The organism is Pseudomonas sp. ME-P-057 (assembly GCF_030208975.1).
GTDB lineage: Bacteria > Pseudomonadota > Gammaproteobacteria > Pseudomonadales > Pseudomonadaceae > Aquipseudomonas > Aquipseudomonas lutea.
The window spans coordinates 1-107,815 of sequence record NZ_JARVSX010000002.1; the positions used below are offsets into that span (position 1 = coordinate 1).

91 protein-coding genes and 1 pseudogene are annotated in these 107,815 nt (G+C 60.7%); 79 read left to right on the top strand and 13 right to left on the bottom strand.

Going from position 1 to position 107,815, the window contains the following annotated elements:
• The 5 genes from QRN48_RS01350 to QRN48_RS01370 all read left to right on the top strand — a co-directional run.
• A partial coding sequence (locus QRN48_RS01350; RefSeq protein ID WP_285348485.1) for a DUF637 domain-containing protein occupies positions 1 to 2,330 on the top strand: 2,330 nt, incomplete at its 5' end.
• Positions 2,331 to 2,694: 364 nt separating this feature from the next.
• The gene (locus QRN48_RS01355) at positions 2,695 to 3,084 is read left to right on the top strand and encodes a hypothetical protein (protein WP_285348568.1); all 390 of its coding nucleotides are present in this window, start codon (positions 2,695 to 2,697) and stop codon (positions 3,082 to 3,084) included.
• A gap of 308 nt (positions 3,085 to 3,392) precedes the next feature.
• Entirely contained in the window at positions 3,393 to 4,067 is a 675-nt protein-coding gene (locus QRN48_RS01360) for a hypothetical protein (RefSeq protein WP_191945462.1), read from the top strand.
• 401 nt (positions 4,068 to 4,468) lie between these two features.
• Positions 4,469 to 5,578: a WD40/YVTN/BNR-like repeat-containing protein gene (locus QRN48_RS01365; protein WP_502944560.1), complete on the top strand. Its 1,110-nt coding sequence runs from the start codon at positions 4,469 to 4,471 to the stop codon at positions 5,576 to 5,578.
• 30 nt (positions 5,579 to 5,608) lie between these two features.
• Positions 5,609 to 7,990, top strand: coding sequence for an efflux RND transporter permease subunit (locus QRN48_RS01370; protein WP_191945415.1), 2,382 nt, complete (start codon positions 5,609 to 5,611; stop codon positions 7,988 to 7,990).
• 315 nt (positions 7,991 to 8,305) lie between these two features.
• On the opposite strand, the gene QRN48_RS01375 is transcribed toward QRN48_RS01370, so the two are convergent.
• Positions 8,306 to 9,157 carry a 3-hydroxybutyryl-CoA dehydrogenase gene (locus tag QRN48_RS01375; protein ID WP_285348489.1) on the bottom strand — a complete coding sequence of 284 codons (852 nt, stop codon included), beginning with the start codon at positions 9,155 to 9,157 and terminating at the stop codon, positions 8,306 to 8,308.
• Positions 9,158 to 9,168: 11 nt separating this feature from the next.
• The gene (locus QRN48_RS01380) at positions 9,169 to 10,353 is read right to left on the bottom strand and encodes an acetyl-CoA C-acyltransferase family protein (RefSeq protein WP_285348491.1); all 1,185 of its coding nucleotides are present in this window, start codon (positions 10,351 to 10,353) and stop codon (positions 9,169 to 9,171) included.
• A gap of 186 nt (positions 10,354 to 10,539) precedes the next feature.
• Between QRN48_RS01380 and QRN48_RS01385 the strand changes: the two genes are divergently transcribed.
• A complete protein-coding gene (locus QRN48_RS01385; RefSeq protein WP_285348492.1) occupies positions 10,540 to 11,583 on the top strand; it encodes an AraC family transcriptional regulator in 1,044 nt (347 codons plus the stop codon).
• A 69-nt stretch (positions 11,584 to 11,652) separates the two neighbouring features.
• On the opposite strand, the gene QRN48_RS01390 is transcribed toward QRN48_RS01385, so the two are convergent.
• From QRN48_RS01390 to vioA, 6 genes are all read right to left on the bottom strand, one after another.
• Positions 11,653 to 12,300, bottom strand: coding sequence for a TylF/MycF/NovP-related O-methyltransferase (locus QRN48_RS01390; RefSeq protein WP_285348494.1), 648 nt, complete (start codon positions 12,298 to 12,300; stop codon positions 11,653 to 11,655).
• A gap of 143 nt (positions 12,301 to 12,443) precedes the next feature.
• Positions 12,444 to 13,715: an ATP-grasp domain-containing protein gene (locus tag QRN48_RS01395; protein WP_285348496.1), complete on the bottom strand. Its 1,272-nt coding sequence runs from the start codon at positions 13,713 to 13,715 to the stop codon at positions 12,444 to 12,446.
• 49 nt (positions 13,716 to 13,764) lie between these two features.
• On the bottom strand, positions 13,765 to 17,304 hold the full coding sequence (locus QRN48_RS01400) for a glycosyltransferase (protein ID WP_285348498.1): 3,540 nt from the start codon (positions 17,302 to 17,304) through the stop codon (positions 13,765 to 13,767).
• The gene (locus QRN48_RS01405; RefSeq protein WP_285348499.1) at positions 17,291 to 18,310 is read right to left on the bottom strand and encodes a hypothetical protein; all 1,020 of its coding nucleotides are present in this window, start codon (positions 18,308 to 18,310) and stop codon (positions 17,291 to 17,293) included. The genes QRN48_RS01400 and QRN48_RS01405 overlap by 14 nt, the downstream gene beginning before the upstream one ends.
• Positions 18,303 to 19,085, bottom strand: coding sequence for a WbqC family protein (locus tag QRN48_RS01410; protein WP_285348501.1), 783 nt, complete (start codon positions 19,083 to 19,085; stop codon positions 18,303 to 18,305). The genes QRN48_RS01405 and QRN48_RS01410 overlap by 8 nt, the downstream gene beginning before the upstream one ends.
• A gap of 3 nt (positions 19,086 to 19,088) precedes the next feature.
• Positions 19,089 to 20,207, bottom strand: coding sequence for a dTDP-4-amino-4,6-dideoxy-D-glucose aminotransferase VioA (vioA, locus tag QRN48_RS01415; protein WP_285348502.1), 1,119 nt, complete (start codon positions 20,205 to 20,207; stop codon positions 19,089 to 19,091).
• 443 nt (positions 20,208 to 20,650) lie between these two features.
• On the opposite strand from vioA, the gene QRN48_RS01420 reads away from it, so the two are divergent.
• Positions 20,651 to 21,892 (top strand): glutamine synthetase family protein, encoded by a 1,242-nt coding sequence (locus QRN48_RS01420; RefSeq protein ID WP_285348570.1) that lies wholly within the window; start codon positions 20,651 to 20,653, stop codon positions 21,890 to 21,892.
• Positions 21,893 to 21,946: 54 nt separating this feature from the next.
• Entirely contained in the window at positions 21,947 to 23,413 is a 1,467-nt protein-coding gene (locus QRN48_RS01425) for an MFS transporter (RefSeq protein WP_191945404.1), read from the top strand.
• Positions 23,414 to 23,724: 311 nt separating this feature from the next.
• Here QRN48_RS01425 and QRN48_RS01430 read toward each other — a convergent pair whose 3' ends face one another.
• The 4 genes from QRN48_RS01430 to flgA all read right to left on the bottom strand — a co-directional run bounded on the left by QRN48_RS01430 (position 23,725) and on the right by flgA (position 26,314).
• On the bottom strand, positions 23,725 to 24,465 hold the full coding sequence (locus tag QRN48_RS01430) for a flagellar brake protein (RefSeq protein WP_191945403.1): 741 nt from the start codon (positions 24,463 to 24,465) through the stop codon (positions 23,725 to 23,727).
• Between the two features lie 82 nt (positions 24,466 to 24,547).
• The gene (locus tag QRN48_RS01435; protein WP_037011643.1) at positions 24,548 to 25,015 is read right to left on the bottom strand and encodes a flagella synthesis protein FlgN; all 468 of its coding nucleotides are present in this window, start codon (positions 25,013 to 25,015) and stop codon (positions 24,548 to 24,550) included.
• Positions 25,016 to 25,064: 49 nt separating this feature from the next.
• A complete protein-coding gene (gene flgM, locus QRN48_RS01440; protein WP_037011641.1) occupies positions 25,065 to 25,382 on the bottom strand; it encodes a flagellar biosynthesis anti-sigma factor FlgM in 318 nt (105 codons plus the stop codon).
• A 170-nt stretch (positions 25,383 to 25,552) separates the two neighbouring features.
• Positions 25,553 to 26,314 (bottom strand): flagellar basal body P-ring formation chaperone FlgA, encoded by a 762-nt coding sequence (flgA, locus tag QRN48_RS01445; RefSeq protein ID WP_285348508.1) that lies wholly within the window; start codon positions 26,312 to 26,314, stop codon positions 25,553 to 25,555.
• A gap of 73 nt (positions 26,315 to 26,387) precedes the next feature.
• On the opposite strand from flgA, the gene QRN48_RS01450 reads away from it, so the two are divergent.
• From QRN48_RS01450 to QRN48_RS01480, 7 genes are all read left to right on the top strand, one after another.
• Positions 26,388 to 27,320 carry a chemotaxis protein CheV gene (locus QRN48_RS01450; RefSeq protein ID WP_122534843.1) on the top strand — a complete coding sequence of 311 codons (933 nt, stop codon included), beginning with the start codon at positions 26,388 to 26,390 and terminating at the stop codon, positions 27,318 to 27,320.
• A gap of 45 nt (positions 27,321 to 27,365) precedes the next feature.
• Positions 27,366 to 28,193, top strand: coding sequence for a protein-glutamate O-methyltransferase CheR (cheR, locus tag QRN48_RS01455; RefSeq protein WP_037013138.1), 828 nt, complete (start codon positions 27,366 to 27,368; stop codon positions 28,191 to 28,193).
• A gap of 1,644 nt (positions 28,194 to 29,837) precedes the next feature.
• A complete protein-coding gene (gene flgB / locus QRN48_RS01460) occupies positions 29,838 to 30,245 on the top strand; it encodes a flagellar basal body rod protein FlgB (protein WP_037011630.1) in 408 nt (135 codons plus the stop codon).
• A gap of 3 nt (positions 30,246 to 30,248) precedes the next feature.
• On the top strand, positions 30,249 to 30,692 hold the full coding sequence (gene flgC / locus QRN48_RS01465) for a flagellar basal body rod protein FlgC (RefSeq protein ID WP_037011628.1): 444 nt from the start codon (positions 30,249 to 30,251) through the stop codon (positions 30,690 to 30,692).
• Positions 30,693 to 30,707: 15 nt separating this feature from the next.
• Positions 30,708 to 31,406, top strand: a complete 699-nt coding sequence (locus QRN48_RS01470; RefSeq protein ID WP_037011626.1) for a flagellar hook assembly protein FlgD — start codon at positions 30,708 to 30,710, stop codon at positions 31,404 to 31,406.
• Between the two features lie 28 nt (positions 31,407 to 31,434).
• The gene (flgE, locus tag QRN48_RS01475; protein ID WP_037011624.1) at positions 31,435 to 32,760 is read left to right on the top strand and encodes a flagellar hook protein FlgE; all 1,326 of its coding nucleotides are present in this window, start codon (positions 31,435 to 31,437) and stop codon (positions 32,758 to 32,760) included.
• A 283-nt stretch (positions 32,761 to 33,043) separates the two neighbouring features.
• Complete coding sequence (locus QRN48_RS01480) at positions 33,044 to 34,780, top strand: flagellar hook protein FlgE (RefSeq protein ID WP_285348514.1); 1,737 nt, start codon at positions 33,044 to 33,046, stop codon at positions 34,778 to 34,780.
• Positions 34,781 to 35,249: 469 nt separating this feature from the next.
• Here QRN48_RS01480 and QRN48_RS01485 read toward each other — a convergent pair whose 3' ends face one another.
• On the bottom strand, positions 35,250 to 35,441 hold the full coding sequence (locus tag QRN48_RS01485) for a hypothetical protein (RefSeq protein WP_191945400.1): 192 nt from the start codon (positions 35,439 to 35,441) through the stop codon (positions 35,250 to 35,252).
• 272 nt (positions 35,442 to 35,713) lie between these two features.
• Here QRN48_RS01485 and QRN48_RS01490 point away from each other — a divergent pair, with 272 nt between their 5' ends.
• The 64 genes and pseudogenes from QRN48_RS01490 to QRN48_RS01805 all read left to right on the top strand — a co-directional run bounded on the left by QRN48_RS01490 (position 35,714) and on the right by QRN48_RS01805 (position 107,667).
• Positions 35,714 to 36,454, top strand: a complete 741-nt coding sequence (locus QRN48_RS01490) for a flagellar basal body rod protein FlgF (RefSeq protein WP_037011617.1) — start codon at positions 35,714 to 35,716, stop codon at positions 36,452 to 36,454.
• Positions 36,455 to 36,501: 47 nt separating this feature from the next.
• Complete coding sequence (flgG, locus tag QRN48_RS01495) at positions 36,502 to 37,290, top strand: flagellar basal-body rod protein FlgG (protein WP_037011614.1); 789 nt, start codon at positions 36,502 to 36,504, stop codon at positions 37,288 to 37,290.
• A 97-nt stretch (positions 37,291 to 37,387) separates the two neighbouring features.
• On the top strand, positions 37,388 to 38,101 hold the full coding sequence (gene flgH / locus QRN48_RS01500) for a flagellar basal body L-ring protein FlgH (protein WP_037013137.1): 714 nt from the start codon (positions 37,388 to 37,390) through the stop codon (positions 38,099 to 38,101).
• A gap of 13 nt (positions 38,102 to 38,114) precedes the next feature.
• On the top strand, positions 38,115 to 39,224 hold the full coding sequence (locus QRN48_RS01505; RefSeq protein ID WP_037011612.1) for a flagellar basal body P-ring protein FlgI: 1,110 nt from the start codon (positions 38,115 to 38,117) through the stop codon (positions 39,222 to 39,224).
• Positions 39,225 to 39,238: 14 nt separating this feature from the next.
• Positions 39,239 to 40,525: a flagellar assembly peptidoglycan hydrolase FlgJ gene (gene flgJ, locus QRN48_RS01510; protein ID WP_191945398.1), complete on the top strand. Its 1,287-nt coding sequence runs from the start codon at positions 39,239 to 39,241 to the stop codon at positions 40,523 to 40,525.
• A 10-nt stretch (positions 40,526 to 40,535) separates the two neighbouring features.
• Positions 40,536 to 42,581 carry a flagellar hook-associated protein FlgK gene (gene flgK, locus QRN48_RS01515; RefSeq protein ID WP_285348519.1) on the top strand — a complete coding sequence of 682 codons (2,046 nt, stop codon included), beginning with the start codon at positions 40,536 to 40,538 and terminating at the stop codon, positions 42,579 to 42,581.
• A 13-nt stretch (positions 42,582 to 42,594) separates the two neighbouring features.
• A complete protein-coding gene (locus QRN48_RS01520; protein WP_191945396.1) occupies positions 42,595 to 44,199 on the top strand; it encodes a flagellar hook-associated protein 3 in 1,605 nt (534 codons plus the stop codon).
• A 121-nt stretch (positions 44,200 to 44,320) separates the two neighbouring features.
• The gene (locus tag QRN48_RS01525; RefSeq protein WP_285348522.1) at positions 44,321 to 47,902 is read left to right on the top strand and encodes a glycosyltransferase; all 3,582 of its coding nucleotides are present in this window, start codon (positions 44,321 to 44,323) and stop codon (positions 47,900 to 47,902) included.
• A gap of 1,114 nt (positions 47,903 to 49,016) precedes the next feature.
• Positions 49,017 to 51,914 (top strand): TIGR00180 family glycosyltransferase, encoded by a 2,898-nt coding sequence (locus QRN48_RS01530; RefSeq protein WP_285348524.1) that lies wholly within the window; start codon positions 49,017 to 49,019, stop codon positions 51,912 to 51,914.
• Positions 51,915 to 51,941: 27 nt separating this feature from the next.
• Positions 51,942 to 52,943, top strand: coding sequence for a UDP-N-acetylglucosamine 4,6-dehydratase (inverting) (pseB, locus tag QRN48_RS01535; RefSeq protein WP_285348526.1), 1,002 nt, complete (start codon positions 51,942 to 51,944; stop codon positions 52,941 to 52,943).
• Positions 52,940 to 54,118, top strand: a complete 1,179-nt coding sequence (gene pseC / locus QRN48_RS01540; protein WP_285348528.1) for a UDP-4-amino-4,6-dideoxy-N-acetyl-beta-L-altrosamine transaminase — start codon at positions 52,940 to 52,942, stop codon at positions 54,116 to 54,118. The genes pseB and pseC overlap by 4 nt, the downstream gene beginning before the upstream one ends.
• Positions 54,119 to 54,148: 30 nt before the next feature.
• A complete protein-coding gene (pseF, locus tag QRN48_RS01545; RefSeq protein WP_285348529.1) occupies positions 54,149 to 54,859 on the top strand; it encodes a pseudaminic acid cytidylyltransferase in 711 nt (236 codons plus the stop codon).
• Positions 54,856 to 55,947 carry a UDP-2,4-diacetamido-2,4,6-trideoxy-beta-L-altropyranose hydrolase gene (pseG, locus tag QRN48_RS01550; RefSeq protein ID WP_285348531.1) on the top strand — a complete coding sequence of 364 codons (1,092 nt, stop codon included), beginning with the start codon at positions 54,856 to 54,858 and terminating at the stop codon, positions 55,945 to 55,947. Before pseF ends, pseG begins: the two co-directional genes overlap by 4 nt.
• A 70-nt stretch (positions 55,948 to 56,017) precedes the next feature.
• Positions 56,018 to 57,070 (top strand): pseudaminic acid synthase, encoded by a 1,053-nt coding sequence (gene pseI, locus QRN48_RS01555; RefSeq protein WP_037011596.1) that lies wholly within the window; start codon positions 56,018 to 56,020, stop codon positions 57,068 to 57,070.
• A 939-nt stretch (positions 57,071 to 58,009) separates the two neighbouring features.
• Complete coding sequence (locus QRN48_RS01560; RefSeq protein ID WP_037011592.1) at positions 58,010 to 58,942, top strand: ketoacyl-ACP synthase III; 933 nt, start codon at positions 58,010 to 58,012, stop codon at positions 58,940 to 58,942.
• Between the two features lie 100 nt (positions 58,943 to 59,042).
• Positions 59,043 to 60,338 carry a motility associated factor glycosyltransferase family protein gene (locus tag QRN48_RS01565; RefSeq protein ID WP_285348533.1) on the top strand — a complete coding sequence of 432 codons (1,296 nt, stop codon included), beginning with the start codon at positions 59,043 to 59,045 and terminating at the stop codon, positions 60,336 to 60,338.
• Positions 60,335 to 60,586, top strand: a complete 252-nt coding sequence (locus tag QRN48_RS01570; RefSeq protein WP_037011589.1) for a hypothetical protein — start codon at positions 60,335 to 60,337, stop codon at positions 60,584 to 60,586. The genes QRN48_RS01565 and QRN48_RS01570 overlap by 4 nt, the downstream gene beginning before the upstream one ends.
• 290 nt (positions 60,587 to 60,876) lie before the next feature.
• Positions 60,877 to 61,887 (top strand): flagellin N-terminal helical domain-containing protein, encoded by a 1,011-nt coding sequence (locus QRN48_RS25215; RefSeq protein WP_285348534.1) that lies wholly within the window; start codon positions 60,877 to 60,879, stop codon positions 61,885 to 61,887.
• Positions 61,888 to 62,183: 296 nt separating this feature from the next.
• On the top strand, positions 62,184 to 63,032 hold the full coding sequence (locus QRN48_RS01580) for a flagellin domain-containing protein (protein ID WP_037011586.1): 849 nt from the start codon (positions 62,184 to 62,186) through the stop codon (positions 63,030 to 63,032).
• A 73-nt stretch (positions 63,033 to 63,105) separates the two neighbouring features.
• Positions 63,106 to 63,495 carry a flagellar protein FlaG gene (locus QRN48_RS01585; RefSeq protein ID WP_037011584.1) on the top strand — a complete coding sequence of 130 codons (390 nt, stop codon included), beginning with the start codon at positions 63,106 to 63,108 and terminating at the stop codon, positions 63,493 to 63,495.
• Between the two features lie 77 nt (positions 63,496 to 63,572).
• Positions 63,573 to 65,012 (top strand): flagellar filament capping protein FliD, encoded by a 1,440-nt coding sequence (gene fliD / locus QRN48_RS01590; protein ID WP_285348537.1) that lies wholly within the window; start codon positions 63,573 to 63,575, stop codon positions 65,010 to 65,012.
• A gap of 121 nt (positions 65,013 to 65,133) precedes the next feature.
• Positions 65,134 to 65,529, top strand: coding sequence for a flagellar export chaperone FliS (gene fliS, locus QRN48_RS01595; protein ID WP_037011580.1), 396 nt, complete (start codon positions 65,134 to 65,136; stop codon positions 65,527 to 65,529).
• Between the two features lie 11 nt (positions 65,530 to 65,540).
• Positions 65,541 to 65,837 carry a flagellar protein FliT gene (gene fliT, locus QRN48_RS01600; RefSeq protein ID WP_037011578.1) on the top strand — a complete coding sequence of 99 codons (297 nt, stop codon included), beginning with the start codon at positions 65,541 to 65,543 and terminating at the stop codon, positions 65,835 to 65,837.
• Between the two features lie 171 nt (positions 65,838 to 66,008).
• Positions 66,009 to 67,484, top strand: coding sequence for a sigma-54 dependent transcriptional regulator (locus QRN48_RS01605; protein ID WP_037011577.1), 1,476 nt, complete (start codon positions 66,009 to 66,011; stop codon positions 67,482 to 67,484).
• A 121-nt stretch (positions 67,485 to 67,605) separates the two neighbouring features.
• The gene (locus tag QRN48_RS01610; RefSeq protein WP_285348540.1) at positions 67,606 to 68,847 is read left to right on the top strand and encodes a sensor histidine kinase; all 1,242 of its coding nucleotides are present in this window, start codon (positions 67,606 to 67,608) and stop codon (positions 68,845 to 68,847) included.
• Positions 68,844 to 70,250 (top strand): sigma-54-dependent transcriptional regulator, encoded by a 1,407-nt coding sequence (locus QRN48_RS01615; protein ID WP_285348542.1) that lies wholly within the window; start codon positions 68,844 to 68,846, stop codon positions 70,248 to 70,250. Before QRN48_RS01610 ends, QRN48_RS01615 begins: the two co-directional genes overlap by 4 nt.
• 337 nt (positions 70,251 to 70,587) lie before the next feature.
• Entirely contained in the window at positions 70,588 to 70,917 is a 330-nt protein-coding gene (gene fliE / locus QRN48_RS01620) for a flagellar hook-basal body complex protein FliE (RefSeq protein ID WP_037011573.1), read from the top strand.
• Positions 70,918 to 70,931: 14 nt separating this feature from the next.
• Complete coding sequence (gene fliF / locus QRN48_RS01625; RefSeq protein WP_037011571.1) at positions 70,932 to 72,710, top strand: flagellar basal-body MS-ring/collar protein FliF; 1,779 nt, start codon at positions 70,932 to 70,934, stop codon at positions 72,708 to 72,710.
• Positions 72,703 to 73,719: a flagellar motor switch protein FliG gene (gene fliG, locus QRN48_RS01630; protein WP_037011568.1), complete on the top strand. Its 1,017-nt coding sequence runs from the start codon at positions 72,703 to 72,705 to the stop codon at positions 73,717 to 73,719. The genes fliF and fliG overlap by 8 nt, the downstream gene beginning before the upstream one ends.
• Before the next feature lie 15 nt (positions 73,720 to 73,734).
• Positions 73,735 to 74,550: a flagellar assembly protein FliH gene (fliH, locus tag QRN48_RS01635; protein WP_037011559.1), complete on the top strand. Its 816-nt coding sequence runs from the start codon at positions 73,735 to 73,737 to the stop codon at positions 74,548 to 74,550.
• Positions 74,540 to 75,898 carry a flagellar protein export ATPase FliI gene (gene fliI, locus QRN48_RS01640; RefSeq protein ID WP_037011557.1) on the top strand — a complete coding sequence of 453 codons (1,359 nt, stop codon included), beginning with the start codon at positions 74,540 to 74,542 and terminating at the stop codon, positions 75,896 to 75,898. Before fliH ends, fliI begins: the two co-directional genes overlap by 11 nt.
• A gap of 6 nt (positions 75,899 to 75,904) precedes the next feature.
• The gene (fliJ, locus tag QRN48_RS01645) at positions 75,905 to 76,354 is read left to right on the top strand and encodes a flagellar export protein FliJ (protein WP_037011555.1); all 450 of its coding nucleotides are present in this window, start codon (positions 75,905 to 75,907) and stop codon (positions 76,352 to 76,354) included.
• 910 nt (positions 76,355 to 77,264) lie between these two features.
• Positions 77,265 to 77,567, top strand: coding sequence for an STAS domain-containing protein (locus QRN48_RS01650; RefSeq protein ID WP_285348545.1), 303 nt, complete (start codon positions 77,265 to 77,267; stop codon positions 77,565 to 77,567).
• A gap of 2 nt (positions 77,568 to 77,569) precedes the next feature.
• A complete protein-coding gene (locus QRN48_RS01655) occupies positions 77,570 to 79,276 on the top strand; it encodes an ATP-binding SpoIIE family protein phosphatase (protein WP_191945459.1) in 1,707 nt (568 codons plus the stop codon).
• A 29-nt stretch (positions 79,277 to 79,305) separates the two neighbouring features.
• A complete protein-coding gene (locus QRN48_RS01660; protein WP_285348547.1) occupies positions 79,306 to 79,698 on the top strand; it encodes an Hpt domain-containing protein in 393 nt (130 codons plus the stop codon).
• Positions 79,699 to 79,842: 144 nt separating this feature from the next.
• On the top strand, positions 79,843 to 81,264 hold the full coding sequence (locus tag QRN48_RS01665) for a flagellar hook-length control protein FliK (protein ID WP_191945384.1): 1,422 nt from the start codon (positions 79,843 to 79,845) through the stop codon (positions 81,262 to 81,264).
• Positions 81,265 to 81,560: 296 nt separating this feature from the next.
• Positions 81,561 to 82,064 (top strand): flagellar basal body-associated protein FliL, encoded by a 504-nt coding sequence (gene fliL, locus QRN48_RS01670; protein ID WP_037011545.1) that lies wholly within the window; start codon positions 81,561 to 81,563, stop codon positions 82,062 to 82,064.
• Between the two features lie 9 nt (positions 82,065 to 82,073).
• Positions 82,074 to 83,042, top strand: coding sequence for a flagellar motor switch protein FliM (gene fliM / locus QRN48_RS01675; RefSeq protein ID WP_037011544.1), 969 nt, complete (start codon positions 82,074 to 82,076; stop codon positions 83,040 to 83,042).
• Positions 83,043 to 83,104: 62 nt separating this feature from the next.
• Complete coding sequence (fliN, locus tag QRN48_RS01680) at positions 83,105 to 83,563, top strand: flagellar motor switch protein FliN (protein WP_037011542.1); 459 nt, start codon at positions 83,105 to 83,107, stop codon at positions 83,561 to 83,563.
• Positions 83,564 to 83,623: 60 nt separating this feature from the next.
• Positions 83,624 to 84,055 (top strand): annotated as a pseudogene (fliO, locus tag QRN48_RS01685) (flagellar biosynthetic protein FliO); the annotation flags it as partial.
• Positions 84,056 to 84,150: 95 nt separating this feature from the next.
• Positions 84,151 to 84,894 (top strand): flagellar type III secretion system pore protein FliP, encoded by a 744-nt coding sequence (gene fliP, locus QRN48_RS01690; RefSeq protein WP_037011539.1) that lies wholly within the window; start codon positions 84,151 to 84,153, stop codon positions 84,892 to 84,894.
• Between the two features lie 25 nt (positions 84,895 to 84,919).
• On the top strand, positions 84,920 to 85,189 hold the full coding sequence (gene fliQ, locus QRN48_RS01695) for a flagellar biosynthesis protein FliQ (RefSeq protein ID WP_037011537.1): 270 nt from the start codon (positions 84,920 to 84,922) through the stop codon (positions 85,187 to 85,189).
• A 7-nt stretch (positions 85,190 to 85,196) separates the two neighbouring features.
• Positions 85,197 to 85,982, top strand: coding sequence for a flagellar biosynthetic protein FliR (gene fliR / locus QRN48_RS01700; protein WP_191945383.1), 786 nt, complete (start codon positions 85,197 to 85,199; stop codon positions 85,980 to 85,982).
• Between the two features lies 1 nt (position 85,983).
• A complete protein-coding gene (flhB, locus tag QRN48_RS01705) occupies positions 85,984 to 87,123 on the top strand; it encodes a flagellar biosynthesis protein FlhB (protein ID WP_037011535.1) in 1,140 nt (379 codons plus the stop codon).
• Positions 87,124 to 87,783: 660 nt separating this feature from the next.
• Complete coding sequence (locus tag QRN48_RS01710; protein ID WP_285348551.1) at positions 87,784 to 88,359, top strand: sigma-70 family RNA polymerase sigma factor; 576 nt, start codon at positions 87,784 to 87,786, stop codon at positions 88,357 to 88,359.
• The gene (locus QRN48_RS01715) at positions 88,356 to 89,081 is read left to right on the top strand and encodes an anti-sigma factor (RefSeq protein ID WP_285348552.1); all 726 of its coding nucleotides are present in this window, start codon (positions 88,356 to 88,358) and stop codon (positions 89,079 to 89,081) included. The genes QRN48_RS01710 and QRN48_RS01715 overlap by 4 nt, the downstream gene beginning before the upstream one ends.
• A gap of 74 nt (positions 89,082 to 89,155) precedes the next feature.
• Positions 89,156 to 89,713, top strand: coding sequence for a fasciclin domain-containing protein (locus tag QRN48_RS01720; RefSeq protein WP_037011531.1), 558 nt, complete (start codon positions 89,156 to 89,158; stop codon positions 89,711 to 89,713).
• Between the two features lie 235 nt (positions 89,714 to 89,948).
• Positions 89,949 to 90,491 carry a DUF3455 domain-containing protein gene (locus QRN48_RS01725; RefSeq protein WP_476241114.1) on the top strand — a complete coding sequence of 181 codons (543 nt, stop codon included), beginning with the start codon at positions 89,949 to 89,951 and terminating at the stop codon, positions 90,489 to 90,491.
• A gap of 112 nt (positions 90,492 to 90,603) precedes the next feature.
• Positions 90,604 to 91,167 carry a sigma-70 family RNA polymerase sigma factor gene (locus QRN48_RS01730; RefSeq protein WP_285348554.1) on the top strand — a complete coding sequence of 188 codons (564 nt, stop codon included), beginning with the start codon at positions 90,604 to 90,606 and terminating at the stop codon, positions 91,165 to 91,167.
• Between the two features lie 23 nt (positions 91,168 to 91,190).
• Positions 91,191 to 91,889, top strand: coding sequence for an anti-sigma factor (locus tag QRN48_RS01735; protein WP_285348573.1), 699 nt, complete (start codon positions 91,191 to 91,193; stop codon positions 91,887 to 91,889).
• A gap of 729 nt (positions 91,890 to 92,618) precedes the next feature.
• Positions 92,619 to 94,748: a flagellar biosynthesis protein FlhA gene (gene flhA / locus QRN48_RS01740; protein WP_285348555.1), complete on the top strand. Its 2,130-nt coding sequence runs from the start codon at positions 92,619 to 92,621 to the stop codon at positions 94,746 to 94,748.
• Between the two features lie 11 nt (positions 94,749 to 94,759).
• Entirely contained in the window at positions 94,760 to 96,103 is a 1,344-nt protein-coding gene (gene flhF / locus QRN48_RS01745; protein WP_037011522.1) for a flagellar biosynthesis GTPase FlhF, read from the top strand.
• A gap of 118 nt (positions 96,104 to 96,221) precedes the next feature.
• Complete coding sequence (gene fleN / locus QRN48_RS01750) at positions 96,222 to 97,055, top strand: flagellar synthesis regulator FleN (protein WP_037011520.1); 834 nt, start codon at positions 96,222 to 96,224, stop codon at positions 97,053 to 97,055.
• Positions 97,052 to 97,795, top strand: coding sequence for an RNA polymerase sigma factor FliA (gene fliA / locus QRN48_RS01755; RefSeq protein ID WP_037011519.1), 744 nt, complete (start codon positions 97,052 to 97,054; stop codon positions 97,793 to 97,795). The genes fleN and fliA overlap by 4 nt, the downstream gene beginning before the upstream one ends.
• A 241-nt stretch (positions 97,796 to 98,036) precedes the next feature.
• Positions 98,037 to 98,411, top strand: coding sequence for a chemotaxis response regulator CheY (locus QRN48_RS01760; RefSeq protein ID WP_172612850.1), 375 nt, complete (start codon positions 98,037 to 98,039; stop codon positions 98,409 to 98,411).
• Positions 98,412 to 98,430: 19 nt separating this feature from the next.
• Entirely contained in the window at positions 98,431 to 99,219 is a 789-nt protein-coding gene (locus tag QRN48_RS01765; protein WP_037011517.1) for a protein phosphatase CheZ, read from the top strand.
• Between the two features lie 145 nt (positions 99,220 to 99,364).
• Complete coding sequence (locus tag QRN48_RS01770) at positions 99,365 to 101,692, top strand: chemotaxis protein CheA (RefSeq protein WP_285348562.1); 2,328 nt, start codon at positions 99,365 to 99,367, stop codon at positions 101,690 to 101,692.
• Between the two features lie 351 nt (positions 101,693 to 102,043).
• Entirely contained in the window at positions 102,044 to 103,225 is a 1,182-nt protein-coding gene (locus tag QRN48_RS01775) for a protein-glutamate methylesterase/protein-glutamine glutaminase (protein ID WP_037011513.1), read from the top strand.
• Positions 103,225 to 103,965, top strand: a complete 741-nt coding sequence (locus tag QRN48_RS01780) for a flagellar motor protein (protein ID WP_191945379.1) — start codon at positions 103,225 to 103,227, stop codon at positions 103,963 to 103,965. The genes QRN48_RS01775 and QRN48_RS01780 overlap by 1 nt, the downstream gene beginning before the upstream one ends.
• A 7-nt stretch (positions 103,966 to 103,972) precedes the next feature.
• The gene (gene motD, locus QRN48_RS01785) at positions 103,973 to 104,854 is read left to right on the top strand and encodes a flagellar motor protein MotD (protein ID WP_037011509.1); all 882 of its coding nucleotides are present in this window, start codon (positions 103,973 to 103,975) and stop codon (positions 104,852 to 104,854) included.
• Between the two features lie 36 nt (positions 104,855 to 104,890).
• Positions 104,891 to 105,679: a ParA family protein gene (locus tag QRN48_RS01790; protein WP_191945378.1), complete on the top strand. Its 789-nt coding sequence runs from the start codon at positions 104,891 to 104,893 to the stop codon at positions 105,677 to 105,679.
• A 113-nt stretch (positions 105,680 to 105,792) separates the two neighbouring features.
• Positions 105,793 to 106,716 (top strand): CheW domain-containing protein, encoded by a 924-nt coding sequence (locus QRN48_RS01795; protein ID WP_191945377.1) that lies wholly within the window; start codon positions 105,793 to 105,795, stop codon positions 106,714 to 106,716.
• A gap of 72 nt (positions 106,717 to 106,788) precedes the next feature.
• Positions 106,789 to 107,268, top strand: coding sequence for a chemotaxis protein CheW (locus QRN48_RS01800; RefSeq protein WP_037011503.1), 480 nt, complete (start codon positions 106,789 to 106,791; stop codon positions 107,266 to 107,268).
• A complete protein-coding gene (locus QRN48_RS01805) occupies positions 107,269 to 107,667 on the top strand; it encodes a DUF2802 domain-containing protein (RefSeq protein WP_037011501.1) in 399 nt (132 codons plus the stop codon).
• Positions 107,668 to 107,815: the final 148 nt, after the last annotated feature.

Genomic DNA, 107,815 nt, shown 5'->3' on the forward strand with positions numbered 1-107,815 from the left:
GCGGCGGCGCGATCAACTTCGAGGGCGTTAAAGACCTGCATCAGGAGAATCATTCGAAGAGCAACAGCAGCCTTGCCTGGAACTCCATGTCCGGGAAGGGCAAGACCGACGAGACGTTGCGCCAGAGTGAGCTAATTGCCAAAGGAACAGTTGCAATCAACGCGGTGGACGGCCTGCATATTGAGGTCAAGCAGGTTAATCAGCAGACGGTAAGCCAGGCGATTGATGCGATGGTCAAGGCTGATCCTGATCTGGCCTGGCTGAAGGATGCGGAGAAGCGGGGGGATGTTGACTGGAAGCTGATCAAGGAAACCCACGACGCCTATAAGTACAGCAACTCGAGCCTGGGTCAGGGCGCGATGCTGGCGATCATCATTATTGTGACCGCTCTTACTGCTGGAGTCGCTAGCGGGGCTGTTGGAGTGATGGCCAGCGCTCAGGCTGGTACTACGATGGCTGCCGCCACTGCGGCGACGGCGACTGCGAGCGCAACGACTGCAGGCCTTGGGAATATGATAGCCACCGCAGCCTTGACGTCGATGGCTAGCACCGCAGCCGTCAGCGTCATCAATAACAAAGGTAATCTCGGGGCGACCTTAAAAGACATTACGTCCTCCCAGTCGATAAAGGGATATCTGACTTCTGCGGCGATGGCCGGTGTCATGCCCGGCTATGACCCTGCTTCCCTAGGCTTCAATCTCAGCAGCGCCCAAGTCGTTTTGATGAAGTCAGCGTCTGACGCATTCGTTAATACTGTAATTAACGGCGGCAGCTATTCAGACAATCTTGGTAACGCACTTGTAGGTCAGGCTAGCAACATTGGCATGGCGATGGGCTTCAAGATGGTCGGCGATTGGGCGTTGGGTAAGTACGGCGACGGCAGCCCTCAAAAGATAATGGCACATGCCTTGGTGGGCGGGTTGCTTGCTGAAGCCACCGGAGGGGATTTCAAGACAGGGGCCGCTGCTGCTGGTGCTAACGAGGCACTGATCAACGTACTGAGCAACATGGTCGGAGGTGACAAAAACCTCCAAGTGATGGCATCGAAGCTGACTGGGCTCGTGGCTGCAGCGGCCGTGGGTGGCGACGTCGCCAAAGGCGCTGAGATTGCACAGTACGCGACGACCTATAACCGACAGCTGCATGTTGAGGAGCAGAAGTGGTTAGAGGATAACGCCAAGACGTTCGCTGATAAGTACGGAATCACCGAGCAGGCGGCCATGGAGCGGCTTAGCCAGCAGGCGCTTAAAGACACCGATATGTTATGGCGCTCGGTCTTAAGCGACGGAACTGACAGCGATGCCCGGGCATTCTTGGCCGGCGCGGGCCAGACGTTCACCAATGAATTGGGAAACAAGCAGCAACTGTTCACCACATCGGGGAACCAGCTCTTCCGTCCGGAGATGTTCGCAGACACCGCAGACCCGAAATTCTATAAAGAGTTTGTACAGAGCGGTATCAGCAGGGATCTGAGTACCGGATTGATCAAAGAGCTAAAAGACTCTGGTATTGCTCTGAAAAATGGTGCCGTTGATCTGTATGACGCTGCCAAGAAGGACCCTGGCGCCGTATTTGGCGGCATTCTGTCCAGCTTGAAAGATGTGCCGGCAGGCGCTCTTGAGAGTTTTCAGGAGAGCGCCAAGGCCATAGGAGAAGGCGCCGCTGTGGCGCTGAACCCGGAACTGTCAGATAAGCTCACCAGTATTTACGGACAAGACGTCGGCAGCGTCCAAAAAACGTTGCTTGCCGTACGTATTTTCACGGCAATCATTGGTGCTAAGTCGGTGGCTGAGGTCGTCGATGTCGTGGCTACCAAGTCAGCCGCGGCTATTGCGAAAGCCTCCGACAAGCCGCCTGCTAAAAATCTCAATCCGGACAGCGCGTTCACCGATAATGAAACAGGTTCGCCTGCTCATGCGGATGCCCCTGATCCTGATCTGCCTCCTCCTGCGGACTCACCCGCCGGCGGTGCAAAAGTAACAGGTGGTGCAGTAGAGCTAACGTTTGACAAGGCTACCCGGACTTGGACAACTCCAGCTGGTCTAGACTATGGACAAGGATCGGTTCAAGGAAACAGAGTTTTGCATGTTTTAGAGCATGCGGAGCCGAATCCGGCCAAGACAACACATAGCGTCTTTAGTATGGACAGAAAAGAGATTTTAGGCGCTGTCGATGAAGCATGGCTCAAGAAAGGTAGTCCTGTAGTAGGTGATCCGGGTGCATATGTTGTCCCGATGGGCCGAGCGATTGGTACTTCGGGAGAAACGAGTATTAAAATTATTGTTCGGCCTGGGACCAGTCAGGTCATTACAGCCTATCCTGTTAAATAGAGAAGTTTTATATGTTGTGTCCAAGGTGTGAGCAGGGAGATATTGTCAAGGCTAAAATTATAGCTGACAACACTTGTTTGTTCGTATGTCAAGAGTGTGAGGCGTCATGGTTTTTATACGAAGACATTGGGGTTAGGGCCTTTTTCGACTATGGGACTTATATGGAAAGTCTAGGACTGAAACCACTATGGAGTGAGTTGAAAATTATTCCTGAGTAGGTGCAAAAGGGCCGGGCCAGGTCACCCCTGATGCAATAAGCCTCCCCCAAGCTCAGCTCGGTTGAAGACCTTTTGGGCAGACATTTGAAAGTATCCCGCTGTCGCACCTTCCCAATTGGAAGACCGGTTTGCTTGTAAATGATGGGGTGTTGGGCGAGCAACTGGCCCTCCAAACCCTTAACGAGAAAACCGGCCTAAATTTTAAACCTCTGCAAAACAGTAGCAACCACGGCTGCGATGGCTGCGCGGTTGCGATCAATGGCGATACGATTACCGTGGTGGTGATGGATGCGAAGTCTTCGGTGAATGGCGTAAGTAAGGCCGGTACGCCGCATGGGGACCCGAGGACGCGGTTGGAGGGGTGGCTGGGCAATAGATCAATTGCCGATTCCGATCCTGCTTTACGCGATGCTTTGCAAGCGGCGTTGGATTCAGGAAAAACCAAGGTTCAAGGTGTAACAGTCAAGGTCGGTATTCCCGCCCCCGGTAAAACAGGTGTAGCAGAATTTAAGGTAGAACCATGGACCAAGAAGTAAGTCAGTGCGAGCGCTCGGGCGTAAACCCGAAATGGCCCTCCTACAAAAGTGTGCTGGGGCGCATAGCTAAGGGGCCCCACGTCTCAGATGAATACGAGTTGAATGGCATCCGTGAATATGTTGAGCGCGGCGATGCAGTTGCGAAGCCATCAATGCCTGTTCCGAATAGTGACAACGTTACGCGTAGTAGCTCCGAGTGGATGGCCGTCACACGAGCACACAAGGTATTGGCAACCGTACCAGATAACCCGCAATGGCTTCTGGAGTTGGCCCATTGGCTGCGCTATTACCAAGTAGGAATTTCGCAGTTGTTCTTCTGGGCGGGCCAGTTCGACATTATTGCCAAAGCGGCTGGAAATGATCGACGCCGCCAAAACTACAGCATCCAAACCGCCAGCAATATGATGGCCACCATGGCTATCCTAGGCTGGAAGGATGCCGTCATCCATCAGGGCTACCTCACCCATGCCGCTCTCAACCGTGGGCATCAATTAGTGATTGAGTACGAAGAGCAGCACCGCCGCGCCCAAGCCTTTATGCTGCGTGTGTTTGCTGATTGGGTGGGCGATGTCTCGCATCAATGGCCTGCTTACTCTTACGACGAACCCATCTACGAAGCCTTGTTGGCCAAGTGGCGCACTCCCAGCCCCGACGACCTGATGCCCTGTCTGTTGGCCGCGTGTGACCGCCACACTTGGCAAACCGGCAAAGAGAGCCAGAAGAATTCTTACGACTTCAATCAGGACTGGCACTTGGAGCGCGTGCCGGTGGAAATTCTCTATATCCTGCGCCTGCGCCAGTGGGAAGGTTTAGCCAATCCGCAGAAGATCGATCATCCGCTGTTGGCCGCGCCCTTTGATCAATTGCCGCCCGAGCAGCCAGTGCCTGAGTTGGACGAGTTGATGCAAGGTGTACTAAACCGTGCCAGAGAAGACTGGCCAAATTACGAGGATGTGCTGTCTTTGCCAGCGCTGAAAGGTTGAATAGGGTGCAAGAGGAGCGACAACTGCTGGGGAGCCTGCTGGCGCACCCATCAGCTCGGCGGCGGGTGTAGAGCATTCATACAGCAGGAGCAAGAAGGTCAAAAAGCAGGAACACCACGTCAGCCAGGTCCAGACCGAGATCACGGCGGGCGGTAGCGTGGCTGTCAGTGCATTGCCCAGATGCACTCACTCGGCCGGATCGCTAAATCACTCACAGTGATAACCTCCCAATCACCCACCCCGTGCTTAACAAAAGATAACGTCATGTCGATTGTCATACGTTTCCAAAGCTGGCTAGGATGAGGTCGCTTCGGTACGGCCGTCTCGCGCGCAGGCTAGAGCGTCTGCGCGAGGCGGACAGGCCCTGAAGAACCTAATAAAAATAAAGAAGGGGAAGCTCCATGCGTGAGCCTGTTATCTGGCGCACTTGGTTTGCAAGGGTTCGTGGCGACTCCTGCACACGAACACGATTCAATAGCCTGCCTTTCAGCGCTGCGCTGTCGCTTCTCATGACCCCCTTCTTCTGTGGTGTGGCGTTTGCCGCCGACACCGCACCCGCCGTCACACCCGCCGTTACAACTGCCAACGCTGGCGAGTCCGCCGTCTATGCCCTCGAAGCCGCAAAAGCCTCCCGCAGTCTGCTGCTGGACGTGACCCATGCCGGCAAGCGCATGGTGGCGGTAGGGGATCGCGGCCACATCCTGTATTCCGACGACCAGGGCAAAACCTGGACCCAGGCCAAAGTGCCAACGCGCCAGATGCTCACGGCGGTGTATTTCGTCGATGAGCAACACGGCTGGGCCGTGGGGCACGATGCGCAGATACTTGCCAGCAGCGATGCCGGCGCCACTTGGACCAAACAGTTCGAAGACCTCAAGCGCGAAGCACCCCTGCTGGATGTCTGGTTCAAGGACCTGAACACCGGCATCGCCGTGGGCGCCTATGGTGCGGTGCTGGAAAGCACCGACGGGGGCCAGCACTGGGAAGACATCGGCGAGCGGCTGGACAACGAAGATCAGTTTCATCTCAACGGCATTGCGTACGTGAAGGACGCCGGGCTTTTCGTGGTCGGTGAGCAGGGCAGCATGTTTCGCTCGTCGGACGACGGTCAGACGTGGGAAAAGCTCGAAGGCCCGTATCAGGGGTCGTTATTCGGTGCAGTCGGTACCGCTGAAGCCAAAACGCTGCTGGCTTACGGTCTGCGCGGCAATCTGTTCCGCTCGGCCGATTTCGGCACCACCTGGGAGCCCGTCCCGCTGCAAGGCGAGCGCGGCCCGCTGGAGTTCAGCATCGCCAATGCGTCGCTGATGCCGGACCGTTCCATTGTGCTGGTGGGCAATGGAGGCAGCGTGATGCGCAGCACCGATGACGGCGAAAGCTTCACAGTGGCCAATCGTCCCGACCGGCTGTCGCTGTCGGGCGTGGCCGAAGACGACAAGGGCAATCTGATTCTGGTGGGACAGGGCGGCGTTCGCGTCACCTCGCCGACGGGCGCTGACGGCACCCGATAATAAGAACGACGCAGGCGAGGATTCGTTTTCATGACCAACCTTCAACAACATCACGACAAGCCGACGCGCCTGGAGCAGTTGATTTTCAACAACCGTCCGATGGTGATCGGCATTTGCCTGCTGGTGAGTATCTTCCTGTTCTGGCAAGCCACGCTGGTGCGCCCGTCCACCAGTTTTGAAAAGATGATTCCGCTCGGTCACCCGTTCGTTCAGAAGATGATGGAGCACCGCAGCGACCTGACGAACCTCGGCAACACCGTGCGCATCTCGGTGGAGGCCAAACAAGGGGATATCTTTTCGAAGGATTACATGGAAACCCTTCGTCAGATCAACGACGAAGTGTTTTACATATCGGGCGTGGATCGCTCCGGACTCAAGTCGTTATGGAGTCCCAGCGTGCGCTGGACGGAGGTTACCGAAGAGGGGTTCGCCGGCGGTGAAGTGATCCCGCAAAGCTACGACGGCTCGCAGCAGAGCCTCGACACGCTGCGCAACAACGTCCTCAAATCCGGACAGGTCGGGCGTCTGGTGTCCAACAACTTCAAGTCGAGCATCGTCGACGTGCCGCTGCAGGAGTTCTACCCGGACCCCAACGACCAGAGCAAACTGCTGCCGCTGGATTACCGTCAGTTCTCCCACCAGCTTGAAGAGAAAATCCGCGACAAGTACGAAGCGCAGAACCCCAACGTAGAGATCCACATCGTCGGTTTCGCCAAGAAAGTCGGCGATCTGATTGATGGTCTGATCATGGTGGTGATGTTCTTCGGCATCGCTTTCCTGATCACGCTGGTCCTGCTGATGTGGTTCACCCGCTGCGTGCGCAGTACCGTCGCGGTGTTGAGCACCACGTTGATCGCCGTGATCTGGCAGTTGGGGCTGATGCATGTGGTGGGGTTTGGTCTGGATCCCTACTCGATGCTGGTGCCGTTTCTGATCTTCGCCATTGGTATTTCCCACGGCGTGCAGAAAATCAACGGCATCGCTCTGCAGTCCAGCGATGCTGATAACGCGCTGACGGCCGCCCGGCGCACGTTTCGCCAGTTGTTCCTGCCGGGAATGATCGCGATTCTTGCGGACGCCGTCGGCTTCATCACGTTGTTGATCATCGACATCGGTGTGATCCGCGAGCTGGCGATTGGCGCTTCCATCGGCGTCGCGGTCATCGTCTTCACCAATCTCATTCTTCTGCCCGTCGCTATTTCCTACGCAGGCATCAGCAAAAAGGCGATTGTGCGCAGTAAGGAAGATTCAGTACGGGAACATCCGTTCTGGCGTCTGCTGTCGAATTTCGCCGCGCCCAACGTGGCCCGTGTCTCGGTGGGGCTGGCATTGGTCGCGCTGGTGGGTGGCCTTTGGTATGGCCATAACCTGAAGATCGGCGACCTTGATCAAGGCGCGCCGGAGTTGCGCCCGGACTCGCGTTACAACCAGGACAACAATTTCATCATCAGCAACTACTCGACCAGCTCCGACGTGCTGGTGGTGATGGTCAAGACACCGACCGAAGGATGCTCGGCGTATCAAACGCTGTCGGCGATCAACGAGTTGTCGTGGAAGATGGAGAACACGCCAGGGGTGCAGTCGGCTATTTCGCTGGTGACCGTTTCCAAGCAGGTCATCAAGGGCATGAACGAGGGCAACCTGAAATGGGAGTCGCTGTCGCGCAACAAGGACGTGCTCAACAGCTCGATCGCGCGGGCCGACGGCTTGTACAACAACACCTGTTCGCTGGCGCCGCTGTTGATTTTCCTCAACGACCACAAAGCCGAAACCCTGGACCGTGCGGTGCATGCGGTGCAGGAGTTTGCTCAACAGAACAACAGGGACGGCCTGGAGTTTCTGCTCGCGGCAGGCAATGCCGGCATCGAGGCGGCGACCAACGAGGTCATCAAGCAGGCCGAGCTGACCATCCTGATTCTGGTGTATGTGTGCGTGGCGGTGATGTGCATGATCACCTTCCGCTCCTGGGCGGCGACGCTGTGCATCGTCCTGCCGCTGGTGCTGACGTCGGTGCTGGGCAACGCACTGATGGCCTTCATGGGCATCGGCGTGAAAGTCGCGACGCTGCCGGTGGTAGCGCTTGGGGTGGGCATTGGGGTCGATTACGGGATTTACATCTACAGCCGCTTGGAGAGTTTCCTGCGGGCAGGGCTGCCGTTGCAGGAGGCGTATTACCAGACGCTCAAATCCACCGGCAAGGCAGTGCTGTTCACCGGCCTGTGCCTGGCGATCGGCGTCTGCACCTGGATTTTCTCGGCGATCAAGTTTCAGGCGGATATGGGCCTGATGCTGACCTTCATGCTGCTGTGGAACATGTTCGGCGCACTGTGGCTGCTGCCGGCGCTGGCGCGGTTCCTGATCAAACCGGAGAAGATGGCGGGCAAAGTCGGGAATTCGCTGTTTTCCCACTGACCGCACGCGATGCCCTAGTGGGACCGGCTTCAGCCGGGAAGAGGCCGGTTTGATCACCATCAATATTGCGGTGTGGCAACCGACGCTTTCCCGGCTAAAGCCGGTCCCACACGTCGGCGTCGCAGCCAGCTTCACTGGGACACATACGATGCCCTAGTGGAACCGGCTTCAGCCGGGAAGAGGCCGGTTTGATCACCATCATATTGCGGTGTGACAACTGACGCTTTCCCGGCTAAAGCCGGTCCCACAAGTCGCCGTCGCAAGTAAAGCCGGTCCCAAGTCGTCATTAACGCGGGTCCCACATCGGGGGACCACTCAGTTATAGGTAAAGAACCCACGCCCGGTCTTGCGTCCCAGATACCCGGCCGCCACCATTTCCTTGAGCAGGGGAGCGGGGCGGTATTTGCTGTCGTTGAAGCCGTCGTGGAACGCTTCGACAATCGCCAGCAAGGTGTCCAGGCCGATCAGATCAGCCAGCGCCAGTGGCCCGATGGGCTGATTGCAACCCAGGCGCATGCCGTCGTCGATGTCCTGAGCGGTGGCCAGACCTTCCTGCAACACCAGAATCGCTTCGTTGATCATCGGCACCAGAATCCGGTTGACCACAAAGCCCGGCCGGTTGCCGGCGGTGATCGCGGTTTTGTTCAGCCGCTCTGCCAGCTTGATCGCTGCGATGTGGGTGGTGTCCGCTGTCTGCAAACCACGAATGACCTCGATCAGGCTCATCATCGGCACCGGGTTAAAGAAGTGCAGGCCGATGAACCGTTCCGGGTGCTCGACGCTAGCCGCCAGCTGGGTGATGGACAGCGACGAGGTGTTCGACGCGATGACACATTCGCGGTCGACATTCCCGGCGATCTGCTTGAGCAGGCGCAGCTTCAGCTCAAGGTTTTCGGTAGCGGCTTCGATTACCAGCTGCGCGCCGTTCAACTGCCCGTAGTCAGTGGTGAGGCTGATACGCCCCAGGGCCGCTTCGGCAACATCGGCCGCCACCGTTTGCTTGACCACCTGACGCTCCAGATTCTTGCGCACGGTGGCGATGCCGCGCTCCAGTGCGGTGTCGGAAACGTCCAGCAGCGTGACGTCGAAACCGGCCACCGCGCACACCTGCGCGATGCCGTTGCCCATGGTCCCCGCGCCGATCACGGCGATGTGATGCATGTTCATCAGCAGCCTCCTTACACGCGTTCGAAGATGACGGCGATGCCCTGACCGCCGCCGATGCACATGGTCACCAGCGCATAGCGGCCCTGGATGCGGTGCAGTTCGTGAATGGCTTTGGTGGCGATGATCGCGCCGGTGGCGCCCACCGGATGACCCAGGGAGATGCCCGAGCCGTTCGGGTTGACCTTCTCGGGATCAAACCCCAGCTCACGGGCAACTGCGCAGGCCTGTGCGGCAAAGGCTTCGTTGGATTCGATGACGTCCAGATCAGCCACTGTCAAACCGGCGCGCTCCAGCACCTTGCGGCTGGCCGGGATCGGTCCGAGGCCCATCAGCGAGGGCTCAACGCCGGCATGGGCATACGCCACCAACCGCGCCATTGGCTTGAGGCCGTGTTCGCGAACCAGGTCGCCGTTGGCCAACACCAGCGCCGCTGCGCCGTCGTTCAGGCCGGAGGCATTACCGGCGGTGACAGTGCCGTCCTTCTTGAAGGCAGTCTTCATCTTTTCCAGCTGCTCGGCAGTCACGTCGCCGCGCACATGCTCGTCCTGGGCGAAGGTCACGGTGCCTTTGCGCGTGGAGATTTCAATCGGCACGATCTGACTGTCGAAACGCCCCTCGACGATGGCACGGGCGGCACGCTGCTGACTAGTCAGCGCAAGGGCGTCCTGGTCCGCGCGGGTGATGCCGTACTGCTCGGCGATGTTCTCGGCGGTGATGCCCATGTGGATATTGGCAAACGGGTCATGCAACGCGCCCAGCATGTAATCGAAGGCCTGCACATTACCCATGCGCGCGCCCCAGCGGGCCTGCGGCATGATATAGGCGCCGCGGCTCATGGACTCGGCGCCACCGGCCAGCGCCGCGCCCGCATCGCCGAGCATCAGCGACTGCGCAGCAGAGACGATGGCTTGCAGCCCGGAACCGCACAGGCGGTTGACGTTCATGGCCGGGGTTTCTTTGGTAAGGCCGGCTTCCAGGGCGATGACTCGGGACAGATAGGCATCGCGCACTTCAGTCGGAATCACATGGCCCATCACCACGTGGCCGATGTGCTCGGGCGCCAGACCGGATTTTGCCAGCGCGGCGCGGCTGACCTGGGTGCCCAGTTCGATGGGCGAGACATCCTTGAGCGAACCGCCGAATCCACCGATGGCGGTACGCAATGCGCTGACGACGAAAACTTCGGTAGTGCTCATAAGGGCTCCTGAAACGTTGGGGATGTAGGGCGTCATCTGAAATCGGGATTTGACCAGAGACCGGCTGGCGGCAAGTCTAGACCTGCGTTTGAGCAGGGCCTATGCCAAAACTGTCCAGATGGAATGGCGTTCTTTACCATCGGCAGATGAGTCGGTGGAGCACCACACAAAAAAGGGAAGGCGGTCATGCGGGAAAAGGATTCAGTGTCGATCTACTTCGTCCAGCTGGTGGTCCACGCGCTGCGCGACCAGCCGCTGCGGCTGCAATCGGTGCTGGAGGCGGCCGAGATCGACATGGCGTTGCTCGACGACGCCAGCGCGCGCGTCTCGGCCAGCGCCTTTGCAGCCCTGTGGCTGATACAAATCAAGGAACTGGGCGATGAATTCTTCGGCCTGGACTCCCACGGCATGCCGTTGGGCAGCTTCGCGCTGATCTGCCGCGGGCTTATCCAGGAGCCCAACCTGGAAAAAGCCCTGCGCCAGTGCCTGAGCAACTTCAGCCTGTTCCTGCGCGATTTTCGCGGCAGTCTGATCGTTCGCGGCCAGCGCGCGGTGCTGGCTGTGGAGACAGCCACGGACGATCCGGTTCGTCAGCGCTTCGGCGAAGAGACCTTTTTGCTGCTGATGATCAGCCTTCTGTGCTGGCTTGGCGGGCGGCGCATCAGCATTGATCGGGCACAGTTTCGCCAGCGTCGCGAGCGCCTCAGCGACGATTCGCTGCTCTGGGGGTTCAACCTGAGCTTTGGCGAGCAGCGCACCGAAATCGAATTCTCCAGCCACTACCTGCGCTTGCCGGTGGTGCAGACCCTGCCAGCGCTCAAGTCATTCCTGCGCACCGCGCCGCAGTGGCTGGTGATCCGCTTTCGCAACCAGCGCGGCTTGGCGGCGCAGGTCTATCAACGGCTGCGCAACAGCCATTACGGCCATTGGCCAACGCTGCTGGAAATGGCCGAAGAGTTGAAGCTCAGCGCGACCACGTTCCGTCGCCGCCTTGAACGCGAAGGCTGCGCGTTTCAGGGCATCAAGGACGATGTGCGACGCGGTATCGCCCAGCAGAAACTGCGCGACACCGAATTGAGCGTGGTGGAGATTGCTTCACTGGTAGGGTTCCAGGAGCCCAGCGCGTTTCACCGGGCGTTCAAGAAGTGGACAGGGGAGAGCCCCGGGGCGTATCGCGCGCGGCATGTGGGGCTCACGCTCCAGGCCGCACGGGATCAGGGTCTTTCGTAAACGCCGAGCCACGAACTGACGACCCCGATGCGGCCTTCGCTGGCACGCCAGGCCATGTCGAAATCGGGTTTACCTGCTGAGTGAGGACGTTTGAAAGCCATCGCCGATTGTTGTCGCCGACTTTAGCTTTATAAGGACCGCATGCCCGTTCAAGTTCTGAAATAGGAAGTAATTGGGGTCTTGGGCAATTTCCTGTACCAACTCTGTGACTCCCTCGCAGCCCCAAGTGCCGTAATCATCAAACACCACCAAGCCGTGCACGCTCAGACGCGGGCTGACCCACTCGAAGACATCCTTCGCCGACAGGTAGGTGTCTACGTCGATGTGGCAAAAGGAGAATAGGTTGTGCTCCACCTGGTGAGCGCTTTCCTCCGGGAAGATGCCTGGCAAAATCTCAACGTTCTGAGTCACCCCCAGTGTGCTCATCAGCTCCATCACTGCCTCCTTTGAGGTGTCGGCATGTTCGCCACCCCGGTAGAGCGTGTCTTTGTCGCCAGCTTTGACCACGCCTTGAAAGGTGTCGCACAGGTAGATCTTTCTGGGCATTGGAAAGCGCTTGAGCATGCTGGCGATCAGGCCCCCGGTACCGCCCTTCCAAACGCCCACTTCAATGGCTTCGCCGGGCACGTGCTCAAGCTGCTGCATCAGGGTCCAGAGTTCATAGCAACGGTAGATATCCACCAGCGTGGAGTGCTTGATAGTGTCGAATACCTTCATGAAGGCGGGGTCGTTATACCAAGGAGAATAGGTCGCTCTCGAAATCAACACTGAGTGTGGATGTTGAGCATTAAGCGGATTGATCCACGTGTCACGAAGCCTGCGTAGAAGGTAACGACGCAGCTTGTCAAATTTGAATGATTTCAAAAGAAAAACTCCAAAGCATCTACATCAAAGACCGGGATGCCGCACGTCGTCGCCACGTCCAGTCGTTCCGGAAAGTGGTTGTCGACGAAGATGGCGCGTCCATGGGTGAAAGCTGATTTCTTCTCGCCGTTGTCGAGGTGGATGATTTCGTCAAACAGCTTCGGGTCTATACGCGCCTCACCCAGTGCATGCAGCGGGTCGCCGACGTGGCGAGTGATGAGAACCAACCGTTTGCCTTTGTCGAGCATCCGGTAAAGGAAATACAGGGTTGAGGGGATGGCTTTGCCGTCCTTGATCACGGTCTCATCGAAATCGACGTAGACCGTGTCGAAGTCTTCGTCCAACTGGGCCAGCGTGGTGATGCGTCGCTCGACCAGATTGACCCCCGACAGCGGCAGAGCCATCACGTCGCGACGCATGAAATCAAGCACGGCCATCAGGGGCAGATTCACGCCTCTGGCACGTTGGGTCACCATTGCGCCGGCCACCCGACAGCTTATTTCCAGCAGCTTCCAGGCGCCGCTGTGGTCTTTTTTAAGCTGAAAGAACCATGGGCCACGCAACGTCAGCCGCTGATTGATCAGCTGAGCGATGGTTTCAATTTCTGCAGACAGTGTCAGGGGACGACAGCGCATGGCGATGCCTGCGCGCACGCGTTCACGCGTCCGCGGGCCGATCCAGACAATCCGGCGGTTTCGGTCCGTGAAGCAGTCAACGGTGATTTCCTCGCCGGGCAGGTATTCCACGAGCAAAGGCGCTTCCAGTTGCGCTGACGCTGCGTCGGCTTGGGCAGCAGTCTGGACCAGGCTCACGCCCTGACCGCCCTGGCCCATGTCCGGCTTGACCACCACCGGCCAATGTTGGACATGCTCGACCGAACGGTAAACGGTCGGTGTCCATGGCTGGTCGGAAAACAGGCCGTAGGTCAGTGATTTCTGTCGGCTGGTCCGCGATGCATTGCTGTCGCCGTTGACCAGTGCCACGTTCCAGGCCGCGACCCGTGTCGACAGATAATGCTGGACGCTGTCATGGGTGGCGAACACCAACTGAATACCCCATTGAGCCAGAAGACTCGCGAACTTCGCGTCGAAGTCTGGGGCATCAATGCGCGGCAGATCGCCCACATAGCGCGCAAACAAAAAGCGTCCGTGGTCATCGACGCTGGAAGCGCCAAACAGATTGACGTGGATCGAATGCATCAGGGCCTGATGTATTTCCGATGCGTTTTCCGATCCGCACGGAAAGACCAGGACATTTACCGCTGCCATGGGTTTGATTCCTGCACAGAGTGTCCGAAGGCATTGAGGGATGCAGGCATCATTCAGGCAACCAGCTGCGCAGCGAATCGCGCGCGCCATCCGGGGTACTGATCCATCCGCTACGCACTTCAGCGCACAGTGCCGCTCCTTCCTGCCTGGCGGCTTCGCGGTCTGCCAGGCGCGTGCGAATTTCGCGCACCCACAACGTCGCATCGTTGGCCAGCCGTGTGATTGGCAAGGCTCCGCGCAGGCCGTCGACATCGCTGGTGATCACCGGTACACCGCAGGCGCCGTATTCGAGGGCCATCGTATTGCTGCGGCAGTGATTGGCAGCGTTCAATGTCATTGGCAGCAACGCCAGGTCAAGGTCGAGCGCACTTAACATTCCCGGAGCATCCTGCGTGTGGGCGTTCAGGTGCGTCTCGTGCGCGTACTTGCGCAATGCGACGGGCGCCTTGCCCATAAACACCCATTCAACCTCGCCGGCGAGCGCTTTGACGATCGCCTCCACCATGAGGCTGTCCTCGCCAACGGCCGCTCCCATGAGGCAGGCCACGCGCGGCCTTTGCGTCAGCGCCTGGGTGTGTGCAACCTGACTCCAGCTGGCAGGCAGCAGGGTAGGCACCACCCGGATATCGGCGTGCCAACCCTTGAACAGTTCGGCAAGACCTCCCGTAGGCACTACGAGTCGATCCACATAGCTCAGGGCCTCCTTGAGCGATTGCTTGATGTCCACGCCCTGGCCGTTGACCTGACCGGTGAGGTCGAGACCGGCCGGGTACTGGTCGATGTCCAGCACCTTGAACGCCCCCGAGAACGCATGGATCTTGCGCATCATCTGCAGGCGCGGGGCGTCAATACGCCGTTGCAGGACGATGACGTCCGGTCCGAACCGCTGCAATTCGACTTCGCTGAGCAAGTGACGGCTGATCATGCCGTCGACCTCGCCGCTGTCCTGCAACGTCTCGAAGGGTTGGGCAAGGCGTCGGCTGGATGAGGGTTGCGAGTCCGCAGGATGCGCCAGCACGACGGGGAGCGGTCGCCAGGACAGCGGCTTCCAGGACAACCGGGATCGCCCGTCAAAATGGAAACCGCCATTGTTCAGGGACAGGTTGCGGTTGTACGCCGGGTCGGCGGCCAGAACCGGCAGCCACTTGGAATACATATGCGCCTGCTCGCCGCTGAAGCGTGCGAGCTTGCTTTCGAATGTGGCAATGTCGATGGCTTTCTGGCTGACACTGCCTTCATGGAGCAGGCACGCATGAGGCGTCCAGACGTTCAGATACCCCTGGGCGCCGACCTTGAGGCAGAGGTCCACGTCATTGTAGGAAACCGTCAAGTGCTCCTCGTCGAGACCGCCGACCTCGTCATAGACCGACTTGCGGATCATCAGACAGGCCGCCGTGACCACGCTGTAATTCTGGTCCACCAGCAGACGCTGCATGTAGCCGGCCGCGTCGCCAGCCAGACCGATGAACGGATGCGCCGCAGGCCCTTCCAGGCCCACGATGACGCCGGCGTGCTGGATATTGCCGCTGGGGTAGAGCAGTTTCGCGCCGACGATTCCAACTTCCGGCCGCAGCGCGTGATTGAGCAGCGCCTCCAGCCAGTCATCCTGCAGCACCGCTGTGTCGTTGTTCAGCAGGACCAGGTATTCGCCGTTGGCATGTCGGGCCGCCAGGTTGTTGATCGCAGAGAAGTTGAAAGCATCGGGGTAGCGCAGCACGCGAACCTTCTGGCCGCCGATGGCTTCGATTTCGCGGAGCCAGGCCACTGCGTCAGCAGCCTCACTGTTGTTATCGACAATGATGATTTCGTAATGGAAGTAACGCGTTTTTTCCAGAATGCTTTCGACGCATCGCTGCAGAAGGTGCAACTGGTCTTTGGTTGGAATGATGATCGAAACCAGTGGCTGATCGACGTGGCCGTATTTGAGATGGTAATGCCTGGCCGGGCCCTGCTCGATGGTGTGCTCCGAGTAACCACGCCGCTCCAGATGGCGGCCAAGGGCGATGACTTCATCAGGGTTTTCATCAAGCGTCGGCGTCTCGCAAATCAGCAGTGGTTCCGCGACATGCTCTACACACGGCAAGCCGTTTCGTTCGATCACGCGCAGAATCAAGTCCAGCTCAAGCGCCTGCGGCAGGGCGGGATCAAACCCGCCGGCTGCAAAAAACGCATCACGACGCATGAGCCAGTGACCCGCGGTAATGACAGGCAGGCTAAGCAGGAAATCCAGGTTCATATCAGGTCTGAACGCGGCGCCCAGGGTATTGCCCGAGCGGTGAATTTCATCGCAGAAGATCAGGCTGGCCTGGGTCTCGGACAAGCGGGGTTCCAGGCACGTGATGCCGCTCGGCAAGAGCACGTCGCCGGCGCGTAATACCAGCAACCACTGCGCGTCGCTGTCCTCAAAGCGGGCGTTTATCCGCGCTGCGGTCTCTCCCGCCGCTTCCCACTGCGTGCCGAATGTCAGGTCTGGCGGACAGGGCAGGGGGCTGTAAACCACTTGCGCCACGTCGCGCGCGGCCAGGCTCTGCCATGCGTCGAGGCTGGTCAGCGTCGTCTTCAGCGCCTCGGGATCGTTTTCTGTGTCCACGACCACTACAAGCACATCCCCGCGCGGCAGTTGTGCCAAATGGTCAGCCATGATCGTGCGTTGCGCAGGCGTCAGGTAGCGGTCTTTAAGCCACCGCTCAATGGAAGGCTGCTGAGTAAGCTTGTAATCGTCTGCCGCGTGCTGGGTGAGGTCGATAAAACTGCGGAACTGGCTCCAGAACTCAACCTCCATGTCCAGCCAGATGTCGTATACACCAGCCACCGTATCTCGGGCCCGTTCATACCCGCCGGGCTCATCGTGCAATGTGGCACCCAAGTCCCCGATATAGCTCGTGAACGGAAGCGTCTGAATGTGCTCGCCCTTGAAATAGATGACCGGGCAGCCGCAAAGCATGGCTTCTGTGCAGATTGTGGAAATTTCATACGAGTACAGAGCTTTTGCGTATTTGAAAACTTCGGCAAGCTCGGCAAGGGTCTTGGGATTTTTAAAGGTCAGCAGCTCTACGTCTTCCGGCAGCAGACGGAAGTCGATCTGGTCGTACGGATAGCGATGCAGGTACAGATAACTCTTCGTACGGTCGGTGGGCTTGTCTGGAGGGCAAAACAGTTGCGAATCGATCACCGGCAGGGTCAGCATGTTGCCTTGCGACGTGCTGTCCTTGAAGTCTTCGGCGTAGTAGAAGAAAAGATCAGTGTCGGCGGCGCCCACATCACGCCCGTTCAGGAAGCCTTCGCGATTGAGGATGTAACGCACGACCACCGCGCTACCCAGCGGGTTGCCATCGATCACCTCGGGGTAGACGGCAATGGGCACCCGGCCTGCTCGCCGGTGCTGTTCCATAATCGCTTCGGTCAGGAATGGTGTGCGCAGTTGCGGGTTCACCACGTCGCACAGCGCCACATACGCCTCGTGCCCCGAGATGTTGAGGGCATGGCAGAGGTAATGCAGCACGCAGATGCCGGAAGAAGTCTCCCGATAATCGGGTGCGTAGATGTAGTAAGGATTCGCGATCTGCTGATGCAGACTATGGGCAGTCATTGTGGTTTTGATTCCAGGGTTCGGTCGCAAGTCGCGGATGGCTGTCGATGACGATCGCGGCCAGTCTGTTCATGTCTTCAACGCCGTAGCGCTGATCAATCGGAAGCGGTAAAAGCCTGCCCGCCAGTTCTCGCTCCAGCGCCGGAACGCCGGGCTCCGACAGCACCTCCCGCCAGTAGCAAGGCACGTAGACCCTCTCGCTCAACAGCGTCTGGCGCAGGCGCGCGGCCTCGTCGGGGTCGGCTGCCATGAACGGGTAACACAGCGCCGGAGCGGGCGCTAAGTTCAGGCCGCCGTGGTGGTTGATCGGGCCCAGTGCGTCATGCAATACCGAAAAATTGTCACGTCGTCGCTGCTCGATGTAAGGGTAGTCAATGCTGTCGAGCAGCTGCGCAGTGGCGCCGGACATCCCGCGCAAACCTTCCGCACCGAGTGCGTGCTCAACGTCGAGAAAGGCCGCGTAGTGCGCTTCCGGCGGGCCAGCGAGGCGGCCGAGCAAGGCCTCGAACCGATCCGCCGATTGTCCAGGCGTGGCCGATGGCAGATCGACCGGCCCGTTCACCAACCAGCCGCCGTCGGGCACGCCGACGAACTTGCGAGGGGAATAGAGCGTGGGGACGCCCATTTCGGCGGCGCTGAAGAGTGACTGCGAATTGTCGACGATCAAGCCGTGACGGAGCCGTTCGACCAGGGTGTTGCGGATATACGCGTCCTTGAGCCCAAAATAATTGACGTAAAGAAACGCCTCATCGGCGGCCAGCGAGGGCAGGCTGGCAGGCTCCAGCGCGGCATCCAGGCCGTAACGCACAACCTCGACATCAATGGCACGTGCGGCGTCGGGCACGACCGCGCACACATAGTGCGGTAACCAGACCCTGCGAACCTTCTGTGCGAGCAGCAGCGCCTGAAACGCCGAGCGCGCGAGGTTGTAAGCACGGGCGCCCGGGAAAAGCGGCTGACCTTTGCGCAGTTCCAGCTCGAAGAAGCCGCCCATGGCCTTATCCATCAATGACTTTCCCGCGCCGGGCACAGGTGCTGACGGTCTCCAGGTCGTTGAACATCAGCAAGTCGAGGATCGAAAGCGCGGGCACAAACGGTTTGCCCAGCTGCTCGTAAGCGCCAAGTTCGGGTTCGAGGAGTTCCAGCGCGTAACCGGCGTCGGCGAACTCGACGCTGTCGTACATCGCGCCACCTGCAACCGGGTTGAGGTAACGGGTGCCGCCGATCGCCCTGATCGTCTCGATTACGCGTGCCTGCCCCTTGGCATGGGATACCGGCGCCCATTCGCTGGCCCGGACGATCGGCGTATGAATGCGCAACAGGCTGCAACAGGAGCGCAGCGCCAGCTCATTGAACTCGGCAATATTGCCGGCGGGTAACTTGAGCAGCGCTTCAAGCCAGGTCAGCGTGCGCTCCGCGTGAGGCGCCTTGCGGTAGGCAAATGCGAGCCGGCTGATGACCGTGTCGATATCAAAGTGCGGCGACACCTGGCGTTGATTGATTAACTGCGAGTGGCTGCCTTTGGCCAGCGGCAGACCGAACCATTTCGGCTCACCCTCCAGCAAGTAGCGGTTGCGCTCGATCCAGCCGTTTTTGATGAACTGCACGTTGTCATACAGCACAAAACAGTCGCTGGCGGCGATCAGCTGAAAGTAGCCCAGGTAAGGAAGAAAATACGGCTGCATGAGCGCAATCCGCCCCTGAGCCAGCAGCGCATCGTCCTTCGTCGACGGCTCTAACCCGGCATGGCGCTGACTGGGGGCGATCACTATGGATTGCATCGGTCAGGCCCCGCGAGCGCTGAGCAAAATGTCGATGATGGAGTCCTGCTGCTCGTCCGTCAGGTCGGGGTAAATCGGCAGGCACAGCACGCGGCTGGAAATCAGGTGAGCATGGGTCAGCCTCGCAGCGTCCGAACTGGGCAAGCTGCGGTACATCGGGAATTCGGTGATCAACGGGTAGAAGTAACGGCGCACAAGGACATCGCGTGCACGATAGCGGTTGTACATCTCGTCGCGGCTCACGCCGAATCGCGAGGCCTCGATGAACACCGGGCAATAGGCGTAATTCCAGTCCACACCGGCCGGCTGTTCCAGCAACGTGATGCCCGGCAGGTCTGCCAGCGCTTCGGCGTAGCGGTCGAACAAACGCTTGCGCGCCTGCAGCGCAGCGTCTATGTGGCGCAACTGGAGCATGCCGAACGCGGCCTGGATTTCGTTCATCTTGCCGTTGATACCCGGCGCCATGATGGTGACTTCATCGGCAAAGCCGAAGTTTTTCAGGTAATCAATGCGCTGCTTGGTCTTGCGGTCGTGGCAGATGATCGCGCCGCCTTCGAAGGTGTTGAAGACCTTGGTGGCGTGAAAGCTGAGCACCGACAGATCACCGTGATTCAGCACGCTGGTGCCATTGTGCTGAACACCGAATGCGTGGGCAGCGTCATAGATGACCTTCAAGCCGTAGGTGTCGGCGATTTTCTGAATGGCATCGACCTCACAGGGGATCCCGTAGCAGTGAACAGGGAGGATCGCCGTGGTCGCCGGCGTGATGGCCTCCTCGATGCGCTTGGGGTCCAGGTTATTGGTCAGCGGGTCGATGTCGACGAACACCGGCTTGAGGCTGTTCCACAACAGCGAATGAGCAGTGGCGACGAATGAATACGGCGTGGTGATCACCTCGCCGGTGACGCGCAAGGCCTGCAGCGCGGTGACCAGCGCCAGGGTCCCGTTGGAGAACAGGCAGACGTGCTCGACGCCCAGGTGTTCGGCCAGCGCGGCTTCCAGCTGCTCATGGAACGGCCCGCCGTTGGTAAGGCGCTTGCTGGCCCAGATTTCCTCCAGAAACGGCATGAACTCTTCCAGCGGAGGAAGCAGTGGACTCGTGACAGGAATCGAATTGGACATGGACAACAAGGCTCATGGGCGGTTGAGAACCCTACGACCGCAGCAGGCGTCGAGCGGGGGCGTCACATGGCGCGCTTCAGCCGGTGCCGAAAAAATGGCGTCTGAAGGCGGCGTACAGCTTGGGTAGCAAAAAATCGGCCAATACCTGTCACGCCCATGGAGTAACGGGTTATCAACAAAGCCGCCACTGTGCGCGGCGCTGATCCAGACCGGCCGGGACGACGGCCTACGCTGCCTGTTCCAGCAGGTTTGGGAACCGTCGCTTGATATTCCGAACGCCTGACGCTTATTTTGTACGCCTTGCCGCGATGCGGTGTGCCCAACGAAAAAGGACTTGAGTCATGAGTAGCGATGACCACCATTCACTCGCGCAGCGACTGATGGGCATTGATGAAATTGAATGCGTCACGCCGGACTTGAATGGCGTGCCACGAGGGAAGGTGATGACCGCCGATGGCTTTCTGGAAGGCCGTCGCTTGCAGCTGGCCCGCGGCGTGCTGCTGCAATGCATCATGGGCGGCTACCCGCCGTCCAGATTCTACGGCAGCGACGACGGCGATCTGGCGTTGGTTGCCGACCCGCAGCAGACCCATCTTCTGCCATGGAGCGACGAGCCCCGCGCCTTGGCCATCTGTGATGCCGACGAGCTCGACGGTCAGCCATCGCCTTTATCCACGCGTAGCCAGCTCAAATCCGTCATTGCCCGCTATGCCCGTCATGGCTGGTCGCCGGTAGTGGCCACCGAGCTGGAGTTTTTCGTCTTCGCCGCCAACCCCGATCCGACCCAGCCGTTTCAACCACCGGTCGGTCTGGACGGTCGTCGGGAAGACGGCCATTCAGCGTTCAGCATCAGCTCCAACAACGGGCTGCGGCCGTTCTTCAAGGAAGTCTATGCCTGCATGGCCGCGCTCGGCCTGCCGCGCGACACGGTGATGCACGAGATGGGCGTCAGCCAGTTCGAGATCAATCTCCTGCACGGCGATCCGCTTTTACTCGCCGACCAGACGTTCCTGTTCAAACACATGCTCAAGGAAGTCGCGCTCAAGCACGGCCTGATTGTGGTGTGCATGGCCAAACCGCTGGCGCACACGCCCGGCAGCTCGATGCACATTCACCAGAGCGTGGTCGAGACCGCCACCGGGCAGAACATTTTCAGCGACGCTCAGGGCGAAGCCACTGCGCTGTTTCATCATTTCATCGGCGGGCAGCAGGCGGCCATGGCCGATTTCACTGCGTTGTTCGCGCCGAACGTCAATTCCTACCAGCGCCTGTGCCATCCCTTCGCCTCGCCCAACAATGCCTGCTGGTCGCATGACAACCGTGCGGCAGGCCTGCGCATTCCGGCCAGTTCGCCGGTCGCCCGTCGGGTCGAGAACCGTTTGCCCGGCGCGGATGCCAACCCCTATCTGGCCATTGCCGCCAGTCTGGCTGCGGGTCTGCATGGCATTGAGCATTCGCTGGAGCCATCGCCGCCGATTCAAGGCGAGTTCGTTGTGCCCGATAATCTGTCGTTGCCATGTACCTTGCACGCTGCCCTGGAACGTCTGACTCGCAGCTCGCTGGCCAAGGAACTGTTTGGTGCCGAATTCATCGAAGGCTACATCGCGTCGAAGACCCTGGAAATGACCAGTTTCTTCAACGAAATCACTCCCTGGGAGCGCCGCGTTCTGGCCGCTCAGGCTTAAGAATCGCTGTTCGGAAATCCTCTGCAGAAGAGGGTTTCTGTTTTTTGGAAAGCTATGCGCCAAATCTGGAAGTCCTTTCGAGCGCTGTACTTCGCTTCGCTGATGATGTTGATCGGCTCGGGCCTGTTGAGCACCTACTTGGCCCTGCGTCTGGCGGCGGATCAGGTCGACGGTTTGTGGGTCGGCGCGTTGATGGCGGCCAACTACGTCGGGCTGGCGCTGGGCGGCAAGATCGGCCACCGGCTGATCGGGCGAATAGGGCACATCCGTGCGTACGCGACCTGCGCCGGCATCGTCGGCGCAGCGGTGCTGGGCCACGGACTGTTTGACTATCTACCGGCTTGGATCTTCCTGCGGATGATCGTCGGCCTGGGCATGATGTGCCAGTACATGGTCATCGAGAGCTGGCTCAACGAGCAGGCCTCGCCCAAGCAGCGCGGTACGGTGTTCAGCCTGTACATGATTGCGTCCTACCTGGGGCTGGTCCTCGGGCAATTGATCCTGGTGGTCCACCCGCAGTTGGGCCCTGAGCTGCTGATGCTGGTGGCGATGTGTTTTGCGCTGTGTCTGGTGCCGGTAGCCATGACCCGCAGCATTCACCCGGCGCCGATGCACCCGGCGCCGCTGGAGCCGCTTTTCTTCATGCGCCGCGTGCCCCAGTCACTGACCACGGTGCTGAGCGCCGGCATGGTCATCGGCTCGTTTTACGGTCTGGCGCCTCTGTATGCCGCGCAACAGGGGTTGTCGACCGAGCACGTCGGCTTGTTCATGGCCAGTTGCATCGGCGCGGGCCTTATCGTCCAAGGCCCGCTGGGCAAGTTGTCCGACCGCTACGACCGCGCCTGGCTGATCCGTGGCGTCGCCGGCTTGCTGGTGCTGGCATCGCTGCCGCTGGCGGTGCTGCCCAATGTGCCGATGGAAGTGCTGTTGGCGGTGGGCTTCGTTGCCTCACTGCTGCAGTTTTCGCTGTATCCCCTGGCCGTGGCCTTCTCCAACGACCACGTCGAAGGCGAGCGGCGCGTCTCCCTGACGGCCATGCTGCTTATGACCTACGGCGTCGGCGCCAGTATCGGCCCGCTGGTCTCCGGCGTGCTGATGAAGATGTTCGGCAGCAACATGCTCTACGCGTTCGTCTGCTTCGTGGCATTGGTGCTGGTGACGCGGATTCGTCCGAAGGCTGTGACCAACCTGCACCAGGTCGAAGACGCACCGCTGCATCACATCGCGATGCCCGACAGCATGTCCAGCTCACCGCTGGTGGTTGCCCTCGACCCCCGGGTCGATGAGCAAGTGGTACAGGATCAGATGCAGGACGTTGAGCCTGAGCCTGAGGTTTCGCCTGATGTGGCAGCCGAGAGCGACGTGCAGCCGGAGATGGTCGAGCGGGTTGTGGCGTCAGGCGAGGGCGTTGTGCGGCCGGTGGCGATCATGGATGAGGAAGTGGCTGTCGAGCCTGAGGCGTCAGGGCTGGACGAGACGACCGAAGTGCGTCGGGATGTCGGGGTGGATCGGCCTTTGTGATGGGGGGGCTGCTGATTTGGCCCCCACATGTCTCGTTACTCATGCTGAAGCTGCGCTAACGGCAAAGCCATGTGGGAGCGAGCTTGCTCTGGGGCGCATCCGGGCGATGGCGGGGTGTCTGTGAAATGGATTTCGGCGGACTCACCCTATTCGCGAGCAAGCTCACTCCTACAGGTTTCTGCCTGATGCCGACATTTTGACCGATGCAAAACCTGTAGGAGCGCGCTGGATTGCGGCGCCGTCCGAAACTCGAGCGACCCCGCAAACGGCTCTGAATCAGTTAACTACGATGTCGCCTGGGCAATAGCCGATCAAAAATCGTCGTCTTTGTCGAAGCGTCGCGCTTCACGCTGCAACTGGTAAACAAAACGCTCGACCTGACGCTGCACCAACCCGCTCATGTTGTGGAAGCGCACGCCGGCGAATGTGGTGTTGATGCGCTCTTCGAAGTGCAGGTAGCGCAGCTCCACCGGCGTGGTCATGTTGCCGAAGGGCAGGGCGGCGATGAAGCGTTCGTAAACCTGACCCAACTGCATGCGTTCGGACACATCGCCTTCGAAACGCAGCTTGCAACCCAGCGCGGAGACGTCCAGCAATTTGCCGCGCAGCGGAGACTTCAGCTTGTCGCCACCGATCTCGACATTGATCAGCGAAGCGAGCTTGAGCGCCGCACGGAATGCGTTACGGCGCTGGTGATAAACCACTTCTTCGGGGAGGGGGCCGCGATAACTGCGCGGTTCTTCGATCACTGTCAGCTGTGCTTTGCTTTCCCAGGCGATCCGCACGCCATCGTGGAAGCCCTCGACTTTGAAAGGTTCGCCAGCCGCGAGGAAACGCTCACCGTCGCGCGGGATCATCTCGTCGAAGGTAACCGCGTTAGTGTCGCGGTCGACGTCGATGACGTAACTCTGAAAACGCTGGCTACGCTCGTGAAAAGTGATGATCAGCGGGTCATGACTTTCCATCAACAGCCGTAGATTGGCGGCGATTTCGAGGGGGGTGTTCAGAACCTTCGGGGGCTGCGGAACATCGTCCGCGCTTGAGGCATTCACGGTCTATCCATCTCCAGGCAAATAACGACAGCGTGCAGCGCGCGGCATATTGCCACCATGCTGCGCGCCTTGATACAAGAACTTACGCCTGGCTGAGCGGACGCGGTCTGGCCTTGCCCGACGTCGAGCCGCGGCTATCGTAGAGCGTGGGGGTGTCGCCGCCGTTGAGGATCCTCAACTGCTGTGCCGTGGTGAGTTGCTGGAGCTGGATGAGGCTGCCGTTCTGCTCATTGGCTGCCTGGCATTCACTCATCAATGCGCTGAGTTCATCGCCCGAAGCCAGCAAGGCTTCGCCCACTGAAGAATGCCGGGCCACTTCTTCGAGTCCCGCCCGATTGGCGGGCAGGCCCAGGCTGGTCATCAGCTGGGTACGTCTGCGTCCATGCTGCTCAAGCACGATCACCAGCGCCTGTTTCTGCGCCAGGATGTGTTCCATTTCGACCATATTGCGCCCGTGAAGAGCCACTGACTCGGCTTTCAGGATGTCCAGCAGATGCCGGGCCGGCGCAATGTCGTCCGTGATGAGTTGAAGCAATGTAGTGTCTTGCATCGCATGCCCTGGTGTTTAAGCGTCCAGAAGCCCCTGCGCAGACCGGGGGCTAGCGCTGGGCTTCGAAGTTAAGCAGTTTGCTTGCAACACGATTGCTGTCGACCTTGTAGCTGCCGTCGGCGATCGCCTGCTTCAACTCAGCCACGCGGCTGCTGTTGACGACTGGCTGATCACGCAACGAATCGCTGATCTTCTGCAACTGTTGAGCTTCGCTGCTCAAATGTACTGCCTCACCGCTACCGGGCACGCTCGAGGTGCCGCTGACCGCTGCCGTAGCTTCGGTTTTTGCGGCTTCCTTGGTGCTGGCGGTACGAGTCGTACTGCCAACGGTAGTGGAGCTGTTCAAACGGTTGAAGTCGATGACCATGATTGAAAAACCTCTGGGTTCTAGGACGCTTGCCTTGGTTTCGGCCAAACCCGGAATAACTTTAGGGCCCGTGCGAAAACAGTCTCGAATGGACTTCGCACGGGTCATTGGGGTTCCGAGTGTAGGAAAAGCGCAGGCACAGCGCCAGAGGTCTTGCCTTCAGATGTGACTTACATAGCAACCTCGACCTGGCCGGGGGCCACGATATTGGCTTTGATCACGCGTTTGGAATTGAGGTTCTTTACCCGTATTTGCTCGTTGAAACCGCCGTCCGAGAGTGCTTCGCCCGGCATGCGCACGCTCATTGAACCGCTGCGCGCGCTGATCACGACCTGATCACCCTTGTGAACCATTTGTGGTTGATCCAGATGCACCGGCGTCAGTATCTGATCGATGACCGTTGGTCGGACAACCTTTTGCCCGATCGCCTGATCGAGTGAGTCCAGGAATCCCTGACCCAACAGACTGACGTCACGTTCACGCAATGCCACATCGCCCTCGGACACGATGGCATCACGCTTCATCGGGCGAACTGCGGTGACCACATTGCGGTACAGATGGACTTGGGCGGGAACGAACACCGTCCACGGCGACGTGCCTTCACAGCGAACGCGCACGGTGACGCGGCCAATCGGCTGGGCCGGGCTTTCCAGTGAGGCTGTCAAATCCTTGTCACACAGCGGCATGCGCAGACGAGGGTCGAGTTGCTTGACCTCGATGTCGTAACGGCCTGCGGTCTGGTTGGTTGCCATATAGTCTTCAACAGTGAATTCAAGAAAGCCCTGGGTCACGCCGATAAGGGTTTCAGGCAGCGTCATGTTGTCCGCACGGCCCAGGCCAGCGGCACACAACAGACACAGCGCAACGAGCACGCGAATGAAGCTGCGAGTTGCGGGTGCCGGGCGTCGGGATACTGTCGTTTGTGTGTTCATGATGAGTAAATAGCAAGGCCCGTGCCGCTTACCGATTCGGTAGCGCAATTGGTCGTTTTGGGAGGAGTGGTGCATGGCTGGTGTGATGGATTCAGTAAACCAGCGCACTCAACTGGTAGGGCAGAACCGCCTTGAACTGTTGCTGTTCCGTTTGGACGGCAAGCAGTTGTACGGGATCAACGTGTTCAAGGTAAAAGAGGTGCTTCAGTGCCCGAAACTTACCCACATGCCCAAATCCAGTCCGATTGTGCGCGGCGTGGCAAATATTCGTGGCGGGACCATCCCGATCCTCGACCTGGCACTGGCGACCGGCGGCAAGCCGCTGAGCGACATCGCCAATTCCTTCGTGATCATCACGGAGTACAACACCAAGATTCAGGGCTTCCTGGTGCATGCGGTGGAACGCATCGTCAACATGAACTGGGAAGACATTCATCCGCCACCCAAGGGCACCGGTCGCGACCACTACCTCACGGCGGTGACGCGTCTGGACAACCAGTTGGTGGAGATCATCGACGTCGAGAAGATCCTCGCCGAAGTGGCGCCGGTTTCCGAGAACATCTCGGTCGGCGTGGTCACGGCCGAGGTGCAACACAAGGCGCTGTCGTTGCGCGTGTTGACCGTGGATGACTCGTCGGTGGCGCGCAAGCAGGTCACCCGTTGCCTGCAAACCGTGGGTGTGGAAGTGACGGCGTTGAATGACGGTCGTCAGGCGCTCGAGTTCCTGCGCAAACTGGTCGATGAAGGCAAGAAACCGGAAGAAGAATTCTTGATGATGATCTCCGACATTGAAATGCCGGAGATGGATGGCTATACCCTTACTGCCGAGATCCGCAGCGATCCGCGCATGCAGAAGCTGCACATCGTGCTGCACACGTCGCTGTCGGGCGTGTTCAACCAGGCGATGGTGAAGAAAGTCGGCGCTGATGATTTCCTGGCCAAGTTCCGGCCGGATGATCTGGCGGCGAGGGTGGTAGATCGGATCAAGGCGGCAGATATCAGCTGAGGAGGGGTTTTCCTCCTTGCTGTTCACATGATTTTGAGAGGCGGCATGTCGACAGGTAATTTGGATTTTGAACAGTTCCGGGTCTTCCTGGAAAAAGCCTGCGGCATTTTGCTGGGTGAGAACAAACAGTATCTGGTGTCCAGCCGTCTCAATAAATTGATGGAGCAGCAGTCCATCAAGTCGTTGGGGGAGTTGATTCAACGCATTCAGACCCAGCCGCGCAGTGGCCTGCGCGAGCAGGTGGTTGATGCGATGACGACCAACGAGACGCTGTGGTTCCGCGATACGTACCCCTTCGAAGTGCTGAAGAACAAGGTGTTGCCTGAGGCGATCAAGGCCAGCCCTAACCAGCGCTTGCGTATCTGGTCGGCGGCGTGTTCGTCAGGGCAAGAACCGTATTCGCTGTCGATGTCGATCGATGAGTTCGAGCGCAGCAATCCCGGGCAGTTGAAATCGGGCGTGCAGATTGTGGCGACGGATCTGTCGGGCACGATGTTGAACAATTGCAAGACGGGCGAATACGACAGCCTGGCCATCGGTCGTGGTTTGTCGCCGGACCGTCTGCAGCGGTTTTTCGATCAGAAGACGCCAGGGCGCTGGACGGTGAAGGCGCCGATCAAAAGCCGCGTCGAGTTTCGTTCGTTTAACTTGTTGGACAGTTATGCGGCGTTGGGCAAGTTCGATATGGTCTTCTGCCGCAACGTGTTGATCTATTTTTCGGCGGATGTGAAGAAGGACATTTTGTTGCGGATTCATTCGACGTTGAAGCCAGGGGGCTATTTGTTCCTGGGTGCGTCGGAGGCGCTGAACGGGTTGCCGGATCATTATCAGATGGTGCAGTGCAGTCCCGGGATTATTTATCAGGCCAAGTGATTGTTTGTGGTTTTGATTGGCTGAGAACCCCGCTTAGGCGGGGTTTTTGTTTTGTGTTGGCGCTGGGATTGTTGGCTGGCTCTTGATCAGAGCGGCGCTTTGAGGGGGCTGCCTGTCGGCAGAACTGTTTCGCCTTCGGCGAGTTACTTGATAGAGCCCCGCCTTCAATTTCAAAGAGCAGCCAAGGGCTTGTGCTCCTGGTTTGGCCCTCCTTCGTCGGGTTCCCTCACTCCGGTCTTGCTCCTGTGGGCCCGCGCCGGACGGACATCCCTGTCCTGACGGCGCTCTCGCGGCATCCATGCCGCTCGGCCCACTGCGCAAAACCTGCGTTCAGCCTGCACCCAAGTCGCGTTTTGCGGTGACTGAGCTTTTTGCGCAGGAAAGAGCAAAAGCAACAGCCACAGCAAAAGCAAAAGCTTCCCGGCTGAAGCCAGTACTACGGGATGCACGCACCTCTCTGTAGGAGCCGGCTTGCTGGCGAACGCGGTGGTCCAGTCAGGCGGATGGTGGCTGGAAGAATGCCTTCGCCAGCAAGCCGGCTCCTACAGAAGACCGCGTAGACCCGGCCAGATCGGCGCATGCAGGACGCAGAGCGTCCGAGGCGGCATTCCCACGCGGAGCGTGGGAACGATCACAAGCAACAGCAACAGCAACAGAAATAGCGACAGCGAAGGCAAAAAACGTCCCGGCAAAAGCCACTCCTACGGATGCACGCAGCTCTTTGTAGGAGCCGGCTTGCTGGCGAACGCGGTGGTTCAGTGAGGCGGATGGTGGCTGGAAGAATGCCTTCGCCAGCAAGCCGGCTCCTACAGAAGACCGCGTAGACCCGGCCAGATCGGCGCATGCAGGACGCAGAGCGTCCGAGGCGGCATTCCCACGCGGAGCGTGGGAGCGATAACAGAAGACCGTGTAGACCCGGCGGGATCGGGGATCGCAGGACGCAGAGCGTCCGAGGCGGCATTCCCACGCGGAGCGTGGGAACGATCAACAGCAACAGTAGCGCCAACAGCGGCAGCAACAGCAACAGCAGCTCGAAAGCAAAGCTTCCCGGCTAAAGCCGGTCCCACAGTCGAGGTTGACGCCATTTTATCTGGGTAAACGCGCTGCTCTTTAGTGGGACCGGCTTCAGCCGGGAAGCTGTTGATCTTGATCTTGATCTTCATGCACAGCCAGCCCAGACGATAACAATCGCGACTTGGGTGCAGGCTGAACGCAGACGACGCGCAGTGGGCCGAGCCGCATGGATGCGGCGAGAGCGCCGTCAGGACAGGGATGTCCGTTCGGCGCGGGCCCACGGAGCGTCGTCGAAGTGAGGGAACCCCGACGAAGGAGGGGCCCAACCAGGAGCAGGCACCCTTGGTTACTTGGGGTGCCTTTCCAAGTAACTCGCCGAAGGCGAAACCGGAGGCCGTTAGGCCGACGCTCTTGATCTATATCCAGCCCCTCGTGCGAAAGCGCAATACGGCAAAAAAACGGCACCGCTCTTGCCACTTTCGTCCCATCAAGCGGAAAACCCTTGCCGCTTTTCTGTCATCACTGCCACCCAACCCTCTGCAAGCCCCGTAAAACGGCACTTCCAGCAACTGGCACGCCACTTGCTATAACTCCTGCAAGTACATCTGGTCAGCCCTCAAAGGTCCCGACATGAGCATCAGTTTCGACAACGCACTTGGCATCCATGAAAAGGCACTCAACTTCCGTGCCCAACGTGCCGAAGTGCTGGCCAACAACATTACCAACGCCGACACGCCCAACTACAAGGCGCGGGACCTCGACTTCTCCAAAGTCCTGGCGGCGCAAAGCGACAAGACCACCAATGGCCACTTCGCCCTCGACATGACCAACACCCGTCACATCGAAGCCGAAGGCATGAGCGATGGCGAAGCCAGCCTGCTCTACCGCACCCCGTCGCAGCCGTCGCTGGACCAGAACACCGTCGACTCCCAGGTCGAGAACGCCAATTACGCCGAAAACGCCATCGGTTTTCAGGCCAGCTTCACCTTGCTCAACAGCAAATTCAAAGGGCTGGTTGCAGCCCTGCGCGGAGAGTAATCCATGTCCCTGTCCAGTGTTTTCAATATTGCCGGTAGCGGCATGAGCGCCCAGAACACTCGCCTCAACACCGTGGCCAGTAACATCGCCAACGCCGAAACCGTGTCCTCCAGCATGGACCAGACCTACCGCGCCCGCCATCCGGTGTTCGCCACCGTGTTCCAGGGTCAGCAGTCCGGCGGCAGCGGCTCGCTGTTCGAAGACCAGGGTCAGGCCGGCACGGGCGTACAGGTGACAGGCATTGTCGAAGACGCCTCCAACCTGGAAGCACGTTACGAGCCAAACCACCCTTCGGCGGACAAGAACGGCTACGTCTACTACCCGAACGTCAACGTGGTCAACGAGATGGCTGACATGATCTCGGCCAGCCGTTCGTTCCAGACCAACGCGGAAATCATGAACACCGCGAAAACCATGATGCAGAAGGTCCTGACCCTCGGTCAGTGATAAGGGGCACGACACATGACTTCCATCAGTAATAACACGACCACCGACTACCTCAAGTCGCTGCAGGCGCCGACCTCCGGCAAGACCGGCGACAGCACCACCGGCGCCAACAGCCTGGGCAAGGACTCGTTCCTGCAGCTGCTGGTGACACAGATGCAGAACCAGAACCCGCTTGATCCACAGGACAACAGTGAGTTCGTGGCCCAACTGGCGCAGTTCAGCAGTCTTGAAACCATGCAGAACCTGAGCACCTCGGTCGATGCCATCGGCGGAATGTACCAGTCTTCCCAGGCGCTGCAGGCGTCTTCGCTGGTCGGGCGCTCGGTGATCGCCGAAGCGGGTTCGACCAACGTCGACACCACCAAAGGCATGAGCGGCACCGTGGTCGTACCGGGGGCCAGCTCGCTCACCACCGTCAAGATTTACGACAGCACAGGCACCAATGTTGTCCGCACCATCGACCTGGGCGATGCCAAAGCAGGCAACACCCCCTTCGAGTGGGACGGCAAGGACGAAGCGGGCCAGCCGCTCGAATCGGGCAATTACAGTTTCGTCGCAACCGGCACCGTCGAGGGCGCCAACACTGGCTTCAAGACGTACCTGCCGGCAACGGTCAGCAGTGTGACCATGGGCACCTCGGGTGCAGCAATGACGCTCAACCTGGCCAACGGCAGCAACATCGCCTTGTCCAAAGTTCAACAAATCGGAATCTAGAGCCGACTAGACGGCGCAGGAGTGAAACATGTCTTTCAACGTAGGTCTTAGTGGGCTCTATGCAGCAAATAAAAGTCTCGACGTCGCTGGCAACAACATTGCCAACGTCGCGACCGTCGGTTTCAAGAGTTCCCGTGCGGAATTCGCTGACCAGTACGCGCAATCCATTCGTGGCACATCGGGCGGCACCAACGTCGGCAGCGGCGTGTACACCGCTGCGGTGACCCAGCAGTTCACCCAGGGTGCGCTGACCACCGGCACCGGCCGTGATCTGGACCTGGCGATCAACGGCAACGGCTTCTTCATGATGAGCAACAACGGCGAGAAGCTGTACACCCGCGCCGGTAACTTCCACACCGATACGTCGGGCAACATTATCGACACCAACGGCAATAACCTGCAGGGTTACGCCACCGATGCCAGCGGCAACGTGAAGACGGGCGTCTTGACCAACCTCAAGGTCGACACCTCGAACATGGCGCCGAAGACCACCTCGAATATTTCGATCAAGTCGAACCTGGATTCGTCGAAGCCGATCAACACCGGTGCGGCCTTCAATCCTGCTGACACCTCGACCTACACGTCGACTTACAGCACGCCGATCTACGACAGCCAGGGCAACGAACACACCCTGTCGCAGTACTTCCGCAAGACGGACACCAACTCCTGGACCATGTACACGCTGATCGACGGGCGCAACATGTCCGATCCGACCACCGAGCCTGCCGTTGCGGCTGACCAGACTCAACTGAAGTTTGACGAGTCGGGCAACATCATCACCAACCCAGCGCCGACCACCACCGCCGGCATTTCGGTAAACGGCGACGGCACGTTCAACATCGAGAACTGGAAACCGGCTCAGGGCAAGACCGTCGGTTCGACCACCACGTGGGTTGCCAACGGCGCGGCCACGGTCGACATGAAACTGGATATGCTCGCGACGACCCAGACCAACGCAGCAGGCGGGGCGATCTCCAAGACTCAGGACGGTAACTACACCGGCCAGATCAGCGCCATGAACGTCGATTCCACCGGTAACCTGTTCGCCACCTACACCAACGGCGAATCCCGCGTGATCGGCCAGGTTGCGCTGACGTCTTTCGCCAACGTCCAGGGCTTGTCGCCTGCGGGCGGTACCATGTGGCGTGAGACCTACGCGTCGGGTATTCCGGTCACCGGCGCGCCGGAATCGGGTACGCTGGGAAACATTACCGGTTCGGCGCTGGAAGAATCCAACGTTGACCTGACCGGTGAGCTGGTTGAGTTGATCAAGGCGCAAAGCAACTACCAGGCGAACGCCAAAACCATCTCGACGCAAAGCACCATCCTGCAGACCACGATCCAGATGGGCTAATAACGCCCGCTTGATCAGCGTCAATCGAACCCCTCTTCGGAGGGGGTTTTTTATGGGTTTTTTCCGCCTTTTGTCGCGCGGTTGGCAGGGCGAAAACTTCAAGAGCCGTCCCACTCCACAACTGGAAACTTCCTACTTTCGTCGATGCGAGAATCAAATTCGCTGACAAATAAATGCCATCGAACGGCGCTGCAACCGGGTGTTGTCCGATCGCATTCCTTTGTCCGCGAAACCTTAGATGCATTGACGAACGTGTCGTTGAACAACGACTCAGGGAGTGTTCATGTCATTCAATACAGCGGTTTCCGGTTTACACGCGGCGCACAAGCGCATGGAGGTCACCGGCAACAACATCGCCAACGTCGGCACGGCCGGGTTCAAGTCTTCGCGCGCCGAATTCTCGGCGGTGTATTCGTCTTCCATGCTGGGCGGAAGCCGGACCGCAGCGGGGCAGGGCGTTGAAGTGGCCAACGTCTCGCAGAACTTCGCCGCGGGCGGCGTGATCTCCAGCCACGGCCGCGCCCTCGACATGCGCATTGAGGGCAACGGCTTCTTTGTCATGAGCGATCGCGGCTCCATCAGCTATGGCAGGGCTGGCGCGTTTATCAAGGATGCCGAGAATTACGTCGTCGATGCCCATGGCAGCCGGTTGCAGGGCTACGGTGTGACCGAAGACGGCAAGGTCATCAGCGGCGTGCGCACCGATCTGAAAATCGATTCGGCGTCGCTCTCGCCCAGGGCCACGGGCAAGATGGAACAAACGTTGAACCTGGATGCGGGAGCGGCTTCACTCGCCGCCATTCCACGCTTCGATCCTGCCGATCCGACCACGTACACCCGGGTCACAAGCCGCGTCATCCAAGACGCCGCCGTCCCGCCACAGGATCACCAGCTCAAGCAGTATTTCGTCAAAACCGAAGACGATCACTGGACCTCTTACCTGCTCATTGATGGACTCAATCCGCTCGACCCTGCCAGCACCGCACCGCTCGAAGTCGGCCTGCAGGTTTCGGCTGCGGGGAAGCTGTCGCTGACGGGCAATTCGGCGGCGGTGAAAGTCGAATCCGACACCGAGTTATCGCTGCGAGTATGGCGGCCGGCGGTCCAGGTCAATGGCAGCTGGGTGCCCGGGCCTTCGCCAAGTCCGGGGCCGGTCAGCCTGCCGTTGCTGGACGGCGGCGCTGCGCTGCTGGATCCCGCCGATCCGCTGATGCCGCGACCGGTGCCGGCGTTCAAGCCTGCCGACATCACCACGTACAACAAGGCGATGACCTTCGGCGTGTTCGACAGTCTCGGCGAGCGCCATGAGCTGACGCAGTATTACGTCAAGGACGGCAGCAACAGCTGGAAAATGCACACGCTCATCGACGGTCGAAATCCGCAGGACCCGGCCAGCACCGAGCCGGTGACGGCAAGCATGCTGTTTGATGCCGGCGGCACGTTGCAGTCCTTGGTGGGTAGCCAGTGGCTGAGCGCGGCGAATAATGCGTTGACCCTCAACGGCTGGGTGCCGGCCAAACCGCTGGAAGGCAACAAGCCTGGCGGTCGCTGGGGCGCAAGCGGCGCCTCGGGCAGCGGCGACGGAATCGTCATCGACATGAGCAAAGCCAGTCAGCACCGCGCCCCCACCGGCAGTACAGGCGCGGTGATTGACGGGCATTCGGCCGGGGAGGCCACCAAGCTGTCCATCGACCGCAGTGGCATGCTCAGTATCGGTTTCAGCAATGGGCTGCAGCGCAACATCGGCCAGGTCATGCTCGCCAGTTTTGCCAACAATCAGGGGCTGCAACCGGTGAGTGACACCCGCTGGGTGGAGACCCGGGCCAGCGGCGCCGCCAATTACGAGGCGCCGGGCATCGGCACGATGGGCAGCGTCATCGGGCACTCCCTGGAAGGCTCCAACGTCACCTTGACGAACGAACTGGTGGAACTGATCCAGGCGCAAACGGCCTATCAGGCCAATTCAAAAACCCTGTCGACAGAAGCTGAATTGATGCAGACGCTCATCCGCGCGACCTGATAGAGCTGTCGGACAAATGCGTTGGGCCAGCCGTGAAGATAGCGACTGACTCAGCGTATCCGGACGGTCGCATCGGGTCAGGCGATATCCTTGTCGCCTACACACCGCTTTCGCCAGCAAGCCGGCTCCTACAGTGGTAGCTGCCCGGACCGCCAGAGTTGCACCCGCCGCAAAACTGTAGGAGCGCGCTTGCCCGCGAATGCGGTGGGTATGCAACGACGGTGTCGCCTGATCCAACGCATTCTGAACGTGTTGGGTCATTCGCATTTTGGTTGCTGGCCTGGCCTGTTCGCCAGCAAGCCGGCTCCTACAGTGGTAGCCAGATCGCCAGATTTGCACCCGCCGCAAACCAGATTTGCACCCGCCGCAAAACTGTAGGAGCGCGCTTGCTCGCGATTTCGATGTGCCTGCAACTGGAATATGCCTGACACCAGCATCCGCATGTTCGCGTCACCTCAGCAGCATCACTTCAAATCGAGCAATCAGATTTCACAAACGCGCCATCCAACCGGGTCCAGCCCTTGCCGGGGCTGGTTTGTGCGCAAAGCGTTTGATGCTTGCCTTGCCACCAGTAATAACGCGCCTGCTCGGCGAGCGCGAGACTGGCGCAGAGCCCGGTGGGGAGGGCGAGGGCGAGCAGTAGGGCAAGGCGCAGACGCATGACAATTTTCCGTGGCCACAAGATGAAGAGTGAAAGCGCTGCAAGTTTCGCACCCCCCATGGAAAGTTTTTTGGCGTTCTCTCTCGCCGATACGACCGAAACCGGCAGTCCCTTGTCACCCCGCCTCGGAAACCCCGTAGCCGCCTGTCCATGCCGCCCGTAATCATTGAAGAATCAACGCGTTAAGACCTCGCTGAAAAACTGGTTCGATTATTGCTATGACCTGTTCAGTACAGCTACAGGCGGCAAGCGTCTGTCGGAGGAGGAAGACTGTGGACAAGTTGCTATACGTGGCCATGAGCGGAGCGTCTGAAAACGCCATCGCGCAAAAAGCCCATGCCAACAACCTGGCGAACGTTTCGACCAACGGGTTTCAGCGCGACCTTGAACAGGCGCGTTCCATGCCCGTGTTTGGCGAGGTCAACCCGTCTCGGGCGTACGCCATGAGCGAGCGTCCCGGGACTGACTTCAGCCAGGGTTCGATGGTCGACACCGGTCGCGAGCTGGACGTTGCCGTCAAGGGCGATGGCTGGATGGCCGTGCAGACCGCCGACGGTGGCGAAGCCTACACCCGCACCTCGAGCATGAACATCGACGCCCTCGGCGTGTTGCGCGATGGCAACGGTTTGCCGGTCATGGGCAACAGCGGGCCGATTGCCGTGCCGCCACAGCAGCAGATCGAGATCGGCGCCGACGGCACGATCAGCGTTCGCTCCCTGGGTGAAAGCCCGCAGGTGATGGCGCAGATCGACCGCATCAAGCTGGTCAAAGGCGACCAGTCGACCATGGAAAAGGGCCCCGACGGCCTGATGCACACCAAAAGCGGCCGACCGGCGCAAGCCGACGCCACGGTTCAGGTGGAGTCTGGATTTCTGCAGTCGAGCAACGTCAACGCGGTAGACGAGATGACCTCGGTACTCGCGCTGTCCCGCCAATTCGAACTGCACATCAAGATGATGAAGACCGCCGAGCAGGATGACGAGTCGATGGCTCGCGTCTTGCAGATGGGCTAATGACTGACAGCTTGCGCCGATAAACAGGCGCTCGAGGAGATTCAATAATGCTTCCGGCACTCTATGTTGCTAAAACCGGTCTGGCCGCCCAGGACACCAACCTGACGACCATTTCCAACAACCTGGCCAACGTTTCGACCACCGGTTTCAAAAGCGACCGCGCCGAATTCCAGGACCTGCTTTACCAGATCAAGCGCCAGCCAGGTGCTCAGTCCACTCAGGACAGCGAGCTGCCTTCAGGCCTGCAACTGGGTACCGGTGTGCGCATCGTCGGCACGCAGAAGAACTTCACCGCCGGCAGCCTGCAGACCACCAATCAGCCGCTGGACATGGCGGTCAACGGTCGCGGTTTCTTCCAGATCCGTCAGCCTGACGGCACCCTGGCGTACACCCGTGACGGTACCTTCCACCTGGACAGCAACGGCCAGATCGTGACCTCCAGCGGTTATGCCCTGGAGCCTGCGATTGTCGTTCCGCAAGACTCGCAGACCTTCACCGTCGGCGAAGACGGCACCGTATCGGTGACCACGGCAGCCAACTCGGCCACGCCGCAGATCATCGGTAACGTGCAGACGGCGGACTTCATCAACCCGGCCGGCCTGCAATCCCAGGGCGGCAACCTGTACCTGGAAACCGCTTCCAGCGGCGCTCCGCAAGTGGGTACGCCGGGCCTGAACGGTCTGGGCGTGGTCAAGCAGAACACCCTGGAAAACTCCAACGTCAGCACCGTTGAAGAGCTGGTGAACATGATCACCACTCAACGCGCCTACGAGATGAACTCCAAAGTGATCTCGACCGCTGACTCGATGCTCCAGTTCGTGACCCAGAACTTGTAAGCCGCTCTTGAAACGCCTGATGTCCTGCAGCGAAACACCTGATCAATCTGAAGGGGCGCCTGAAAAACGCCTGCTACACCGCGAGGTTTTAAGTGTCATGAAACGGCTCTCTGTATTGCGGCTTTCCCTGTTGGCGGCACCGTTGTGCGGAATCGCGCTGTTGACCGGCTGCGTTGCGCCTGCGGCCAAACCCAATGACCCTTATTACGCGCCGGTGTTGCCGCGCACACCGTTGCCTTCAGCGGCCAGCAATGGCTCGATCTATCAGGCCGGTTTCGAGCAGAACATGTACGGCGACCGCAAAGCGTATCGGGTGGGTGACATCATCACCATCACCCTGTCCGAGCGCATGGCTGCGAGCAAGGCCGCCAGTTCCGGTATCAGCAAAACCAGCAAGACCAGCCTTGGCCTGACCTCGCTGTTTGGTGCAGGGGTGAGCACCAACAACCCGGTGGGTGGCGGCAACCTGAGCCTGGACGCCGGATACACTGGCGACCGCGCCACCAAGGGTGACGGCAAGGCGGCGCAGAGCAACAGCTTGACCGGCTCCATTACCGTGACCGTCGCCGACGTCATGCCCAACGGCATTCTGCTGGTGCGTGGCGAGAAGTGGATGACCCTGAACACCGGTGACGAACTGGTGCGCATCGCCGGCCTGATTCGTGCCGACGACATCGCCACCGACAACACCGTGTCGTCGACTCGCATCGCCGATGCACGCATCACTTATTCCGGTACAGGCGCGTTTGCCGATTCCAGTCAGCCAGGCTGGTTCGACCGATTCTTCCTCAGCCCGTTGTTCCCTTTCTGATAGCGGGATAGCCATGATCACGTTCAAGCAACTGATAGCGGCAGCGCTGCTGTTCACCACCGCACTGGGCGCACACGCCGAGCGCCTGAAGGACATCGCCAGCATTTCCGGTGTGCGGACCAACCAGTTGATCGGCTACGGTCTGGTGGTGGGCCTCAATGGTACGGGCGACCAGACCACGCAAACCCCGTTCACCCTGCAGACCTTCAACAACATGCTCTCGCAGTTCGGCATCAAGGTGCCGGCGGGCTCGGGCACCGTGCAGCTGAAAAACGTCGCGGCCGTGGCCGTGTACGCCGACCTGCCGCCGTTCGCCAAGCCGGGTCAGCAGATCGACATCACCGTGTCCTCGATCGGTAACTCCAAAAGCCTGCGTGGCGGGGCGCTGCTGATGACCCCGATGAAGGGGATCGACGGCAACGTCTATGCCGTGGCTCAGGGCAACCTGGTGGTCGGCGGTTTCGATGCAGAAGGCCGCGATGGCTCGAAGATCACCGTCAACGTACCGTCTTCCGGTCGCATTCCCGGCGGTGCGTCGGTTGAACGTGCAGTGCCGAGTGGCTTCAACCAGGGCAATTCGCTGACCCTGAACCTGAATCGCAACGACTTCACCACGGCCAAGCGCATCGTCGACAAGATCAACGACATGCTTGGCCCTGGCGTCGCTCAGGCGCTGGACGGCGGTTCCGTGCGCGTCACCGCGCCGCTGGACCCCAATCAGCGCGTTGACTACCTGTCGGTGCTGGAAAACCTGGAAATCGATCCGGGCCAGACCTCGGCCAAAGTCATCATCAACTCGCGGACCGGCACCATCGTGATCGGCCAGAACGTCAAGGTATCGCCAGCGGCGGTCACCCACGGCAGCCTGACCGTGACCATCACCGAAGACCCGATCGTCAGCCAGCCGGGCGCGTTCTCCAACGGCCAGACGGCAGTGGTCCCGCGCTCGAAAGTCAACGCTCAGCAGGAAATGCACCCGATGTTCAAGTTCGGGCCGGGCACGACGCTGGACGAGATTGTTCGTGCGGTTAACCAGGTGGGTGCAGCGCCAGGCGACTTGATGGCGATTCTCGAAGCACTGAAGCAGGCCGGCGCATTGCAAGCCGACCTGATCGTGATTTAAGAGGCAGAAGACTCATGAGTATTCCAAGTGGCGGCGTTTCATCAGGCGATTCGGGTGCGTATACCGACCTCAACCGCCTGACGGCGATGAAAACCGGCGACCGCGACAGCGAGGGCAACCTCAAGAAAGTGGCGCAGGAATTCGAGTCACTGTTCGTCAGCCAGATGCTCAAGGCCATGCGTTCGGCCAACGAAGTGCTGGCCAAGGACAACCCGATGAACACCGCGGCGACGCGGCAGTATCAGGACATGTACGACCAGCAGCTGTCGGTGAGCATGTCCCGCGAGGGTGGCGGCATCGGTCTGCAGGACGTGCTCATGCGTCAGCTGTCGAAGAACAAGAGCACCGAAGTGGCACCGGCCAGCACCGGCCTTGTCGCGGGTGGTAAAACCGCGACGCCGGCTGACGGCAAGACCGATGCGCCAGCGCAGACCGGTCTGGCCACGCGCGTTGCCCAGCGTCCACTCTGGGCCAGCCGTGCAGTGGCTGCGCCGGACGCGGCTGACGGCACGGTTCACAACGACGTCGCCGCGCTCAATTCCCGTCGCCTGTCGCTGCCAAGCAAGCTCAGCGATCGCATCATGGCCGGTATCGTGCCGAATGCGTCGGGTGCCCAGGACCCTGCCACCAGCGCCACCACGCTGAAAAACCGCATCGCCGTGTCCAACGCCGTGGCGGCCGCGAAAAGCGCCGGTCAGAAGGACAATGGCGACTGGACCGTCGGCCCGCAATACGCCGCCGACGCCAATGCCTATGTGCGCAGCCGCGTGCAGACGCCGCTGGCGCCGGGCAAGAGTGCGTTCGCCAACAAAGACGACTTTGTCGCCACGATGATGCCCTTGGCCAAAGACGCCGCGGCCCGCATCGGCGTCGACCCAAGCGTGCTCGTGGCACAGGCGGCGCTGGAAACCGGCTGGGGCAAATCGATCATGCGTCAGTCCGATGGCGGCAGCAGCTACAACCTGTTCGGCATCAAGGCTCAGGGTGGCTGGAAAGGGCCGGAAGCCCGTGCAATTACCAGTGAGTTCCGCGACGGCCAGATGGTCAAGGAAACGGCGGATTTCCGCGCCTACGACTCTTACGCCAGCAGCTTCCACGACCTGGTGAGCTTCCTGCAAAACAACAGCCGCTATAAAGAAACCCTGAAATCTGCCGATAGCCCGGAACAGTTTGTGAAAGAGCTGCAGAAGGCCGGGTACGCCACTGACCCGTCCTATGCCAGCAAGATTTCTCAGATAGCGAAACAGATGAAGAGTTACCAGACCTACGCATCCGCCTCGGGCTCTTCCACGACTTTATAAGGTTTGAACCATGTCACTGATTTCAATTGGGCTTTCGGGACTGAACGCCAGCAGTGCTGCGATGACCACCATCGGCAACAACACTGCCAACGTTGACACGCTCGGTTACTCGCGCCAGCAAGTGATGACCGCTGCCGGCGCACAGCAGAATATCGGCGTCGGCTTTGTCGGCACCGGTACGACGTTGTCCGACGTGCGCCGCATCTACAACGGCTTCCTCGACACCCAATTGCAGACCAGTACGGCACTCAGTTCTGACGCCACGGCCTATCTGAGCCAGGCGAGCAAGCTGGATTCGATCCTCTCGGACAGCTCCACCGGTATCAGCACCGTGTTGTCGAAGTTCTTCAGCGACCTGGGGACGTTGTCGACCCGGCCAACCGACTCGTCTGCGCGCACGACCTTCCTGACCAGCGCCTCGGCCCTGGCCGGTCAGTTCAACTCCATCTCGTCGCAGATGAAAGATCAGAACGCCAGCATCAATACCCAGATGAACACCGTGGCCGGGCAAGTCAATGCCCTGGCGTCGTCCATCGCCAGCATGAACCTGCAGATCACTCAGGCGCAGGCCTCCGGCGGTCAGCCGAACACACTGCTCGACTCGCGCAGCGAAGCCGTGCGCCAGCTCAATGACCTGGTCGGCGCCAAAGTCGTCGAAACCAACGGCAACTACGACGTCTACATCGGCACCGGCCAGCCGCTGGTTACCGGCAGCAAAGCCAACACGCTGACCGCCTCGCCAAGCGATGCCGACCCGAACGTGTATTCGCTCAAGCTCAACTATCAGAACAGCAACGTCGATGTGTCGAGTGTGGTCACCGGCGGTACGCTGGGCGGCCTGCTGCGCTATCGCAGTGACGTGCTGCAGCCGGCGGCCAATGAACTCGGTCGTCTGGCGGTTGTGGCTTCCGATCAGGTCAACGCCCAGCTCAATCAGGGCATCGACGCCAACGGCAACTTCGGCGCCAACCTGTTCATCAATGTCAACGATCCGAGCCTGACGGCTCAGCGCAGCGTTGCGAACAAAACCAACGATCAGGCGTCGGGCAACTTCGCGGTGTCCATTACCAACAGCGGCGCGCTGACCACCAACGATTATCAGGTGACGTTCACCAACGCCTCCGGGCAGTACAGCGTCAAGCGCATGCCCGACGGCAAGGACCTGGGTTCTTACAACACCAGTGATGCCAATCCGCCGGTCATCGACGGCTTCTCGCTGAAGTTCAAGGGCGCCTCGGGGGAGGGTGACACCTTCAAGATCAGCCCGGGCAAAACCGGCGCCGACGGCATCAAAGTGGTAATGACCGACCCTAAAACCATCGCCACGGCTGGTCCGCTGACCGGCGGCGCGAGCGCGAGCAACAAGGGTTCGGGTACGTTCACTCAGCCGGTGCTGTCCAACCAGGCCGACATCTACAACCCCACGGCCACCGCCGACCTGCGCAATGCGCTGACGGCCTCGATGCCCATGCGCATGATCATGGGCGACGACGTCAACGGTGCCCAAAGCTACTCGCTGGTCAACGCCCAGGGTCAGCCGGTGCTGGATAAATCCGGCAACGCGATCACGGGTTCGATCGTGCCTGGCGTGTCCAACGACGTCAGCCTGGAAGTCGGCTACACAGACTCTTCAGGCGCCAAGCAGTCGTTCACCTTTGGCACGACCATCGGTGGGTCCGCCAAAGCTGGCGACACCTTCAGCATCGCCATGACCGCTGCCGGGTCTTCGGACAACCGCAACGCTGCGTCGGTCATTGCGCTGCAGACCAAACAGACCCTCGACAATGCCGCCGGCAACGGCACAGGCATGAGCCTGAGCGGTGCCAACGCCAACATGATCACCACCGTCGGCAGCAAAGCGGCGCAGGCGAAAAACGACACGACGGCAACCACGGCGGTGTTGACCCAGGCCAAGACCGCGCGCGACAGCGTCTCCGGTGTGTCGCTGGATGAAGAAGCCGCCAACCTGGTCAAGTACCAGCAGTACTACACCGCTTCGTCGCAGATCATCAAAGCGGCTCAAGCCATCTTCAGCACGCTGATCAACAGTCTTTAAGGAATCGTAATCCATGCGTATTTCAACGGCCCAGTTTTACGAAACCAGCGCGGCGAACTACTCGCGCAGCTACGCCAACGTCACCAAAACCGGCGACGAAGTGGCCAGTCAGGTCAAGCTCAACACCGCCGGCGATGACCCGGTTGGCGCCGGCCGCGTGCTGCAATTGCAGCAAATGGGCACGATGCTCAACCAGTACAACGCCAACATCGGCACGGTCAATACCGGCGTGGTGCAAACCGAGACTGCGATGACTGCCATCACCTCGGCCATCCAGCGCGCTCAGGAACTGGTGCTCGGCGCTGCCAATGCGACCTTCACCGATAAAGACCGTCAGGCCAATGCCGCGGAACTGAAGGAAGTGCAGACCCAGATTCTCGGCCTGATGAACAGCAAGGACGCCGATGGCTCCTACCTGTTCTCCGGCTCCAAATCCACGACAGCGCCGTACTCCGTCAACCCCGATGGCACATACAGCTACCAGGGCGACCAGACGCGCAACCTGTTGCCGATCGGCAGCGGCATTTCCATGGCCGCCAACACCACCGGCTGGGATGCGTTCGAGCAGGCGATCAATACCACTCGCACCACGACGACACTGACATCGCCTGCGGTGAACGACAACGTCATTGCCCTGTCGGGCGGCAGCGTCAGCAATACCGCGGCCTACGACAACAAGTTCGCCCCGGGTGAGCCGTACAGCATTTCGTTCCAGAGCAGCACGCAGTACAAGATTCTCGACAAGGCCGGCAACGACGTGACCGCCGATGCCACCTCGACCGGCAAGTTTTCGTCGAACAACGAAGGCAATCAAACCATTGGCTTCCGCGGCCTGGAGCTGACCCTCAACGTCAACCTGACCACCGCGCAGTACGGCGACGCGGCACAGGCCGATGCGGCCATTGCCGGTCATACGTTCAGCCTGGCAGTGTCCAACAGCACGGTGAGCACGACCCGTTCGCCGGGTAACCCGTCGACCACGGTGGTCACCGATTCAACTGTTACCGACCAGACTCAATTCAACGAGACCTTCCCGTCGGGCGGGGCGATCATCCGCTTCAGCAGCGCCACAGAGTTCGACCTGTATGCCGCGCCGTACGACGCCACCACCAGCAAGCCGGTCTCCAGCGGCACGTTGACCGGTACCCCGGTGGCCAATCAGGCCGTGGCGTCGGGCGTGACCTTCACCTTCAGCGGCACTCCGGTGACGCTGGCCAGTGGTGATCAGTTCACGGCGCAGTCGTCGACTCAGCAGAGCCAGAACATCCTCAACACCTTGTCCAACGTCATCACGGCGTTGAACGGCAAAGTGGACGGTGACCCGGTCGCCAAGCAAAAACTGCAGGCCACGCTGAGCTCGACCATCGGCAACCTGACCAGCGCGGCCAACCAGATCAACGACGCAGTCAGCGACGGCGGTGCGCGGGCAAAAACCGCCACTGACCAGGGCGTGACCAACCAGAACCTGCTGGACAACGGCAGCAACGAGGCTCAAGGCATCACTGCCTCCGACCCGGTTGATGCGATTGCCCGCCTGACCCTGCAGAAGACCATGTTGCAAGCTTCGCAGCTGGTCTTTACTCAGCTGTCAGCGCTGAACCTGTTCAGCAAACTGTAAGTGCGCCGCTGAACGGAGCGCGGGCCGAGCCTGCGTTCCCGCCCGCTGAGCGTTAACCGTTATAGTCAGCGGTTAGGCCGGCCCTTCGCGCTGAAGGCCGGCACCGCTCGTGAGTCTGCCTGTGAATTCAGTTCCCCTCGTCAGCATCGTCATCCCCGCCTACAACCCTCGGTTTTTTCAGACCGCCCTGGCCAGCGCCCTGACCCAGACCTATGAGCGTCTGGAAGTCATCGTTTGCGACGACTCCCCTGGCAGCGAAATACGCGAGATCGTCGACACCCTCACGCCTTTGAGCAACGTTGAGCTGCGCTACGTGCGCAACCCGCAGCGGCTCGGTTTTGTGGGGAATTTGCTGCAGTGTCTGGCGCAGGCGCAGGGCGAGTACGTCAAGTTTCTGTGCGATGACGATCGGTTGTTCCCTGGCTGTATCACCTTGCAGGCGCAGGCGTTCGTTGCCAATCCCGACGCCAACCTGGTGCTGGCGCAGCGCTTTCTCTGGGACGCTGACAGCATTCAGCTGCCGTCGCGTCTGGAGAACACGCCGGTCGCGCCCAAGGACTCGCTGTTTCTCGGCACCGACATGCTGGCGATCTTCGAGAACTTTCCGTCCAACTTCCTCGGCAGCTTCACCAGCGCGATGTTTCGCCGCGCCGACATCCAGGAGCTGCTGCCTGCCTTGACCGGTAAGGATCAAGGCTTCGCTGCCATGCTGGATCTGGCGCTATACACCTGCCTGCTGCGGCGCGGCAATTTGATCGTGCTCAACCAGGTGCTCAGTGTCGAGCGCCTGCACCCCGAGCGCCTCAGCCGCCAGCAAGCCATGCGCATCGCCGCTGCCAACGAATTGACCTGGCTGGTGGACATGCTCAAGGCCCGGACCAGCGAACCACCGCCCGCCCAGGGATGGGTGCGTTACGTCGAGCTGGACCATGCCGAGCGGCAGCCACGGGTCTGGGAGGAGCTGGCGTTGAGCCGGACCCTGGGCAGCCAACAGGCCGTGCTGCCACTTAAAGTGGGCGTCGACAGCCAGAGCTTTGCCGAACTGTATGCCCAGTGGCTGAGTTGCCGGACCTTCAACGCGCATCAGCAAGCCTTGCTGCCCGACAGGCTGCGACGCTTGCCCGTGCAGCCGAAGATCGTCGCCGTGGTCATCGACGAACACGGCAGCAGCGCGCGGCGCAAGCTGACGCTGGACAGCCTCGCCGAGCAGTTTTACCCCGCCGAGCTGACGGTGATGTTGACCGGTTCGGTCACCGAGCCGGTGCTGGAAGAGCGCCTGTTCAAGTTGCCGCTTCAAGCCGACTGGGCCGATCAGCTCAATGGCCTGCTGCCTCAGTTGGAAGGCGCGGACTGGTTTTACCTGTTGCGTGCTGGCGACCGCCTGGTGGCGCCCGCGTTGTTGACCCTCGCCGACCGCATCGCTAATGCTCCGCAGGTGCGCTGTTTTTACAGCGATGAAGGCGCGCTGCGTGAAGGCGAATCCGCCGAGCCGGTGTTCAAACCCGCCTTCAATCTGGACTTCTTGCGCAGCTATCCCTATGTGGGCCGAGTGCTTGCCTTCGAGCGCCAGCGGTTCATCGCGCTGGGTGGCTTCGATGCTGGCTTCGGCGAGCTGGCGCCCCATGACGTGATCTGGCGACTGGTGGAGAACGATGGCGCCCAGTCCATCGGTCATATCGCCGATTTGCTGGTGGAAAGCCAGTTCGCGCTGGGCCAGTGGCTGATCTCGGACGAGGTCATCGAACACAACCCTCGGGTGGTGCAGGCGCATTTGCAGCGCTGCGGCATCGAGCATCACTTGCGCCAGGGCAACCAGCCGCTGCTCAATCGGATTGACTATGAGCATGCGCAGCAGCCGTTGGTGTCGATCATCGTCAGCCATCGCAATCAGTTGGCGGCGCTGCAACGCTGTTTCGACAGCTTGCTGGAAAAAACCGCTTATCCGCATTACGAGCTGTTGATCGTCGACAACGGCAGCGACAGCGCCGAGGCCCTGGGCTGGCTTGAAGGCCTGGCGAACATGGGCAGCGCCACGTTTCGTGTGCTGTACAGCGGCGAGGTGCTCAGCCCCACGGCGTTGCGCAACCTGGCTGGGCAACACGCGCGCGGCGAGTACTTGCTGATGCTTAATCCCTATGCGGTGGTGACCCAGGACGACTGGCTCGGCGAGTTGATGAATCACGCCCAGCGGCCGGAGGTCGGGGTCGTCAGCGGCAAGCTGTTCGATGCCAGCGGGGCGATTGTTCACGCCGGGGTGATCCTCGGTTTGCAGAACTCCGCGGCGACGCCGTTCTACGGCGAATCGCTCGATGCAGCGGGCTACATGCAGCGCCTGCAAGTGGTTCAGGACCTGAGCGCCGTCGGGCCTGATTGCCTGCTGGTGCGCAGGTCCGTTTTCGAGCACGTTGGCGCGCTGGATGCCGAAGCCTTTGCCGACTCGTTCAGTGAAGTCGACCTGTGTCTGCGTGTGCGAGAGCAGGGCTACCTGGTGGTGTGGACACCGTTTTCGGTGATGGCGCTGGGCGCAGCGCCGGTCAAGACGCGCGATGACGAAGCCCAACAGCGTCAGACCCGTGAGCTTGAAGCGCTGTATTTGCGCTGGTTACCGATCATCGCCCGCGACCCGGCGTATAACCCGAGCCTCACCCTGGACGCCTATAGCTTCCGCCTGGACCCTGGCCTGCGTACCGGGTGGTCGCCGTTTTCCGAACGCTCACTGCCCAGCGTCCTGGCACTGCCGATGAACGCTACTGCGGTCGGCCATTACCGGGTGACCCAGCCGTTTATCGAGCTGTCGGCGGCTGACCGGATCATTGGCCAGATTGCCTACGACGCGCCGACCACCATCGAGCTTGAACGCCGCTCGCCGGATGTGATCGTGCTGCAGGGTCGATACCACGAGGCGTCGATGGAGGACACGGTGCGTCTGAAGACGTTTTCAAACGCCCGACGCATCTTCGAACTGGACGATTACGTGATCAGCGTGCCCAAGAAAAACGCCCACGGCCGGCACATGCCGACCAATCTGGAGGCGGTGGTCAAGCGGGGTATCAGCCTGTGCGACCGCGTGGTGGTGTCCACTCATGCGTTGGGCAACGCGCTGTCTTCGATGCATCACGACATTCGCGTGGTGCCGAACATGCTCGCGCCGCATTTGTGGACGGGCCGTCGTGCGCAGCGCCGGACGTCGTTCAAGCCCCGCGTTGGTTGGGGCGGCGGCACCAGCCATGGCGGCGATCTGGAGATTATTGCGGATGTGATTCGCCAGTTGGCGGACGAGGTGGATTGGGTGTTCTTCGGGATGTGCCCTGCGGATCTGCGGCCGTTCCTGAAGGAGTTTCACCCGGCGGTGAGTCTGGAGGCGTACCCGGCGAAGTTGTCGAGCCTTAATCTGGATCTGGCGCTGGCGCCGTTGGAGTATCACATTTTCAATGACTGCAAGAGCAATCTGCGGCTGTTGGAGTATGGCGCGTGTGGTTATCCGGTTATTTGTACGGACACTGAGGCGTATCGGGGGTATTTGCCGTGTACGCGGTTGACGGGCAATACGACTGAGGAGTGGCTTGAGGCGATTCGTATGCATTTGGCTGACCCGCAGGCCAGTTACAGGATGGGTGATGAGTTGCATGAGGTGGTGATGCGCGATTTCATGTTGCGGGGTGACAATTTGCAGTATTGGGTTAATGGGTGGCTTGCGGATTGAGGCTTTTTGGTTGGTAGATCGAGGGCAAGGGCAAGGGCAAGGGCAAGGGCAAGGGCGTCTGCCTGGGGGCAGACTGTTTCGCCTTCGGCGAGTTACTTGATAAAGCCCCGCCTTCGGTTTCAAAGAGCAGCCAAGGGCTTGTGCTCCTGGTTTGGCCCCTCCTTCGTCGGGGTTCCTTTCTCCGGTCTTGCTCCGTGGGCCCGCGCCGAACGGACATCCATGTCCTGACGGCGCTCTCGCCGCATCCCTGCGGCTCGGCCCACTGCGCAAAACCTGCGTTCAGCCTGCACCCAAGTCGCGATGGGTGTCGTCTGGACGTTATGTGTTTGAAGATCAAAGGCAGATCAACCGCAGATCAAAGGCAAATCGCGGCAGATTAATGCAGGTCGGGGGTAGATCACATGCAGATTAGTGGCTCCCCGGTTAAAGCCGGTCCTGCTGGATAGACGCGTTTTCCCGTAGGAGCCGGCTTGCTGGCGAATGCTTGCTCCCAGCTGCGTCTTCATATCTGACCCACCGCTTTCGCCAGCAAGCCGGCTCCTACCGGGCATCACGTTCGGTTGTCGATCGGTCCTACGATCCGCGTGGACACTCACCCGTAACGCTCCGCGCTCTGGTCCCGCTGTTTTCTGATCGTTCCCACGCTCCGCGTGGTAACGCCGGTCCGGACGCTCCGCGTCCCTCTGAAGATATGGATTCAGGCCCAGGTAAGTGACGCCTTTACTAATGCCACGGCATGCTCACCGGTTTTGGCTGCACACACCCCTCTGTAGGAGCCGGCTTGCTGGCGAATGCTTGCTCCCAGCTGCGTCTTCATATCTGACCCACCGCTTTCGCCAGCAAGCCGGCTCCTACCGGGGATCACGTTCGGGTGTCGATCGGTCCTACGATCCGCGTGGACACTCACCCGTGACGCTCCGCGCTCTGGTCCCGCTGTCCCGTGACAAGCTGGCGCGTTTCCTGCAATCCCGTCCTTCATTCTGTTGTCTTTCGCGTGTTTTCCGGCGCGGGGGATGGCGTGTGGGGCCGGTATTACTGACCTCGACTTTTAATTCGGTGGGGATGGGCAATGTCCGGGGTTACGACTTCAGTATCCAGCGTCAAAAAAACTGCTTTGGCTAACGCTCACAATACGTTGCTGGTGATTTCGCGGGATCAGCCTGATTTCTTGCGCCGCACATTGCAGTTTTACCGGGAATACGCCGGGCCGTTGCTGGTTGTTGATACGTCTGTCGAGGCGCCGTCGGTGGGGGCTGGCTTGGCGCCGGAGGTGACGGTTCTCCATGCGCCGCATTTGGCGGAGGCGAGTGCGGTACAGGCGCTGGCCCATGCGCTGGAGCGGGTGAATACACCTTTCGTGACCCTCGCCAGGGTCGACGACTTCCTCATGGAGGACGCGCTGGCCGAGAGCGTGAGCTTTCTGCAGGACAACCCCGATTACGGTTTCTGCCACGGTTATTCCCTGAGCTATCGCGACACCGGCAGCCAGGTTGAGTATTTCCGTCGCGACAAAAAGGTACCGGAAGATGTGTGCGATGACTCCGCCGAGGAACGCGTCCAGCAGGCAATGGCGGCTTTCATTACTCCGGCGCAGGCGGTCATGCGCACCGAGCTGCTGCGCGACTGGTGCAGCGCGGTGCCGGACGCTGTCGCTGAGGTGTGGCAGGGCATCGGCCTGGCCTGGTTTCTGATTGCCCGCGCCAAGGGGCGAGTGCTGCCTCTGGCCTTCGCGGTCCGCGAGCAGACCAACGCGCCTGCGCGCAACAAGGCCAGCCTCATTGCCGCGCTGAGCGACGCCGACCCGGTGTCTAAAAATGCCCGCGAGTCGTTCGCCGACTTCCTCGCCTCCCTGTCAGGTGTTGCCCTCGGTGATGCCGCGAACACCGCGCGCGCCGTCGTGCTCGACAGTTTCAATACCCTGCTCAAGTGCGTGCGCGAAGACGCTGCTTCGGCCCACGAATTGATCATCGAATCCAGCTGGAAAAGCCCCCTGAGCGGACCCGTTCGGCGCTTTGGGGTCAACCAGTATGTCGAGTTGCCGTTCTACAACCAGCCGTTCTTCGACCGTCTCGCCGATATCGAATTTCTGATGGGTGCGCTGCCGGCCGGATCGGCGCAGCGGGCCGAGCTGGAAGGCGTGTGGGTGTCGCAGGCGCAATTGCTGACGCTGCACGACAACGACACCGCGCAGACCATCACCGAGCGGCTGTGGGAAGCGCTGGACGTCAACGTGTTCAACACGACGGTGGTCGCGCGGCTCGCCGAGCAACTGGCTCATCTTGACGAGCCCCAGGAGGCGCAAGGCATGCGCCAGTGGCTGGAGCGTCTTGAAGCGGTGGGCGCCGAGGACCGGCAGCACCTGCTGCATGCCACCGCGTCCGGTCAGCTGTTGCACTGGCTTGAAGGGCGCCGGCCGGATGCCGACGTCACCGCCAGGGCCGTTGCCCGTCTGGCGGCGGAGGGTGGCGGTGCGCAATTCGGGATCTTCCTGCTGGACCTCGAAGACGACATGCGCAAACTTCAGGTGACCCTGGACAGCCTCGTCGAGGGTGCCTACAAATCCTTCCGCATCGTTGTTTTCACCACCGGCGAACCGCCCGTGGCGACGTCTGTTCAGAACACGCTGCACTTCGTCAAAGTCAGCAAAAGCAACTACGTCGACAAGCTCAACCAGGTTGCCCGGCAGATCGCCTCTGGCTGGCTGATGCTGGTAGAGGCCGGTGACCAGTTCCTGCCCGGCGGGCTGCTGCGTGCGGCGCTGGAGCTGCAGGGCGCGAGCGATGTCCGCGCTGTCGCCGGTGACGAGATCCATCGCCAGTCCCATGGCGCGTTGAAAGATGTCCTGCGACCGGGCTTCAACCTCGACCTGCTGCTGCGCAACCCGGGATTGATGGCGCGTCACTGGCTGATACGCAAGGACGTATTGCTGGACGCGGGCGGTTACAGCGCTGATTTCACCGGCGCGCTGGAATTCGATCTGCTGTTGCGAGTAATCGAGCAGGGCGGTCCTTCGTGGCTGGCTCACCTGGACGAACCGCTGTTGATCAGCGCATCGCCCGAAGGCCTGGACAACAGCGACGAGCGTCTTGCGATCACACGCCACCTGACCGTGTTGGGCTACAAGGCGCACGTCACCTCGGCCCGTCCCGGCACCTGGCAGATCGACTATCGCCACGCCGAGCGTCCGCAAGTGACCGTGATCGTCCCCAGTCACGACAACCTTGACCAGTTGCAGCGCTGCCTGACGGCCATCCTGCAACGCACTCGCTATACGCGCTACGACGTGCTGATCGTCGACAACCACAGCCAGTCACCGCAGGTCCATGAATGGCTGGACCGGCAGCAACAGCAGAACAAACGTATCCGTGTGCTGCGCAGCGAGGTTGTCCTCAGCGAGGCTGCGCTGTACAACGCAGGCTCGCAACACGCCGACGGCGACTATCTGGTGCTGCTCGCAGCTGACAGCGAGGTGGTCAACCCGAACTGGATCGACGCCATGCTCAATCACGCGATGCGCCCCGAAGTGGCGGTGGTTGGCCCCAAACTCATTGATCGCGACGGCACCGTGACGGGCGCGGGCCTTATCCTGGGGATGAATGGCGGTGTGGGTTCGGCGTTTATTGGCGAGCTCAAAGAGGCGAGCGGTTACATGCAGCGCCTGGTGCTGGAACAAAACTATTCGGCGGTATCGCCTGCCTGCGTGATGGTGCGCAAGTCGTTGTTCCAATCCACGGGCGGTCTTGATGAGGCGCACTACGGCGACGCTTACGCGGTGGTGGATTTCTGCCTGAAGATCGGCCAGAGCGGTTTCCTGACGGTCTGGACACCTCAGGTTCACGTCGTGCATCCGGGCGAAACAAAACAGGCGCCGGCTGCATTGGCGCGCTTGCAGGCAGAATGGACCGCAGCGTTCGGTCATGATCTGGCCTATAACCAGAACATGAGCTTGTCAGGGCAGGGTTTCGCCCTCGACACCACGTCGCGTGCGGATTGGATGGCTCTGATCGCTTAAGGTCGCCCCCAGGTTAAGGACTTCAACATGTTCAACGGCAAATCAGTATTCATCTCCGGTGCCACCGGCTCCTTCGGCCGGATGTTCATCCGCACGCTGCTGGCGCGTTATCAGCCCCGGCGCGTGGTGGTGTTTTCCCGCGATGAGCTCAAACAGTACGAAATGCAGCAGGAATTCAACGCCCCCTGCATGCGCTATTTCCTCGGGGACGTGCGCGACGCCGAGCGGGTGTTGCAGGGCATGCGCGGCATCGATTACGTGGTCCATGCCGCGGCCCTCAAACATGTGCCCGCGGCGGAATACAACCCGACCGAGTTCATCCGCACCAACGTCAATGGCGCGGAAAACATCATCGCGGCCGCCATCGCCAATGGCGTGAAGAAAGTCGTGGCGCTGTCCACCGACAAGGCGGCCAGCCCGATCAACCTCTACGGCGCCACCAAGCTGCTGTCGGACAAATTGTTCGTCGCCGCCAACAATATCGGCGGCGAAGAGCAGACCCGTTTCGCCGTGGTGCGCTACGGCAACGTCGCTGGCTCGCGCGGTTCGATTGTGCCGTTCTTCAGCAAGCTGCTGGCCGGCGGTGCGGCCGAGCTGCCCATTACCGACCCGCGCATGACACGCTTCTGGATCACCCTGGACCATGGCGTCGATTTCGTGATGCAGAGCTTTGAGCGCATGCACGGCGGTGAAGTGTTCGTGCCCAAGATCCCCTCGGTGCGCATCGTCGACCTGGCCCAGGCCATGGCCCCGAAGCTGCCGCACAAGATCGTCGGGATTCGTCCCGGCGAAAAACTCCACGAGCTGATGGTGCCGCAGGACGACGCGCGCATGACCCTGGAGTTCGACGATCACTACACCATCGTGCCGTCGATTCGCTTCAACAACGTCGACACCGACTTCGCCGTCGATGCAACCGGCGCACAGGGCAAGGCGGTCCACGATGACTTTGAGTACCGCTCCGACACCAACCCGGACTTTCTGTCGATCCGCCAGATCGGCGAGCTGCACGCTGACGTCACGCCATGATTCCGTACGGCAGGCAGAGCGTCGATCAGGCTGATATCGATGCCGTTGTGGACGTGCTCAAGTCCGACTGGCTGACCCAGGGGCCGACCCTTGAGCGCTTCGAAAACGCCATGGCCGAGCGCTGTGAGGCCGGCTTTGGCGTGGCGGTGTGCAACGCCACGGCGGCGCTGCACATTGCCTGCCTGGCGGCAGGTCTCGGCCCGGGTGACTGGTTGTGGACCAGCCCGAACACGTTTCTGGCCTCGGCCAACTGCGGGCGCTACTGCGGCGCCGATGTGGATTTTGTCGACATCGACCCGCTGACCTGGAACCTCGACACCGCCGCGCTGGCGCGCAAGCTCGACGCGGCCGAGTTTGCGGGGCGACTGCCCAAGGTGCTGGTCGCGGTGGCGTTTTCCGGCCAGAGCTGCGACATGCGTGCGATCGGTGAGCTGGCCCGTCGTTACGGGTTTGTGGTGATCGAGGACGCCTCTCATGCCGTTGGCGCGCGCTACGCAGGGCGTCCGGTGGGCTGCGGCGAATTCGCCGACATGACTGTGTTCAGCTTCCACCCCGTGAAGATCGTCACCACCGGCGAAGGTGGCCTGGTGCTGACCAATCGGCCCGAACTCGCCGAGCATCTGCGCCGCCTGCGCAGCCATGGCATGACCCGTGATGCCGCGCAGATGGACGAAGCCAGTCATGGCCCCTGGTACTACCAGCAAATCGAGCTCGGCTTCAACTATCGCCTGACCGATCTGCAAGCGGCACTCGGTCTCTCACAGTTGAACAAGCTGGAGGCTTTTCTGGCCCGTCGCCGTGAGCTGGCGGCGCGTTATCAGACGCTGCTGGCGGACCTGCCCCTGAGCTTGCCCACCAGCCAGCCCGGCGCCGAGTCCGCCTGGCATCTGTACGTGGTGAGGCTGCAGACCGAGCGACTGACATTGAGTCATCGGCAAGTGTTCGAAGGGCTGCGCGCTGCCGGCATCGGTGTGAACGTTCATTACATTCCGGTGCACCTGCAGCCCTATTACCGCGAGCTGGGCTTCAAGGCCGGCGATTTTCCCGAGGCCGAGGCGTATTACGCGCAAGCCATCAGCCTGCCGCTGTACCCGGCGATGACCGACGCTCAGCAGGATGAAGTGGTCGATCAGCTGCGCCGCCTGCTCGGCGAAACGGCGCGGGCGGCCAACTGATGCGCGCCCTGTCATGAAAGGCCGTCGACCGTGAGCGCCATTGCGATCATTCCCGCACGCGGCGGCAGCCAGCGCATCCCGCGCAAGAACATCAAACTGTTCAACGGCGAGCCGATGATCGCCCATTCCATTCGCGTTGCGCTGGCAAGCGGGGTGTTCGACCGCGTCATCGTCAGCACTGACGACGAAGAAATCGCCGACGTCGCCCGCGCTTCTGGTGCCGAGGTGCCGTTCATGCGTCCTGCCCATCTGGCGGATGCGCATACCGGCACGGCGGCGGTCATTCAGCATGCGCTTCAGTCCGTCGCGGGCAGTCTCAGTCAGCCATTCGATTACGCCTGCTGCATCTACGCCACTGCGCCGTTGTTGCAGGCGCGATTTCTCCGTCAGGGCTATGAAGCACTGCACGCGGCGCCGGAAAAATCCTATGCCTTCTCGGTGTCCAGCTTCGGCTTTCCGGTGCAGCGGGCGCTGTTGATTGACGGCGATGGCTGCGTGAACGCCATGTACCCGGAATTTCGCGGCGTGCGCTCTCAGGACCTGCCAGTGGCTTATCAGGATGCGGGGCAGTTTTACTGGGGTCGCAGCGATGCCTGGTTGCGCGGCGACACGGTCTTTTCCGAACTCAGCCTGCCGGTGATCCTGCCCCGGCATCTGGTGCAGGACATCGACAGCCCTGAGGACTGGCTGCGCGCAGAATATTTGTACGCTGCGCTGAAGGCAGGCGGGGAGCTGGAATGATGCGCGTGCTGATCCGTGCCGACGCTTCCGTGACTATTGGCAGCGGTCACATTGCCCGTTGCCTGACGCTGGCCCATCTACTGAAAAACATGGGCGCCGATGTGCGCTTTGCCTGTCGCGCATTGACCGGACACCTGCTGGAGCGCCTGGCCGATCAGGGCTTCGTGACGTACGCGCTGCCGGCTCGCTATCAGGCTGACGAAGATCAGGACATCGAAGCGGCGCTGCCGTGGCGGGCAGATGTGTCTGCCTTGGGTGAGCAATTGCAGGGGCAGCCCCCGTTCGACTGGTTGATTGTCGATCACTACGGGCTGGACGCGCGCTGGGAGCAGGCGGCACGCGGGTTTGCAGCCCGAATCATGGCCATCGATGACCTGGCCAATCGGCCCCACGCGGTCGAGCTGTTGCTGGATCAGAATTTCAGCGCCCAGGTGCTCGATCAACCCTACGCGCAGTGGGTCGGGCCTGAATGTCATACGTTTCTGGGCCCGCGATTCGCATTGCTGCGCGACGAGTTTCAGTGTGAACCAATTGCTATCAAACCCCTGGTTGAACGGGTGCTGGTGAATTTTGGCGGTTTCGACGCGGCCGGGCAGGTGTTCGCCGCCATGCAGGCGCTGGACGGGTTCGACGAGGTTCAGGTGGATTTTGTGGCCGGCCTGCATAACCCGCACTGGCAGGCAATGAGCGAGCTTGCCGCCTCTCGACCTTACTGGCGGCTGCACACACTGACCGGCGATTTTTTTGCGCTGATGCAGTCGGCGGATCTGTTCATCGGCGCGGGCGGCGGTACGACCTGGGAGCGCGCGGCGCTGGGCTTGCCGACGGTGTGCATTTCGGTGGCTAACAATCAGCAGCTCAACGCGCAGTTGCTCGCCGAGGCCGGGGTGCACCTGTACCTGGGCCCGCATCTACATCTGGACACTCGGCAACTGCGTGATGGCATCGCGCAGGTGCTCGGTGACGCGGCGTTGCGTCGCGCTTTTGCCCAGGCGTCGAGGCGTTTGGTCGACGGCCGTGGTGCCAGGCGGATCGCCGAAGCGTTGACCGCCATTGATCGTGGCGCAGCAGCAGGGCAGGGCGCATGAAGCGTCGCCCGGCAACTTTTTCACGGACCGGCCCGGCGCCGGCCCACATCAGTTCAGTGAGTGAGCAACGATGAGTCATTTCAAGATCGGTTCCCGCAGCATCGGCCCCGACGCGCCGCCGTTTATCATTGCCGAGATGAGCGGCAACCATAACCAGTCTCTGGATCAGGCGCTGCGGATCGTCGAGGCGGCCGCCAAAGCGGGCGCCCACGCGCTGAAGCTGCAGACCTACACCGCCGACACCATGACGCTGGACATCGCCGAGGGCGAGTTTTTCATCAAGGACCCCAACAGCCTGTGGGCCGGCACCTCGCTGTATGCGCTGTATCAGCAGGCGCACACGCCGTGGGAATGGCATGCGCCGATCTTCGAGCGAGCCAAAGCGCTTGGGATGCTTGCGTTTTCGACTCCGTTCGATGAGACCGCCGTAGACTTTCTGGAAACCCTCGACGTGCCGGCCTACAAGATCGCCAGTTTCGAGAACACCGATATCCCGCTGATTCGCAAGGTCGCGGCCACCGGCAAGCCGATGATCATTTCCACCGGCATGGCCAGCATTGCCGAACTGGACGAAAGCGTGCGCGCGGCCAGGGCAGCGGGTTGCAAAGACCTGGTGTTGCTTAAATGCACCAGCACCTATCCGGCAACACCGGCCAACAGCCACATCCGCACGATTCCTCATCTGGCCGGGCTGTTTGGCTGCCAGGTGGGCCTTTCCGATCACACCATGGGCGTCGGCGTGTCGGTGGCGGCGGTGGCCATGGGCGCAACGGTCATCGAGAAACACTTCACCCTCGACCGTGCCGATGGCGGCGTGGATGCCAGTTTTTCCCTCGAACCGGCGGAGATGGCCAGCCTGGTCGTCGAAACCGAGCGCGCCTGGGCCGGCATGGGCCACGTGCAATACGGTGCCACCGAAGCCGAACAGAAATCATTGCAGTACCGACGCTCGCTCTATGTGGTGCGGGACATCGCCGAAGGCGAGGCTTTCAGCGCAGACAACATCCGAGCGATTCGCCCCGGCCTGGGCCTGGCGCCTAAGCACATCGACGCCGTGCTGGGGCGCAAGGCACGCCACGCCTTGAAACGCGGCACCGCGTTGAATTGGGAAGTGGTCGGTTAAGAAAGAGGACACACAGCGCAAAACCGGTGCCTACCGCCGAGGGTGCGTACCACCCAAACACCGATGCTTGGCGCCGGGGGTGTTCCAGCGCAGCCCCGGTGTAGGAGCGCGCTTGCCCGCGAAGGGGCCGGTACATCCGATAAATTTTTAGCGTCTTAAACGCAGTCTTCGCGGGCAAGCGCGCTTCTACAAATGCCAGGTTCGAACGACCGGTGTGTGGCCGGCGAGGGTTTCTACGGCGCAAAACCGATGCGTTACGGCCGAGGGTGCGTACAGCGCAGCCCCGTTGTAGGAGCGCGCTTGCCCGCGAAGGGGCCGGTACATCCGATAAATTTTTAGCGTCTTAAACGCAGTCTTCGCGGGCAAGCGCGCTTCTACAAATGCCAGGTTCGAACGACCGGTGTGTGGCCGGCGAGGGTTTCTACGGCGCAAAATCGATGCGTTACGGCCGAGGGTGCGTACAGCGCAGCCCCGTTGTAGGAGCGCGCTTGCCCGCGAAGGGGCCGGTACATCCGAGAATTCTCCAGCGTCTGGAACACAGTCTTCGCGGGCAAGCGCACTCCTACAAATATCAGGTTTCGCTCGCTGGTTTTGCGAGCGCGCCTAAGGGCCTCTTCCCGGCTGAAGCCGGTCCTACAACCCGCCACACTCCGATGACATCTTCATGTCAATTGCCTGTCTGAGCGGCAATCCGGCCTTGCGCAGCACCCGTCGGTCAGCTAAAAGCATGTAAAACTTTTGGTGACCTGTGGGTCATAACGCGCATCTTCACTGTATCGTGTTGGCGGGCCGTGACGTCAACGGGCTGATTGCAGAGTGACTTCTGGTGTCGCCCTGGCGTATGCGTCGCCTCTCTACCAGGCCGCAAGCCCCCGAATTTTCAACGCCCCGCCTAATGGCGCCGGGTGATGTTCAGCAGTTTTTTATTGGGAAGCCATGATGATTGGCATCAAGAGCATAGCGAGTTATGTGCCCACAGCCGGCGTCGACAATTACGCCCAGGGTGCCAAATTCGGAAAGGATGAAGACTTCATCCTTGGCAAGATCGGTTCCGCTTTTCTGCCGCGCAAAGACGATGCCCAGGAAACCTCCGACCTGTGTGTCGAAGCGGTCAACCAACTGTTCGCCAACAACCCGGCGCTGTCGCGGGACTCCATCGACGCGCTGATTGTCGTCACCCAGAACGGCGACGAAGAGGGCCTGCCGCACACGGCCGCCATCGTGCAGCACAAGCTGGGCCTGCCCACCCACGTCGCCGCGTTCGATATTTCCCTGGGCTGTTCGGGTTACGTCTACGGCATTTACGCGCTCAAGGGGTTCATGGAAGCGACCGGGCTGAAAAACGGTCTGCTGGTCACCGCCGACCCGTATTCCAAGATCGTCGACCCCGAAGACCGCAACACCACGATGCTCTTCGGCGACGCCGCCACCGCCACCTGGATGAGCGACGACGCCCCATGGCAGCTGGGCAAATCCAAGTTCGGCACCGACGGCTCTGGCGCCGAATTCCTCAAGACCACCGACGGCGCCTTCTACATGAACGGCCGTCAGGTGTTCAACTTCGCTCTGGTCAAAGTGCCGGCGCACCTCAACGAGTTGCTGGCGGACTCCGGCCTTCAATCTTCGGACGTCGACGCGTTCTGCATCCATCAGGGCAGCGCCGCCATTGTCGATGCGGTCGCCCGTCGTTTCGAGGACGGCAAGGCGCCGGAGAAGTTCGTCAAGGACATGCTCGAAACCGGCAATACGGTCTCCTCCAGCATTCCGCTGCTGCTTGAAAAGCATGTGATGAACGCCAGCTGGAAACGCATCGCAGTCAGCGGCTTCGGCGTGGGCTTGTCGTGGGGCTCGGCGATCCTATATCGTCCGTGACAGCGCTGCACCCGGCCGTACCCGGCCTGCGCAACGGCGACACTGAATTTCAGGTCGCCGTTGTGCGTTTTGCAGGCCTCACCGGAAAAGGATTGCCGTCTTGAGCGAGATACTTCAGCACAACCTCGCTGTCATCGAGCAACGCTGGCCGGACGTGGCCCAGCGATTGTGCGGCGAAGACGCCGGGTCCGTTCCCGCGCAGTTGCTGGAAGGTCGTGAATCGACCTTGAGCATCCACGGTGTTCAGCTCACCAGTCGCCATGACCGCTTCGCCGAAGCGCTGACCCAGGCGCACAGTCTTCCGGTCCACAGCCCGGTGGTGCATGTTTACGGCACGGCGTTGGGGGATCTGCAGCGGGTGATGCTGGCGGAGCCTTCGCTGCAATGCCTGCATGTCCATATCCTCAACGGTGCGTTGTGCGCACTGGTGCTGCAGTTGCTGGATCAGCACGACTGGCTGTCGGACCCGCGAGTGACGCTGGCCTATGCCGACGTCCGCGACGAAATCCAGCTGCCATTTTTCGCCTTGCCCGCCGAGCTGGTGCTCGCTGATGACACCAGCGCACGCATCCGTGATCGCCTGGTCAGCGAGGTCCACGTCAGCTTCAACAATGAGGCGTTTGCCGCAGACACGCCGGACAACGCGCGCTTGCTGGAGCAGGGCAGGGACCTGCTGCAACGCGACACTGATGTCGCTGCGCTGTTCGCTGCCCAGCCGGGGCGCGACGTGTTCGTCATCGCCACGGGACCGAGTCTTCAACAACACCTGCCGCGCCTCCTGAAGGCCTCCACAAGCGCCGAGCGGCCGCTGATCATCTGCGTCGACACCGCCTACGTGCCGTTGCGCAACCAGGGCATCCAGGTCGATATCGTTGTCACCATCGACCATCGCATCACCTCGCGGCACTTGCCCTCCGACGATTCGGCCGGCGTTGCGCTGGTGTATCTGCCCGGCCAGGACGTTGCCATGCTCGAAGGGTGGCAAGGGCCGCGCTACGCAGGCTATTCCGCCAGTCCGCTGTACGCCCGGCTGCGCGCGGAGATTCCCCGGGCCACACTGCATGTGGGCGGCAGCGTCATCCACCCGGCCGTTGACCTTGCGGTGAAAATGGGCGCGGCGCGCGTCACCCTGTTCGGCGCCGACTTCGCCTTCCCCGGCGGCAAGACCCACACCGGTTGGCAGGACGGCGACCTCGGCCCTGCATCCAGCATCGCCAAACACTGGGTGCGGGACGGGCGCGGCAACAAGGTCAAGACGCAGCTCAATTTTCGCAGCTACCTGATCGAACTCGAGCGCTACATCGTTCGCCACCCGCAGGTGGCGTTCTTCAACACCAGCCGCGATGGCGCGCTCATCGCCGGCACCCACTTCGACCCTGACTGGACCGCACCATGACCCTGCATCAAGCCACCATTGACGAGGCGCGCGATTGCGCGCGGCTGTTCCGTCTGGGCCGCGACATCGAAGGGGCGCTGAAAATGGTCGAGCTGATTGACCGCTCAATGCCGTTGCTCGGTGAAATGTCGGCTGTCGACCAGGCCAAGGGCGCGCAAGTGCTGGGCGAAATCCTGGCGTGTCAGGAACGTCAGGACTGGATAGGGTTGGCAGATTGGCTTGAAGTAGAGTTTGTAGAGCTGTTCTGAACGCCGTTTCCATTAAGAATACAGTGAAAGAAACTTCCTACATTAGTTTCAGTTTTATCTGAAAACAGCGCGCGCGGCCGGTTGTTTTTTAGTGTTTTTTTATTGTCGGATTATTCAAATAGTTAGGCGCATTTAACCCCTGCAGTTGTCGGGGTTGAAAGTCTGTGGTGGGCGATTGTGGGTTAAAGCCCATGCAGGGCTCGTCGATAGGTGGACAGTAAGTTCTTCGGGAGAAAGGGACTTCCCCGAGTGTTCGAGACCTTTCCGTTCTTATCAACGAGGAATTAAAAATGGCTTTAACTGTTAATACGAATATTGCGTCGCTGTCGGTACAGAGAAATCTGGGCCGCTCTTCCGACTCCCTAAGCACCGCCATGACGAGGCTTTCCTCTGGTCTGCGCATTAACAGCGCCAAAGATGACGCAGCTGGAATGCAGATTGCCACCCGGCTTACCACGCAGATTCGAGGGCTCACTGTAGCAGCCAGAAATGCAAACGATGCCATCTCTGTGATTCAAACAACCGAAGGCGCGCTGCAAGAGTCCATTGGTATTTTGCAGCGGATGCGTGAGCTGGCTGTGCAAGCCAAAAACGGAACTAACAGCCCAAGTGATCGGGCCGCTTCCAATAAAGAGTTTGATGAAAAAGTAGCGGAGCTTAATCGCCTTGCCGGCAGCACCAAGTTTGGTCAGGACTTGAAACTGCTGGACGGCAGCGCGGGCATTTTAACTTTTCATGTAGGCGCCAACACGGGGCCTGATGAGCAAATCGATGTAGCACTTACAGAAGACTTCTCCGGGAAGGCGCTGTTCACCGCGAAAGAGGACACCGCGGCGGTGACTGCGGAACTTGGCGACGCCGCAACCAACAAGCCGCTGGCGGTCGGCAGCCGAGACATTAAAGCCGGGGACGATATCACTCCGAAAATCGACGGGTCTGGCATCTACGTGGGGCTCACGCGAGTTGACCCTTTGAAGCCCACCAAAGCGGAGCTGGAGCTGGAATCTGCCGTGACAGCTAAAAACATCGACGATGCGATCATCCAGATCGACAAGGCGTTGGCCACGGTGTCTGCGGCCACCGCCGAACTGGGCGCCAAGCAGAACCGGCTGACCTCGACCATTTCCAACATCACCAATATCGTCGAGAACGTCACCGCTTCGCGCGGACGGATAGAAGACGTCGACTTCGCCGCCGAAACAGCAGAGCTCACCAAGCAGCAAACCCTGCAACAAGCGTCCACGGCCATCCTGTCGCAGGCCAATCAGCTGCCAGCCGCCGTTCTCAAGCTGCTGCAGTAACCAAAGCCTCTCTATAGAGAGGGCAACCACACCGGGCGCGCCTTGGGGCGCGCCCCTCTTTATGTGCACTGGTTAACAAAATGCCGAGTCCGGTTAAAGCTTCAAGGGGTTGGGCCGAAACGTTGTGTATCCCCGGACAACACTCTGCGGGGGTGGCGCTCTGGTGGCAAAAAATTTTGAAAAAGCCCTCAAGCTCCTGGCAACCGCGACGATAAACATTATGTAGGTTCTCTAGGCCACACCCGGCGCTTGCCAGGGCCGGAAAGCCGCAGTACCCAACCAACGAGGAATTCATCATGGCTTTAGGCGTAAACACCAACGTAGCTTCCCTGGCTGTTCAGAAGAACCTGTCAAAAGCTTCCGATGCACTGTCGACTTCGATGACTCGTCTGTCTTCCGGTCTGAAAATCAACAGCGCTAAAGACGACGCAGCCGGCCTGCAGATCGCCACTCGCGAAACTTCGCAAATCCGCGGCCAGACTGTTGCAATCAAGAACGCCAACGACGGTATCTCGATGGCTCAGACTGCTGAAGGCGCTCTGCAAGAGTCCACCAACATTCTGCAGCGTATGCGTGAACTGGCTGTTCAGTCGCGAAACGACACTAACGGCACGGCTGACCGTACCGCTCTGAACGCTGAATTCGGTCAGATGTCCGACGAACTGACTCGTATCTCGTCTTCGACCAACCTCAACGGCAAGAACCTGCTGGACGGTTCGGCTGGCACCATGACCCTGCAAGTCGGTTCGAGCACTGGCTCGGCCAACCGCATCGACCTGGTTCTGAGCTCCAAGTTCGACGCTACTTCCCTGTCGGTTGCAAGCGGTTCGGTTGCGATCACTGGCACCAGCGCCACCGCCAGCACCAACATCGACAACGCAATCACTGCAATTGACGCTGCTCTGGCAACGATCAACAGCACTCGTGCAAACCTCGGTGCTTCGCAAAGCCGTCTGACCAGCACCATTTCCAACCTGCAAAACGTTAACGAAAACGCCACTGCTGCACTGGGCCGTATTCAAGACACCGACTTCGCCGCTGAAACCGCTAACCTGACCAAACAACAGACTCTGCAACAGGCTTCCACCTCTGTTCTGGCCCAGGCTAACCAGCTGCCATCCGCTGTACTGAAACTGCTTCAGTAATCACGGTTTGAGTTTTGGCGGGGGAGTATGCTTGCGTGCTCTCCCGCTTTTTACGTTCAAGAGGTGAGTGGACATGGAAATAAGTAGCAGGCCGAACTTTGCTTATCCAGTGATCCAGTCGATGCCCGCGGTGCCTGTGGTTGCTGACAAGCCAGCCGTGGCGCCTCAAGTCGTTTCTGCTCCTGCCGCCGCAGCGCAGTCGGACACTTCGACGCGAAAAGACTCGGAACCTGGTGAAAAGTCGGAAGAACTGGAAGCCGCAGTCAAACAGATGGAACAGTTCTTTCAATCGGTTCATCGCAATCTGGAATTTTCCATCGACGACAAATCGGGGAAAGTTGTGGTGAAAGTCATTGCCACCGAAACGGGTGAAGTGGTGCGGCAGTTGCCGTCCGCCGAAGCGTTGAAACTCGCTGACAGTCTCAAGAACGCAAACAGCCTGTTGTTTGACGCAAAAGTTTAATTGGCACCCAGCGTGGACGCGATACCTGTGCATCGCGTGCTCGTCACACTGCCAACCACAAGCGAAAGGAGACTCACATGGCTAGTCCAATTACACCTGCAACCGGCCTCGGCTCGGGCCTGGCGATCGGGGAAATCGTGACCGCGCTGGTCAACTCCGACAAAACCGCCAAGCAAACCCAGATCACCACCCAGACCAAGCTGGTGACCACCAAGTTGTCGGGCATCGGTACGCTGCAATCGGCGATGGCGGCTTTCCAGGCGCTGGTCAATCCGCCATCCGGCACCACCAGTAAACTGCAATTCACTGGCTACGCTGCGAAGTCCTCTGACGAAACCAAGATGACCGTCAGCTCGGATAACACCGCAGTGCCCGGTAACTATTCGATTGAAGTAAAGAACATTGCCACCAGTTCAAGCGTTGCCACGGCTGCATTTGCCGGCGGCGCCACCAGTGCCATTCCGAGTGGGGACCTTACCCTCACTCAAAATGGCATTTCCAAGGCTTACACCATTCCGGAGGGGGCCACCCTGGCCTCGGTCGCGGCGCAGATCAACAAAGACACGAAAACCACCAACATCAGTGCCAACATCATCACTGACGACAAGGGCACGCGCCTGGTTTTCGGCTCGACGGTGACAGGTGCCGATTCCGAAATCACCACCAACAGCAGCATTGCCGGCTTCACCATCGGCAAGACCGACGCGCTTGATCCAAATTCCGCCTCGTCGGCAGGCTACATCGGCAAGCCGCCAGTCAGCGCTTCGTTGACCATCAACGGGCTGCAAGTCACCAGCAAAAGCAACACCGTCGACAAGACCCTCGGCGGGGTAACGATGAACTTGCTGCCAGGTAGTGGCGGCACGACGACCACAGTGACGGTGAGCACCAACACCGACAACCTGAAAGCGTCGCTGCAGGCGTTCGTCGATTCCTACAACGCCGTGCTCAGCGCTGTGACGACGGTGACCAAAGCCTCAGTGAGTGACACCCCGGACAAAACCACCGGCGCCACGGTGACACCGGCTTCATTGACCGGCGACGCGATGCCGCGCGCGATCATTTCGGCGTTGCGCAAAGAACTGGTCACCACCGGTGCGCCAGGCCAGCTGTCCGTGCTGTCCCAGTTGGGCATCACCACCGGGCAAAGCGACGGCAAGCTGACTCTGGACGACAAGAAATTCACTGCGGCGATGGACGCAGGCCTGGCGGGTGACGTACAGCAGCTGTTCACGGGTACCGGCGACGGCAAGAACGGTCTGCTGGCCCGGATGAACGCGGCCGTGACGCCCTACACCCAGACCGGCGGCATCTTCGACACGCGCAAGACCAGTCTGAACAAGCAGCAGAGCAACCTTCAGGATCAACAAGCCGCACTCGACCTGCGCGTGACGACCCTGACGGCGACCCTGACTGCCAAGTACAACGCGATGGATTTGCTGGTGGGACAACTGAAAGCCTCCGCCACCAACATCACGTCGTTCTTTGACTCGCTGAACGCCCAGAAAAACGCTTGATCGTTGACGAGCTGAACAAGACCCGGCCTCCGTGCCGGGTTTTTGGCATCTGGCCTTAAAGTTTTTTCAGGCCGTGTCGATACCCTCAATATAGAAACTTCGAGTTGTGCGAGGTAAGACAATGAACCGTATGGCAGCCCTTCGGCAGTATCAGAAGGTCAATTCACATGCCCAGACCGCAGTGGCCACGCCTCACCGCCTGGTGCAGATGCTGATGGAAGCCGGCCTGGACCGCATCGCTCAGGCCAAAGGCGCCATCGAGCGCAAGGACATTCCCGCCAAAGGCCTGTTGATCGGCAAGGCGATCGAGATCATCGGCGGTCTGCGCGAAGGTCTGGATATGGAAAAACAGGCTGAAGCCCTGGCCCATGTCGACAACCTGTACGTCTACATGATGAAGCGTCTGGCAGAGTCGAACATCAAATCCGATCCCAGGATTCTTGACGAAGTCAGCGGCCTGCTGACCACGCTCAAGGAAGGCTGGGATGCGATCGGCGATCAGCAACCCGTGCTCTGAAGGAGAGACCCATGAGCGCTGCACTCAAGCGAATCGAAGAAACCCGCGAAGCCTTGGTCGATGCTCTCGAACAGCGTGACTGGGAGGCAATCGGCCAGCTCGATATGGCCTGCCGGGCCTGTGTCGACGAAGTCATCAGTCAGGCCAGCAACGATGAGCCCGAGTTGCGGACCAATCTGGAAGAGCTGCTAGGCGTCTATCGCAAGCTTATCGACGTGGCTGTAGGCGAACGTCAAGCAATCGTCGACGAAATGTCGCAGATCCAGCGAGCGAAAAGTGCTGCAAAGGTTTACCATCTGTTTGGTTGACGCCAGTTTGATGGCAAAAAACGTGTACGCCATAAAATTGACCGTGAACGGTTTTTTGACTTAACCAGCGAAGTTCACTAATTTCTGGTGATTGACACGTCTCATCGGACGATACGAAAGCCAAGCTTGCCCGAGATCGGGCATCGAGTTGACTAGGGAAGTTGCTATTGCATGTGGCGTGAAATCAAAATCCTGCTGATCGATGACGATAGCCAGCGCCGCCGTGACATGGCGGTGATTCTGAATTTTCTGGGCGATGAAAACCTGTCGTGCTCAAGCACCGACTGGCAACAAGTCGTGGGTTCGCTGACCTCTACCCGAGAAGTTCTTTGCGTGCTGGTAGGCAGTGTCAACGCCCCGGGCAGCCTTCAGGGCCTGCTCAAAACCGTTGCCGCCTGGGACGAATTCCTCCCTGTCCTGCTGATGGGCGAGAACTCATCGGCTGAACTGGCCGACGACCTGCGTCGTCGTGTGCTCTCCACTGTCGAGATGCCGCCCAGCTACAGCAAACTGCTGGACTCCCTGCACCGCGCCCAGGTCTATCGCGAGATGTACGACCAGGCCCGTGAACGTGGGCGTCAGCGTGAACCCAATCTTTTCCGCAGCCTTGTCGGCACCAGCCGTGCGATTCAGCACGTGCGCCAGATGATGCAGCAAGTGGCCGACACCGATGCCAGCGTGCTGATCCTCGGTGAATCCGGCACCGGCAAGGAAGTGGTCGCCCGTAACCTGCATTACCATTCCAAGCGCCGCGATGCGCCGTTTGTGCCGGTCAACTGTGGCGCCATTCCGGCCGAGTTGCTCGAAAGCGAACTGTTTGGTCACGAGAAAGGCGCCTTCACCGGGGCTATTACCAGCCGGGCAGGGCGTTTTGAACTGGCCAACGGCGGCACACTTTTCCTCGATGAAATCGGCGACATGCCGTTGCCAATGCAGGTCAAGTTGTTGCGCGTGCTGCAAGAGCGGACCTTCGAGCGCGTGGGCAGCAACAAGACCCAGAGCGTCGATGTGCGGATCATTGCCGCGACGCACAAAAATCTCGAAGACATGATCGTGATCGGCAGCTTCCGTGAGGATCTGTACTACCGCCTCAACGTGTTCCCGATCGAAATGGCGCCGTTGCGTGAGCGCGTGGAAGACATTCCACTGCTGATGAACGAGCTGATTTCGCGCATGGAGCACGAAAAGCGCGGGTCGATTCGCTTCAACTCCGCTGCGATCATGTCGCTGTGCCGTCACGGTTGGCCGGGCAACGTTCGTGAACTCGCCAACCTCGTCGAGCGCATGGCGATCATGCACCCGTACGGTGTCATTGGCGTCGCCGAGCTGCCGAAGAAATTCCGCTACGTCGACGACGAGGACGAGCAACTGGTTGACAGCCTGCGCAGCGATCTGGAAGAGCGCGTAGCAATCAACGGCCACTCGCCCAACTTCGGCAGCAGTGCGCTGCTGCCGCCGGAAGGCCTGGACTTGAAGGACTACCTCGGTGGTCTGGAGCAGGGGCTGATTCAACAGGCACTGGACGACGCCAACGGCATCGTGGCCCGGGCTGCCGAGCGCTTGCGCATCCGTCGTACCACGCTGGTCGAAAAAATGCGCAAGTACGGCATGAGCCGACGCGAAGGCGACGAGCAGGTCGAAGACTGACACTCGTTTGACGCGCCAAAAATAAACCGCTGATTTATCAGCGGTTTTTTTTCGGCACGGGGATTGCTAAGTCTCTGGGAACATACCGTTTACTGACGGTTCGCTACCCGAGAGATCAACTATGTCCCAGGCCGCTCAGACGTCTTCCGAACCCGACTTCGCCGTGGGTGCGCGAGTGCAGCAGTCCCCGGAAGCCGCCAGCCGACAAGGCCTTGAGCATGCTTTTGCACTGTTCAATCAGATGTCGACCCAATTGACCGATTCCTACAGCCTGCTGGAAGCCCGGGTCACCGAGCTCAAGGGCGAGCTGGCGGTGGTCAGCGCGCAGCGCATGCAGGAACTGGCGGAAAAGGAGCGGCTGGCCAACCGCTTGCAGAACCTGCTGGATCTGTTGCCCGGCGGCGTTATCGTCATCGACGGCACCGGCATGGTCCGCGAGGCCAATCCTGCCGCGCTGGATCTGCTGGGTGAGCCGCTGATCGGCATGCTCTGGCGCCATGTGATCGCCCGCTGCTTTGCACCGCGCGAAGACGACGGCCATGAGATCTCTCTCAAGGACGGGCGCCGGCTGTCGATTGCCACGCGTTCGCTGGACGCCGAGCCAGGCCAGCTAGTGTTGCTGAATGATCTGACCGAAACCCGCCATCTGCAAAGCCAGCTGGCGCGGCACGAACGCCTGTCGTCACTGGGCCGAATGGTCGCATCCCTTGCACATCAGATTCGTACCCCCCTGTCTGCCGCGATGATCTACGCCAGCCATCTGGCCGAGCAGGCACTGAACGTGGAAACCCAGCAGCGTTTTGCCGGACGGCTCAAGGAGCGTCTTCACGAGCTTGAGCATCAAGTTCGCGACATGCTGGTGTTTGCACGCGGCGAGCTCCCCATGACTGACCGGGTTACCCCGACGGGGCTGGTCGCCGCGCTGGAATCCGCTGCACAGACGCACCTTCAGGGCGTTGCCGTGCGTTGGCAATGCGACAGCCCGGCGGGCGAGTTGCTGTGCAACCGCGACACGTTGGTGGGTGCATTGCTCAACCTGATTGAGAACGCGGTGCAGGCCAGCGCCGGGTGTGCGCGCATCAAAATCCACGCCTACCGCCGCGGCAATACGCTGCGACTGTGTGTAAGCGACAGCGGCAGCGGCATTGAACCCGCGGCATTGGCGCGCATGGGCGAACCTTTCTTCACGACCAAAGCCACTGGCACCGGCCTGGGGCTGGCGGTTGTCACGGCCGTAACGCGAGCGCATCAAGGCAGCATCGAGTTTCGCTCGCGTCCGGGGCGTGGCACTTGCGCCATCGTTTCATTGCCACTGATTCCCGGTACGGGAGCGCTGCCAATGTCGTCGGGTGACCTTTCATGACCATTAATGTATTGCTGGTCGAGGATGATCCCTCCCTGCGTGAAGCCCTGGGCGAAACCCTGGCGCTGGCCGGCCACGTCTATCAGGCAGTGGGTTCTGCCGAGGAGGCGCTGATCACTGCGGCTGCTTCACCGTTCAGCCTGGTGGTGAGCGACGTCAACATGCCCGGCATGGACGGTCATCAGTTGCTCAGCCAATTGCGCAGCCGCTATCCGCAGCTGCCGGTGCTGCTCATGACCGCACACGGTACGGTGGACCGTGCCGTTGATGCCATGCGTCAGGGTGCGGCCGATTATCTGGTCAAGCCTTTCGAGCCCAAGGCGCTGCTGGCCTTGGTGGCCCGTCACGCACTGGGCCGACTGGAACCGGCGGAGGGTGACGGACCGATCGCCGTGGAGCCGGCCAGTGTGCAACTGCTTAACCTGGCCGCTCGGGTGGCGCGTAGCGACTCGACGGTGCTGATTTCCGGCGAATCCGGCACGGGCAAAGAGGTGCTGGCGCGTTTCATTCATCAGCAGTCACCCCGCGCCGGCAAGCCGTTCATCGCAATCAACTGCGCCGCGATCCCGGACAACATGCTAGAAGCCACGCTGTTCGGCCACGAGAAGGGCTCCTTTACCGGGGCTATCGCCTCCCAGCCCGGCAAATTCGAGCAGGCCGAAGGCGGCACCTTATTACTCGACGAAATCTCGGAAATGCCCATGGCCCTGCAGGCCAAGTTGTTGCGCGTGCTGCAGGAACGGGAAGTGGAGCGAGTCGGTGCGCGCAAGCCCATCGCGCTGGACATCCGCGTGGTGGCGACCACTAACCGTGATCTGGCGGGGGAAGTGGCGGCCGGGCGGTTCCGCGAAGATCTGTTTTATCGCCTGTCGGTGTTCCCGCTCGCCTGGCAGTCGTTGCGTCAGCGGCCCGCCGACATTCTGCCGCTGGCCGAGCGCCTGCTCGCCCGGCACGTCAAGAAAATGAAGCACGCTGCGGTTCGCCTGTCGGCCGAGGCGCAGAAGTGCCTGATCAGTTACGCCTGGCCGGGCAATGTGCGCGAGCTCGACAACGCCGTGCAGCGCGCGTTGATTCTGCAGCAGGGCGGCGTCATTCAGGCTGAGGACTTTTGCCTCACGGGCCCGGTTGCGTTTGCCGCATCGGCCACACCTCAGCTGACGGCCGTTGCAGCCAGCGCCACGGAACTGGCGCCGGATGCCGGCGGTGGGGAAGGCGCGGGCGCCTTGGGCGAGGACCTGCGGCGGCGTGAGTTTCAGATGATCATCGATACCCTGCGCGCCGAACGCGGCCGTCGCAAAGAAGCCGCCGAACGTCTGGGGATCAGCCCGCGGACGTTGCGCTACAAGCTGGCCCAGATGCGCGATGCAGGGATGGATGTCGAAGGGTTTTTGTTCGCCTCCTGAAGACTCGTCAGCCGAGCATAAATCTGACGCCCCACGGTGCCTGATCTCATAGACAGCTCATGCTTCGCGGGACCGGCTTTAGCCGGGAAGACGTCAGCCCTGACAATAAAGACCCTATGCCACTGATGGCTGCTTCCCGTCTGAAGCCGGCTCATCGAGGCGTCGGAGCGTTGTTTGTTCTGCGCCCCAACATGCCTGCGCCCCCAAAAATATGGCCTGCTGAACTCTTTCATCAAACGTGGCACATTGCCGCTATTGGTCTGGCACCGTTGTTGCTAATACATGGGTAACCGCTGAATCCGTGTCAAAAATCTGCGGCCCTTTTGAGAGAAACGTCATGACCCAAGGTGTTGAATTTAATCGCTTGATGCTGGACATGCGCGCCATGCAAATGGACGCCATGGCCCAACCCAAGGCAATCGCAGCGCCGGAACAGGCGGGTGCGAGCAGTTTCGCTGACATGCTCGGCATGGCGGTAAACAAGGTCAACGACACCCAGCAGGCGTCGAACCAGCTGTCGACTGCCTTTGAAATGGGCAAGAGCGGCGTGGACCTCACTGACGTGATGATCTCCTCGCAGAAAGCCAGCGTGTCGTTCACAGCGCTGACCCAGGTACGCAACAAGCTGGTTCAGGCGTACCAAGACATCATGCAAATGCCGGTTTGAGGACGATTTAAGTCATGGCCGAAGCCGTCGTCGATAACGTACCCGCCAAAACGGGTGCGCCAGGAAGCAAGCCACCGATGTTCGGGTTGGCGTTCCTGCAAAATCTCTCCGAGATGACCATGCTGCGTCAGGTCGGCCTTATGGTCGGTCTGGCTGCCAGCGTGGCGATTGGTTTCGCCGTGGTGCTTTGGTCGCAACAGCCCGATTACAAGCCGCTTTACGGCAGCCTGTCGGGTATCGACACCAAGCAGGTGATGGACACGTTGGCGCAGTCCGACATTCCCTACACCGTCGAGCCCAATTCCGGCGCGCTGCTGGTGAAGGCCGATGACTTGTCTCGCGCCCGCATCAAGCTGGCCGGCGCCGGTATTGCCCAGAACGACGGCAACGTCGGCTTTGAAATCCTCGACAAGGATCAGGGTCTGGGCACCAGTCAGTTCATGGAAGCCACGCGTTATCGCCGTGGCCTGGAAGGCGAACTGGCACGCACCATCTCCAGCCTGAATAACGTCAAGGGCGCTCGCGTCCACCTGGCAATTCCCAAGAGCTCGGTGTTCGTGCGTGACGACCGCAAGCCCAGCGCCTCGATTCTGGTAGAGCTGTACGCCGGCCGTACGCTGGAGCCGGGCCAGGTGTTGGCCATCATGAACCTGGTCGCGACCAGCGTCCCGGAACTGAACAAGTCGCAGATCTCTGTCGTCGACCAGAAGGGCAACCTGCTCTCCGATCAGGCCGAGAACTCCGAGCTGTCCATGGCCGGCAAGCAATTTGATTACACCCGCCGTATGGAAAGCATGCTGACCCAGCGCGTGCAGAACATCCTGCAGCCGGTGCTGGGCAATGACCGCTATAAGGCAGAAGTGTCGGCAGACGTTGATTTCAGCGCCGTCGAATCCACTGCCGAAAGCTTCAACCCGGATCAGCCTGCACTGCGCAGCGAGCAGACGGTTAACGAACAACGCTCCAGCGGCAGCGGTCCGCAAGGCGTACCGGGCGCGCTGAGCAACCAGCCGCCTGGCCCGGCAACCGCGCCACAAAACGCCGCCGCCGGTGCTGCCGGGGCCGCAGGTGCAATCGCTCCAGGTCAGCCGCTGCTGGACGCCAATGGTCAGCAGATCATGGACCCGGCCACCGGTCAGCCGATGCTGGCACCGTACCCGGCCGACAAACGTAACCAGTCGACCAAGAACTTCGAGCTGGACCGCTCCATCAGCCACACCAAACAGCAGCAGGGCAAGGTCAATCGCCTGTCGGTTGCGGTGGTGGTCGACGATCAGGTCAAGGTCAACCCGGCCAACGGTGAAACCACCCTGGTGCCGTGGACCGCCGACCAATTGGCGCGCTTCACCCGTCTGGTGCAGGACGCCGTGGGCTTCGATGCCAGCCGTGGCGACAGCGTCAGCGTGATCAACGTGCCGTTCTCGACTGATCGCGGCGAAGTGATCCCGGATATCCCGTTCTATTCGCAACCGTGGTTCTGGGACATCGTCAAACAGGCCATGGGCGTGATCTTCATCCTGGTGCTGGTGTTCGGTGTGCTGCGTCCGGTGCTCAAAGGCATCACCAACCCGCAGAGCAAGGGCGGCGAGCGTGACTCCGAGCTGGGCGGCATGGTCGGAATGGACGGTGAATTGGCGAACGACCGCGTCAGTCTGGGCGGTCCGCAAAGTATTCTGTTGCCGAGCCCTACCGAGGGTTATGACGCACAGCTCAATGCAATCAAGAGCCTTGTGGCCGAGGACCCGGCGCGTGTAGCGCAGGTCGTCAAAGAGTGGATCAACGCTGATGAGTGAGAGAGCTGCTGCAGTCAAATTGAGCCGCGTTGACAAGGCGGCGATCCTCCTGCTCACCCTGGGTGAGACGGATGCCGCGCAGGTGTTGCGGCACATGGGCCCTAAAGAGGTCCAGCGCGTCGGTGTGGCCATGGCGCAAATGCGCAACGTGCACCGCGAGCAGGTCGAGCAGGTGATGAGCGAGTTCGTCGACGTGGTCGGCGATCAGACCGGCGTCGGCATCGGCTCGGACGGTTATATCCGCAAGATGCTTACCCAGGCGTTGGGCGAGGACAAAGCCAACGGCTTGATTGACCGGATTCTGCTGGGCGGCAACACCAGCGGCCTCGACAGCCTGAAATGGATGGAGCCGCGCGCGGTGGCCGACGTCATCCGCTTCGAGCACCCGCAGATTCAAGCCATCGTCGTCGCTTATCTGGACGCCGATCAGGCCGGTGAAGTGCTCAGCCATTTCGATCACAAGGTGCGCCTGGACATCATCCTGCGCGTGTCTTCGCTGAATACCGTGCAGCCGGCGGCGCTCAAAGAACTGAACCAGATCCTCGAGAAGCAGTTCTCGGGCAACGCCAACACCTCGCGTACCACCCTGGGCGGTATCAAGCGCGCGGCGGATATCATGAACTTCCTCGACAGCTCGATCGAAGGCCAGCTCATGGACTCGATCCGCGAAGTGGACGAAGACCTGTCGACGCAGATCGAAGACCTCATGTTCGTCTTCAACAACCTGTCCGATGTCGACGATCGTGGTATTCAGGCGTTGCTGCGCGAAGTCTCTTCGGACGTGCTGGTACTGGCGTTGAAGGGCTCGGACGACGCCATCAAGGAAAAGATTTTCAAGAACATGTCCAAACGTGCCGCCGAACTGCTGCGCGACGACCTGGAAGCCAAAGGCCCGGTTCGCGTCAGCGACGTGGAAGGCGCCCAGAAAGAAATTCTCACCATTGCCCGTCGTATGGCGGAGGCCGGGGAGATCGTTCTTGGCGGCAAAGGTGGCGAGGAAATGATTTAAGCGTAGGTGCCGTTGATGTCCAGCTCTGATAAAGCACCACCCAGCGAGCTTATTCGTGCCGGGGATTTGCGCGGGATTGACGTCTGGGCCCTGCCCAGCTTCGACCCGCAGGTGGCAACGCCCGAGCCGGAACCGGTGATCGAGGAAGCCGAGCTCGCCGACAGCGAAGAAGTGCCGCTGGAAGAAGTCCAGCCGATGACCCTCGAAGAGTTGGAGAGCATCCGCCAGGACGCCTACAACGAGGGTTTTGCCATCGGTGAAAAAGAAGGCTTTCACAGCACCCAGCTCAAGGTTCGCCAGGAAGCGGAAGTGGCCCTGGCTGCCAAGCTGCAAAGCATGGAAGTGCTGATGGGGCACCTGTTCGAGCCCATCGCCGATCAGGACGCGCAAATCGAGAAATCGATGGTCACGCTGGTCGAGCACGTGGTCCGCCAGGTCATCCAGCGTGAGCTGAAAACCGACTCCAGCCAGATCGGCACCGTGCTGCGTGAAGCCTTGCGGCTGTTGCCCATGGGCGCTGCAAACGTGCGGATTCTGGTCAATCCTCAGGACTTCGAGCTGGTCAAGGCCATGCGCGAGCGTCATGAGGAAACCTGGCGCATCCTGGAGGACGACACGTTGCAGCCGGGCGGTTGCCGCGTCGAGAGCGAGCACAGCCGCATCGATGCCACGGTCGAGAGCCGTATCAGCCAAGCCATCGGCAAAATGTTCGACCAGTTGCACGAACAGGCCCTGCACCCGGCAGTGCCCGACGTGACCATCGAGCTGGAGCAGGCGATCCAGAGCGCCGAAAAAACCATCTATCCGCTGGGTGCTATCGATGCGCCTTGAACGCACCAGCTTCACCAAACGCCTGAGCGCGTACCCCGAGGCCATCTCCCTGCCCACGCAGCCGATCGTCGAAGGACGACTGCTGCGCATGGTCGGTCTGACCCTCGAAGCGGAAGGCCTGCGCGCCGCCATGGGCAGCCGTTGCGTGGTCATCAACGACGGCAGTCATCAACCGGTTGAGGTCGAAGCCGAGGTCATGGGTTTCGCCGGCGGCAAGGTGTTCTTGATGCCGGTGGGGAGTGTGGCCGGCATCGCGCCGGGTGCTCGCGTTGTGCCACTGCCGGACACGGGACGCCTGCCCATGGGCATGACCATGCTCGGACGCGTGCTCGACGGTGCCGGTCGGCCGCTTGACGGCAAGGGCGGCATGAAAGCCGAGGACTGGGTGCCGCTGGACGGCCCGACCATCAACCCCCTCAAACGCGACCCGATCAGCCAGCCGCTGGACGTGGGCATTCGCTGCATCAACGGTTTGTTGACGGTCGGCCGCGGTCAGCGTCTGGGCCTGTTTGCCGGTACTGGCGTGGGCAAGAGTGTGCTGCTGGGGATGATGACCCGCTTCACCGAGGCCGACATCATCGTGGTCGGCCTGATCGGTGAACGGGGCCGCGAGGTGAAAGAGTTCATCGAGCACAGCCTCGGCGAAGAAGGCCTAAAGCGTTCGGTGGTGGTGGCATCCCCAGCGGACGACGCGCCGTTGATGCGTCTGCGCGCAGCGATGTACTGCACGCGCATCGCCGAGTATTTTCGCGACAAGGGCAAGAACGTCCTGTTGCTGATGGATTCGCTGACGCGTTTCGCCCAGGCCCAGCGGGAAATCGCGCTGGCCATCGGCGAGCCGCCAGCGACCAAGGGTTATCCGCCGTCAGTGTTTGCCAAGCTGCCCAAGCTGGTTGAGCGCGCTGGCAACGCAGAGGCGGGCGGTGGCTCGATCACCGCGTTTTACACGGTTTTGTCGGAAGGCGATGACCAGCAGGATCCGATTGCTGACTCGGCCCGGGGCGTGCTCGACGGGCACATCGTATTGTCCCGGCGGTTGGCGGAAGAGGGTCACTACCCGGCCATCGACATCGAGGCGTCCATCAGTCGGGTCATGCCGTCGGTGGTCGATCCGCAGCACATGGTTCAGGCGCAGTACTTCAAGCAGTTGTGGTCGCGCTATCAGCAGAGCCGCGATTTGATCAGCGTGGGCGCGTATGTCGCCGGCGGTGATCGCGATACCGATTTGGCGATTTCGCTGCAGCCGCAGTTGGTCAAGTACTTGCGGCAGGGCTTGCAGGAGAACGAGAGCATGCAGAGCAGCGAAGAGCAGTTGGCCAAGATTTTCAATCCTCAGGCCGGTGGTTAATCGGTTATGGCGCTGAGTCGCGCAGCCCGTCTGGCGCCGGTGGTCGAGATGGCCGAGAAGGTCGAGAAGGCGGCGGTGCAGCGCCTGGGCCATTTTCAGGGGCAGGTACGGCTGGCCGAGGCCAAGCTGGGTGAGCTGGACAAGTTTCGCTCCGATTATCAGCAGCAGTGGATTGATAAGGGCGCCCATGGGGTTTCGGGGCAGTGGCTGATGAATTATCAGCGCTTCCTTAACCAGTTGGAGACGGCGGTGGCGCAGCAGCGTCAGAGCCTGGCCTGGCATCAGAATAATTTGAACAAGGCGCGCGGCGAGTGGCAGAAGGCGTATGCGCGGGTGGAGGGGCTGCGCAAGTTGGTGCAGCGGTATATCGATGAGGCGCGGGCGCTCGAGGATAAGCGCGAGCAGAAACTGCTGGATGAGTTGGTTCAGCGGTTGCCCAGGACAGAGCAGTTTTAAGAGCAGATCAAGATCAAGATCAAGATCAACATCTAAAGCGGTCTGCCTAACGGCAGACGTTTCGCCTTCGGCGAGTTACTTGGAAAAAACACCCCAAGTAACCAAGGGTGTCTGCTCCTGGTTTGGCCCTCCTTCGTCGGGTTCCCTCACTCCGGTCTTGCTCCGTGGGCCCGCGCCGAACGGACATCCCTGTCCTGACGGCGCTCTCGCCGCATCCATGCGGCTCGGCCCACTGCGCAAAACCTGCGCTCGGCCTGCACCCAAGTCGCGCTTTGCGGTGTTTGGACTTTTTGCGTAGGAAAAGCAACGGCAACGGAAATGGCGAGGACGACGAAGTAGTGGGACCGGCTTTAACCGGGAAAGCGTCGGGAGGCACACTGCGAAATTGATGGCTGGCGAACTGGCCTCTTCCCGGCTGAAGCCGGTCCCACTCAGGCATCGCATGCATCCTGTGGGATTGATTTTGGCTCTAACTGTGGGACCGGCTTCAGCCGGGAAGCTTCTGAAAAGGTTTTGATCTGCTTTTTGCTCTTCATACACAGCCAGCCCAAACACCGCCTATCGCGACTTGGGTGCAGGCTGAACGCAGGTCTCGCGCAGTGGGCCGAGCGGCATGGATGCCGCGAGAGCCGCCCCCCGCCATGGATGGCGGATGGCGGCGGGCCCACGGAGCGAGACCGGAGTGAAGGAACCCGACGAAGTCGGGCCAAACTAGGAGCAAGCACCCTTGGTTACTTGGGGATGGTGCGACTTTCGACTTTTCCAAGTAACTCGCCGAAGGCGAAACAGTCTGCCGTTAGGCAGGCGCTTTTGATTCTGAAAGCCATGTAAAAGCTATCTATTTGCCACGCCCCGTAACCCCTGCTAAAACTTCAAGCGTATGGCGCCGTTTCATATAAGGAATTTGCCAATGTCAGTTACCTCCGAACGCTCCGCCGATGGTCAACAACTGACCATCATCATCAAGGGACGCTTCGACTTCTCGACCCACCAGGATTTTCGCGGCGCCTACGAGAAAGAAACCAAGGGCCAGCGCATCGTGGTTGATCTAACAGGCACCTCGTACCTCGATAGCTCCGCGTTAGGCATGCTCCTGCTGCTGCGCGACCATGCCGGTGGCGAGCGCGCCGATGTCGAACTGGTCGGCTGCAACGCCGACGTCATCAAAATCCTCACCATTTCCAACTTCGCCAAGCTCTTCAAAATCGCCTGATGATGCCTTCCCCTCCCGATCGCCTGACGGTCCTCATCGCCGATGACAACGTCAGCGACCGGATGCTGCTGTCCGCCATCGTCAGCCGACAGGGCCATGATGTTCTGACCGCCAGCAACGGCGCCGAGGCGGTGAGCCTGTTCGAGCGGCGCCGGCCGCAGCTGGTGCTGATGGACGCGATGATGCCGGTCATGGACGGCTTTGAAGCCGCTCGGCAGATCAAAGCGCTGGCGGGTGATGCACTGGTGCCGATCATCTTCCTGACGTCGCTGACCGAAGGCGAAGACCTCGCCCGCTGTCTGGACGCCGGCGGCGACGATTTCGTTGCCAAGCCCTACAACCAGCTGGTGCTGGCGGCGAAGATCAACGCCATGAACCGGCTGCGCGTGCTGCAGGAAACGGTCCTGCATCAGCGCGACCTGATCACCCGCCACCACAAATACCTGCTCAACGAACAGCGCGTGGCCAAGGCGTTGTTTGACCAGATCGCCCACTCCGGCTGCCTGAGTTCGACCAACATTCGTTACCTGCAATCGCCCTATGCGCTGTTCAACGGCGATCTGCTGCTGGCCGCGTGGTCGCCGTCCGGCAACATGCACCTGCTGCTGGGCGATTTCACCGGCCATGGCTTGCCGGCTGCGGTCGGTGCGATGCCCCTGGCCGAAGTGTTTTACGGCATGACCGCCAAGGGCTACGGACTGCGTGAGACCTTGCGCGAGATGAACGCCAAGCTCAAACGCATCCTGCCGGTTGACATGTTTTGCTGCGCAGCGCTGTTGAGCCTCAATTTCAAACAGCAACTGGTCGAGGTCTGGAACGGCGGGCTGCCCGATGGCTACCTGCTGCACGGCGACGGCCGACCGCACACGCCGCTGATTTCCTCGAACGTGCCGCTTGGCGTGTTAAGCGCCGGCAGCTTTGACGACAACACCCAGGTGTACCCGTTTGGACCGGGTGACCGGGTGTTTTTGCTGTCCGACGGTGTGGTCGACAGCACGGGTCAGGACGGCGAGCTGTTCGGCGCCCGCCGCTTGCAGAATGTGCTGGTGAGCAATCGAAATCCGGCACTCCTGATCGAAGAAGTGCAGTGGGCTCTGGCGCGGTTCAACGGACAGGCGCGGGACGATGTGAGCATGGTCGAAGTGGCGTTTACCGAGCCCGACTTGCTCGGCCCGCCTTCGGTCATTTACACCGACAGCGGGGATTGCAGCCCGCTGGACTGGTCGGCGTCGTTCGAGTACCGGGCGGTAACGCTCAAGCGTTTCAATCCGCTCCCGTATCTCCTTCAGCTACTGCAAGAGGTCCATGGCCTGCGCTCGCAAAGCGGTGAGCTGTACATCGTATTGTCCGAGCTCTACAGCAACGCACTGGAGCATGGTGTTTTGGGGCTGGACTCGGCGTTGAAACGCGACGCCGAAGGTTTCGGGCTGTATTACCAGCAGCGCGGCGAGCGCCTGGACACCCTGGAGGATGGCTTTATCCGTATCGATTTCAACATCGTGCCAGCGGGGGATGGCGGCCGGCTGACCGTGCGCGTGCAGGACAGCGGCGCGGGTTTCGATTCCGATAGAGTGCTGGCGATGCCGCCGGCGACCAACCAGTTGTCGGGGCGCGGGCTGTCGCTGGTGCGGCAACTCAGTGACCGTTGCCAATGGTCCGATGACGGCCGGACGGCCAGCGTGGAATTTGCCTGGGAGGGTCTGGCATAATCCGCGCGTCTTGATCAAGGAGTGAACAAGTGTCGAACAATCCGGTGGACTACAACGTGCTCAGCACGCTGCGCGAAGTGATGGAGACCGAATACCCCCTGTTGGTGGAGGTGTTCATGGATGACTCTGTCACGCGTATCAATGAAATGGTCCAGTTGCTGGACAACCCTTCTTTTTCCACGTCTTCAGCGGCGTCGCTTGAGAACCTTGGCCTGATGGCGCACAGCTTCAAGGGCAGCACGGGGAATATGGGCGCGACCCACCTGTCCGAACTCTGCCTGCAACTTGAAGAGCAAGGGCGCGGCATCGTTGCGACGGACGAAACCCGTATACGGCTACTGGTGTCGCAGATCGAGGCTGAATTCACCGCCGTTCGAGACATCTTCGAGCGTGAACTGCAACTCTGCCATGCCGGTCATTGAGCAGGGGCAGTGTTTCGCCCGGTTTAGCCAGTCCGCCAGCTTCGCCCTGTTCTGCAGCCTAGCCTGAGCGTTAGCGCTACAGTCATCAGGGTTGGCCCGCCAATTGCTTGGTCTCTCTGCATTAGTGCTCTTGCGGAGATTGAAATGGCCCTCGCCACCAACCCATTACTGACGGCTTTGACAGCGGCCAAGGTCCAGAAAGCCGGCAATAGCCCCGCGGCAAAGGCGCCTGACCCCGTCAAGAACCACAGTTCCAGCTTCTCCGACGTGTTCGCCAAGCAGTCGCCCGTCAAGCCGAACAGCGTGGATAACCCGCCGCCCAAGCCGGCAAGCGCCAAGAGTTCGGCAGCGGATGACAAGCCATCCGCCAGCCATACGTCTGCCGCCACCGACAAGACGGTTGCCGATAGCGGCAACGGTTTGCCTGGCAAGCCTGTCAAGGACAAGGATGCCGATGACAGCGGCGCCAAAGGCGACACCCACGACAAAGACGAGGCGGCTGACCCGTCACAGGATCCGACCGTGGCCGATGCGCCCGTGGTCGACCCTGCACTGGACCCGACGCTTGATCCAGCATTGGTCGCCACGGCTCCTGTCACTGAGCCAGTGGTGGTTGCCCCGGCGGTCGATCCGGTGGTTGATCCGGCACTGCTCGCTCAGGCATTACCGCTGACACCGGCGCCGGCTGATCAGGCCACGACGGATGCACCGGACGACGGCTTTGACCCTTCGGCCGATCCGCTGGAAGGTCTGACGGCGGTGCAGGTCGCCCTGGACAACAAGGCACAGCAGACGGCGCAGACCAACGGCGTGCATGGCGATGTGAAGGGCTCCGGCAAGCAGGACCCGAACATCGATCCTTCTCAGTTGCAGGCCGGTAATCTGGCAGCGCTGGGCGATCAGTCGGTGGACAAAAGCATGACCGAGGGCGGGGGTGACAAGGCCTTTAGCGGCTTGTTGGCCGACGGTTTAAAAGACGTGAAGGGCGCCATCAGCGATACCCGGATCGACAACTTTGCTGACCGTCTGGCGGCGTTGTCCCAGGCCGCGCAAGTGAAGAGCACCGCGGCGCCGGCTGCACCGCTGCTCAATCAACCGCTGGCGATGAACCAGGGTGGCTGGACCGAAGGCGTGGTCAACCGCGTGATGTACCTGTCCAGCCAGAACCTCAAGCAAGCGGACATTCAGCTGGAACCTGCCGAACTGGGCCGTCTTGATATCCGTGTCAATATGGCGGCGGACCAGCAAACCCAGGTCACCTTCATGAGCGCCCATGTGGGCGTGCGTGAAGCGCTGGAAAGCCAGATGTCGCGCCTGCGTGATTCCTTCGTTCAGCAGGGCATGGGCCAGGTCGACGTCAACGTTTCCGACCAGTCGCGTGGCTGGCAGCAACAGGCTCAGCAGCAGTCCGGCGGTGAAGGGCAGCGCAACGGTGGTCCCAATGGCACCAGCGGCGTGGGCGGCAGCGACCTGATCGCCGACGGCGCTCCGGTTGACGCGGCATCGGCGGCCGCCAGTGCGCCGCTGACCGTGGTTGGCTCCAGCGCAGTCGACTACTACGCCTGAAAACGCGTACCGCTCATCTGTAGGAGCCGGCTTGCTGGCGAACGCGTTTTATCAGGCAACATCGTCGTTGCTGACCCACCGCATTCGCCAGCAAGCAGGCTCCTACAGATCGCATGCCTCCCGGGATTTGGCACCCGGCCTCCAGAGGGTGAAAACCGCCCTCATTGCTGCCCTGCCGTGGGCCAGCGCGTCCCAATCCAGACTGAATCACACTAACCAGCTGCCCATGTGGCACAACCCTTGCTCTTGCTCTGTCACGCAACACCGAACCCTTTGGATAGTGACGGATTATTGGCATGGCGAAGAGCGACGACGCAGTTACGGACCCCGCAAAAAAAGGCAAGCTGAAAGTCATCATCCTGATTGTGGTGGGGCTGCTGCTGGCCATTGGTCTGTCGGTCGGGGCGACCTGGTTCATCATGCACAAGGCCGAGAGCAAGCCGGACCCGGCGGCTGTAGCGGAAGCGGCGAATGCCAAAAAAGAGGCGATCTTCGAACCGCTGACGCCGCCCTTCGTCGTCAACTACAACGTCAACGGTCGTCAGCGCTACATGCAGGTCAGCATCACCTTGCTGGCTCGCGATCATGCTGACCTGGAAGCCTTGAAAGCACACATGCCGGTTATCCGTAATAATCTGGTGATGATGTTCTCCGGTCAGCCATTCGATACCATCGCCACGCCGGTGGGTATGGAAATGCTGCGCCAGAAAGCCGCTGCCGTGGTTCAGGAAGTGGGCCAGAAAGAGCTGAGCAAGAGCGTCATCGAACAAGTACTTTTCACTAACTACGTACTGCAGTAGGACCACGACATGGCCGTGCAAGACCTGCTGTCCCAGGATGAGATCGACGCGCTGCTGCATGGCGTCGACGATGGTCTGGTGCAGACCGATAGTGTTGTCGACCCTGGCAGCGTAAAAAGTTACGACCTCACCAGCCAGGATCGCATCGTCCGCGGACGCATGCCGACCCTGGAAATGATCAACGAGCGTTTCGCCCGTTACACCCGCATCAGCATGTTCAACCTGCTGCGTCGCTCCGCCGACGTTGCCGTGGGCGGCGTGCAAGTGATGAAGTTCGGTGAATACGTGCATTCCCTTTACGTGCCGACCAGTCTCAATCTGGTCAAGATCAAACCCCTGCGCGGCACGGCGCTGTTCATCCTCGACGCCAAGCTGGTGTTCAAGCTGGTGGACAACTTCTTTGGTGGCGACGGTCGTCACGCGAAGATCGAAGGGCGTGAATTCACCCCTACCGAACTGCGCGTCGTACGGATCGTGCTGGATCAGGCGTTCATTGATTTGAAAGAAGCCTGGCAGGCGATCATGGAGGTCAACTTCGAGTACATCAACTCCGAAGTCAACCCGGCCATGGCCAACATTGTCGGGCCCAGCGAGGCGATCGTGGTGTCCACGTTCCACATCGAACTGGACGGCGGTGGCGGCGATCTGCACGTGACCATGCCGTATTCGATGATCGAGCCGGTGCGCGAAATGCTCGACGCCGGTTTCCAGTCGGATCTCGACGACCAGGACGAACGCTGGGTCAATGCGCTCAAACAGGACGTGCTCGACGTGTCGGTGCCGCTGCGTGCAACTGTTGCCACGCGTCAGCTCAAGCTGCGCGACATCCTGCACATGCAGCCGGGGGACGTGATCCCGGTCGAGCTGCCGGAGAGTCTGGTCATGCGCGCCAACGGCGTGCCGTCCTTCAAGGTCAAGCTGGGTTCGCACAAGGGCAATCTGGCCCTGCAAGTGGTCGAACCGATAGAACGCCGCTGACGCTCAGGCGTCGGCTAAATGAATGTGCTGCGTAAACGAATCAATGTTCCCCGAGGACAACCATGGCTAATGATAACGAAATGAACTCCGCTGACGACCAGGCTCTGGCTGACGAATGGGCGGCTGCACTGGGCGAGGCCGGGGAAGGGCAAGCGGACATCGACGCGCTGCTGGCGGCTGATGCGGGTAACTCCACCAACCGCATGGCGATGGAAGAATTCGGCGGCATGCCGAAAAGCAACGGCGCGGTGACTCTGGACGGCCCGAACCTGGACGTGATCCTTGATATCCCGGTGTCGATTTCCATGGAAGTGGGCAGCACGGACATCAACATCCGCAACCTGCTGCAGCTCAACCAGGGCTCGGTGATCGAGCTCGACCGTCTGGCCGGCGAACCGCTGGACGTGTTGGTCAACGGCACCCTGATTGCTCACGGCGAAGTGGTGGTGGTCAACGAAAAGTTCGGCATCCGTCTGACCGACGTGATCAGCCCGAGCGAACGCATCAAGAAGCTGCGTTAAGTGCGCGGTGTGTTCAAGGCACTGACGAGCCTGCCGCTGCTGGCGTTGTCCTGGGCAGTGATGGCGGCCGACCCGGTAACGCCCGCACCGGCTGCTGCGTCCGGCGTGAGCACTGGCGCGGTAGTGACGACTGCGGCCCCGGCTGCAGCTGCCCCGGTCGCCGGTACGCTGGGCAGCGGAATTGGTGGTCAGTTGCTGCAACTGGTGTTGGGTCTGCTGTTGGTGATCGGCCTGATCTTCGTGCTCGCCTGGCTGATGCGCCGGGTGCAGCGCGCGGGCCCGGCCGGCAATCAGGTGATCAAGCTGGTCGGCTCCCGCGCATTGGGTACACGGGACCGGCTGGTGCTGGTGCAGGTCGGCAACGAGCAGGTGCTGCTCGGTGTGTCGCCCGGCAGCATCACCGCTTTGCACGTCATGAAGGACCCGGTGGACGTACCCGATCCGCAGAACGCACCGCCCGAATTCGCCAAACGCTTGCTTGAGGCCCTGGGCAACAAAGGCGTGGCCGGGCAACGGGTGACCCAGCGTTCGGGTGACAGTTCGGTTAACAAAGGTTTTGGTACTCCAGATCAGAAGGACACGAACTGATGCGCATTGTTTTGACGCTGCTGTTGTTGCTTGCAGCGCCGCTGGCGTTCGGCGCCGATCCGTTGTCGATCCCGGCCATCACGCTGGGCACCGGCGCCAATGGCCAGCAGGAATACTCGGTCAGCCTGCAGATCCTGCTGATCATGACGGCGCTGAGCTTCATTCCGGCGTTTGTCATGCTGATGACCAGCTTTACGCGGATCATCATCGTCTTCTCGATCCTGCGTCAGGCCCTGGGCCTGCAACAGACGCCCTCCAACCAGATCCTCACCGGCATGGCGCTGTTTCTGACGATGTTCATCATGGCGCCGGTGTTCGATCGGGTGAACAACGATGCCCTGCAGCCCTATCTGGCGGAGAAGCTCTCCGCCCAGGACGCCGTGGCCAAGGCCGAAGTGCCGATCAAGGACTTCATGCTGGCGCAGACCCGTTCCAGCGACCTTGAGCTGTTCATGCGCCTGTCCAAGCGCACCGACATCGCAACGCCGGACGCAGCACCGCTGACCATTCTGGTGCCGGCATTCGTGACGTCCGAACTGAAAACGGCGTTTCAGATCGGCTTCATGATCTTCATCCCGTTTCTGATCATCGATCTGGTGGTCGCGAGCATCCTCATGGCGATGGGGATGATGATGCTGTCGCCGCTGATCATTTCCCTGCCGTTCAAAATCATGCTGTTCGTGCTGGTGGATGGCTGGGCGCTGATCATCGGCACGCTGGCCGGCAGCTTTGGTGGCGTATGAACCTGTTTGACGTGGAGTGCGCGGCATGACCCCGGAAGTAGCAGTTGACCTGTTTCGCGAAGCGCTGTGGCTGACCACGACCATGGTCGCCATTTTGGTGGTGCCGAGCCTGATCGTCGGCTTGATCGTCTCGATGTTTCAGGCCGCCACGCAGATCAACGAACAGACGTTGAGCTTCCTGCCGCGCCTGTTGGTCATGCTGGTTACGCTGATCGTGGTCGGCCCGTGGATGGTGCGCACCTTCATGGAGTACATCACCTCGCTGTACACCAGCATTCCCCAAGTGATCGGCTGATCCCTCGATGGAACCTGTGCTGGCGCTGACCGACACACAGATCAGCACGTGGGTGGCGGCGTTCATGCTGCCGCTGTTTCGCATCGGCGCGCTGCTGATGACCATGCCGATGATCGGTACCGCTCTGGTGCCCAAGCGCGTGCGTCTCTATCTGGCGCTGGCAATCACGGTCGTCGTCGCGCCGAGCCTTCCAGCCATGCCCGCCGTCAACGCGCTCGACCTCAGCGGGCTCCTGTTGATCGCTCAGCAAATCCTGATCGGCGCCGGCATGGGCCTGTCGCTGCAGTTGTTTTTTCAGGCTTTTGTGATCGCCGGGCAGATCATCGGCATCCAGATGGGCATGGGCTTCGCGTCCATGGTCGATCCGGTCAACGGGGTGTCGGTGGCGACCATTGGGCAATTTCTCACCATGCTCGTGACGTTGCTGTTTCTCGCCATGAACGCGCACCTGGTGGTGTTCGAAATCCTGATCGAAAGTTTCACCACCCTCCCGGTGGGGCAAGGTATCAGCACGGCGGACATCTGGCTGTTGGTGATGCGGCTCGGCTGGGTGCTCGGCGCGGCGCTGGTGCTGGTGCTGCCGGCCATTGCTGCGCTGCTGGTGGTGAACATCGCCATGGGTGTGATGACCCGCGCGGCGCCGCAGCTGAACATCTTTTCGATCGGTTTTCCGCTGACGCTGGTGCTGGGCATGGTGATTCTGTGGATCACCCTCGGCGACATTCTCAATCAATACCAACCGCTGGCGGTCGACGCCTTGCAGTTGCTCAGAGACTTGGTCAAGGCGCGCTGACATGGCCGAAAGCGAGAGTGGTCAGGACAAGACCGAAGACCCCACGGACAAACGCAAACGCGAGGCCAGGGAGAAGGGCGAGATTGCCCGCTCCAAGGAACTCAACACCGTTGTCGTGATGATCGTGGGCGCTGCGGGGCTGCTGGCATTCGGCGGTTCCATGGCGGAAATGATGATGCAGTTGATGCGCGACAACTTCACCATCACGCGCGCGGCCATCCTCGACGAGCGCAGCATGGCGATCATGCTCATGGCGTCGGGCAAGGCGGCGTTGCTGTCGGTGCAGCCGATTTTGCTGGCATTGACCCTGGCGGCGTTTATCGGCCCCATCTCGCTGGGCGGCTGGCTGTTTGCCGCCGGTTCTCTGGCACCCAAATTCAGCCGCATGAACCCGGCGGCGGGCATCAAGCGGATGTTTTCGCCGAAGGCGTTGATTGAACTGCTCAAGTCCCTGGCGAAGTTTTTCATCGTGCTGATGGTGGCGCTGGTGGTGCTGGGCAAGGACAAGGCGGACCTGGTTGCCATCGCCCATGAGCCGCTGGAGATGGCGGTGGTGCACAGTTTGCAGCTGGTTGGCTGGAGCACGCTGTGGATGGCGCTGGGGCTGTTGATCATTGCGGCGGTGGATGTGCCGGTGCAGTTGTGGGAGTCGCACAAGAAGCTGCTGATGACCAAGCAGGAGGTGCGCGATGAGCACAAGGACAGCGAGGGGCGGCCGGAGGTCAAGCAGCGGATTCGTCAGTTGCAGCGGGAGATGTCGCAGCGGCGGATGATGACGGCGATTCCGGACGCGGATGTGATCATCACGAACCCGACGCATTATGCGGTGGCGTTGAAGTATGACGCGGAGCGGGGCGGGGCGCCGATTCTGTTGGCCAAGGGCAGTGATTTCATGGCGTTGAAGATCCGGGAGATTGCGGCGCAGCATGAGATTCTGTTGTTGCAGTCGCCGGCGCTCGCGCGGTCGATTTATTACAGCACGGAGCTGGATCAGGAGATTCCGGCGGGGTTGTATCTGGCGGTGGCGCAGGTGTTGGCGTATGTGTATCAGATTCGTCAGTATCAGGCGGGGCGCGGGAAGCGGCCTGATCCGCTGAAGGATAATTTGCCGATTCCGCCGGATCTGAGGCGCGATTCGTAGAGTTGGTTGTTGGATCAAGATCAAGATCACGATCAACGGCGCCTGCCTGGGGGCAGACTGTTTCGCCTTCGGCGAGTTACTTGATAAGCCCCAAGTAACCAAGGGCTTGGGCTCCTGGCTAGGTCCCTCCTTCGTCGGGATACCTTCACTCCGGTCTTGCTCCGTGGGCCCGCGCCGAACGGACATCCATGTCCTGACGGCGCTCTCGCCGCATCCCTGCGGCTCGGCCCACTGCGCAAGCCCTGCGTTCAGCCTGCACCCAAGTCGCGTTTTGCGGTGTCTGGACCTTTTGCGTATGAAGATCAAAGGCATTGCGAAGATCAAGAGCTTCCCGGCTGAAGCCGGTCCCACTGACGGCACGCGCTGTTTTTAGTGGGACCGGCTTCAGCCGGGAAGCTTTTGCTTCTGCTTTTTGCTGTTGCTTTGTCGATCATTCCCACGCTCCGCGTGGGCATGCATCCCGTGACGCCCGGCGTCACAGCGGCACGCCCTTGCCGACACCGCGACGTGCTCACCAATCTTTGGCCGTACACACCCCTCTGTAGGAGCCGGCTTGCTGGCGAACGCGGTGGGTCAGTTGGCACTTTCACCTCCGACCCAACTAGCCCAACCCTTCAAACGCGACTAGAGTGGCCGCAGTCTCCCTCAAGGCCTCGCCACTTGACCATTCGATCGAATGCCGCTCAGTCCTCTGACGCTCAGTCCAGCGCCAAGGCGTTGAATGTCTTGATGCAGGCTTGCGGCAACGGCAATCGGGTGGCATTCGAAGCGGTGTATCGCGCTACGTCTTCCAGGTTGTTCGGGATTTGCCTGCATTACTCGGATAATCGGGCCGAGGCCGAAGAGGTACTTCAGGAGGTGTACATCATGGCGTGGGTAAAGGCGTCTGGATTCGATCCCCGGCTGGGCAGCGCGATGACGTGGCTGTCGACCATGGCCCGCCACAAGGCCATCGACCGGCGCAGAGCCCATCGTCATCATGACCCTCTTGAGACGATCCCCGAAGCCGCATCGCAGGACTCCCTTGTGGACACGCTTGAGCGCGAGCAGCAAGGCAGCCAGCTGGACCGTTGCCTTGAAACGCTGGAAGAGGCTCAGCGACGCTATATCCGGGTTGCATTCTTCGAAGGGTATTCCTACGCCGAACTGGCCGAGCGTCATGGTATTGCGCTGGGCACGATGAAAAGCTGGATTCGTCGCGGGTTGCTTCGACTGCGCATGTGCCTTGGCCTATGAGCGAGCATCCCGTGCCTCCCGACGAGACCCCGGACCTGCTGATCGCGGAGTACGTGCTTGGCGTGCTCAGCCGCGAAGAGTGTGATCGGGTGGAAGCGATGATCGCGCGGGAGCCGCGCCATCAACGCGCGGTGGCGCAATGGCAGGCGCAGTTCGCCGAGTGGCTCGGTCAATTGCCTGCATCCAGTCCTCCGGCGGGTGCGTGGGCCAGAATTGAGCAACGGTTGTTTGTGGATACCAGTCATCCGCCGTCGCAGGCTTCAGGCTGGTGGAACAGTCTCGGGCTCTGGCGCTGGACGACAGCCGCGCTGGCTGCCGGATTGCTGGCCTCGGTGTTGATCCTTCAGCCGCCTGTTTCGGGGCCAACATCGGGATCGACGTCAGGGTTGCCACTGTTGGCGCGTCTTGAACAGACAGATGGCACGACACTTTTTGCCGCGACGATCGATGCTGGCAGGCGGAGCGTATTGTTCGTCAACACGGCCCGGGCCGACTGGCCGGGCAAGAGTGCCGAGGCGTGGGTGATCGCCGCCGATGGCAAGCCGCGCTCGCTGGGCCTGCTGCCGGCCAATGCCTCGGCAACGTTAAACGTGACGCCGCAACTGGCTGACCTGCTTGCCAGCGGGGCAGTGCTCGCCGTCACCCTCGAGCCGCTGAACGGGTCACCGAGCGGGCAGCCAACCGGACCGGTCGTCGCTCAGGGAAAAATATCTTCGCTTTGATGCATCCGTTACGGCGCCTGCTTCGTATCTCTCTCACCTTCATCCGAAGGACCGAAGATTCTGGGAGAACTACCATGTTGACCCTTGCCAAACGCATTGCCGCTGTCTCCTTCGCCGCTCTCTGCCTTGCTGCATCGCCAGGCTTTGCCGCCGACACGGTCATGGTCGGTGGCGCCGCCATGTACCCGAGCAAGACCATCGTCGAGAACGCCGTCAACTCCAAGGACCACACGACCCTGGTAGCGGCGGTCAAGGCTGCAGGTCTGGTGGACACGCTAAACAGCAAAGGCCCATTCACCGTCTTCGCCCCCACCAATGAGGCTTTTGCCAAACTGCCGGCGGGCACGGTAGACACACTGGTCAAGCCTGAGAATAAAGCGGACCTGACCAAAATTCTGACGTACCACGTCGTCGCCGGGACCCACACCGCCAAACAATTGATGGCGGACGCCAAAATGAACGGCGGCAAGGTGATGCTGAAAACCGTACAAGGCGAATCCCTTACCGTCATGCCCCATGACGGCAAGCTGTGGGTGACGGACGCCAAAGGCGGCAAAAGCGCGGTCAGCATCGCTGATGTCATGCAGTCCAATGGCGTCATCCACGTCGTCGACTCGGTGCTGATGCCGTAAGCGGTGGCGTAATCACTGCTTTACCCGGTGGGCATCAACCAAGTCCACCGGGGTCCGAGGCCTGACCGGGCGACTGACGTCGTGTCAGGCAACGGACACTCTCTGCTGTGCCCCCCGTCCCCCTGATGTTCCCCGCGCGTATTTATTTTCAATTCGCTGCATCCGTTTCGTTCTCCCACGGGTAGTACAAGAAGTAGCGATGGCTGCTGACCTGTTTATCCAATGGAGAGATGGCATGAACGCTAAGAAAATGTTGGGCGCTTTGGGTGTTTCAATGGTAGCCACTTGCCTGCTGGCCACGGCGCCGGCGGCGTACGCACAGATGGCATTGCCTGACGCGGTCAAGGTTCCGGACGGCCACAAGGTCGCGATGCAGACCGTGGGCGTGGGCGAGATCACCTATGAGTGCCGTGACAAGCCGAACGCCGCCGGCCAGACCGAATGGACCTTCGTGGGGCCCAAAGCGGTGCTGAATGATCGCAGTGGCAAGCAGGTCGGCACGTACTTTGGGCCACCCGCCACCTGGCAGGCCGCTGACGGCTCGAAGGTCACCGGCACACAAGTTGCCGTTGCCCCTGCCGGTTCAGGCGACATTCCCTATCAGTTGGTCAAAGCCAACCCGGCCGAAGGCAAGGGCGCGATGGCCAACGTCAGCTACATCCAGCGCACGGCAACCAAGGGCGGCGTGGCGCCGAAGATGGAATGCTCGATGGCCACCAAGGGCAAGCAGGAAGTGGTGAAGTATCAGGCGGACTATATTTTCTGGGCTGCTCAGTAAGCCCGAGTCGCGCATCACTGATCGTCGCTGCCGCGCAAATTCATCTACGCTGCAGCGACGCAACCCCGGCTTACGGCCGGGGTGTTCATTTGACGTCGGCGGTTGAAGAATTTTGTCCCTACCCGAATTCTGTTTTGACTATGAAGCGTGCCTTGCGGCGTGCGCACGAGGTGAGCAACGGGCCTTGCGCGATCTCTACACACAGGAGAGTGCGCGTCTGCTGGGTGTTGCCAGGCGAATCGCGCGCAGTGACGCGCTGGCCGAGGACATCGTGCATGACGCCTTCATCAAGATCTGGACCCGCGCCGCGGCCTACGATCCGGCGCGAGGCTCTGCCCGTGGCTGGGTCTTCAGCGTGACGCGGCATCTGGCGCTCAACGTCATGCGTGACCAGGGCCAGACGGTGCAGGTCAGTGAGCAGAGCGAGCACGCGCTGCAGGACCAGGCATCCCTAGAAACAGCAACCCACGCAGACACCTTCGAATACCGAGCCCGCTCGGACCGGGTTTTCGGGTGTCTTGAGCAATTGGAGCCGGCCCGTCGCAATTGCATTCTCCACGCGTATGTCGATGGTTATACGCATTCGGAAATAGCGCTGAAAATTGGCGCGCCACTGGGCACCGTGAAAGCCTGGATCAAGCGCAGCCTGGTGGCATTGCGGGAGTGCATGGGATGACGGGTCAAGCGAAAGACGACGGCATGAATGACCTTGACGCCCTGGCCAGCGAATACGTCCTGGGCACGCTGGAGCCTGCGCAGCGACGCGATGTGCAAAATCGCCTCGCCGTGGATGCTGACTTGCGCGCTGCGGTTGACGCCTGGGAAGAGCGGTTGCTCGCATTGACCGAGCTGGCAGAACCGCAAACACCCAGCCCGACGCTGTGGGGGCGCATCGAGCGCAGCCTGAGCCATCAGGACCGCCGTGCCTCCCGACCTGCGCCTACCGCGCAGTCATGGTGGAACCTGCTGCCACTCTGGCGCGGGCTTGCCGGTGCCGGTCTGGTTGCTAGCTTGCTACTGAGCATGCTGCTGTTGAACCGGCCGGCGACGGAAGCCCCAACCACCTACCTTGTGGTGCTGGTCGCCCCGCAAAATCAGGCGCCTGGCTGGGTCATACAAGCCAACAATCCGACGCAGATCCAGCTGATACCGTTGAGCGTGAGCCAAGTCCCCGCCGACAAAGCCCTGCAATTCTGGACCAAGGCCGACGGCTGGCAGGGGCCGGTGTCATTGGGCATGGTCGAACCCGGGCATACCCTCTCCGTGCCGCTGGACAAACTGCCACCGCTGCAACCCAACCAACTCTTCGAACTCACCCTCGAAAACCCAAACGGCTCCCCGACCGGCAAGCCCACCGGACCGATCCAGTTCATAGGGCGTGCGGTAAAAGTGATCTGAACCATCGCCTCCAACCAAAGGACGCGAAGCGTCCGAGGCTGCATTCCCACGCAGAGCGTGGGAACGATCAGCCACAGGCCCGTGTACGGCGCCAGATTCGCGGTGTAGCACCTTACGCCTTCCCGGCTAAAGCCGGTCCCACAAAGAGCAGCGCGTCCAGTCAATGAACCCGGCGGCGACCGTAGTGGGACCGGCTTTAGCCGGGAAGCTCTTGATCTGCTCTTGATCTGCTCTTGATCTGCTCTTGATCTGCCCTTGATCTGCCCTTGACCTGCCTTTGATCTGCCTTTGATCTTCAAACGCAAAAAGTCCAGTCACTGCCAATCGCGACTTGGGTGCAGGCTGAACGCAGGTTTTGCGCAGTGGGCCGAGCCGCATGGATGCGGCGAGAGCGCCGTCAGGACATGGATGTCCGTTCGGCGCGGGCCCACGGAGCAAGACCGGAGTGAAGGAACCCCGACGAAGGAGGGGCCAAGCCAGGAGCACAAGCCCTTGGTTACTTGGGGCTCTATCAAGTAACTCGCCGAAGGCGAAACCCGAGGCTGTTAGGCCGAAGCTTTTGATCTGGATCCTCACCCCAGCGATACAAAACCGTCGCCGTGACAAAAATCTAAATACTGGCACTCTGATATTTTCCCGCCCAACCCAAATGTTGGACCCCTTCTTGCAATAACCCCGATACAACGCTTCGGCGTCAAAAGATTGATTTAACACGCAGGTGCCCAATCGGTGGAACGCTCTCAGATAATCTCCCACGCCCGAACCGGATTGATCGGCCTGGGCCGTGGACAACTCGGCGTACCTTTGCTGCTTCTCGTCATGCTCGCCATGATGATGCTGCCCATGCCACCGTTCCTGCTCGACGTCTTCTTCACGTTCAACATCGCACTCTCCATCGTCGTCCTGCTCGTCTGCATCTACGCCCTGCGGCCACTCGACTTCTCCGTATTCCCGACCATCCTGCTCATCGCCACCTTGCTGCGCCTGGCCCTCAACGTCGCCTCCACCCGCGTCGTCATGCTCCACGGCCAGGACGGCCATGCCGCCGCCGGTAAAGTCATCCAGGCCTTTGGTGAAGTGGTCATCGGCGGCAACTACGTCGTCGGTATCGTCGTCTTCGCCATCCTCATGATCATCAACTTCGTCGTCGTCACCAAAGGTGCCGGACGGATCTCCGAAGTCAGCGCCCGCTTCACCCTCGACGCCATGCCCGGCAAACAAATGGCCATCGACGCCGACCTCAACGCCGGCCTCATCGACCAGCCCGAAGCCAAGCGCCGCCGCCTTGAAGTCGCCCAGGAAGCCGAGTTCTACGGCTCCATGGACGGTGCCAGCAAATTCGTCCGCGGTGACGCCATCGCTGGCCTGCTGATCCTGTTCATCAACCTCATCGGCGGCATGCTGGTAGGCATCTTTCAACACAACATGAGCTTCGGCGACGCCGGCAAGGTGTACGCGCTGCTGACCATCGGTGACGGTTTGGTGGCGCAATTGCCATCACTGCTGCTGTCGACCGCTGCGGCAATCATGGTGACCCGTGCTTCCGGCTCGGAAGAAATGGGCAAACTGGTTGGCCGCCAGATGTTCGCGTCGCACAAGGCGCTGGCCGTGTCAGCCGGGATCATGATCGTCATGGGTCTGGTGCCGGGCATGCCGCACTTCTCCTTCATCAGCCTGGGCCTGGTCGCTGCCGGCGGCGCCTACCTGCTGTGGAAGAAAGAGAACCAGGTCAAGCTTGCTGCGGTTCAAGAGGTCAAGCGTCAGCAAGAGCTGTTGCCCTCACCGATCCGCGCTCAGGAATCCAAGGAGCTGGGCTGGGACGACGTCACCCCGATCGACATGATCGGCCTGGAAGTCGGCTACCGCTTGATTCCGCTGGTTGACCGCAATCAGGGTGGCCAACTGCTGGCGCGGATCAAGGGCGTGCGCAAGAAGCTTTCCCAGGAGTTGGGCTTCCTGATGCCGACCGTGCATATTCGCGACAACCTGGATCTGGCCCCCAGCGCCTATCGCTTGACGCTGATGGGTGTGACCCTGGCCGAAGCCGAGATTTACCCTGACCGCGAGCTGGCCATCAACCCCGGCCAGGTCTTTGGCAGCCTCAACGGCATCACTGCCAAAGACCCGGCGTTCGGCCTGGAAGCGGTGTGGATCGAAATCAGCCAGCGGGCCCAGGCGCAATCGCTCGGCTACACCGTGGTCGACGCCAGCACCGTGGTCGCGACTCACTTGAACCAGATTCTCTACAAGCACTCTCATGAATTGATTGGCCATGAGGAAGTCCAGCAGTTGATGACCTTGCTGGCCAAGGGCTCGCCAAAACTTGCGGAAGAGCTGGTACCGGGCGTGCTGTCACTGTCGGCCCTGTTGAAAGTACTGCAGGCGCTGTTGGCCGAGCAGGTGCCGGTGCGAGACATTCGCTCCATCGCCGAAGCCATCGCCAACAACCCTGCACGTAGTCAAGATACCGCCGCGCTGGTGGCCGCCGTACGGGTCGGATTGTCCCGCGCAATCGTGCAAAGCATTGTCGGCATTGAGCCGGAGCTGCCTGTCATCACACTTGAACCAAGGTTGGAACAGATCTTGCTAAATAGTCTTCAGAAGGCAGGACAGGGTCAGGAAGAAGGCGTTCTCCTCGAACCGAGCATGGCTGAGAAGCTTCAGCGCTCGTTGATCGAAGCGGCGCAGCGTCAGGAGATGCAGGGGCAGCCGGTTATTTTGTTGGTCGCAGGTCCGGTTCGCGCCATGTTGTCCCGCTTTGGACGGTTGGCTGTACCGAATATGCATGTTTTGGCTTACCAGGAAATTCCTGACAATAAGCAAGTCACCATCGTAGCGACTGTCGGGCCTAACGGCTGAGGTAGTGAGTCATGCAAGTTAAGCGTTTTTTCGCCGCCGATATGCGACAAGCCATGAAACTGGTTCGTGATGAGCTGGGCGCTGAAGCCGCCATCATCGGTAACCGGCGGATCGCCGGCGGCGTGGAACTGACCGCCGCCCTGGACTACAAGTTGTCAGCGCTGGCACCGCGTGTGCCGAACATCGAACTTGAAGACGAGCTGCGCAAGACCCAGTCGCGCATCGTGACCGCTCAGGCCGAGCTGACCTCGCGCAGCGAGCTGGACACTGTCGCCAACCGCCAGCTGTTCACCGGCCTGGCGATGGACGACAGCAAGCAGATCGAACCGACCCTGGAAGAACCGTTTCGCCCGTCGGTTCACGCGGCCGTGGCAGCCGAACGCGCCGAGCGCAATGCCGAACCTTCGGTCAGCCATCACGTGTACGAGTCGATGCGCTCGGAATTGAACGGCCTGCGCGAACTGCTGGAAGTCCAGCTTGGCTCGCTGGCCTGGAACCAGCTGCAAGGCAGCCGTCCGCAGCAGGCCAATCTGTGGCGCCGTCTGCAGCGCGTTGGCCTGTCCGGCCCCCTGTCCCGCGATTTGCTGGCGATGGTCCCGGACTCGAACGATCAGGCTCACACCTGGCGCATGTTGCTGGCCCACCTGGCCCGCATGATCGCAACGCCGGACGTAGAGCCCCTGGAAGAGGGCGGTGTGATCGCCATGGTCGGCCCTGCCGGCATGGGCAAAACCACCACGCTGGCTAAACTGGCAGCCCGATATGTGTTGAAATACGGCGCGCAAAATATCGCGCTGGTGAGCATGGACAGTTTCCGCATTGGTGCTCAGGAACAGCTGAAGACGCTGGGCCGGATCCTCAATGTACCGGTCACCCACGTCGACCCGGGGCAATCCCTGGCGCAGGCGCTGGAACCGCTGCTGCGCAAGCGCGTCGTGTTGATCGACACCGCGGGCCTGCAAGCCAGCGATCCGGCATTGCGTCTGCAACTGGAGACCCTGGCCGGGCGTGGCATCAAGGCGCGCAACTACCTGGTGCTGGCGACAACCAGCCAGAAGCAGGTGCTGTCTGCGGCGTACCACAGCTATAAACGTTGCGGCCTGGCCGGGTGCATCCTGACCAAGCTCGACGAAACCGCCAGCCTGGGCGAAGTGCTCAGCCTGGCGGTGACACACGAACTGCCTGTGGCCTATCTCACTGATGGCCCACGGATACCGGACGATCTGCATTTGCCGCGTCGGCACCAATTGGTGAGCCGGGCTGTCAGCGTGCAGATGCAGGAGGAGCCTAGCGAGGAAGCGATGGCGGATATGTTTGCGGATCTTTATCACAGCACCGGCAAGCGAGCGGGCTAGGTGAAGAAAATGACAGTGGAATTTTCCTGCATCGATGGTCTGCCAGGCATTGTTCAGGCACTGAACGTGCAGCCCGACATGTGGCTTAGGTCTAAGCAAGACAAGGTAAACAATTAACATGGGCAGCATGCATCCCGTACAGGTTATCGCGGTGACCGGTGGCAAAGGTGGCGTAGGCAAGACCAACGTTTCAGTGAATCTTTCACTGGCGCTGGCCGAGCTGGGACGTCGCGTCATGCTGCTGGACGCCGATCTGGGTTTGGCCAACGTTGACGTACTGTTGGGCCTGACCCCCAAGCGCACCCTGGCTGACGTCATCGAAGGGCGGTGCGAGCTGCGCGACGTCCTGCTGCAGGGCCCGGGCGGCGTGCGCATCGTACCGGCGGCGTCGGGGACACAGAGCATGGTCCACCTGACCCCGGCCCAGCATGCCGGGCTGATCCAGGCATTCAGTGACATCGGCGACAACCTGGACGTGCTGGTCATCGACACCGCTGCCGGTATCGGCGAGTCAGTGGTGAGCTTCGTTCGCGCCGCTCAGGAAGTGCTGCTGGTGGTGTGCGACGAGCCTACGTCGATCACCGACGCCTACGCCCTGATCAAACTGCTCAACCGCGATTACGGCATGAACCGCTTCCGCGTGCTGGCCAACATGGCCCAGAGCCCGCAGGAAGGGCGCAACCTCTTCGCCAAGCTGACCAAGGTCACCGACCGCTTCCTTGACGTGGCGCTGCAGTACGTCGGCGCGGTGCCGTACGACGAGTGCGTACGCAAGGCGGTGCAGAAACAACGCGCCGTGTACGAAGCGTTTCCGCGTTCCAAATGTGCGCTGGCGTTCAAGGCCATCGCGCAGAAAGTTGACACCTGGCCGCTGCCGGCAAACCCGCGCGGTCACCTGGAATTTTTCGTTGAACGCCTCGTGCATCACACCAGCGCAGGGCCCGTCTCATGACAGCAAGTGGCTATCGCATGTACAGCAAATCGTCCAAAGATTCTCAGTATGAGCTGATCGAGCGTTATGCCCCGCTGGTCAAACGAATCGCCTATCACTTGCTGGCACGTCTGCCAGCCAGCGTTCAGGTCGAGGACTTGATCCAGGCGGGCATGATCGGCTTGCTCGAAGTCTCGACCAAATACGACTCCACCAAAGGGGCCAGCTTCGAGACGTACGCGGGTATTCGTATCCGTGGTGCGATGCTCGATGAAGTGCGCAAGGGGGACTGGGCGCCGCGCTCGGTCCACCGCAACACGCGCATGGTCAGCGACGCGATTCGTGCAATCGAAGCAAAAACCGGCCGTGACGCTAAAGATCACGAGGTTGCTGCCGAACTTCAATTGAGTCTCGACGATTACTACGGGATCTTGAACGATACCCTGGGCAGTCGCTTGTTCAGTTTCGACGACCTGTTGCAGGACGGCGAACACGAAGGGCTGCACGAGGACGGCGCGAGCCAGTCGCTCGAGCCGTCGCGGGACCTGGAAGACGAGCGCTTCCAGGCGGCATTGGCGGAGGCCATTGCCAACCTGCCGGAGCGCGAACGTCTGGTGTTGTCGCTGTACTACGACGAAGAGCTGAACCTCAAGGAAATCGGTGAGGTACTGGGTGTCAGCGAATCGCGCGTCAGCCAGCTGCACAGTCAGTGCGCCGCGCGTCTGCGGGGTCGTCTTGGCGAGTGGCGCGCCCGCTCCTGAATTCTGACGCAGGCCGCAAGGCCTGCGAGTTGCTTGTAAGACCGGCTGTGCAAGACGTTGAGCGGGAAGTGGAAGAGGCAGGCAGGAGTCGGTCGAACCGGGTCGTAGATGATCCGGTTTCGCTGCGCTCGTCCCGGTCGATCCCGGCCCTCCAATGTCCCGGCACCGCCGGTATTGATTGAACGCGCGTTCAGGTGCTGAACGCGTTAAAGACTGCTTGGAGGTCGAATTGGACAAGAACATGAAAATCCTCATCGTTGATGACTTCTCAACGATGCGGCGGATCATAAAAAACCTGTTGCGTGACCTTGGGTTCACCAACACGGCCGAAGCAGATGACGGACTCACCGCATTGCCCATGCTGCAAAGCGGCGCCTTTGACTTCCTCGTCACTGACTGGAACATGCCCGGCATGTCCGGCATCGACCTGCTGCGTCAGGTGCGTGCCGACGAGCGTCTGCGCAGTCTGCCGGTGTTGATGGTCACTGCCGAAGCCAAACGCGAGCAGATCATCGAAGCCGCTCAGGCCGGTGTGAACGGCTACGTGGTGAAGCCGTTCACTGCGCAAGTGCTCAAAGAAAAAATCGAAAAGATATTCGAGCGCGTCAATAGCTGATGTCCGCTGCGAGGGCGCTATGGATTCCAAAGATTCGACAATGGGTGACTTTGAGTCAACCCTGAAGAAACACGCACAAGAGCTGGTCGCGAGCCTTGAAAAAGGCAAGTTCGGCGATGCCGTGCAACTGATCCATGAGCTTAACCAGACCCGGGACAGAGGCCTGTACCAGGAGGTCGGCAAACTGACGCGCGAGCTGCACAGCGCGATCGTCAATTTCCAGATCGACCCGAACATGCCTCAGGCCGAGGAGGTCTCTCAGATCACCGACGCCACCGAGCGGCTCTCGTACGTGGTCAGGCTGACCGAAAACGCGGCCAACCGGACCATGGACCTGGTGGAGCAGAGCACGCCGTTGATGAGCGGGCTCAGTGCCGACGCCAAATCCTTGAGTGCCGACTGGGGACGCTTCATGCGCCGCGAAATCAGCGCTGAAGAGTTTCGTGATCTGGCGCGCCGCGTCGATACGTTCCTGACGCGCAGCGAGAAGGAGACCACCGAGGTCTCCGCGCACCTGAACGACATTCTGCTGGCCCAGGATTACCAGGACCTCACCGGTCAGGTGATCAAGCGCGTGACCACGCTGGTGACCGAAGTGGAGCGCAACCTGCTCAAGCTGGTCCTTATGGCCAGCCAAGTGGACCGTTTTGCCGGCATCGAACACGACCAGGAAGTCTTCCGTCAGCAAAAAGAACAAGAAAAACTTCACTCCAAGGGTGAAGGTCCGCAGATCCATGCCGATAAACGTGAAGACGTCGTATCCGGACAGGATGATGTGGACGATCTGCTATCCAGCCTCGGCTTCTGATTCGGTCATCCGGATTTCAGATTTCAGGTTCTCTGTGAAAGTGGCTGCTGGACCCGCGCGCCAATGCTTCGACGAAAGCAATGCGCGCTGGCCGTCAGTGCAGCCTCCGGATCGGTTTGACGGTTAATTTTAGGAGCACCCCCCAATGAGCTTCGGCGCCGATGAAGAAATCCTTCAGGATTTTCTGGTAGAGGCCGGCGAGATTCTGGAGCAGTTGTCCGAGCAGTTGGTTGAGCTGGAAAGCCGGCCAGACGATGCGGATCTGCTCAATGCAATTTTTCGCGGTTTTCACACTGTAAAAGGGGGCGCCGGCTTCCTCCAGCTCAACGAGCTGGTTGAATGCTGTCACATCGCCGAGAACGTGTTCGACATCCTGCGCAAGGGTGAACGCCGCGTCGACTCGGAGCTCATGGACGTGGTGCTCGAGGCCCTCGACACCGTCAACAGCATGTTCGGTCAGGTGCGCGAGCGTTCCGCCGTGACCCCGGCCACGCCTGAATTGCTGGCGGCCCTGGCACGTCTGGCCGAGCCGGCCTCTGCCGACGAAGTCGCTGCCGCACCGGTGGTCGAAGAGCCGGTCGCTGAAGCGCCGTCCGAAGACATCACCGACTACGAATTCGAACAGCTTCTGGATTCGCTCAATGCCGTCAAGGCTCAGGCGGCTGGGGGTATTGCTGCCCCCGTTGCTCCTGCTGCGCCCGCTGCTGCCGCGCCTGTTCCTTCACCGGCTCCGACAGCATCGACGAGCAGCGCGCCCAGTGACGAGATCACCGACGCCGAGTTTGAATCGCTCCTCGATCAGTTGCACGGCAAAGGCCAGTTCGCCGTTGATGCCGTACAGCCGGCCGCCGCGGTGACGCCTGCGGCTGCGCCGGCCAGTGACGAAATCACGGACGACGAATTCGAGTCGCTGCTTGATCAGTTGCATGGCAAGGGCTCGTTCTCGCCAGACGCCGCTGCTTCTGCTGTGGCAGCCGCACCCGCCGCACCCGCCGCACCCGCCGCGCCGGCTGCTCCTGCTGCGCCCGCCGCTGCGTCGAAAGCCGCTGCCTCGGACGAGATCACCGATAACGAATTCGAAGACCTGCTGGATCAGTTGCACGGCAAGGGCAAGTTTGAACCTGCCGTCGCCGCCGCTGCGCCTGCTGCTGCACCGGCCAAAAAGCCTGAGCCCGCTGCCAAGCCCGAACCGGCTAAAGCGACACCTGCAGCTGCGTTACCGGCCAAAGCTGCACCCGCCGCCGCGCCTGCACCGGCCCGAGCGGCTGCTCCGGCGCCCAGCGAGAAGCCGCCGTCCGAAGCGGAAACCACCGTGCGCGTCGACACCGCGCGGCTGGACGAAATCATGAACATGGTCGGCGAACTGGTGCTGGTGCGTAACCGACTGGTCCGCCTGGGCGCCAACAGCGCCGATGAAGCCATGTCCAAGGCCGTGTCCAATCTGGACGTGGTCACCGCTGACCTGCAGACCGCGGTCATGAAGACCCGCATGCAGCCGATCAAGAAAGTGTTTGGCCGCTTCCCGCGACTGGTCCGCGATCTGGCGCGTCAGTTGAAGAAAGAAATCAGCCTTGAACTGGTGGGTGAAGAAACCGACCTGGACAAGAACCTCGTCGAGGCCCTGGCCGACCCGCTGGTCCACTTGGTGCGCAACGCGGTCGACCACGGTATCGAGTCGCCGGAAGAGCGCGAGGCGTCGGGCAAGTCCCGTAACGGTCGTGTGGTGCTGGCGGCCGAACAGGAAGGCGATCACATCCTGCTGTCGATTTCCGATGACGGCAAAGGCATGGACCCCGCTGTCCTGCGCGCCATCGCTGTGAAGCGCGGCGTGATGGACAAGGACGCCGCCGATCGCCTCAGTGACACCGACTGCTACAACCTGATTTTTGCACCGGGCTTCTCGACCAAAACCGAGATCTCGGACGTATCCGGTCGTGGTGTGGGCATGGACGTGGTGAAGACCAAGATCTCCCAGCTCAATGGCTCGATCAGCATCGATTCCACCAAAGGCCTGGGCTCGAAGATCATCATCAAGGTGCCGCTGACCCTGGCGATCATGCCGACGCTGATGGTCATGCTGGGCAATCAGGCCTTCGCGTTCCCGCTGGTCAACGTCAACGAGATTTTCCACCTGGACCTGTCGACGACCAACGTCGTCGACGGTCAGGAAGTGGTTATTGTCCGGGACAAGGCGCTGCCGCTGTTCTACCTCAAGCGCTGGCTGGTCAGCTCGGCCGCGCACGAGGAACAACGCGAGGGCCATGTGGTGATTCTGTCGGTTGGCACCCAGCGTATCGGCTTCGTGGTCGATCAACTGGTCGGCCAGGAAGAGGTGGTCATCAAGCCGCTGGGCAAGATGCTGCAAGGCACGCCGGGCATGTCAGGCGCCACCATCACCGGTGACGGCCGTATCGCATTGATCCTCGACGTACCGAGCATGCTCAAGCGCTACGCGGCACGACGGATTGGCTAAGCAGCGTGGGCTTCGGTAGTGCGGCTCGCGATGTTTTTCAGTGGGACCGGCTTCAGCCGGGAAGAGGCCGGCAGGGACACCGTGGATGTCGCGGTGTGACATCCGACGCCTTCCCGGAGTAGGACCGGCTTCAGCCGGGAAGAGGGTAGGGCGAACACCGTGGATTTTGCGGCGTGACATCCGACGCGGTTCCGGCTAAAGCCAGTCCTACAGGTCCTACAGGTCCTACAGGTCCTGCTTAACGCGCGAAAATTGGTCCCACTGGCTTTTCCCGCATCGCCAGATGTGACCCAAGCTACATGATTCAGGGCGTGCGGACTCCCAGGGTGGCGCGCGTTCTATGGAGTGTTTATGGCAGTCAAGGTTCTCGTCGTGGACGATTCGGGTTTCTTCCGACGTCGCGTCTCGGAAATTCTCTCTTCAGATCCCACGATCCAGGTGGTCGGCACTGCCACCAATGGCAAGGAAGCCATTGATCAAGCCTTGGCGCTCAAGCCCGACGTGATCACCATGGACTACGAAATGCCGATGATGGATGGCATTACCGCGGTCCGCCACATCATGCAGCGCTGCCCGACCCCGGTGTTGATGTTTTCGTCGCTGACTCACGAAGGCGCCCGGGTGACCCTCGATGCGCTGGACGCCGGGGCGGTGGATTTCCTCCCGAAGAACTTCGAAGACATCTCGCGTAACCCCGAGAAGGTCAAGCAGATGCTCTGTGAGAAAGTGCACAGCATCTCTCGCAGCAATCGCCGCTTCAGCGGCTACGGCAGCAACTCGACGCCTGCGCCGACGCCTGCTGCCGCAGCGGTTTCGCCGCGTGCATCGTCCGCCGCGCCAACCCCGTCGCGTCCGGCGCCTGCCGCTGCACCTGCCCGTTCAGCGCTGCCGGCGGCTCACGCGCATGCGGCACATACATCAGCCTCGACGGCTCATCCGCACGCAGCACATTCCCCGGCGCCCAAGCGCAAGGCCTACAAACTGGTAGCGATTGGAACGTCCACTGGCGGCCCGGTGGCCTTGCAGCGGGTGTTGACTCAATTGCCGGCCAATTTCCCGGCGCCCATCGTGCTCATCCAGCACATGCCGGCCGCGTTCACCAAAGCTTTTGCCGAGCGCCTCGACAAACTCTGCCGCATCAGTGTGAAGGAAGCCGAGGACGGCGACATGTTGCGCCCCGGGCTGGCGTTGCTGGCCCCCGGCGGCAAACAGATGATGATCGACGGTCGCGGCGCGGTGAAAATCCTGCCAGGCGATGAGCGCCTGAACTACAAGCCGTGCGTGGACATTACCTTTGGCTCCGCAGCCAAGTCCTATAACGACAAAGTACTGGCGGTCGTCCTCACCGGGATGGGCGCCGATGGCCGTGAAGGCGCGCGCCTGCTCAAGCAGAGCGGCAGCCAGATCTGGGCGCAGGACGAGGCCAGTTGCGTGATCTACGGCATGCCGATGGCGATCGTCAAAGCCGAACTGGCCGACGCCGTTTACAGCCTCGATGACATCGGTCGCCATCTGGTGGAGGCCTGCAGCTGATGGATGTCTTGACGCTCATAGGGATCATTCTCGCGTTCGTCGCGATCATTGGTGGCAACTTCCTCGAAGGCGGGCATTTGGGCGCACTGCTCAACGGCCCGGCCGCGTTGATCGTGCTCGGCGGCACGCTGGCGGCCTGCCTGCTGCAAACGCCCATGAGTGCGTTCAAGCGCGCGATGCAGATCTTCATCTGGATTTTGTTTCCGCCGCGCATCGACCTGGCCGGCGGGATTGATCGCGTCGTGTCCTGGAGCCTGACCGCCCGCAAAGAGGGTTTGCTGGGCCTTGAAGCCGTGGCCGACTCGGAGCCCGATGCCTATTCGCGCAAAGGCCTGCAGTTGCTGGTCGACGGCGCTGAGCCTGCGGCCATTCGCGGCATCCTCGAGGTGGATTTCCTGACCCAGGAAAGCCGCGACATTCAGGCGGCGAAGGTCTACGAAAGCATGGGCGGCTATGCCCCCACCATCGGGATCATCGGCGCGGTCATGGGCCTGATCCACGTGATGGGCAATCTGGCTGATCCCGCCCAACTGGGTAGCGGTATTGCCGTTGCGTTCATCGCGACCATTTATGGCGTCGCGTCCGCCAACCTTTTTCTGCTGCCAGTGGCCAACAAGCTCAAGGCCGTAGCGATGCGCCAGTCGCGCTACCGTGAAATGCTTCTGGAAGGGTTGCTGTCGATCGCCGAAGGTGAAAACCCGCGTTCTATCGAACTGAAGCTGCAAGGCTTCATGGAGTGATGGACTGATGGCCCGCCGACGTCGCCACGAAGAGCATGAAAATCACGAACGCTGGCTGGTGTCCTACGCGGACTTCATCACCTTGCTGTTCGCCTTTTTCGTGGTCATGTATTCCATCTCTTCGCTCAACGAAGGCAAGTACAAGGTGCTGTCCGAGGCGCTGGTCGGGGTGTTCAACGAACCCGAGCGCAGCGTCAGACCGATCCCCATCGGCGAGCAAAAACCGCAAACCGTACGCCCGGCCGACCCGTTGGTGCAGGACAGCGAGCAAACCGATGCGGCGCTGGGGCAGGGCGCCCAGGACCCGCTCAAGTCGATTGCCGACGACGTCAACGCCGCGTTTGGTGACCTGATCGCCTCCAAGCAGATGACCGTGCGCGGCAACGAACTGTGGATCGAGATCGAGCTCAATTCCAGTCTGTTGTTTGGCAGCGGCGACGCAATGCCGAGCAATCAGGCGTTCGACCTGATCGACAAAGTCGCCAAAATCATCAAGCCGTTCGACAACCCGGTGCACGTCGAGGGCTTCACCGACAACCAGCCGATCAACACCGGGCAGTTCCCGAGCAACTGGGAGCTGTCGTCGGCGCGTTCGTCGAGCATCGTCCGAATGCTGGCGATGGACGGGATCAACCCGGCACGCCTGGCCTCGGTCGGCTACGGCGAATTTCAGCCGTTGACCTCCAATGCCACCGCCGATGGCCGCGCGCGCAACCGTCGCGTGGTGCTGGTGATTTCTCGCAATCTCGACGTACGCCGCAGCCTGACCGGCTCGGGCACCACCGCCAATGCAAAACCCGACGCGGCGCTGCGCCGTGCTGGCACACAAACTGCACCGGTCCCGACCACACCGCCGCAAGGCGTCAAATCTTCGTCATCTGCCCCTTAAACCCGGTCGCTGCTTCAGTCGGGGGGAAACGCGTACATGAGAGTCTGGGCAGTAGCCAATCAGAAAGGCGGGGTCGGCAAGACCACCACCTCCATCGCCCTCGCCGGATTGCTGGCAGAGGCGGGCAAGCGCGTGGTCGTTGTGGACCTCGATCCCCATGGCTCGATGACCAGCTACTTCGGGCATAACCCCGATGCGCTTGAACACAGCACGTTCGATCTGTTCCTGGACAAGGGTCTGGTCCCCAACGGGCTGCCGGGCCAGCTGCTGCTGCCGACCAGCGACAAACGCATCTCGTTGCTGCCGTCCAGCACCGCCCTTGCCACCCTTGAGCGTCAGTCGCCAGGGCAGAGCGGGCTCGGGCTGGTGATGGCCAAGACCCTGGCGCAGCTGTGGCAGGACTTCGATTACGCGATCATCGACAGCCCGCCGCTGCTTGGCGTTCTAATGGTCAACGCGCTGGCCGCGAGCCAGCAGCTGGCAATTCCGGTGCAGACCGAGTTCCTGGCGGTGAAGGGCCTTGAACGCATGGTCAACACCCTGGCGATGATCAACCGCTCGCGCAAGGTGCCGCTGCCGTACACCATCGTGCCGACGCTGTTCGACCGCCGCACCCAGGCGTCGATGAGCACCCTCAAGTTGCTTCGCGACAGCTACCCCGAGCACGTCTGGAATGCCTTCATTCCGGTGGACACGCGCCTGCGCGATGCCAGCCGCGCCGGGCTGACGCCTTCGCAGTTCGATGGCAAAAGCCGCGGAGTGCTGGCATACCGCGTCCTGCTCAAGCACATGCTCACCGAGCAGCTTGTCGGGCAGGTGGCTTGAATGGCCGGTCATCATTATTTGTCGAGCGGCGCGCCTGCACGCTCAAGTCCATCGGCTATGCAGCCGATATCTGTTTCAGGCGGCAATCGCTTCACTACTTTTCGGGCTCCCGTATGAACCGCCCCCTGGACATCGCTTCACGACCACAACTGGCACTCCAGAACTACCTGGACGCGTTGCTGCAAGACGCGACCGAGGAACTGGAAGTCGTCGAGCACATCGATGAATTTCAAGCGGCCGTGCTCGAAGAGCAGGCCCATGATGCGCGCATGCGTTCTGCGGTTGCGGCGGCTGTTGCTGCCGCGCTGCCATCGCCTGTGCCACTGACGCGCCCTGCGCCCGTCTCGTTGGCCTTTACCGCGCCAGCTGAGCCGCCTGCTGCCAGGGTCATGGAGCGTCCGGTGGCCTTGCCGCCGGTGATCCTGCCCCCGGTTATCGCGCCTGCCATGCTTGAGCCGACGCCTGAGCCAGCGGTTGAAGCGCCCCAGGTGGCGCTGGTCGAGCCGATTGTTGACGTGCATGTGTCTGCGCAGCAGCCCCCGGTCTCTCCGCCCGCCAGCGACGAGCGCCCGGCCTGGGCCTCCGAGCCGTTCGAGTGCCTGCTTTTCGACGTGGCGGGTCTGACCCTCGCGGTGCCGCTGGTGTGCCTGGGCTCGATTTATCCGCTGGCGGGTCACGACCTGACGCCGCTGTTCGGTCAACCGGACTGGTTTCTCGGAATCCTGCCCAGCCAGGCCGGCAACCTGAAGGTGCTGGACACCGCGCGCTGGATCATGCCGGACCGTTATCGCGACGATTTCCGTCAGGGGCTGCAATACGTGATCTCGGTTCAGGGCTACGAATGGGGGCTGGCGGTGCATCAAGTCAGCCGTTCGTTGCGCCTGGACCCCAATGAAATCAAATGGCGCTCCCATCGTGGTCAGCGGCCCTGGCTTGCCGGGACGGTGATCGAGCACATGTGTGCGCTGCTGGACGTTTCCGAATTGGCCGAGCTGATAGCCAGTGGCGCGGTCAAGCAGATGAAAGCAATCAAATAACCATCATCAGATCAACACAGGTCGGCGTACGAAACGCCGTCCGCACCGCACAACACGCAAGGGGTTAGGGGTATGAAGAAGTCGTCAGCACAGGGTTCCGAAGATCCGATTCTGCAATGGGTCACCTTCCGCCTGGACAACGAGTCGTATGGCATCAACGTGATGCAGGTTCAGGAAGTGCTGCGCTACACCGAGATCGCTCCGGTCCCGGGCGCGCCAAGCTACGTGCTGGGCATCATCAACCTGCGCGGTAACGTGGTCACTGTGATCGACACCCGTCAGCGCTTTGGTCTGCCGCCGGTTGAAGTCAGCGACAACACGCGTATCGTGATCATCGAGGCCGACAAGCAAGTGGTCGGGATCCTGGTCGACAGCGTGGCTGAGGTGGTTTATCTGCGTCAGTCGGAAGTGGAAACTGCGCCGAACGTCGGCAACGACGAGTCCGCCAAGTTCATCCAGGGCGTCTGCAACAAGAACGGCGAACTGCTGATCCTCGTCGAACTGGACAAGATGATGTCCGAGGAAGAGTGGTCCGAGCTGGAGAGCATCTGATTGATTTTTGATGTAGCGGTTATTTTCCTGGCGGTGTTGTGGGTCGCGAGCGTTGCGATGTTCATGGCCCACACCAAGCGTTTGCGCACCCTGGCGACGCAGCAGCTTGAGGCGGATTCGCTGCGTGATCAGCGCATCCGCGATCTGGCCCGGCGTCTGGAGAATTACCAGAGCGGCACGGTGAGAATGGGCGAGGAACTGCACGAGCTGCGCTCTCTCGTCGCGTTGCTGCCCGACAAGATCACCGCGCTGGAACAGCGCGATCCGTCGACGCTGTCCTTCGCCCAGGCCGCGCGCCTGGTCGGCATGGGCGCCAGCATCGACGAACTCACCCAGTCCTGCGGCCTGACCCAGGCCGAGGCGCAACTGATGACCAAGCTGCACGGCCACAATCGTTAGGCGAGGGCACCAGCGTCATAGGCGCTGACGCCGTCGCCCGGACGTGGCTCGCAGCGACCCTGCCTCTACCGATCAAGCCTGCGCCGCAGGTTCCAGGCGTTGCCGGGACCGTCTGTAGGAGCGCGCTTGCCCGCGAAGAGGCCGGTAC

Bases quoted from the DNA above. Each gene is read 5' to 3' on its own strand.
- QRN48_RS01365 (WP_502944560.1), top strand. From the start codon at position 4,469: ATGCGTGAGCCTGTTATCTGGCGCACTTGGTTTGCAAGGGTTCGTGGC.
- QRN48_RS01370 (WP_191945415.1), top strand. From the start codon at position 5,609: ATGACCAACCTTCAACAACATCACGACAAGCCGACGCGCCTGGAGCAG.
- QRN48_RS01375 (WP_285348489.1), bottom strand. From the start codon at position 9,157: ATGAACATGCATCACATCGCCGTGATCGGCGCGGGGACCATGGGCAAC.
- QRN48_RS01380 (WP_285348491.1), bottom strand. From the start codon at position 10,353: ATGAGCACTACCGAAGTTTTCGTCGTCAGCGCATTGCGTACCGCCATC.
- QRN48_RS01385 (WP_285348492.1), top strand. From the start codon at position 10,540: ATGCGGGAAAAGGATTCAGTGTCGATCTACTTCGTCCAGCTGGTGGTC.
- QRN48_RS01390 (WP_285348494.1), bottom strand. From the start codon at position 12,300: ATGAAGGTATTCGACACTATCAAGCACTCCACGCTGGTGGATATCTAC.
- QRN48_RS01395 (WP_285348496.1), bottom strand. From the start codon at position 13,715: ATGGCAGCGGTAAATGTCCTGGTCTTTCCGTGCGGATCGGAAAACGCA.
- QRN48_RS01400 (WP_285348498.1), bottom strand. From the start codon at position 17,304: ATGACTGCCCATAGTCTGCATCAGCAGATCGCGAATCCTTACTACATC.
- QRN48_RS01405 (WP_285348499.1), bottom strand. From the start codon at position 18,310: ATGGATAAGGCCATGGGCGGCTTCTTCGAGCTGGAACTGCGCAAAGGT.
- QRN48_RS01410 (WP_285348501.1), bottom strand. From the start codon at position 19,085: ATGCAATCCATAGTGATCGCCCCCAGTCAGCGCCATGCCGGGTTAGAG.
- vioA (WP_285348502.1), bottom strand. From the start codon at position 20,207: ATGTCCAATTCGATTCCTGTCACGAGTCCACTGCTTCCTCCGCTGGAA.
- QRN48_RS01420 (WP_285348570.1), top strand. From the start codon at position 20,651: ATGACCGCCGATGGCTTTCTGGAAGGCCGTCGCTTGCAGCTGGCCCGC.
- QRN48_RS01425 (WP_191945404.1), top strand. From the start codon at position 21,947: ATGCGCCAAATCTGGAAGTCCTTTCGAGCGCTGTACTTCGCTTCGCTG.
- QRN48_RS01435 (WP_037011643.1), bottom strand. From the start codon at position 25,015: ATGCAAGACACTACATTGCTTCAACTCATCACGGACGACATTGCGCCG.
- flgM (WP_037011641.1), bottom strand. From the start codon at position 25,382: ATGGTCATCGACTTCAACCGTTTGAACAGCTCCACTACCGTTGGCAGT.
- flgA (WP_285348508.1), bottom strand. From the start codon at position 26,314: ATGAACACACAAACGACAGTATCCCGACGCCCGGCACCCGCAACTCGC.
- QRN48_RS01450 (WP_122534843.1), top strand. From the start codon at position 26,388: ATGGCTGGTGTGATGGATTCAGTAAACCAGCGCACTCAACTGGTAGGG.
- cheR (WP_037013138.1), top strand. From the start codon at position 27,366: ATGTCGACAGGTAATTTGGATTTTGAACAGTTCCGGGTCTTCCTGGAA.
- flgB (WP_037011630.1), top strand. From the start codon at position 29,838: ATGAGCATCAGTTTCGACAACGCACTTGGCATCCATGAAAAGGCACTC.
- flgC (WP_037011628.1), top strand. From the start codon at position 30,249: ATGTCCCTGTCCAGTGTTTTCAATATTGCCGGTAGCGGCATGAGCGCC.
- QRN48_RS01470 (WP_037011626.1), top strand. From the start codon at position 30,708: ATGACTTCCATCAGTAATAACACGACCACCGACTACCTCAAGTCGCTG.
- flgE (WP_037011624.1), top strand. From the start codon at position 31,435: ATGTCTTTCAACGTAGGTCTTAGTGGGCTCTATGCAGCAAATAAAAGT.
- QRN48_RS01480 (WP_285348514.1), top strand. From the start codon at position 33,044: ATGTCATTCAATACAGCGGTTTCCGGTTTACACGCGGCGCACAAGCGC.
- QRN48_RS01485 (WP_191945400.1), bottom strand. From the start codon at position 35,441: ATGCGTCTGCGCCTTGCCCTACTGCTCGCCCTCGCCCTCCCCACCGGG.
- flgG (WP_037011614.1), top strand. From the start codon at position 36,502: ATGCTTCCGGCACTCTATGTTGCTAAAACCGGTCTGGCCGCCCAGGAC.
- flgH (WP_037013137.1), top strand. From the start codon at position 37,388: ATGAAACGGCTCTCTGTATTGCGGCTTTCCCTGTTGGCGGCACCGTTG.
- QRN48_RS01505 (WP_037011612.1), top strand. From the start codon at position 38,115: ATGATCACGTTCAAGCAACTGATAGCGGCAGCGCTGCTGTTCACCACC.
- flgJ (WP_191945398.1), top strand. From the start codon at position 39,239: ATGAGTATTCCAAGTGGCGGCGTTTCATCAGGCGATTCGGGTGCGTAT.
- flgK (WP_285348519.1), top strand. From the start codon at position 40,536: ATGTCACTGATTTCAATTGGGCTTTCGGGACTGAACGCCAGCAGTGCT.
- QRN48_RS01520 (WP_191945396.1), top strand. From the start codon at position 42,595: ATGCGTATTTCAACGGCCCAGTTTTACGAAACCAGCGCGGCGAACTAC.
- pseB (WP_285348526.1), top strand. From the start codon at position 51,942: ATGTTCAACGGCAAATCAGTATTCATCTCCGGTGCCACCGGCTCCTTC.
- pseC (WP_285348528.1), top strand. From the start codon at position 52,940: ATGATTCCGTACGGCAGGCAGAGCGTCGATCAGGCTGATATCGATGCC.
- pseG (WP_285348531.1), top strand. From the start codon at position 54,856: ATGATGCGCGTGCTGATCCGTGCCGACGCTTCCGTGACTATTGGCAGC.
- pseI (WP_037011596.1), top strand. From the start codon at position 56,018: ATGAGTCATTTCAAGATCGGTTCCCGCAGCATCGGCCCCGACGCGCCG.
- QRN48_RS01560 (WP_037011592.1), top strand. From the start codon at position 58,010: ATGATTGGCATCAAGAGCATAGCGAGTTATGTGCCCACAGCCGGCGTC.
- QRN48_RS01570 (WP_037011589.1), top strand. From the start codon at position 60,335: ATGACCCTGCATCAAGCCACCATTGACGAGGCGCGCGATTGCGCGCGG.
- QRN48_RS25215 (WP_285348534.1), top strand. From the start codon at position 60,877: ATGGCTTTAACTGTTAATACGAATATTGCGTCGCTGTCGGTACAGAGA.
- QRN48_RS01580 (WP_037011586.1), top strand. From the start codon at position 62,184: ATGGCTTTAGGCGTAAACACCAACGTAGCTTCCCTGGCTGTTCAGAAG.
- QRN48_RS01585 (WP_037011584.1), top strand. From the start codon at position 63,106: ATGGAAATAAGTAGCAGGCCGAACTTTGCTTATCCAGTGATCCAGTCG.
- fliD (WP_285348537.1), top strand. From the start codon at position 63,573: ATGGCTAGTCCAATTACACCTGCAACCGGCCTCGGCTCGGGCCTGGCG.
- fliS (WP_037011580.1), top strand. From the start codon at position 65,134: ATGAACCGTATGGCAGCCCTTCGGCAGTATCAGAAGGTCAATTCACAT.
- fliT (WP_037011578.1), top strand. From the start codon at position 65,541: ATGAGCGCTGCACTCAAGCGAATCGAAGAAACCCGCGAAGCCTTGGTC.
- QRN48_RS01605 (WP_037011577.1), top strand. From the start codon at position 66,009: ATGTGGCGTGAAATCAAAATCCTGCTGATCGATGACGATAGCCAGCGC.
- QRN48_RS01610 (WP_285348540.1), top strand. From the start codon at position 67,606: ATGTCCCAGGCCGCTCAGACGTCTTCCGAACCCGACTTCGCCGTGGGT.
- QRN48_RS01615 (WP_285348542.1), top strand. From the start codon at position 68,844: ATGACCATTAATGTATTGCTGGTCGAGGATGATCCCTCCCTGCGTGAA.
- fliE (WP_037011573.1), top strand. From the start codon at position 70,588: ATGACCCAAGGTGTTGAATTTAATCGCTTGATGCTGGACATGCGCGCC.
- fliF (WP_037011571.1), top strand. From the start codon at position 70,932: ATGGCCGAAGCCGTCGTCGATAACGTACCCGCCAAAACGGGTGCGCCA.
- fliG (WP_037011568.1), top strand. From the start codon at position 72,703: ATGAGTGAGAGAGCTGCTGCAGTCAAATTGAGCCGCGTTGACAAGGCG.
- fliH (WP_037011559.1), top strand. From the start codon at position 73,735: ATGTCCAGCTCTGATAAAGCACCACCCAGCGAGCTTATTCGTGCCGGG.
- fliI (WP_037011557.1), top strand. From the start codon at position 74,540: ATGCGCCTTGAACGCACCAGCTTCACCAAACGCCTGAGCGCGTACCCC.
- fliJ (WP_037011555.1), top strand. From the start codon at position 75,905: ATGGCGCTGAGTCGCGCAGCCCGTCTGGCGCCGGTGGTCGAGATGGCC.
- QRN48_RS01650 (WP_285348545.1), top strand. From the start codon at position 77,265: ATGTCAGTTACCTCCGAACGCTCCGCCGATGGTCAACAACTGACCATC.
- QRN48_RS01655 (WP_191945459.1), top strand. From the start codon at position 77,570: ATGCCTTCCCCTCCCGATCGCCTGACGGTCCTCATCGCCGATGACAAC.
- QRN48_RS01665 (WP_191945384.1), top strand. From the start codon at position 79,843: ATGGCCCTCGCCACCAACCCATTACTGACGGCTTTGACAGCGGCCAAG.
- fliL (WP_037011545.1), top strand. From the start codon at position 81,561: ATGGCGAAGAGCGACGACGCAGTTACGGACCCCGCAAAAAAAGGCAAG.
- fliM (WP_037011544.1), top strand. From the start codon at position 82,074: ATGGCCGTGCAAGACCTGCTGTCCCAGGATGAGATCGACGCGCTGCTG.
- fliN (WP_037011542.1), top strand. From the start codon at position 83,105: ATGGCTAATGATAACGAAATGAACTCCGCTGACGACCAGGCTCTGGCT.
- fliP (WP_037011539.1), top strand. From the start codon at position 84,151: ATGCGCATTGTTTTGACGCTGCTGTTGTTGCTTGCAGCGCCGCTGGCG.
- fliQ (WP_037011537.1), top strand. From the start codon at position 84,920: ATGACCCCGGAAGTAGCAGTTGACCTGTTTCGCGAAGCGCTGTGGCTG.
- fliR (WP_191945383.1), top strand. From the start codon at position 85,197: ATGGAACCTGTGCTGGCGCTGACCGACACACAGATCAGCACGTGGGTG.
- flhB (WP_037011535.1), top strand. From the start codon at position 85,984: ATGGCCGAAAGCGAGAGTGGTCAGGACAAGACCGAAGACCCCACGGAC.
- QRN48_RS01715 (WP_285348552.1), top strand. From the start codon at position 88,356: ATGAGCGAGCATCCCGTGCCTCCCGACGAGACCCCGGACCTGCTGATC.
- QRN48_RS01720 (WP_037011531.1), top strand. From the start codon at position 89,156: ATGTTGACCCTTGCCAAACGCATTGCCGCTGTCTCCTTCGCCGCTCTC.
- QRN48_RS01725 (WP_476241114.1), top strand. From the start codon at position 89,949: ATGAACGCTAAGAAAATGTTGGGCGCTTTGGGTGTTTCAATGGTAGCC.
- QRN48_RS01735 (WP_285348573.1), top strand. From the start codon at position 91,191: ATGAATGACCTTGACGCCCTGGCCAGCGAATACGTCCTGGGCACGCTG.
- flhF (WP_037011522.1), top strand. From the start codon at position 94,760: ATGCAAGTTAAGCGTTTTTTCGCCGCCGATATGCGACAAGCCATGAAA.
- fleN (WP_037011520.1), top strand. From the start codon at position 96,222: ATGGGCAGCATGCATCCCGTACAGGTTATCGCGGTGACCGGTGGCAAA.
- fliA (WP_037011519.1), top strand. From the start codon at position 97,052: ATGACAGCAAGTGGCTATCGCATGTACAGCAAATCGTCCAAAGATTCT.
- QRN48_RS01760 (WP_172612850.1), top strand. From the start codon at position 98,037: ATGAAAATCCTCATCGTTGATGACTTCTCAACGATGCGGCGGATCATA.
- QRN48_RS01765 (WP_037011517.1), top strand. From the start codon at position 98,431: ATGGATTCCAAAGATTCGACAATGGGTGACTTTGAGTCAACCCTGAAG.
- QRN48_RS01770 (WP_285348562.1), top strand. From the start codon at position 99,365: ATGAGCTTCGGCGCCGATGAAGAAATCCTTCAGGATTTTCTGGTAGAG.
- QRN48_RS01775 (WP_037011513.1), top strand. From the start codon at position 102,044: ATGGCAGTCAAGGTTCTCGTCGTGGACGATTCGGGTTTCTTCCGACGT.
- QRN48_RS01780 (WP_191945379.1), top strand. From the start codon at position 103,225: ATGGATGTCTTGACGCTCATAGGGATCATTCTCGCGTTCGTCGCGATC.
- motD (WP_037011509.1), top strand. From the start codon at position 103,973: ATGGCCCGCCGACGTCGCCACGAAGAGCATGAAAATCACGAACGCTGG.
- QRN48_RS01790 (WP_191945378.1), top strand. From the start codon at position 104,891: ATGAGAGTCTGGGCAGTAGCCAATCAGAAAGGCGGGGTCGGCAAGACC.
- QRN48_RS01795 (WP_191945377.1), top strand. From the start codon at position 105,793: ATGAACCGCCCCCTGGACATCGCTTCACGACCACAACTGGCACTCCAG.
- QRN48_RS01800 (WP_037011503.1), top strand. From the start codon at position 106,789: ATGAAGAAGTCGTCAGCACAGGGTTCCGAAGATCCGATTCTGCAATGG.